We start from the raw sequence: 115343 nt of genomic DNA, 5'->3' as shown, positions 1-115343 counted from the left end.
GCTGTGACCTGCGCGGCTCCGCCGCGCGGGCGCGACCGGCCCCGACGGCGCCGCACCCGACCGACGAGCCGCCTCGCCGCTCTCGGCCAGAGCCTGCAACGTCCGGTGCTCGAACACCGCCGCGAGACCGATCCGCAACCCGGCCCGACCGGCGGCGCCCACCAGCAGAATCGCCTTCAGACTGTCCCCGCCCAGCGCGAAGAACCCGTCGTCCGGACCGACCGCCCCGCACCCGAGCACCTCGGCGACGGCTTCGCACAGCACCCGCTCCGCCTCGCTCCCCGGCGGCCGTACGACGCGGTCGGCGGGAGCGGCCTCGGCGGCCGGCAGGGCCCGGACGTCGAGCTTCCCGTTCGGGGTGAGCGGCAGGTCGGCCAGCGGGACGAAGGCGCCGGGCACCATGTAACCGGGCAGGGTGCGGGCCAGGTGCGCGCGCAGCTCGCCCGGTTCCGGCGCCGCACGGCCGTCCGCGGGGACGACGTAGGCGACCAGGTGGCGCTGTCCGCCGGGCCCGGCGGGGGCGAGGACCGCGGCCCGCGCGACATCGACGTGCGCCGTCAGGTGGCGTTCGATCTCGCCGGGTTCGATGCGGAAGCCGCGGATCTTCACCTGCTGGTCGGCCCGGCCGACGTAGTCGATGCGGCCGCGGGAGTCCCAGCGCACCAGGTCCCCCGTGCGGTACATGCGCTCGCCGGGCTCCCCGAACGGGCAGGCCACGAACCGTTCCGCGGTCGCCGCCGGCCGCCCGAGGTACCCGAGGGCGAGCCCCGGCCCCGCGAGGTACAGCTCGCCGACGACGCCGCGCGGCACCGGCCGCAGGGCCTCGTCCAGGACGTAGGCGGAGGTGTCGCCGATGGGCAGCCCGATGGGCACGCTCACCGGGGTGTCCGCGGCGGCGGCGAGGTCCTGGAGGGTGGCGAAGGTGGTGGTCTCGGTCGGGCCGTAGACGTTGTACACGCGGGTGTCCGGCAGCGCGGCCCGCAGCCGTTGGAGGTGGTCGCGGGAGTGCGCCTCGCCGCCGGTGAGCAGGATCCGCAGCGGGGCGAGCGCGGCGGGCCGGGTGTCGGCGACCGCGTTGACGAACTGGGTGGTGAGGAAGGCGACGCTCACCCCGGCCCGGCCGCAGAACTCCCCGAGCGCCTCGGGGTCGGCGGGTCCCGGCGGACAGATCGCCAGCCGGGCGCCCTGGGTCAGCGGCCCCCAGATCTCGAAGGTGGACGCGTCGAAGGCGACCGGCGCGAAGTACAGGAAGGTGTCGTGCGGGCCGAACTCCAGCTCGGGCAGGCCCTGTACGAGCCGTGCGGCGGCGCGGTGCGAGACGGCGACGCCCTTGGGCCGGCCGGTGGAGCCGGAGGTGTAGATGACGTAGAGGAGGTCGTCCGGGGCCGGCGGGGCGACGGCGGGCGGGGTCACCGGGAGGTGGATCAGGCTGCCGCGGACGGCGGGGTCGTCGAGGACGACGCGTTCGGCCCGGAACGGGTCCACAGCTTGCGCCAGCGACTCCTGGGTCAGCAGCAGCCGGGCGCCGCTGTCGGCGAGCATCCCGCGCATCCGCTCCGCCGGATACGCCGGGTCCAGCGGCAGGTACGCCGCGCCGGTCCGGGCGATGGCCAGCAGCGCCGTCACGGTGGCCGGTCCGCGTTCCAGGCACAGCGCGACCAGGTCGCCGCGGCCGATGCCGCGCCCGGTGAGCAGGTGCGCGAGCCGGTTGGCGGCGGCGTCGAGGTCGGCGTACGTCGTGCTGACCAGGGCCCCGCCGGGGTCGGCGTGGACCAGGGCCACCGCGTCCGGGGCGGCGGCGACCCGGCGGGCCACCAGCTCGGTGAGGGTGGTGCGTTCGGTGCCGGTGCGGCGGGTGCCGCGGGCCAGCAGGCCGGTGCGCTCGGCGGGGTCGAGGAGGTCCAGTCGGGACAGGGGCAGGCCGGGTTCGGCGAGCGCGGCGGCGAGCAGCCGCAGGTAGGAGTCGGCGATCCGGCGGGCGGTGGCGGGCTCGAAGAGGTCGGTGCGGTACTCCAGGGCCAGCGAGAGACCGTCGGTGCCCTCCTCGGTGAGCTGGAAGAACAGGTCCCACTTGGCGGTGGCCCCGGGCACCTCCTGCGGCCGTACCGACAGGCCGCCGCTCGTGGCGCCCTGCGGCAGGTCGGCCTCCTGCTGGTGGCCGAGCATCACCTGGAACAGGGGGTGCCGGGACATCGACCGCTCGGGGTTGAGCACCTCGACCAGCTTCTCGAACGGCACGTCCTGGTTGCGGTATGCGGCAAGATCGAACTCGCGTACGCGCGCGACGAGTTCGCGGAAGCCAGGGTCTCCCCCGGTGTCGGTGCGCAGCACGAGCGTGTTGACGAACATGCCGACCAGGTCGTCGAGGCGCTCGTCGGCGCGGCCCGCCACCGGGGAGCCGAGCGGGATGTCGGTGCCCGCGCCGAGCCGGGTGAGCAGGGCGGCGAGGGCGGCCTGGAGCACCATGAACACGCTGACGCCCCAGTCGGCCGCGAGGTGCCGCAGCGCCGTGACCAGTTCTCGGGGAGCGTCGGCGTGCACGAGGCCGCCGTGGTGGCCGGAGCGGGTGCCTCGCGGGAGGTCGAAGGGGAGCTGGAGTTCCTCGGGGAGGCCGTCGAGGGCCTTCCTCCAGTGCGCGAGCTGGCGGGCGAGTTCGCTGTCGGGGTCGGTCTCGTCGCCGAGCAGGTCGCGCTGCCAGAGGGTGTAGTCGGCGTACTGCACGGCCAGTGGGGGGAGTTCGGGGGTCCGGCCGGTGCGGCGGGACTCGTAGGCCGTGGTCAGGTCGCGGGTGAGGGGGGCCAGCGACCAGCGGTCGGCGGCGATGTGGTGCAGGACGAGGAGGAGGACGTGGTCGTCGGGGGTGAGGGTGAAGAGGTGTGCTCTGACCGGGATTTCGTGCTCCAGGCCGAAGCCGCGGGCCGCCTCCATGGCCAGTGCGTCGGGCAGGGCGGCCTCGTCGACGGTGGTGACCGGCAGGGGGACGGGGGCTTCGGCCGGCGGGAGGACGCGCTGTTCGGCGGGGCCGATGGCGCGTGCGGACGTGCCGTGCCGCGTGGTGTGCCGGCTGCGGGTCTGCCCTGGCTGGTCGCGCAGTTCCCCGCGCCCCTGAACGGCGCTGCCGTCCGGGTCGGACACAGTCCCCGCCCGCGCCGGGAACACCGTCCGCAGCGACTCGTGGCGGGCCACCACGTCTCCCAGCGCCGCCTCCAGCGCCGGCACGTCCAGCGGTCCCGACAGTCGTACCGCCAGCGGGATGTTGTAGAGGCCGTCGGGGGCGCCGAGGTGTTCGATGAACCACAGGCGCTGCTGGGCGTAGGACAGGGGGAGCGTGTCGGGACGGGGGCGGGTGGTGAGGGGTGGGCGGCCGGGGTCGGCCGTGGGGATCCGGGCGGCCAGCGCGGACACCGACGGGGCCTCGAAGAGGTCGCGGATGCCCAGCTCGGCGCCCAGCTCGGCGCGGGCGCGGTTGACGATGCGGGTGGCGAGGAGGGAGTGGCCGCCGAGTGCGAAGAAGTCGTCGTCGACGCCGACGCGTTCGAGCCCGAGCACCTCGGCGAAGACCGCGCTCAGCGTCTCTTCCTCGCGGGTGCGCGGGGCGCGGTCGGAGGTGGCGTACTCGGGCGCCGGCAGGGCGCGGCGGTCGAGCTTGCCGTTGGCGGTCAGGGGGATCGCGGGGAGTCGTACGACGGCCGAGGGGACCATGTAGTCGGGGAGCCGGGTGCTTGCGAACTCTCGCAGCTCAGTACCCAGTTCGGCTTCCGAGACCACGTACGCCACCAGCCGCTGGTCCCCCGGACGGTCCTCCCGTGCCACGACCGCCGCCTCGGCGACGCCTGGGTGGCGGCCGAGGACCGTGGCGATCTCGCCGAGTTCGATGCGGAAGCCGCGCAGCTGGACCTGCTGGTCGGCGCGGCCCAGGTATGCGAGGGTGCCGTCGGCCCGCCACCGGCCGAGGTCGCCGGTGCGGTACATGCGCGCGCCGGCCGGTCCGAAGGGGCAGGCCACGAAGCGGTCGGCGGTGAGGTCGGGGCGGCCCAGGTAGCCGCGCGCGAGGCCGGGACCGGCGACGTACAGCTCGCCGGGCACGCCGGCCGCCACCGGGCGCAGGGCTCCGTCGAGGACGTACACCCGCAGGTCGGGGATGCCGCGCCCGATGACGCCGCCCCCGCCGGCGGCGGCCGTGGCGGCGTCCAGCTCCTGGTGGGAGACGTGGACCGTGGTCTCGGTGATGCCGTACATGTTGACCAGGCGCGGGGCGTCGTCGGCGTGCCGTGCGTACCAGTCGCCGAGCCGGCCGATGTCGAGGGCCTCACCGCCGAACACCACGTATCGCAGCGCGAGTTCGCTCCTCGTCTCGGCGTCGGCGCGCATCAGCTGGTAGAAGGCGGACGGGGTCTGGTTCAGGACGGTGACCCGTTCGCGGGCGAGCAGCTCGCGGAAGGCGTCGGGCGAGCGGGAGACGTCGTACGGCACGACGACGAGACGGCCGCCGTACAGCAGGGCGCCCCACAGCTCCCAGACGGTGAAGTCGAAGGCGATGGAGTGGAACAGCGTCCACACGTCGTCGGGCCCGAAGCCGAACCAGTCGTCGGTGGCGTCGAGCAGCCGCACGACGTTCCGGTGCGGGACGACCACGCCCTTGGGGCGGCCGGTGGAGCCGGAGGTGTAGATGACGTACGCCGCGTGCTCGGGCGCCACGGCCGCGCGGGGGTCGGTGGCGGGGCAGGCGGCGAGCGCGGCCCGGGTCGCGTCGGCGGCGAGGTCGACGCGCGGCAGGTCGGGGACTACGGGCAGGTCGGCGCCGGCACCGGTCAGCAGCAGCACGGGGCGTGCGTCGCGCAGGGTGTGGGCGACGCGGTCGGCCGGGTGGGCGGGTTCGAGGGGGAGGTAGGCGGCGCCCGACTTCAGGACCGCGAGGACGGCGACGATCAGGTCGGCGCTCCGCGGCAGCGCGATCGCCACGAACGTCTCGGGCCCGGCGCCCCGGTCGGCGAGCAGGTGCGCGAGCCGGTTGGCGCGCTCGTCCAGCTCCCGGTAGGTGAGGCTCGCGGTGCCGGCGGTCACCGCCACCGCGCCGGGCGTGCGCGCGGCCCGCTCGGCGAACAGCTCCGGGATCGTCGTACGGCGGGCGGGGGCCGGACCGGACTGCGCGGAGCCGCTCCACTCGGTGAGGATCCGCCGCTCCTCGGCCGGGTCGAGGCCGCCGAGCCGGGCGAGGAGGACGTCCGGGTCGTCGGCGACCTGGCGCAGGACCCGCACGAGCCGGCCGAGGACGCTCTCCGCGCCCGGCACCGAACTCCGGTACGCCAGCTGCATCTCCAGCCGCTCCCCCGGCAGGACCGTGAGGTGGAGCGGGTAGTGGGTGGCCGAGTGCACCCGGGCCGCGCTCACCGCTCCGCCGGTCTCCCGGCGCAGGCCCTCCTCGTCCAGGGGGTAGCTCTGGAAGGCGAGGACGGTGTCGAAGAGTTCGCCCTGGATGCCGCCGGCGGACTGGACCTCGGCGAGCGGCAGGTGCTCGTGCGGCATCATCGCCAGCTGCTGCCGGGCCAGCTCCTCGATCAGCTCGCTCGCCCGCCGCTGGGGCCGCACGTCGGCCCGTACCGGAAGGGTGTTGGCGAACAGCCCGATCATCGACTCGACACCCGGCACCTCGGCGGGCCGCCCGGAGGTGACGGCGCCGAGGACGACGTCCTCGCGGCCGGTGAGCCGGCCCAGGAGCACCGCCCAGCAGCCCTGCACCACGGAGTTGAGGGTGAGCCCGCGCCCGCGCGCCCAGGCCGTGAGGGCCGCCGTCTCCCGCTCGGGCAGGAAGTCCCTTACGGACTGGGGCAGTTCGGTGTCCGTGCCGGTCGCCTCCGGCGCGACCCGCACGGGGCCGTCGAGCCCGTCCAGCAGTCCCGCCCAGGCCGCGCGGGCCGCGGCACGGTCGCGGGTGCCGAGCCAGTTCAGGAAGGACCGGTAGCCGGCCGGCTCGGGCAGGGCCGCCGCGCCGCGCTCGTCCGCGAGGAGGGTCAGCTCACGCACGGCCAGCGGCAGCGACCAGCCGTCGACCAGGATGTGGTGCACGGACCACACCAGCCGGCAGCGGCGCTCGCCGAGCCGCAGCAGCGCGAACCGCATCAGCGGCGGGCGGGCCGGGTCGATCCGCCGCAGCCGGTCCTCCCGGGCGATCCGCCGGGCCCGCGTCTCGCGCTCCTCCTCGGGCAGGTCGGTGAGGTCGTGCACCGCCCACGGCGGCCGCACCTCGTCCTCGTGCGGGACGACCTGGACGGGCTCGCCGTTCTTGCGGTTGCGGAAGCAGGCCCGCAGGTTGGGGTGACGGCGCAGCAGCGCGGCGGACGCGGTGCGCAGCCGGCGCTCCAGGTCGGCTGCGTCGCCGTCGATGTCCGCGACGAACTGGAGGGTGTAGAGGTCCGGGGCGGTGCGGTCGTAGGAGGAGAGGAAGAGCAGTCCCTGCTGGAGCGGGGAGAGCGGCAGCACCGCGCTGATCCTCGATCTGGGGCCGCTCTTCGTCGCGTTCGTCGGCTCGGTCACGACAGATCCTCACTCAACTCGAATTCCAGATCGGCGAGTTCCTCGTCGGTCAGCTCGATCAGGTCGCCCTCGGGCTCCGGGGCGGGCTCGGCCTCGACGCCGCCCGCGGCACGGGCGAGCTCGGCGGCCGTACGGTGCGTGAAGACGTCCCGCGTGGTCAGGGCGAGGCCGGCGGTGCGGGCGCGGCTGACGACCTGGATGGAGCGGATGCTGTCGCCGCCGAGCGCGAAGAAGTCCTCGTCGACGCCGACGGCCGGCATGCCGAGCACCTCGGCGAGGATCCCGCAGAGGATCTCCTCGCGCTCGTCACGCGGCCCACGCGCCCGCTCCGCCTCGTCCGCCCGCTCCGGCAGGGGCAGGGCCTTGCGGTCGAGCTTGCCGTTCGGCGTGAGCGGCATGGCGTCCAGGACGAGCCAGGTGGACGGGATCATGTAGGCGGGCAGCAACTGCGCCAGCGCGTCCCGCACTTGACCGGAGTCCACACCCGGCCCGGTCAGATAGCCGACCAGACGCGGATTGCCGGACGCGTCGGGTACGACGGCCACGGCGGCGTCGGTCACCTGGTAGAGCCCTCGTACGGCGGCCTCGATCTCGCCGAGTTCGACGCGCCGGCCGCGGATCTTGACCTGGTGGTCCCGTCGTTCGACGAACTCCAGCTGCCCGTCCTGGCGTTGGACCACGCGGTCGCCGGTCCGGTACATCCGCGTGCCGGGTCCGGCGAACGGATCCGCCATGAAGGTGCCGGCCGTGCGCGCCGGGTCGTCTAGGTACCCGCGTCCGACGCCGGCGCCACCGACGTAGAGCTCACCGGGTATGCCCGCGGGGACCGGCTGGAGTTCGTCGCTCAGGACGTACAGCCGTGTGTTGCGGACCGCGCCGCCGATCGGCACCCGGCCACCGAGATCGTCCTCGGCACGGATCACCGCATGCGTGACATCGTCCGAGCACTCCGTCGGACCGTACGCATTCATCAACGGGATCTGCGGATACCGGGCATGCCAACGCTCGCACAGATCGGCCGGCAGCGCCTCACCCGTCACCATCAGCCACCGCAGATCCGGCAGCTCCGGGACCCGCCCGTCCAGATCCCAGGCATCCAGCGCGGCCCGCAGCAACGACGGCACCACCTCCAGCACCGCCACCCGCTCCGCACGCACCATCGCGAACAGCCCCGACGGATCCGCCGCCATCTCCGAACCCGACACCCGCACCCGACCACCCACCAGCAGCGGCGCCAGCATCTGCCACACCGACACGTCGAACGTCAGCGGAGCGTTCTGCACCACCACCTCACCGGCAGCAAGGTCCAGATCCCCCACCTTCGCCCACAGGTGATTCACCATCCCCGAGCGCTGCACCATCGCCCCCTTCGGACGGCCCGTCGACCCCGACGTGAACATCACATACGCCAGATCGAGACCACCGCCGACGGCGGGTGGCAGGGCACGGTCGGTGAGGTTGTCCTCCAGGACGAGGACGGTGACGTCACCGGCGATCTCGCGGGCCTGTGCCTCGTACGCCGTTCCCACCAGCAGGTACCGGGCGCCGCTGTCCCGCAGCAGGCCGGCGTTGCGGGCGGCGGGGGCGGTCGGGTCCAGCGGCAGGTACGCGCCGCCCGCGCCCAGGACGCCGAGCACGCCCGTCACGAACGGCACGCCGGGATCGGCGAGCATCGCGATCACGGAGCCGGTGGTGGCCCCGGCCGCGGTGACGCGGGCGGAGAGGCCGCCGGCCGTCTCGACGAGTTCCCGGTAGGCGAGGGAGGTCGTGCCGTCCGTCACCGCGGGCTCGTCGGGGATGCGGTCCGCGACCGCGCGCACCCGCTCGACGACGCCGAGGCTCTCCTCGGGGACCGAGGGGTCCCAGGTGCCGAGCAGACCGCCGAGTTCGCCGGGAGCGCCGGGTCCGGCGATGGTCGTCGGCGCGGTCACGTCGATCCAGGCGAGCGGCAGGGCGGGGTGGTCGGCGACGGTGCGCAGCAGGTGCCGGAACATCAGGGCGATGCGTTCGACGTCGGCGCGGGTGAGGCGGTCGGGTGCGTAGTCGAGCCGCAGCGTCAGTGTGTCGCCGGGGAAGACCGCCATGCTGAGCGGGTGGTGGCGGGCGTCCCTGGCCTCGGTGTGCAGCACCCGGACGCCGTCGGCGCCCGGGTCGGTGCCGTCCGCGTCCAGCGGGAAGTTCTCGAAGAGGACCACCGTGTCGAAGACCTCGCCCGCGAGGCCGGCCGCCTTGTGGATCTCGGCGAGGCCCAGGTGCTCGTGCGGCATGAGCGCGGTCTGCCGGTCCTGGAGGGTGTGCAGCAGCTCGGTCAGGGTGGCGCCGGGGTCCAGCGGGACGCGGACCGGCACGGTGGTGAGGAACATGCCGATCATCGACTCGACGTCGGGCACCTCGGCCGGGCGGCCGGAGGTGACGGCGCCGAAGACCACGTCCTGGCGTCCGGTGAGCCGGCCCAGCAGCAGCGCCCAGCAGCCCTGCACGACGGTGTTGAGGGTGAGGCCCTGGGTGCGGGCCCAGCCGGACAGGGCGGCGGTCAGTTCGCGCGGCACCTCGGCGTGCACGGCCTCGGGCAGGACCGGGGCCCGGTCGGGGTCGGCGGGGACGAGCAGGGTCGGCTCGTCGACGCCGTCCAGCGCGTCCCGCCAGGCGGCGCGGGCCGCATCGCGGTCCTGGCCGGTGAGCCAGCCGAGGTAGCCGCGGTACGGGGCCGGGTCGGGCAGCAGCGTGACGTCCGCGTCCGTGCGGCACAGGGCGAACAGCTCCCGCACGAGCAGCGGCATCGACCAGCCGTCGACGAGGATGTGGTGGCTGGTCCAGATGAAGCGGTGCCGTCCCTCGTCGTGGGTGACCAGCGCGAACCGCAGCAGCGGCGGGGCGGTCAGGTCGAAGCGGCGGGTGCGCTCGGCCTCGGTGATCCGGTCGAGCTCGGCGCTGCGCTGCGGCTCCGGCAGATCGCGCAGGTCGGTCTCCTGCCACGGCAGTTCGGCGTGGTCGGGGACGAGCTGCACGGGGTCGCCGCCGGCGCGGGCGCGGAAGGCGGCGCGCAGGTTGGGATGCCGGTCGAGGAGCGCCTGCCCGGCGGCGCGCAGCACGGCCGGGTCGATGTCGCCCTCCAGTTCGGCGACGATCTGGAGGGTGTAGACGTCGGTGGCGTCGCGGTCGTAGTCCGCGTGGAAGAGCAGGCCCTGCTGGAGCGGGGTGAGCGGCAGCACGTCGGTCAGGGCGGTGCCGGCATCCGCGAGTTCGGTCTCGTACGCCTCGATCTCGTCCTGCGTGAGGTCGACCAGCGGCAGGTCGGACGGTGTGCGGCCGCCCGTGCCGGGCTCGGCGGTGTGCCGGACCAGCAGGTCCAGGGCGCGGAACCAGGTCTCGGCGATGTCGCGGGCGTCGTCCTCGGCGACCGCCTGCCCGGCCCACGCCCAGTTGGCGATCAGGTGCGGGCCGTCGTGGCGGTCCTCGGTGGCCGGGGTGACGTCGAGGAGGTGCGGCAGCGGCATGGCGGGGTGGGCGCCGGTGCCGACGACGCCGTCGCCGCCCGCGGGTTCCCACAGCCGGTTCTCGCGGGCGTCGAAGCGGCCCATGTAGTTGAAGCCGAGCTGGGGGCGCTCGTAGCGGGCGAGGACGCGGGCGGCGTGCGGGTTGAGGTAGCGCAGCAGGCCGTGGCCGACGCCCCGGTCGGGCAGGGCGCGCAGCTGTTCCTTGACCCGCTTGAGCGCGGTGGCGAGGGCCGCGCCGCCCGCCCACACCTCGTCCCAGTCGAGGGCGCCGGGGTCGAGCCGCACCGGGAAGGCGCTGGTGAACCAGCCGACGGTGCGGGACAGGTCGAGGGCGTCCGTGAGCTGCTCGCGGCCGTGGCCCTCCAGCTCGATCAGGGTCTGTGCGTAGTGGGTGTGGCCGTGCCGGCGGCGCCAGTCGGCGACGGCCAGGGCGAGCCCGGTCAGCAGGACGTCGTTGACCTCGGCGTGGAAGGCGGCGGGGACGTCGGTGAGCAGCGGGCCGGTGACGTCGGGGCCGAGTTCGAGACGGAGGGTGCGCCGGGTGCCGTGGACGTCCTTGGCGAGGTCGAGGCGCCGGGTGCCGACCAGCGGGTCGGGGCCGTCCAGGATCCCCTGCCACAGGGCGAGTTCGGCGCCGCGCACCTCGGTGCGGGCCTGCTCGGCGAGCAGCCGGGACCAGGCGCGGTAGGAGGTGCCGACGGGGTCGAGTGCGGGGGTGCGGCCCTCGGCGAGGGCCGCACAGGCGGCTGCCAGGTCGGGCAGGAAGATGCGCCAGGAGACTCCGTCCACGACGAGGTGGTGGCCGCACAGCACGAGGAGGGCGGTGCCGGGAGGGGTGGGTTCGGGTGCGTCGCCGGCTGCGGGTGGGTGGGGGCTGGTCGCGCAGTTCCCCGCGCCCCTGAAGGTCGGCCCAGGGGCCGCCGCCCCAGCAGCGCCGTCCCCCACACTCCCGAAACCCGGCCCGGCGGCAGCCGCCCCAGGGGCGCGGGGAACTGCGCGACCAGCCCCCACCGACCCACAGTCGGAAACGGCCGAACCGACCACCGCCCCAGAGGCGCGAGGAACTGCGCGACCAGCCCCCACCGACCCACAGTCGGAAACGGCCGAACCGACCACCGCCCCAGGGGCCCGGGGAACTGCGCGACCAGCCCCCACCGACCCACAGTCGGAAACGGCCGAACCGACCACCGCCCCAGGGGCCCGGGGAACTGCGCGACCAGCCCCCGCCGGCCCGCGGTCGGAAGCGGCGGGGTCGATCAGCACTGCCTGGAGCATCACCGCCGCGCCCGGGTCCAGCCGCGCACGCGCCGCCGCGGCCTGCCGTTCGGCGAACGCGAGCAGGTCCTTGCCCCGCGCGTCACCCGCGTCCGCGCTCGCCACCAGCCGTACGCCGGCCAGCGCGCCGCGCTCCAGCACCTCCGTGTGCCACAGCCCGGGTGCCGGTTCGGTGGCGCGGGTGCGCAGGGCGTCGTGGTGATCGACCAGGGCGTGCAGGGCTGCGTCGAGCAGCTCGGCGTCGAGCCCGGCCGGCACATGCACGACGACATGCTGGCTGTACTTGACGACGGGCCCGGTCAGCGACCGGGTGTCCTCGTGCAACTGCCCCATGATCGGCGTGAGTTCGTACGGCCCCACGCCGCCCGAGTCGTCCTCCGGCTCGCGCCTCGCGTCGGCGTCGAGGCTGCCGGCGGCGCGGGCCAGCGCGGCGACGGTCTTGTGGTCGAAGACGTCCCGCGTGGTCAGCACGAGGCCGGCGCTGCGGGCGCGGCTGACGACCTGGATGGAGCGGATGCTGTCGCCGCCGAGCGCGAAGAAGTCCTCGTCGATCCCGACGTCCCGGGTGCCGAGCACCTCCGCGTAGATCCCGCACAGCACCCGCTCGCGCTCGGTACGCGGCCCGCGCGCCGCGTCCTGCCCGCCGAGCGCGGGCTGCGGCAGGGCCTTGCGGTCGAGCTTGCCGTTCGGCGTGAGCGGCATGGCGTCCAGGACGAGCCAGGTGGACGGGATCATGTAGGCGGGCAGCAACTGAGCCAGCTCGTCGCGCACTTGACCGGCGTCCACACCCGGCCCGGTCAGATAGCCGACCAGACGCGGATTGCCGGACGCGTCGGGCAGCACGGCGACCGCGGCGTCCACCACGCTCTCCAGGGAGCGGATGACGGCCTCGATCTCACCGGTCTCGACGCGCCGCCCGCGGATCTTGACCTGGTGGTCCCGTCGTTCGATGAACTCCAGCTGCCCGTCCGGGCGTTGGACCACGCGGTCGCCGGTCCGGTACATACGGGAGCCCGAGGGCCCGAAGGGGTCGGCCATGAACGTGCCCGCGGTGCGGGACGGGTCGTGCAGATAGCCGCGTCCGACGCCGGCGCCACCGACGTACAACTCACCCGGGACGCCGACCGGAACAGGCTGGAGTTCGTCGCTCAGGACGTACAGCCGTGTGTTGCGGACCGCGCCGCCGATCGGCACCCGGCCACCGAGATCGTCCTCGGCACGGACCACCGCGTGCGTGACATCGTCCGAGCACTCCGTCGGACCGTACGCATTCATCAACGGGATCTGCGGATACCGGGCATGCCAACGCTCACACAGATCGGCCGGCAGCGCCTCACCCGTCACCATCAGCCACCGCAGATCCGGCAGCTCCGACACCCTCCCGTCCAGATCCCAGGCATCCAGCGCGGCCCGCAGCAGCGACGGCACCACCTCCAGCACCGCCACCCGCTCCGCACGCACCATCGCGAACAGCCCCGACGGATCCGCCGCCATCTCCGAACCCGACACCCGCACCCGACCACCCACCAGCAGCGGCGCCAGCATCTGCCACACCGACACGTCGAACGTCAGCGGAGCGTTCTGCACCACCACCTCACCAGCAGCAAGGTCCAGCTCCCCCACCTTCGCCCACAGGTGATTCACCATCCCCGAGCGCTGCACCATCGCCCCCTTCGGACGGCCCGTCGACCCCGACGTGAACATCACATACGCCAGATCGAGACCACCGCCGACGGCGGGGAGTCCGGTCGTGCAGGTGGTGTCGGCGGGGTCGGTGAGCGGGAGGGCGGTGACGTCCGGGGCCGGAGTCTCGTGGGTGGCGCCTGTCAGGAGGTGGCGGGCGCCGCTGTCCTGGAGCAGGCCGGCGTTGCGGGCGGCGGGGGCGGTCGGGTCCAGCGGCAGGTACGCGCCGCCCGCGCCCAGGACGCCGAGGACACCGGCGACGAACGGAACTCCGGGATCGGCGAGCATCGCGACCACCGCGCCGGGCTCCATGCCCGAGGCACGCAGACGGGCGGCCACACCCGCGGCGCGGGTCAGCAGCTCGCGGTAGGTGACGCTCTCGGTGCCGTCGGACACGGCGACGGCACCGGGCGAGGTCTCGGCGACGGCCCGTACGCGCTCCACGAGCCCCTCGTAGTCGGCCTGTTCGGCGTCGCGGTCCCAGGTGCCGAGCAGACCGCGGGGCTCGCCGGGGGCGCCCAGGCCGATCCGGCCCACGGGATGGTCGGCCGGCAGGGCGGCGAGGTCGGTGAGGAAGGTCTCGAAGCGGGCGAGGTGGGTGGCCAGCTCGGCCGAGGTGTACAGCTCCGGGTTGCCGTCGAGGTGGATCTCCATCGTGCCGTCGGTGGTGTTCAGGACGGTGATGATGAGGTCGTTGACGATGCCGGTGGACAGGTTGACGATCGTGCCGTCGCAGGCGCTTGTGAAGGCGAGCGCCGGGTCCTGGTTGAGGACGTTGATGAACGGTCCGAAGGGGCGCCGGTCGTCGGTGCGCAGGCCGATGTCCCGGCGGACGCGGTCACCGCGGTAGCGCTGGTGCTTCAGCGCCCCGGACACCTCGATCCACGCCTGGCGCAGCAGCTGGGTGCGGGTGGTGTCGGGGCGTACCGGCACGGCGAGCGGCAGGTAGTTGGCGAGCATGCCGGGGATCTCGCGGCTGGCGGCGCCGACCCGGCCGGTCACCGGCAGGGTGAGCAGCGGGCGGTCGACGCCGGTGGCGCGCCGGGTGTAGGCGGCGGCCGCGGCGACCATGACGACGGGCATGGTGACCTTGCCGTCCCGGGCGAGGGCGCGTACCGCGTCGGTGGCCTCGGCGGACAGCCGGGCGGTGTGGCGCAGCGCGCTGCGGCCGGGGGCGGGCTGCCGGGCCGAGAGGGAGACGAGTTCGGGTGCGGGGCCGTGGGCGCCGGCGGTGAGGCGGGTGGTCCAGTGCTTGCGGTCGCGTTCGACGTGCGCGGAGTCGAGGTAGTCGCGCTCGGCGTCCAGCAGGCGGTGGAAGGGCGGCATGGCGTCGGCGTCGAGGGTGTGCTCGTCCTCGCCGGCCGCGAGCCGGGTGTAGAGGGTGGCGAGCTTCGGGTAGAGCAGGGCGCGGCTGAACCCGTCGGCCAGGATGTGGTGCATGCACAGGTAGAGCAGGTGATGCTCGGGACCGAGGTGGATCAGGGCACCGCGGAACAGCGGGAAGTCGGTGACCTTCAGGGGGTCGGCGTGGTCGGCGCGCATCCACGCCTCGGCGGCGACGCTCGGCTCGGGCTCGTCGGCGAAGTCGAGCCGCTTCAGGGGGAGTTGCGCGAGCGGCCGGATGATCTGGCCGGGGGCGCCGTCCTCCTCCACGAACTGCACGCGCAGGCCCTCGGCCTCGTGGCCCAGCCGGCCCAGCGCCCGGCCGAGCAGGTCCGCGTCGAGCGGTCCGCGCAGGTCGATGTAGTCGGCCATGTTGTAGCCGAGCGGACCGGTCGCGAACTGTTCGTCGAACCAGATCTCGGCCTGCGCCGCGGTGAGCGGGAGGACGGCGCCTCGGTTTGTCGTCATCGCTTTGCTCTCCGTCATTCTCAGCGCCTCAACCAATTCGTCCGCTTGTGCCGTTCAGCCGGAGACCGTCTCGAGGCCGGCCGTCGATTCCGTGCCCGCCCAGGCCCCTTCGGCGTTCTCCATGAGGGATTCCGGCCCGAGGGAATGCGTGACCCATTCGTCGTGGTAAACGGTCTCCATATAGCGCTCGCCGAGGTCCGGGGAAATGGTCACCGCGGTCACCTGCTCGCGAATGCCCGACGTGGTGTCGCCGTATTGTTCGGAGAGCCAGCTCAGCGCTCCGGTCACGGCCGTTCCGGTGGAGCCGCCGAAGGAGAATCCGTGCCGCATCAACTCCCGGCAGGTACGCACGGTCGCGGCTTCCGGGACATGTACGACGGCGTCGACCAGGGACTCGTCGAGCAGCGCGGGCCGCACGCTGGTGCCGAGGCCGGGGATGTGCCGGGTGGCCGCGGGGCGGCCGAAGGTGACCGAGCCGACGCTGTCGACGGCGACCACCCGCACCGAGGGCCGGCGCTCGCGGAAGTAGCGGGCGCAGCCCATCAGGGTGCCCGTGGTGCCCGCCCCGACGAACAGCACGTTCAGGTCGGGGAACTGGCGGGCGATGGCGGGCGCGGTGGTGCGGTAGTGGGCCATCCAGTTGCCGGGGCTGAGGTACTGGTTGAGCCAGACCTTCTTGTCGTCGGCGGCCAGCAGCGCCTTGACGTGGCGGATCCGGGCACCGAGGAAGCCCTCGGTCTCGTGGGGCTCGGTGATGACGTGCACCTCGGCGCCGAGCGACTCCATGGTGCGCCGGGTCACCGCGTTGCAGCGGGAGTCGGTCACGCACAGGAACCTGAAGCCGCGGCTCGCGGCGAGCAGGGCCAGGGCGACGCCCATGTTGCCGGACGAGGACTCCACGAGGGTCGAGCCGGGGCCGAGCCCGCCTGCGGCCTCGGCCTGCGCGACCATCTCGCGGGCCGCCTTCAGCTTGATGGAGCCGGCGAAGTTGAATCCCTCGACCTTGAGAAAGAGACGGCGCCCGAAGAGCGGTTGCAGATTCACGAAGAGGTCGCTGACATCGAATTCATGCGACGCGGATATAACCGGCACTGGCACTCCTGGCCTTCGGCGACGAATGAGCCTCGCCGCCAAGCCTGTCGGCGGGCGCTGACGAGGTGCTGACGGGCTGCTGACAGGGCGGGAAGGGGTGTCCCGGATGCTCGGCGAGGTGCTTCGCGGGAGGCCCGCGCGGTGGCGGGCCTCCGGTGAATGCGTCAGCGGGTCGTCAGTTACCGGTCAGTTCAGCGTCAGTGCGATCGGAAATCGTCGAGCGGTCGGAAATGTTCCCGACTTCCGCCCACCCAGCTCTTCCGTGAGGAGCACGGCTTGAATCGGCCATCCGCCATCAGTGAAGTCCTTCCGCTCACGCCCCTGCAACAGGGGCTGTTGTTCCTCGCGGAATACGACCGTGAGGGAACGGACCTCTACACCCTTCAACTGGTGGTCGACTTCGAGGACCTGACCGACGCCGATGCCGGGGCGCTGCGTGCGGCGGCGGCCATGCTCCTGGAACGTCACCCGAACCTCAAGGCATGCTTCCGCACCCGCCGCACCGGCGAGGCGGTCCAGGTCGTTCCGAAGTCGGTGGAACTGCCGTGGCAGGAGCTGCTGCTGCCCGACACGGACGCGGCGGCCCTGGACCGGCCGGCCCACGAGGACCGCCTGCGCCGCTTCGACCTGACCCGCCCGCCCCTGCACCGCTTCACCCTGCTCAGGGGCGCCGGGGGCCGCAGCCGCCTGCTGTGGACGGTCCACCACATCCTGGTGGACGGCTGGTCGATGGCGACGCTCACACGTGAACTGGCCGAGTGTGCGGCCGGGTTGGGCGGGGCGGCCGGGACCGAGGCAACGGCCGGCCTCGACGTCACCCCCAATCCCGCTGTCCCGCACTACCGCGCCCACCTCGCCTGGCTCGGCGCGCAGGACAAGGAGGCGGCACGGGAGGCTTGGGGACGGGCACTCGCCGGGGTGTCGGAGCCGACGCGGCTGGTGCCGGAGGAGGCACCTCCGGCGCCGCAGGAGGCACCTCCCGCGGCGCCGGCGGTGCCTGCTGCGCCACACGCAGCACCACCCACGCCACATGAAGCACCACCCACGCCACACGCAGCGCCTGCTGCGCCACACGCAGCACCACCCGCACCACACGCAGCAGCACCCACGCCACAGGAGGCACCACCGGCGTCGGAGGCGGCACCACCGGCGTCGGAGGCGGCCGACGGTGATGGATCCGGCGCCTCGCAGGCCGACGTGCTGCCCGCCCAGGTCCCCGTCGAGCTCGCCCCGGACGTCACCGCCGCCCTCACCCGTCTCGCCCGTGCTCGTGGTCTGACCGTCAACTCGGTGGTCCAGGGCTGCTGGGCGCTGCTGCTGTCGCGGCTGACCGGGCAGGACACGGTGTTGTTCGGTGCGGTCTCCTCCGGGCGCCCGGCCGAACTGCCCGGCGTCGAGGCGATGGTGGGCCTGTTCGCCAACACGCTTCCCGTACGGGTCGACGTGGACCCCCGGCACACACCGGCCGAGCTGTTCGCCGCCGTGCAGGCCGGTCAGACCGAGCTGCTGCCGCACGAGCACCTCACGCTCGCCGAGGTCCAGCAGCTGACGCCGGTGCGCGGGGAACTCTTCGACACGGCGCTGATGTTCCAGAACTACCCGATGGGCGACGTCCCCTTGACGCCGCCGGAGTCCGGCCCCCGGGTGACGGCGATCGACATCCGTTCCGCCACGCACTACCCCCTGACGCTCACGGTGTTCCCCGGCACGCCGTTCGGCCTCGCGATCAGCCACCTGCCGTCCCGCGTCCCCCACGCGACGGCCCGCACCCTGGGCCTGCGCTTCGCCCGCCTCCTCGAAGCGGCGGTGACCGACCCGGACACCCCCACCGGCCGCCTGGACGTCCTCCTCGACGACCCCGAGCGGACCCGCCTCCTCACCACCCGCAACCGCACCGCCGCCGACCTCCCGGGCGGCCTGCTGGCTCCGCTCCTGGAACAGTGGGCCGAACGCACCCCGGACGCGCCGGCCGTACGCTGCGGCGAGGACCGTCTCACCCACCGCGAACTCCACGCCCGGGCCGACACCCTGGCCTCCGCCCTGCGCGCGGCGGGCGCGGCCCCGGAACGAGTGGTGGCCCTGGCCCTGGACCGCTCCTGCGACCTGGTGGTGGCGGCCCTGGCCGTCCTGAAGACAGGCGCGGCATACCTCCCCCTGGACCCGGACTACCCTCCGGACCGCCTCCACTACATGCTCACGGACGCGGCCCCGGTGGTAACCCTGACCCACACCAGGGTGGCCCCTCTCCTGACGACGGATGACACGGAGAGCGCCGGTCCAGGCAGGGTGTGGATCCTCGACGCGGCAGCCGCCGACGGCGCGCAGCCCCCGCAGGGACCACCCGCACCCGGCCACGGAACCCGTACGGACGGTGCGGGTGGGAATCCCGACGCGGCCGCAGGCCGCGTGCCCCCGAGCGCCCCCGCGTACGTCATCTACACCTCAGGCTCCACCGGCCGCCCCAAGGGCGTGGTCGTCCCCCACGCCGCCCTCGTCAACCTCGTCCACGACATGTCCCACCGCTTCCGGCTGACCCCCCAGGACCGCTTCCTCGCAGTCACGACCTTCGGCTTCGACATAGCCAACCTCGAACTCTTCGTCCCCTTGGCCACCGGCGCCGAACTCGTCCTCGCCGACCGCGAAACGGTCCGCGACCCCGCCGCCCTGGCCACAGCCATCACCACCACCGGCGCAACCCTCATGCAGGCCACCCCCAGCCTGTGGCAGACCCTCACCACCGACCACGCCCCCGCGCTGAAGAACCTCCGCGCCCTCGTGGGCGGCGAGGCCCTGCCCGGCCCCCTGGCCCGCGCCCTCACCACCCACTGCGCCTCGGTCACCAACGTCTACGGCCCGACGGAAACCACCATCTGGTCCACTACCGCACAGCTCACCCCGCACGTCCAGGGCCCACCCCCCATAGGCCACCCCATCGCCAACACGGCCGTGTACGTCCTCGACGCCGCCCTCCGCCCCACCCCCGACGGCTCCTACGGCGAGCTCTACATCGCCGGCTCCGGCCTCGCCCGCGGCTACCTGGGCCGCCCGGCCCTGACGGCGGACCGCTTCGTCGCGGACCCGTACGGCCCACCCGGCACCCGCATGTACCGCACGGGCGACATAGTCCGCTGGACGACAGACGCCACAAGCACAAGCACAAGCACGACCACGACCACAACCACCGGCACCGGCACCGGCACCGGCACCGGCACCGGCACCGGCACCACCCTCGAATACGCCGGCCGCAGCGACCACCAGATCAAGATCCGCGGCCACCGCATCGAACTCGGCGAGATCGAATCCGTGCTGGGCGCGCAGCCCGGCGTCGAGCGGGCCGTCGTCACGGCCCGCACCGACCACGGCGGAGAACCCCGCCTGGTCGCCTATGTCGTACCGGCAGGGACCGACCGCGACCGGCTGCGGGAGCGCGCGTCCGCGGTGCTGCCCAAGCACATGGTCCCTGCCGTGTACGTCCCCTTGGACACCCTCCCGCTGACCCCGAACGGCAAGGTCGACCGCAAGGCGCTGCCCGCCCCGCCGGACGACCGCACGGGCACGGGCCGCCCGCCCGCGACGCCGTACGAGGAACTGCTGTGCACGGCCTTCGCGGAGGCGCTGGGCCTCGAACGGGTCGGCGCCGACGACGACTTCTTCGCCCTCGGCGGCCACTCCCTGTCCGCGATCCGGGTGGCCAACCGGCTGCGCGCGGACCTCGGCGTGGACGTCCCGGTCCGCACCCTCTTCGACACCCGCACCGCGGAGTCACTGGCCCGCACGCTTCCCGCGCCCGCCACGCCCGCCACGCCCGCCGCAGACGCCACGAAGCCGACGCACACCCCCACGCCCATCCCCACCCCCATCCCCACCGACCGCCCGCCCCTGCGCCCCGCCCCGAACCGCCCCACCGCCTCGGCCCCCCTCTCCTACGCCCAGGAACGCCTGTGGTTCCTCAGCCGTATGGGCACCCCGGCCGGCACGTACAACATCCCCCTGGCCGTCCGCCTCACCGGCCCGCTCGACGCGCCCGCCCTCACCGCGGCGCTCGCCGACGTGGTGGCCCGGCACGAGAGTCTGCGCACGGTGTTCACCGAGGCCGACGGGCTGCCGTCACAGCTGGTGCTGTCCCGCGAGGAGGCGGCGGAGGCGGGCGCCCGTATGGAGGGCGTACGGCTGAGCGGTGAGGCGGCCCTCGCCGGCGCGCTCGCCGCGGAGGCCGCGCACCCCTTCGATCTGTCCTGCCGAGTACCGCTGCGCGCCCGGCTGTTCGCGCTCGGCGCGGACCGTCACGTGCTCGCGCTCACCGTGCACCACATCGCCGCCGACGGCTGGTCCCTCCAGCCGCTGGCGCGGGACGTCGTGACCGCGTACCGGGCGCGGCTGGCGGGCGGCGCGCCGGACTGGGAGCCGCTGCCGGTGCGGTACGCGGACTACGCGCGCTGGCAGCGGGAGCTGCTGGGTGCCAAGGACGACCCGGACAGCCTGATCGCGAGGGAACTCGCGCACTGGCGCGAGGCGTTGGCCGGTCTGCCGGAGGAGCTGGAGCTGCCCGCCGACTTCCCGCGCCCCGCCCGGGCCGGCGGGCGCGGCGGCAGCGTGGCGCACACCGTGCCCGCAGAGACGCACGCGCGTCTGGCCGAGCTGGCGCGGCGCTCCGGCGCGAGCCTGTTCATGGCCGTGCAGGCGGGTCTCGCGGCGCTGCTGACCCGGCTCGGCGCGGGCACCGACATCCCGCTGGGCAGCCCGGTCGCGGGCCGTACCGACGACGCGGTGCGCGACCTGGTCGGCTGCTTCGTCAACACGCTCGTGCTGCGCACCGACACCTCGGGCGACCCCACCTTCACCGAACTGCTCGCCCGGGTACGGGAGTCGGACCTGACGGCGTACGCGCACGCGGAGCTGCCGTTCGAGCATCTCGTCGACGAGCTGAAGCCGGCGCGCTCACTGGCCCGGCAGCCCCTCGTGCAGGTCGTGCTGTCGTTCCAGAACGCGGACGGTCCGCTGCCGGGGATGGCGGGCGTCACGGCCTGGGTGGAGTCCGTCCCCTCCACCACGGCGAAGTTCGACCTCTCCTTCGAGGTGACCGAGCGCGTGGCCGCGGACGGTGCTCCGGGCGGTCTGGACATCCTGCTGGAGTACAGCGCGGACCTGTTCACCGAGGCCACGGCGGACCGTGTGGCGCACGCCCTCGCCACCCTCCTCACCTCCGCGGCCCGCACCCCCGACGCACCGCTCGGCGCCCTGGACCTGCTGACCGCCGGGGACCGGCACGCCCTGCTGACCGAGCATCAGGGCCGGGTGCTGCCGCAGCCTCCGGTGACCCTGCCGGCGCTCTTCGAGGCGCAGGTGGCCGAGGCTCCCGCCCGTCCGGCGCTGCTCGTCCCCGGCGCCGACCCGCTGGACTACGGGGAGCTCAACGCCGAGGCCAACCGCCTCGCCCGGCTGCTGCTCGGCCGCGGCATCGGCCCCGGTGACCTGGTCGCGCTGGCACTGCCCCGGTCGGCCCGTACGGTCGTGGCGCTGCTGGCCGTGCTGAAGACCGGCGCCGCCTATCTGCCCGTCGACCCCGACTACCCGGCCGAGCGCATCGCCCACATGCTCCAGGACGCCGCCCCGGCCGAGGTCCTGTCCGTCGAGGAGGCCGCCGTCCGGCTTCCCGGGGTGTCCGCGCTGGTCCTGGACGCCCCGGCGACCCTGGCCGAGCTGGGCGCGCTGCCCGCCACCGACCTCGCGGACGCCGACCGCACCCGGCCGCTGACTGCGCGGGACACGGCGTACGTCATCTACACCTCCGGCTCCACCGGCCGCCCCAAGGGCGTGGCCGTGCCGCACGCGGGGGCGGCCAATCTGGTCGCCAACCTGCGGGCGGAGCTGGGTGCGGGGCCGGGGACCCGGGCGCTCCAGTTCGCGTCGTTCAGCTTCGACGCGACGGTGTGGGAGCTGTCCGCCTCGCTGTACTCGGGCGGCACGCTCGTGTGCGCGACCGCCGACAGCCGGCTGTCCGCGCCGCTGCTGGCCGAGCTGATCACCGAGTACGGCGTCAACCACGCGATCCTGCCGCCCACCGTCGTGGCCGGCTTTCCCGATCCGGCCGCGCTGCCGGGCGACCTGTGTCTGCTGGTCGGCGGCGAGGCCTGTCCGCCGGCCGTGGTCGAGCGGATCGCCCCGCACGTCACGCTGCGCAACGCCTACGGCCCGACGGAGACCTCGGTCGCCGCCACCTGGAGCGATCCGCTCACCGCGGGCGGGAAACCGCCGATCGGCCGTCTGCTGGCCAACTTCCGCGGCTACGTCCTGGACTCGGCCCTCGCTCCGACGCCGGTCGGCGTCACCGGCGAGCTGTACCTCGCGGGCGGCGGGCTGGCCCACGGTTATCTCGGCCGCCCCGGCACCACCGCCGAGCGCTTCGTCGCGGACCCGTTCGGCGGGCCCGGCACCCGGATGTACCGCACGGGCGACCTGGTGCGCCGGCGCTCCGACGGCACGCTGGACTACGTCGGCCGTGCCGATCACCAGGTCAAGCTGCGGGGCTTCCGGATCGAGCCGGGCGAGATCGAGGCCGCGCTGACCCGGCATCCGGTGATCGCGCAGGCGGCGGTGGTGGTCACCGCGACGCCGACGGGCGACCGGCAACTGACGGGCTACGTCGTCCCGGTGCCCGGCGTCGCCGCCGTCGACGTGCCCGTCCTGCGCGCCCACGTCGCCGGGTCCCTGCCGGCCCACATGGTCCCGGCGTCCCTCGTCACCCTGCCCGAGCTCCCCCTGACCCCGAACGGCAAACTCGACACCCGCGCCCTGCCGGCCCCGGGCACCCCGGCCCCCGAAAGCACCGGCCGTCCCCCGCACACCCCCGCCGAGAAGGCTTTGGCGGACATCTTCTGCGAGGTCCTGGGCCTGCCCCAAGTGGACGCCGACGCCGACTTCTTCACCCTGGGCGGCGACAGCCTGCGCTCGGTCCGGATTGTCAGCCGAGCGGAAAAGGCGGGCCTCGCCCTGTCCCTGTCGGACGTCTTCACCCACCGCACGGTGAAGGCACTGGCGACAGCGGCCGAGAACATCGCCGCGACGCCCGCCGACGGCGGGCACGCCCCACAGGGGCCACCCGCACCCGACAGCGATACCCGCGCGGGCGGTTCGGGTGGGAACCCCGACGCCGCCGAAGGCCGCGTGCCCACCCCCGCACCCGCTCAGGCACCGGCACCCGCACTCACCCCCCTCCTCCCCCTCCGCCCGACCGGCGCCCTCCCCCCACTGTTCTGCGTTCACGGCGGCGTCGGCTTCGGCTTCCCCTTCGCCGGACTCACCGCCCACCTCGACACGCGACGCCCGGTGCACGCCCTCCAGTCGGACGGCATAGCCGCGGCCCCCGGCGGCTGGGAGCGCCCCCAGGACGTCCCCGCCCTCGCCGCGGTCTACGTCGAGCGGATCCGGCAGGTCCAGCCGAAGGGGCCGTACCACCTGCTGGGCTGGTCGTTCGGCGGACTGGTCGCGCACGAGATGGCCGTCCGGCTCCAGGAGACGGGCGAGCAGGTCGCCTTCCTGGCGGCGCTGGACGTGGCTCCCGTCGAGCCCGACGACCCGAACCCCACCGACGAGCAGATCCGCACGGCGTTCCTCGAACACCACGCCCGCGGCGCGGACATCCCGGAGGCGGACCTGCGTCGTCTGATGGCGGTCATGCGGCACCACACCGACATCGCCCGCCGCTTCACCCCCGGCCGCTACACGGGTGAGCTCACGCTCTTCGTGGCCTCGGCGGAGCCCGACGCCCCGACCGGCGACCCGGCGGCGCGCTGGCGGCCGTACGTGGACGGGGCGGTCGTGGTCCACGACGTGCCGTGCGGGCACGAGGAGATGCTGAGCGGCGAGGCGGCACGCCACATCGGCGCGCTCACGGACCGGGCCCTGCGCCGGACCTGAGGCGGACCTGAGGCGGTACGGACACGACGAGGGCGCCGGTGGCTCAGCACGAGCCACCGGCGCCCTCGTCGTTCGGCCTACGGAGTCACAGGGACGGGTCCTGCATCAGGATGGCCTGATACGTGCTGTGCAGCCGCCGCGACGGCTTGAGTCCCAGTTCCTCGTCCAGCCACTTACGGGTGCGATGGAAGATGTCGATCGCCTCGGACTGCCGTCCGCAGCGGTACAGCGCGATCATCAACTGCTCGCTGAACCGCTCCCGTTCGGGATACTGAGCCAGCAACTGCTTCAGCTCGGCAACGACGACCCCCGCCTCGCCGGCCTGCAACTGTGCCTCGATCAGATCTTCCCTGGCTGTCTTGCGCTGTTCGTCGAGGCGGAGCGCCACGGCCCGGCAGCGCGGCCCGTCGCTCACGTCGAGCAGGGCCGGTCCCCGCCACATCGAGAGGGACTGCCGCAGCAGGTCCCGCGCCTCGTACGGCCGCTCCCCCACCAGGCCGGCGCCCTTTTCGGCCATCCGCAGGAAGCGGTGGGCGTCGAGGGCCTCCTCGGGGACGTCGAGCATGTAGCCGTTGTCCACGGTACGGATGAGGGTCTGGTCGGGATCCTCGAATCCGAACTCGGCAAGCGCCCTGCGCATGCGCTTGACGTTGGCCTGAAGAGCGTTGCGCGTGTTCTTGAGAGGGACTTCGCCCCACAGTTCGTCGATCAGTTCGTCGAAGGCGACCACTTGGCCGGGATTCAACGCGAGCATGGTCAGCATGACCCGTATCTTCTTCGCCCGCAGACCGACAGTCCGCTGACCGTCCCCTATCAGCAGCGGGCCCAATATGGAGATGTACACAAAAATTCCCATCCCTATCCAAGAATTCGGCCGCGAGCTCCCACCTCACGGCCTCGGGCGCAGCACGCGGAACGAAAGCGACTCATTCCGTCGGGCCCGACAAGGGAATTACCTGGGAGTTACTCGAACCGATCAATTATCAATCACGTCCGAGCTGTTCGAAACTGTACCTTCGTACATGAGCTGATGAGCCTGGGCGACCAAGCCGACCTGAAGGCGGGATTCCACCTCCAGCTTGGTCAGAATGCTCGCGACGTGCGCCTTCACCGTGCGCTCCGTGACCTGGAGCCGGGTCGCGATACCGCGATTGGAAAGTCCGGCACCCAGGAGCGCGAAGACCTGCAACTCGCGATCGGAAAGCGCTCCTACGCGAGTGAGCTCGGTCTGCCAACGCGCCGACGGCATGCCGTCGTCACCGTGCATGGACATATCCCCCTGATCGCCCAGTTCCCCCGTCGTCGCGTCCGCCGGGATGTTGATGATTCACCCAATGGGTCGGTGAAGTATCAGTTGGTCGCTCACCGCCGAACGCGCGTCTGAGTGTACAACTCTCACAACTTTCGACACAGGACTCCCAAGTCCAGCCCACACAATTCACAGGACGTTTAGCGCGGGTCCGGCACGAAAGGTGACAGACGTGACCGAAGGGGCGGCCCGGTGGGCCGCCCCTTCGTCTCCAGTCCGTGGTCGGAGAATCTCAGAGAATCGGTGCCCGCCGCGCGAGCAGTGCCGGAATCCGCGGCGGCCGTGCCTCGTTCTGATGCGCGAGCCGCGAGGGCCACCAGGTCTTCCAGCCGAGCAGGGTGACCACCGACGGCAGGACGACGATCCGGATGAGCGTGGCGTCCAGCAGTACCGCGCAGGCCATGCCCACGCCCATCTGCTTCATCTCGATGAAGCTGAGCGAGGCCAGCAGCGCGAACACGCTGACCATCACCACCGCCGCGCTCGTCACGACGCCGGCCGTGCGGGTGATGCCCTGCTCGACGGCCTCCCGGATCGGCAGCCCGCCGCGCGCCGCCTCCCGGATCCGGCTGACCACGAAGACGTGGTAGTCCATCGACAGGCCGAGCAGGATCACGAAGAGCATCAGCGGCAGCCAGGCCACCACCCGGCCGGTGGACTCGAAGTCCAGGAAGCCCTCGGCCCAGGTCCGCTGGAAGATCAGCGCCAGCAGCCCGAACGAGGCCACCGCGGACAGGACGTTGAGCACCACCGTGATCATCGCGAGCATGATCGAGCGGAACGCGATCGCCATGACGAGGAAGGTCAGCAGCAGCGCCACCCCGAGCACCCAGGGCATCTTGTCGACCACGTTGGCCCGGTAGTCCACGTCGTAGGCCACGTCGCTGCCGCCGACGGCGAACTCCGCTCCCCGCACCCGGCCGACGGTCCCCGGCGCGATGTCCTCGCGCAGCGCCGTCAGGGACTCGCGCGCCTTCTCGGAGTTGCTGTCGAAGCGGGTTCCGACCGCGACGGTGACGACCGTGCCGTCCCTGGAGGTACGCACCTCGGGCGCCGGGGTGTGCACGAACAGGCCGGAGCGCTGGGTGCGTTCGACGAGTGAGGCCACGGCGTCGGGCAGCCGGCCGGCCTGGTCCGCGGGGACCCGTACGGCGACGGTGTGCGTGTCGGCCTGGCTCGGGAACGACTCGGTCAGCCGCTCGTTGGCCTGCATGGCGGGGATGGAGTGCGGCAGATCGTCGACGCCGGTTGCCTTCAGCTTCAGGTCCATGGCCGGCACGGCGAGGGCGAGCAGCGCCCCCACCGACAGCACCAGGGAGATGACCGGGTGCCGCAGGGACGGCTTGAGCATCGCCGACCACAGGCGCGGCTTGGTGCCGGCGCGCTGGGTGAGCCGCCACACCAGCGGCACCCGGGGACGGTCCAGGTAGCGGCCGAACTTGGAGAGCATCGCGGGCAGCACGGTCAGCGAGGCGAGCATGGCGATGGCGACGACGAGGACCGCTCCGGTGGCCATCGACTCGAAGGCGATGTGCCCGGCGAGGTAGAGGGCGCCCATGGAGACCATGACGACCAGTCCGGAGACCATCACGGAGTGGCCGGAGGTGGCGGAGGCGATCTCGATGGCGTCGATGTTGTCGGCGCCCAGCGCGCGCTCCTCCCGCTGCCGCTTGAGGTAGAAGAGCGAGTAGTCGACGCCGATGGCCATGCCCATCAGCACGATGATGTGGGTCACCGGGCCCGGGTCGGCGACGAGTTGGGAGGCCACGCCCCACAGTCCGAGGCCGGCGAGCACGGAGGAGATGCCGAGGATGACGGGGACGCTCGCGGCGACGATCGCGCCGAAGACGAACACCATCACGATCAGCGTCACCGGGAGACTCAGCCCGGTGGCCCGGCCCAGGTCCTCGGAGAGCATGTCGTCGAGCCCGGCCTTGATCGAGCCGGCGCCCACGAGTTCGACCCGGACCCCGGTGTGCCTCTCGCCGGCCCTCTCGACCTTGTCGAGCAGGGGCTGCACCCGTTCGCTCGCGGTCTCGGGGTCCCCGCCGAGCGTGACCGGCACCAGCAGGGCGGAACCGTCGGGAGCCGGTACGGGCCTGCCGATCGCGGTGACGCCCTCGGCGCCCCGCAGCGCGTCCGCGGCGTCGTCGGCAGCCGCCCGTGCCCTGTCCTGGTCGAGCCCGCCCTCGTAGGGGGTCACCAGGATGTTCTCCACGGCCCGGTTCTCCAGGCCGCCGTCCTTGGCTATCTCGGCCGCGCGGCCGGACTGCCCGATGGCCAGGTCCGAGTCGGTCGCCGACCGTGTGCCGGTCATTCCGCCGACCACGAGGGCGCCCAGGACGAACACCACCCAGAGCGTCATCGCCCACCAGGGGTGGACGGCGCTCCAGCGAGCGGCCCTGGTGATCAGGTTCCTGCCTCCCACTTTGCTTTCCCCTTCTCGAATGAATTGCCCGGGATCACGGACACGCGCCTGGGTTCGAAATTCCGGCCGGTGGTGATTACCGCGCGCTCTTGCCTGAACAAAACCTACTGACGGCCCGGTGCGCGATCACGGGTACAAGTACTCCGATTCGAGGGGGAGTTTCTTCTACTTGACACCCCGGGTGACCGACATGGCGTCGGATTCTTCCGGCGGCATGTCATACCACATCCGCGATGACACGGAAAAGGGAGCGCCGCCGGACAGGGCGACGGCGCCCGCATATCCGTCGGGCAGCGCCAGGTCCGCGACCCGCCAGGGACCTTCGAGGGCCCCCGTCGGATCCCGTACGACGGCCTGGGGCGCGTGGTGCGCCACCGGCAGGCCCATGCCCTGGGTGAGCCGGCCGCCCGCAGCCTTCACGCACGCCTCCTTGCGGGTCCACAGCCGCACGAAGGCGCCCCGGCCGCCGCGCGCCACCGAATCACGTTCCGCTTCCGGGAAGAAACGCCTGGCCAGCCGGGTGAAGTCGAGTTCGGCACGGGCCAGTTCCACATCCACGCCGACAGGTCCGGGCGCCAGCGCGAGCAGCGCCAGCTCCCCCGAGTGGGACAGGCTGAAGTGCAGCCCGCGGGCGCCCTCGACCGCGGGCTTGCCCCAGCGTCCGCGGGTGAAGCGCACGGTGTCCGGCGGCTGTCCGAGGCGGGCGCCGAGGATGATCCGGGCCGCGGCGTGCGCCCGTACGAAACGGCGCCGCATTCCGGGGAGTTTCCCCATCCCGGCCCGGGATCTCTCGTTGTCGTCCAGCAGATCCTCCAGAACGGAAGGGCCGTCCTCCGGTTCCGGTTCGACAGAAAGCGGAATGCGCCACACCTCGACCGCGGCGCTCACGGACGGCCCACCTTTCCGGTGTGCAGTCCCTGGAAGAGATTGAGTTTCTGGATGTTGCGTGTACCTTCCATGAACTCCACGCCCCGGGCGTCCCTGGCCAGCTTCTCCAGCAGCGGATGGTCCAGCCGGGCACCGGGGCCGAACAGGCCGAGCGCGGCGAGGGTCACGTCCTCGGCGAGCTCGCAGGCGCGGGCCTTGGCGGCCGACGCGAGATGCCCGGCCGCCGGACGCCGGTCAACGGCGAGGGCGGCCCGGTAGGTCAGCAGCCGGGCCGCGTCGATGCGGTGGCCGAGTTCCTCGTACGTCTCGCGCTCGCGCCCGCGCAGCAGCCGCCGGTGTTCGGCGACGTAGTCGTGGGCGGCGCGGGCGATGCCCAGGGCGATGGCGGCGACGCTGGGCCGCAGCTGGTTGAAGACGGCGACGATGCTCCACATGCCGCGCCGGGTCGGCGGCAGATGCGCCCCGAGCACCCGCTCGGCGGGCACCCGCACCCGCTCCAGCGTGATGTGGGTGAGCTGTGCGCCACGCAGCCCCACGGTGGGCAGCGGCTCGGCACGGAAGCCGGGGTCCGCGGTGTCCACCAGGACGGCCAGCACCCCGAGCCGTTCGGTCCCGGCGACGCGGGCGAAGACGGCGCCGACGTCGGCGCGGGCGGCGTTGCCGACGTACCGCTTCTCGCCGTCGAGGAGGTAGCCGCCGGCACCGTCCGGGGTGAGGGTGGCGGTCATCTCGCCGATGGCGGAGCCGCGTTCGGGTTCGGTCAGGGCGAAGCAGGTCCAGCGCGGGCGCTCGGCGAGCCTGCCGTACACCCAGTCCCGCTGCTCCTGGCTGCCGAGGACGCCGAGCAGCGCCCCGCACATCGAGGCGCCCGGCGAGGCCAGCATCATCCCCGCGTCCCCGCGGGCCAACTCCTCGCTGACCAGCACCCGTTCGAGCGTGGGCCGCCCGTGCGCCGGGCCCGCGCCCGCCGCCTCGCTCGCCCGCTGCCAGTCGGGCGGCACCTGGTGCCCGGCCAGGAAGCGCACGGCGGGCAGATCGAGGTGGCGCCGGATCGCCTCGGGGTCCGCGTCGAGTTCGAGGGCGTGCTCCCGCAGGTCCCCGGCCCAGCGCCGTACGTGCTCCCGGGTGGTGACGAGCGGGGCGGGCAGGCTGATCACGCGTCCTCCCCGCGGTACACGTCGGCGAGCAGCTCCGAGGCGTGGGCCGCCGGTCCGGGGCCGTCCGCGGTGAAGCCGTGGGCGCCGAGGAGGCGCAGGAGGGTGCGGTCGGCGCGGGTGATCTGCCGCTGGAGCAGGTCCAGGACGCGGTCGCCGTCGGGGCCCTCGGTGAGCTCCTCCAGGACGCCCTCGATCTCCAGATGGTCGATCAGTACGTCGGCGAGGGTGCCCTTGACCATCTGCTGCATCAGCAGCGAGGTGCCCTCGACCTGCCGGGCCGCGAGATAGGCGACGCACGCCTCCCGCAGCCGCTCGGACATGCCGAGCCGCAGCCAGGCGAGCCCCGTGCCCCAGGCGTGCGCGTCGGGCCCCTCCGGCGCCTCGGCCGCGCCCTGCTCCCCGGCGGGCCGCAGCACGCCGAGACCGGGCACCGGCACGTCGTCGTGGCGTTCGTCGCGGGCGGCGTCCTCGGCCTCCATCACCGCGAACTCGTCGAGCAGTTCCTTCGGCAGGACGGCGTGCCCGCGCGGCCCGCGCGGCGCCGCCTTCGGCGACAGGGCCCGCGTCAGCAGCGTCAGCGCGGGCACCAGTCCGTCCGCGCGCGCGTTGCCGCGCGCCTGAAGGCAGTGCTCACGCACCTCGGCCGGAACCGTCATCGGTCTCCCCATTCCCCCGTGTCGGAAGTTCGCCATCGCGGTCGAGCGCACCGTGCGCCGACAAACCCCGCCCAGGGTCACGGCCCACCACACCCCCGCGGACGTCATCGGCTTCCCCGACTTCCCGGCCCAGAAGCCCAGCGGCGCAGTCGAGCGCGCAGTGCGCCAGCAGCCCGCGTCCCGGGTCGTGGTCGGCCACGACCACCGGCCCGGTGATCCCCCGGCCCACCGCGTCCAGCAGCGCCGTCCAGACGCCGGTGCCCGGCAGTCCGGGCCCGGCGGTCACCGACGGGCCCTCGTACGAGGGCAGTCGGCAGTCGGCGCCGGCGAGCCCCGTGCCCGCCACGACCGCGGCCGCCGGATCCCAGCCGGCGAACAGGCCCGGCGCCGACAGCGGCCCCTGCGCCATGCCCCGGACCGGGGCCGCGCCGCCGTCCCAGTCCAGCAGCAGCGCCACGGCCGAGTCGGTGTGCGCGGCCGCCTCGTCCGGCACCGCGAACGGCTGCGTGCTCTGGTCCACGACCAGCATCAGCAGCCGGGTGAAGCCGCAGCGCCGGGCGTACTCCACGGCGACCCGCAGGGCGCTGAACCCGGTGAGCGGCCCCTGGTCGGACAGCGCGAAGGCCAGGGGCGAGCCCGGCAGCCGCCCCTTCACGCAGGACGCGACCAGTTCGGCGTGGACGAAGTCGGGCGTGGCGTAGGCGACCACGACCAGCTCGGGCGCCCGGTCCTCGGGCAGTTCGCCCAGGGCGTCCAGCGCGCCGAACGCCAGCTCCACGGAGGTGCGCCGGGGCGAGGCGGCGTACCGCTCGCGTGCGAAGGGCAGCCCGTGGGGGGCGCCCAGTTCGGCGTAGAACTGCTCCAGCTCGGGCACCGGCGCATAGCCGGACGCCGGTGCCGTCGGCGCGTGGCGGGCCGCCCGCACCAGCCGGGGCACGGCCGACGGACCGGACCCCGCGGGTCCGTCGCCCGCCGCCCCCGGGTGCCGTACGGGCGCTGCCGTGCGGAACATGCTCAGGCGCCCGCTTCCGACGCGACGAAGTCGGCGAGCGAGCCCACCGTCTCGAAGTGCGTCATCTCCAGGTCCTCGGCGTCGAACTGCACGTCGAGGATCTCCTCGATGGTGATGAGCAGCTCCAGCGCGCTGCTGGAGTCGAGCCCCAGCTCGTCGAAGAGGCGCACGCCCTCGTCGGCGCCGGATACGTCCTTGTTCAGGACCTCGCTCAGGCCCCCCCGGACGGCGTCCACGAAGCGCGCCCGCTCGGCGGTGTCCACGACTGCGGTGTTCTCGGTCATGCCGGTTCTCCTTGCTGGTTCGGTCAGTTCCGGGTTCGGTGGTCGTCGGCGCCCGGCGCGTCGTACAGCCGCTGCCGGCCGAGCATCACCTCGACGTCGTCGCGCTCGCGGATCAGGTGCGCCCGTCCGTCCAGGACGAGGACCTCCGCGGGGTAGCCGTGGCTGAGGAAGTGCACGGGCGAGGCGGTCGGCCCGTAGGCGCCGGAGCGCCGCACGCCGATGAGCTCGCCGGCCTGCAGCGGCGGCATGGGCACCTTCTTGCCGACGACGTCGTTCGGCGTGCACAGCGGGCCCGTGATGTGCCAGGACTCGGTGGCCGGGGCGTCCAGGCGCTCCAGGGCGGCGATGGGGAAGTTCCGCTTGACGTAGGAGCCGATACCGACGGCGGCCATGTGGTGGTTGGTGCCGCCGTCGGTGACCGCGAAGTTCTCGCCCATCGACTGCTTCGTGTAGCGCACCCGGGTCACATAGGTGCCGGACGCGGCCACCAGGAACCGGCCCAGCTCCATGATCATGCGGGTGCCGGGATGCCGTACGGCGAAGGCGTCCACGACCGGGTTGAGCCCGGCGGCGAGTTCGTCGAGGTCGAGGTCCTTCTCGTTGTCGAAGTAGGCGATGCCGAGGCCGCCGCCGACGTCGACGGTCTCCAGCGGGAAGCCGAGGTGCGCCGAGACGCGTTCGGCGAGGTCCAGGATGCGCCGGGTGTTCTCCACGACGGTGTCCTCGCCGAGGATGCGCGTGCCCAGGTAGACCTGGACACCCATCAGGCGTACGGCCGGGTAGCGGGAGGCGAGCTGCGGGCCCTCGGCGAGCAGCTGCTCCTCGTCGATGCCGAACTGGCGGGGCTTGCCGCCCATCGTCAGGCCCGAGCCCTTGACGGAGAAGGACGGGTTGACGCGCAGCGCGACCCGGGCGGTGACGAACTTCTCCCGTGCCACCTCGTCGATGAGGGCGAGCTCGTCGAGGGACTCGCACACGATCGCGTGGATGTCCTCGTCGAGGCAGGCGGCCAGCTCGGTACGGGACTTGCCGGGGCCGAGGAAGATGATGTCGTGCGGGGCGACGCCGGCGCGGCGGGCCGTGACCAGCTCGGTCAGCGAGGACACCTCGGCGCGGGCGCCGCAGCGGTGCAGCAGCGCGCAGACGGAGACGTTCGGGTTGGCCTTCAGCGAGTAGAAGACCTCCAGCGCCGGGTGCAGGCGCCCGCGCAGGCCCTGGAAGCGGGTGGTGATCTCCGCACCGTCGTACAGGTAGAGGGGCGTGCCGTACTGCTCGGCGAGTTCGGTGATGCGAAGGCCCTGCACCTCGTAGGCGAGGCTCACGTTCAGCTCCGATCCGTGCGGGCCGCGAGGCGGCGGGTGATGTCGGTGTCGAGGGCGGCCACCTCGGCGTCGGAGGCGGCCACCAGGACGCCGTAGAGCCGGCCCTCGAAACCGTCGGCGCCGGCGTCGGCAGCGGCGGCGTTCACCGTGGCGTAGTTGTTGACGAACAGGCCGCGCGGGCGCGGGCCGCGCTCGGTCAGCAGCAGCCCGTCGAGGACCTCGCGCAGCTCGGCGAAGGGCAGCGGCCGGGTGAGACGTACGGTGAAGTGGCGGGCGACGGCGACCTCTTCGGGTCCGGCGAGGCCCTCGTGGACGACGCTCTGGTACGTCGACATGTTGTTGCGGGCGTTGATCTCCACGACCGGGTAGAGACCGTCGTCCGGGTCGATCATGGCGTCGACGCCGGCCACCCCGAAGTAGCCGTCGGCGGCGAGGCGTTCGCCCAGCAGGTCGGCGGTGGCGGCGATCTCGGCGACCTGGCGTTCGGTGAGCCGGGCGGGCATGCGGTGGCCCTTGTGGACGCCGTTCTCGGTGAGCAGTTCCTTGACGAAGTCGAAGTGCACGGAGCCGTCCCGGCCCACCGTGAACTGGTAGTTGAGGTCGGCCCGCTTGGCGACCCACTCCTCGATGACCAGCGCGGTGCGCACCGTGCCGCCCTCGCCCGCGGCGCGCTCGGCCTGCGTGAGGGCCATCCGGTGCAGCCGCGCGAGCCGCTTGTCGCTGTCGAGGACGACGATGCCCTTGCCGGACACCCCGAAGGCGTCCTTGACGACGACCTTGCGGCCGGCGGCGAGCAGCTCACCCGCCGCTGCGACGGCTTCCGCCAGCTCGTCCGGCGTCTCGCAGGCCCACCCCCGTGCCTGCCGGATGCCCAGTTCGTCGGCGAGGCGGCGGCTGTAGACCTTGCTGTTGACCCGCTTGCAGGTGGCGGCGTCCGGCGCGGCGAGCGCCAGACCCGTGCGCTCGGCCAGCTCCTCCTCCACGGTGGAGATGCCGTGCGCGGTCAGCCGGGCACCGCCGGCGGCCAGCGCGGACAAGGTGCGCAGCAGCTCCGGGTCGGCGAGGGCGTCCTCGCTGACGGTGCGGCGCGGGTCCTGCCCGGCCACCACGTGCACCGTGGGCAGGGCGAGCCCGAGGCCCTCCAGGTAGGCGCGGTAGCCGTCGTCGAGGGGGGTCTTGAGGACGACGTGGTCGTCCTTGCCGCCGAGCAGCAGCGCGAACTCGTCCATGCGGTTGACGACGGCGCTGCCGGCGTGCGCGCCGACCCGGGGCAGCGCGGGTTCACCGAGCGCCCACTGGTTCTCGACCTCGAAGTTGCCCAGGAACACCAGGGGGGTGTCGGCGGCCGGTGTGATCGCGCGCTTCAGGCGCCTGGTGAAGCCGGAGGGCGGTGGTTGCATCTGTGTCGACCTCGTCATTCTCATGTGGTGGTCAGTGCTCGAGGACCATCGCCGCGAAGGTCGCCCCGAGCCCCACGCTGGTCATCAGGTAGCGGTCGCCGGGGCGCAGCCGGCCCAGCTCCGTGGCCCGCTGGAGGTTGATGAAGGGGTCCGCGCAGAAGCAGTGCCCGGTATGCGCCACCAGGTCCAGGAAGACCTTCTCCAGGGGCAGCCCGAGCGCCTTGCAGACGCCGATCCACGACAGCCGGTTGACGTTGTGCGGCAGCACCAGCGCCAGCTCGTCCAGCCTGCAGCCCGCCTCGTCCAGGGCGGCGCCGATCACCTCGGTCAGGCCGGGCCCGTACAGGTCCTGGAAGTCCTTGGCGGCGGCCTCGCCCATGATGAAGTCGGTGCCGAACCGGGTGTGGGTGCGGGCGGCGTAGCCGAGCATCCGGTCGCGGCCGGAGCGGTCGGCGCTGACCAGGAACGCGGCGGTGCCCTCTCCCATCACCGTGACGTCCGGGATGGACTGCGTCTTGCCGGTGCCGGTCTTCTCGCCGGTGAGGACGAGGGCGAGGGCGTCCGGGTCGGGGTCGGCGGCGAGCAGGGTGCCCGCCATGTCGAGGGCGAGCAGGCCCGAGGCGCAGGCGTGGTGCGAGACCACGAACCCGCTCGCGTGCTCCAGGCCCAGCTCGGCCTGGAGCGGTGCGAGGGACGTCAGCGGATAGGGCAGCGGCGAGGGCATGGTCCGCGCCTGGAGGACGTACTTCACGCGCTGTTCCTGACCGCGCAGCTCGGCGAGCTTGGCGGTGGCGCGCAACAGCAGCTCGGTCTCGCGGGCCTCCGGGGCACGGCAGACCTCGGACAGGCCGTAGAAGCGCTGGTAGCGCCTCAACTGCACGTCGGTCAGCCCGAGTTCGTGCTGGAACCGGGCGATGGGAATGGTGTCGGGCAGACTGCTGGAGACCGCGACGATGGACGTCATACCCACAACATTCGCGGCCCCCGCTGACGCCCAGCTGACGCTGCGCTGACCGGGGCGCCCCTCACCGGCGCCGCGGCCTCTTGGGGGCGGCGGTCACTCCCGGGCGGCGGTCACCCCCGGGCAGCCGTCACTCCCGGCCGGTCACTCCCGGGGAGCCGTCACCCCCGGGCAGCGGTCACTCCCGGGCGGCCGTCACCCCCGGGCGGTCACTCCCGGGGAGCCGTCACCCCCGGGCAGCGGTCACTCCCGGGCGGCCGTCACCCCCGGGCGGTCACCCCCGAGCGGCGATCACTCCCGGGAGGCCGTCACCCCCGGGCAACCGTCACCCCACGGGCAACCGTCACCCCCGGACAGCGGTCACCCCCGGGCGGCCGTCACTCCGGGGCAACCGTCACCGGCTCGGCGTCGCGCACCTGGTGGCGGCCTGCCGCCGCCAGCGTCAGCGTCACGGCCAGCGAGGTGGCCGCCGTGGCCGTCATCGCCGTCCCGGGCGAGGTCAGTTGGGCCACCGTGCCCGCGAGGGCCGCGGCGACGCCCTGCATGGTGAGCATCCCGGCGCCGCGCAAGCCGAGGGCGTGGCCCGCGAGTTCGTCGGGGGTGAGGGCCATCAGCCGCTCCTGCTGGGCCAGGGTCGCGCCGAAGCCGACGGAGGCGACGCACACGATCAGCGCGGCCCATGGCAGGCCCGGCCGCAGCGCGAACAGCAGGTACGGCGCGGCCAGCAGCAGAAGAAGCGGGACAGGCAGGCGGGGGCGCAGGGCGGGCGGTACGAGGCGGCCCACGCTCAGATCGCCGACGAACATACCGAGCGCGGCGGCGGAGAACAGGACGCCGGCGGCGCCGGGGTCGTAGGAGACGTAGAGGGATTCGCAGCCGACGATCAGACCGTTGGGGAGCCACATGCCCAGGTAGGTGAGGCGGCGGGGGCGCGAGGACCACAGGAGGGCGTTCGTGCGCCAGGTCGCCGAGACGGACGGGCGGCCCGAGGAGCGCGGCGGGCGGGCCGACAGGCCGAGCCGCAGGACGACGGACGCGGTGGCGTACAGCGCCGCCGACAGCAGCAGACAGGTACGAGGGGACAGCACCGCCAGCAGCGCGCCGCCCGTCGCGAAGCCGACGACCTGCACCAGCCCGAAGACCATGTTGAACACCGAGCGGCCCAGCACGAAGCCGTCCTTGGGCAGGATCTCGTTCAGCAGACCCCCGGTCACTCCCCCGCCCAGCGAGGCGATCAGGCCCTGGAGGAAGACGACGCCGAAGACCGCCCCGACCGGCAGCCCTGGCAGCGCAAGCACCGCGGTGCAGCCGGCGAAGGCGAGGCTGATGCTGCTCAGCGCGGCTCGCGGGGGCAGCCGGTCGGCGCCCGACAGGAGGAAGGTCGCCCCGAGCATCTGCGCGAGCTGCGGCCCGAACATGCTCACCGCCGACAGCAGCGGCGAGTCCGTGGCCCGGTAGACCAGCGTGGCGAGCGCCAGCCCGCCGATCGTCAGGGCGGCGCCCTGGGCCGCGGAGGCGAGGAAGAACGGGGTGAACTCGGGAGTGCGGAAAAGCTCGCGGTAGCTGCGCATGCGCGGAGTCTGCGGGGGTGTCCGCGCAGGTCGTATTGTTTCGCGCTGACGCGAAACACCGGGGGCGAGCATGGGATGGTGGCAGCTCAACGCGGACACCCTGGCCCGCAGCCGTTTCGTCCTCTCCCCCTTCGCCGAGACCTTCGCGAGCCTGAAGCTGCTGCACTCGGGCACCCCCGCGCACCCCGGCGAGCGGGACTGGCTCCGCGCTCACCTGCCCGCCTACCGCGCCCGCCTCGCCGCCGACCCCACGACCGCACAGCTGGTGCGCGCCGCGCTCGGCCGGGCGTGGATCGCCGACTTCATCGCCCCCACCCCCAAGGACGGGGAGACCTTCGAGGAGGTCGTCGCCCGGGTCCGTTCGGCCGACCCCGCCGCGGCGCGCGCCGACCTCACCGTCTCCCTCGCCGGCCCCCTGCCCGCCGCACTGCACCGCGACGACCTTCCCGACCGTGCCGCCGCGCTCCTCGAACACGTCTGGACCCGGGCGGTACGGCCGTACTGGGACCGCCGCCGACGGATCCTGGAGGCGGACGTCGCCGCCCGGACCGCGCAGGTGAGCCAGGGCGGCTGGGCTGCGGTGCTCGACTCCCTGCGACCGGGCCGGACCCGCTGGCTCGGCGACAACCGCCTCCAGGTGAACCTCAGCGAGTACCCGCCCCGCGAGATCTCCGGCGCCGAGCTCGTCTTCATGCCGGTCACCCCGAAGACCGGCTGGGTCTCCTGGGAGGAGCCCGACCGCTACGCCCTGGTCTACGCCTGCACGGGCGCCCTCACGGACCCCGGCGCCCGCACGGTCCCGGCCGGCCTGAGCGCCCTGCTGGGACAGACCCGCGCCACCGTCCTCGTACTCCTCGGCTCCCCGATGAGCACCAGCCAGCTCGTCGCCGTGACCGGCCAGGCACTCGGCTCGGTCGGCCGCCACCTGCGGATCCTGCTGGACGCGGGACTGGTGGAGCGCAGGCGGACAGGACGATCGGTGCTGTATTCGCGCACCATGTCCGGAAACGTGCTGGTGGCCGCGCCCCTTCAGGGGCGCGGGGAACCGCGCGACCAGCCCCCTCCGGCCGGCGGCGTTCCATCGGCGTCACCCACCGGAGTTAGCATCCGCCTCATGACGACTGCAGACACCAACGAAAACTCCCCCCTCGACGTCGACATCGACGCCCTCACCGGCGGCACCGCCGACCTCGCCCAGTACGCCGGCCAGGCCGTCCTCATCGTGAACGTGGCGTCCAAGTGCGGCCTCACCCCCCAGTACAACGGCCTGGAGAAGCTCCAGGAGCGCTACGCGGAGCGCGGCTTCACCGTGCTCGGGGTGCCCTGCAACCAGTTCATGGGCCAGGAGCCCGGCACCGCCGACGAGATCGCGGAGTTCTGCTCGGCGACGTACGGCGTGACCTTCCCGATGACCGAGAAGGTCGAGGTGAACGGAGAGGGCCGGCACGCGCTGTACGAGCGCCTCGTGGGCTTCGCCGACGCCGAGGGGCACACCGGCGACATCCGCTGGAACTTCGAGAAGTTCCTGATCGGCCGCGACGGCACCGTCGTCGCCCGCTTCTCGCCGCAGACCGAGCCGGAGGCCGCCGAGCTGGTGGCGGCCGTCGAGAGCCAGCTGGCCTGAGCGTCCGTTGACCTTGCCCCTGGGGCAGGGTCGAGCCTCCTTGTCACCGGGCGGATCAGCCGCCCGGTGACGGAGGATGAGGCCGTGGACGACGAACTGCTCACCATCGGCGCGTTCGCCGCGCGGGCCCGGCTGTCGGCCAAGGCCCTGCGGCTCTACGACCGCCTGGGGCTGCTGGCGCCCGCACAGGTCGACGAGGCCAGCGGCTACCGCTACTACCGCGCCGAGCAGGTCGAGCGGGCCCGTCTGGTGGCGCTGCTGCGCCGGCTGGACATGCCGCTCGCCCGGGTCGCGGAGGTCGTGGAGGCCCCGGACGGGGCCGCGGCCGCCGACCGGCTCGCCGCGTACTGGGCGGACGTGGAGGCCCGGACGGCAGGACAGCGGACCCTCGCCGAGTACCTCCGTGGACGGCTGTCGGGGAGGAGCTCCGAGATGTACGGCAAGTTCGTGGTCGAGACGGTGGACGTGCCCGAGCAGGTGGTGATCAGCGAGGCCCGGCATGTGCTGGCGGGTGAGCTGCCGGCCTGGATCGGGGCGTCGCTGGGCCGGCTGGAGGCGGCGGCGCGCGAGTGCGGCGGTGTCACGGCCCCGCCGTTCGTGGTCTACCACTCCGAGGTGTCGATGGAGAGCGACGGCCCGGCCGAGTCGTGCGTGCCGGTCGCCGACGAGGCGGCGGCGCGGGCGTGGGCCGAGCGGCACGGCCGTACCTGGGAGACGAAGGTGAGCGTGCGGCCCGCTCAGCGGCTGGCGTACACCCGGATCACCAAGGCCCAGGTGGCGCATCCGCAGATCCTCGCCGCCTTCGAGGCGGTGGAGGAGTGGATCGAGGGCGAGGGCCTGGAACAGGCGGGCCCGTGCCGTGAGGTCTACTTCGCGGACTGGGACGCGGCGGGGGCACAGGATCCGGTGTGCGACGTGGCGTTCCCGGTGAAGTGATCCCGGGGCCGGTGAAGGCCGGCCCACCGGGACACAGCCGAGCCCTCTCGGCAAGGACGGCGAGCTGGTCGAGAGGGCTCTTGTGATGCTTGTGCAGTTGTCGGTCGACGGTCGGTGGAAGGTGCGGGTTCAGACAGCCCCGCCCCTTACGCCTTGACCGACGCCACGAAGGTGTTCCACGCGGTCGCGGGGAACGCCAGGACGGGGCCCTCGGGCACCTTGGAGTCCCGCACCGCCATGGCCGCTACGACCGGCGACTTGACCTCGACGCACGCGCCGTTACCTGTCGAGTACGAGGACTTGGTCCACGTGACCGTGGCACCCTGACGAATTGCCATGTTCGCTCCGAATTACCAGATGTTGAGTTGCTGTCACCGTCCTGCGCGTCCGGACCGGATCCCGCAGGACGATTCACGCCAACGTTGTTGCTCGGTGGCGTGATCGACGCTACTCGCCAACATCGGCTGACGAAGCGACTATTCACTCGGGTGGGTGGCATATTCCATGGGAGTCTTCCATCCCGGCCGGGAGACGGTGTACCGTACGGCTCTTCTCCGTTCGGGACGGGTTTTTCAGCGCGCGTACTCCTTGGCGATGTCCGCGATGAACTGCCGTGACTGGTCCACGTTCAGGGCCTGCGCCCGCAGGTGCTCGTACATCACGCTGTACTTCTGGACGTCGTTCGCCTTCTCCAGGTACAGGTCGCTGGTGACGCCCTCGATGTAGACGACGCTGGAGTCGGCCGCGTCCGGGAACTCCAGGATCGCGTACTGCCCGTTGAGGCCCGGGTGCGCTCCCATGTCGAAGGGGATGACCTGCACGGTGACGTGCGGCAGCTGGGACTGCTCGACGAGCTGCTCCAACTGGTCCCGCATCAGCGACCGGTTGCCGACCACGCGGCGCAGGGCGGCCTCGTCCAGGACGGTCCACAGCCGCAGCGGGTTCTCCTCGGTGGAGATTCGTTCCTGTCGGCGCATGCGCACCTGGACCCGCTTCTCGATCTCCGCCTGTGCCGTCTCCGGCAGCGCCCCGGCGATCAGGGCCTCCGCGTACTGCTTGGTCTGCAGCAGCCCCGGGACGACCTGCGGGTCGTACACGCGCAGGCTCGCGGCGTCCGTCTCCAGACCGATGTAGACGCTGTAGGGGATGTCGCCGAAGGAGTGCCACCACCCTTGCTGGCGCGAATCCTTGGCCATCTGCATCAGGGAGTCCACGATCCGGTGGTCCTCCACCTCGTAGACCCCGCACAGGTCGCGGACGTCGCGCTGGCTGATACTGCGCCGCCCGTTCTCCAGCCGGCTGATCTTCGACTGCGACACCAGCAGCCGCTCGGCCACTTCCTCGGCGGTCATGCCCTTGAGCTCGCGGAGCCGGCGCAGCTCCTGGCCCAGCCGGCGTCGCCTGACGGTGGGATTGACATTGGACGCCACGGGACGTGCACCTCCGGCTGCCTGCCTGTGATGGCCACTTTGTGTATCTGCTGTTGAGCAGACTGCCACCAAGGTGCTTACTACCGCTGGGAAACGGTGGATATGCGCTGGATACACGCCAGTTCGCCAGGATCCCCGCACATGCGGCCGCGCGGGGCGGCGGGACCGTGGTCCGCCGTCCGGAAGTACGGACGTGCGGACGCAGACCCCGTCGCCCCGCGCGGACCAGCGGCTCCCGTACCGGTCTTGGGGACTGCGGTGCGGCGCTGCACGTGGCGTGCGTGGTGTACGGGTCGTGCCGGTGGTGCGGGTGGAACAGGTGGTGCGCGTGCCGGATCAGGCGGTGCGTGCGCCGGATCCGGTGATGCGGGTCGTGGGACTGCGGCTCAGTGGGCCACGACACGCGCCATGGATCCGCGGCGCGGCTGCACCGGAACGCCACGAGCGGGTTCCGCCGCGGCCCTGCCTCCGGGGGCGGCCGGCCGGCCGGCCGGGGCAGCCGGGTTGCGACGCGGCTGGGCAGCCGCGCCGTTCTGGACGTCCATCACCGCGTGCGCGACGAGACCGCCCATCGGGTCGTGCCTGATCAGATCCCGCAGCCGGGACCGTGAGGACCTGCCCTCATTACCCGGATACAGGTGCTTGCCGAGGCCGACCGCGTGCGCCAGGGCGGCGAGCGCCGCGGTCCGCGGGTCCGGCGGTACGCCGGTGCGGATCGCGGAATCCAGCCGGGCCCTGATCTCCCGGCTGATGTCGGTGTCCGTCGCCTGGTAGCGAGTCGTCGGCAGCACTCCGCACATCTGGCCCGGCACGGCGGCGACCATGCCGCACCTCTCCAGATGCGAGAGATAGGTCTGGCGCAACCCCAGCCGGGGCCCGCCGATCCAGTGGACGGCACGCACGGGAGCGCCACGCCTTCGCAGCAACTCCAACGCGCAGTCCAGTGTCGGATCTCCAGTCGGCCGTGGTGCCACCACGGCGATACGATCCCCGTCTGGGGCTATCCGTCCGGCCAGCGCCAGCTCCACTAGCTGTGCTCCGGCCAGACCGAGGTCGAGCGACTGCGGCTGTGCGGTGGTACCCGTGGCCGGGTCCAGCGCCAGCAGCAGAAGCTCCTCCGGAAGTGTTCTGCGGCTCCTGCCCATCCATGCCTCCCCGCGTGGATGAAAGACAGGGTGACCCCTCTCACATTGGTCTGTCGAGGGTGCGTGACCTGTTTGTGAGGGAACCGGTAGCTATGTCGTTCTCGTCTACCGCGTCAGTGGGGGGTCGCGCACAGGACACTGGTACATGGTTCGGGCAGCGGCACGGGGGTCGCACGGTCACAGTGTCCGGGCGACGGCTCACGGTTCGGCAGACGCACGGTGGGCGTGCGGCGGCACATGGAGGAGGCATCGGTGGCGGGCGAGTCCCCCGACAGGTCGAAGCAGCGCGAGTCGTCGGCAGAACCGACGTCGGGGAGCGCGATTCCGGTTCCCGAGTCCAGGCCCGAACCGGAGGGCGGCGCGGAGAAGCGCGACCCGCGCCTCGCGGTGGCCCGGGAGTCCACGTCCCCGCAGAAGCCGGCGTCCCGCGGCGGCGTGGACACGGCGACGCGGGTGCTGTCCCGTCGCGAACTGGAGGCGGTACGGGCCGAGCTGGAGTCCGAGGGCGCGGAGAAGTCCGAGGGCGCCGAGGACTCGGCTGACGGCGGGACGGCGAAGGACGGCGACGCCGCGGGCGCCGAGGGCACGAAGGCGGAATCCCCGGAGGCTGAGCAGCCGAACGCCGGGGCCGCGGACGCGGACGCCACGGACGCCGAGGCCGCGGACGCGGATGCCGGCGGCGCCGAGGGCACGGACGCCGAGGACGCGCGAGCCGAGGACGCGGAGCCCGAGGACGCCGTGCCGGCGGACGCCGGCGGTGACGCCGGGTCCGGGTCGAGCGACGACCGGCTGAAGGCCGCCGTCGCGGCCTGGGTGGCCACCTCGGACGGCGACGGCAAGGGCACGACGCCGGACGCGGACGACGCCGCCGAGGGTGCCGACGGCGATGTCGAGACGGACACCTCCGCGGCTCCCGACGCCGACGACGCCTCCACGACCGCCGGGGACGGCCCGGCCGAGACTCCTGAGGCGTCCGAGACCCCTGAGGCCGCTGAGGCGCCCGACGGGGCCGGCAAGGACGCTCCTGCCGCCTCCGAGGGCTCCCCCGAGGACGCAGCCTCGCGGGACCCCCGCAAGGCCGCCGCCGCGCGTACCTCCGCCGCAGCCCCCGAGGACGCTGTTCCCGGCAAGGACGCCAAGCCCGGGGACGCCGAGGCCAGCACGCCCGCCGACTCCGGTCGGCCCGAGGACGCCGAGGCCGGCGCGCCCGCCGACTCCGGTCGGCCCGAGGGGGACGGCGAGACCGGCAAGGCCGTCGATCAGCCGACCGCGATCTTCAAGGCCGTACGGCCTCCCAGGCCCTCCGTCGATCAGCCGACCACCATGCTGAAGGCGCCCAGGCCCGGGACTCCCGGGCCCGAGGCACCGGAGCCCGAGGCGCCCGCCGAGCGGACCAGCAAGTTCGTCGCGCTCAAGCCGGACATCCGGCCGCAGGCCCCGAAGCCGCCGGTCGCCCCGGACGCGCCGAAGCCGTCGGCCACCCCGGACGTCACCACCGCCGTCCCGCAGGTCGGTCCCGAGCGGACCACCCAGCAGCCGCTGCCGCCGAAGCCGCCGCTCGATCTGCTGGCCGAGCTGACGAACACCCCGCCGCCGCCGGACACCGCGGTGCGGACGGCCATCCGGCGGGTCAAGATCTGGACGCCGCTGGTCATCCTGCTCGCGATCGTGTTCGCGGTCGTCCAGTCGGTGCGCCCGCTCCCGGCCCCCACCCTGGAGCTGACCGCGCAGGACACCTACACCTTCGACGGCAGCAAGATCGACATCCCGTGGCCCGCCGACGGCCAGGCCGCGCTGGACGTCGACGGCATCGGCACCTTCGGCTCCTCCGGCGACCAGAAGCCCGTTCCGATCGCCAGTGTCGCCAAGGTCATGACCGCGTACCTCGTCCTGCGCGACCGTCCCCTCAAGAGCGGCGACGAGGGCCCGAAGATCAAGATCGACCAGCTCGCCGAGGACCAGTCGAACGCGGGCCAGGAGTCGACCGTCGACGTCACCGCCGGCGACGAGATCACCCAGCGCGAGGCGCTGGAGAGCATCCTGATCGCATCCGCGAACAACGTGGCCCGACTGCTGGCCCGCTGGGACGCCGGCTCGGAGAAGGCGTTCGTGGCGAAGATGAACGCCGCCGCCGAGGACCTCGGCATGACCAACACGACGTACACCGACCCCTCCGGCCTGAACGACACCACCGTCAGCACGGCCGTGGACCAGGTGAAGCTGGCGAAGGCGGCGATGAAGTTCCCCGCCTTCCGTGAGGTCGCCGCGATGATGTCGTACGACGACTACAAGGGGACCAACCACTCCAACTGGAACCAGCTGGTCGGCAGGAACAACGTCGTCGGCATCAAGACCGGCACCACCACCTCCGCCCTCGGCAACCTCGTGTTCGCCGCGAAGAAGGAGGTCGGCGGCGAGACCCGCACCATCGTCGGCGCCGTCGTCCGCCAGCCCGCCGGCGGTCCGGAGAACACCATCCTGAGCGCCGCGCTGGACGGCGGCGACAAGCTCATCCGTGCCGCGCAGGGCGCGCTGGAGTCGGCCACGATCCTGAAGAAGGGCGACGTCGTCGGGTACGTCGACGACGGTCTCGGCGGTCGCACCGAGGTCGTCGCGACCAAGGACGTCAAGGCGGTCGGCTGGTCGGGCCTGAAGGTGAAGCTGACCTTCGCGCCCGACGAGGTGCCGCACACCGCGAAGGCCGGCACCCAGGTGGGCACCCTCACCGTGGGCGACGGCAGCAGCGGCGCCGTCAAGATCCCGGTCGCTCTCCGGACGGAGCTGGCCGAGCCGGGCTTCACGGACAAGCTGACCCGTATCGCCTGACCTTCGGGCATCCGAAGGGACACTCGCGCAGCCCGCCGACGGCGCTCGTCGGCGGGCTGCGTGCTAGCGTCACGAAACGGGCAGGTCGTCGCTCACAGGGCGCGGCCGGAGAACCTTCAGGGTCTGGGCCGACAACACGCGGCAAACGGGACGCGGCCGGAACAGAAGACGGGACAGCACGGGGAGTGCCTCAGACGTGGCCACTGCGGAGCCGACACGCGCCGACGACGCCGATCCGGGACCGGGAGCCGGTCCGCGAATACGCGTACCCGCGCCCCGCACGGAAGAGGGCCACAGCCGTAGGGAACAGAGACCTCCGTCACGGCTGACCGCCGCCGTCACCGCCCTGCGCGAGCGTCTGCTGCGTCACCCGGTGCTGTCGATCACGACCCTGGCCGGGCTTCTTCACGTCATCTGGTTCTTCACGTTCGCGAACAGCGGTGGCGATCTCGCGGCCCAGGACGCCTGGGCCGAGTTCGTCGGCCGGCACCCGGACTCGGCCTACAACCTGGCCTGGTACGGCGGTATGCACCCGGTGTCCTACAGCGTGGTGTCGCCGTACCTGATGTCGGTCCTCGGCGTCCGCACGACGATGATGATCGCGGGGACCATCTCCGCGGGCCTGCTGACGCTGGTCCTGCTGCGCAGCCGGTCGGTGCGCAATCCACTGTGGGCAGCGTTCGCCGGGGTCTTCGGGCTGATCGCCAACGCGATCTCCGGGCGGGTGACCTTCGGGCTGGGCACGATGTTCGCGCTGGGCGCGGTCGCCGTCGTGTTCTGCTGGCCGTACCGCTGGCGCTACAAACGCTGGGCGAAGGCGCTGTGCGCGGCTCCGCTGGCCGCGCTCGCCACCATGGCGTCGCCGGTCGCGGGGCTGTTCGTCGGCTTCGTGGCGGTGGCGCTGTTCCTCCAGAAGCGCCGGCCGGGCGCCTGGGCGCTGGGCATCGCGCCGACGGCGGTGGTCGCCGCGTCGGCCTGGCTGTTCCCCTTCTCCGGCACCCAGCCGATGGTGATCGGGTCGGTGCTGCTGCCGCTGCTGTGCGCCGTCGTGACCTTCGTGATCGTGCCCGAGGAGTGGAAGACGGTCCGGCTGGTGTCGGCGGTCTACGGCCTCTCGGTCGTGCTCGTCTGGGTGGTCAGCTCGCAGATCGGCTCCAACATCACGCGCCTGGCGATGCTGTTCGCCGGGACGGCGCTGGTGGCCGCGCTGCCGTACACGGTGCCCCGCTCGCGCAAGTGGTACACGGGCGTACTGGCCCTGCTCACCTTCGTCGGCTGGATCGGCTACAAGACGGTCGACGACGTCATCCACGCCGCCCCGGCCGCGTCCTGGGCGCGCGAGCTGGCGCCGCTGGTCAACGAGCTCCAGGAGGTCGGCGCCGAGAAGGGCCGTGTCGAGGTGGTCCCGGCCCGCTCCCACCGGGAGGCCTCCGCGCTGGCGCCGTACGTCAACCTGGCCCGCGGCTGGAACCGCCAGGCCGACATGGAACGCAACCCGCTGTTCTACGACGACACCCTCAACTCCGCGAACTACCGCGAGTGGCTCCAGCGCTGGGCCGTGCACTTCGTGGTGCTGCCCAAGGACGAGCCGGACGCCTCGGGCGCGGAACGCGAGCGGGAGCTGGTGCAGCGCGGCCTGCCGTATCTGAAGCAGGTGTGGGGCGACGCCAACTGGCAGCTGTTCCAGGTGACCGCCCCCGCGCCGTTCGCCGAGCCGAACGCCGTCGTCGAGCGGGCCGAGCAGGGCGAGATGACGATGCGGGTGAGCAAGCCGGGCCGGGTCCTGATCCGCATCCCCTACTCGCCGTGGCTGAGCATCGTCGACGCCGACGGCAAGAAGCTCGACCCGCCGAAGGAGACCGAGGAGTCCCAGGACCGCCCCGACGGCGAGCCGAAGACGTACGACAACGTCAACGGCTGCCTGACGGAGACGGAGGAGGACGCGCAGGGCGACAAGTGGACGACCCTGGTCGCTCCCCGGGCGGGCGAGTACCGCCTGGCGGCGCCGTACGACGTCCCGCGCGGCACCCCTTGCCCGGAGGAGTTGCGCTGACCGCCGCTCGCAGGCGGTCCTGCGGTTCGCCTGCCACGCGAGGCGGCACCCGTCACACCTTCGGCACCTCCCGCACGCACCACGGCGGCTACCGTTCAGCGGAGACGAGCAGGCACCCCTCTCCCCATCTGATGCTTCGTCAGCTAAACCGGACCCATGGCAGACGACACGACACACCCGGACGAGACCCGCAGCCGCCTGTACGCCGAACTGGCCGCCGTCGGGCCCTACGGAGCCGACCTCGGGCACGCGCTCATCACCATGGTCGAGCCACACCCCGGCCGGGAGCGCGAATACAATCGCTGGTACGAAGACGACCACTTCATCGCCGGCGCGATGGCCATGCCGTGGATGTACGCCGGGCGCCGCTGGGTCGCCACGCGGGACCTGCAGCGACTGCGCTACCCACGGACATCCGCCGTCGCCCAGCCGGTGACGGCCGGCTGCTACATCTCCGTCTACTGGATGACCGCCGGCCGGTACGCCGACCACATGCGGTGGACCGTCGGCATCAACAAACGCCTCAACCGCGACCACCGGGTCTTCCAGGACCGCACGCACGTCTTCACGGCCTTCCAGGACCATGTGGCGACCGTCTATCGCGACGGCGACCAGGGTCCACGCGCCGTCCACGCCCTCGACCATCCCTACGCCGGACTCGTGGTCCAGGTCATCGACGCCGGCTCCCCGGCCGGGCGTGGGGACCTGCTCGCCTGGCTCCGCGACGACCACCTTCCGAAACGGCTGGCGGGCTCGCCCGCGGCCATGGTGACTCTCTTCACGCCGACACCCCTGCCCCTGGACCGCATGACCTACGTCAAACAGGTCGAGGGGGTGGGAACCCGGCTGACCCTGCTGTGGTTCCTCCAGCACGACCCCCGCGACAGCTGGCACGAGCACTTCGCCGACCTGGACACGGCGGTGGCGGCTTCGGGGCTGGGCGATGTGCAGTTCGTCGCGCCGTTCATCCCCACGGTGCCCGGGACGGACCGATACGTGGACGAGTTGCGGTGAGCCCTCCGGGGCCGCCCGGGCGCACCCGCGCCTCATCGGGGCTGCTGGTGACACACGCGCGCCGAGACGGTGCGCCGAGGGATCCTCGGCCGGGTTGTTGCGCCTTGTGCCGCGGGCAAGAAGGTCCGCCACAACAAGGGCGCCTCCCTCCCCGGCCCCGGACCCCCACAGTCTGACGTCGCGTCAGTCAATGCGCCACAGCCGGGAAGGCCACGACGCCTCGGGGCCGCCCGGCCGCCGCCGACAGGGTGATGTCGCAGTACCGGCTCACCCGGCCCCGGCGTGTGCGGGACCGGCGGCCTGAGCGACCTTGACGAACATGTCGGCATGCTCATCGGCTGGTGCAGGTATGCGAGACCCTCAGTCGTACCCCGACGGGCACGTCGACGGCCGGTGAACCGCAGCAAGGCGGCTGTGAGCGACGCATTGATCAGCGAACCAGCCGTGCCCGGGCCGGCGGTTCGGTGCACCGACGGCCGTGACGGGGTGCCGATGCCGCGCGGGCCGATCGGCACGGTGCGCTGCGGTGCGCCGCAGCCTCGGAAGGTACGCCGGCGAGGGTCACGCCGTGGGCAGCGACCGGGCCGGCGCCCCCGAACACTCCGGCGGGAACGGGTACCCCTTCCCGCCCACCGCGCCGAACTGCGCGCCTCGCCCTTGCGAGCAGCCGCCACGACCACCCGCCCGCCCTGTGTCCGCCGGCCCCTCCCGGGGCGGGCGGCACGGCCCGCCACCGCTGCCGGCATCGCCGCACGAGGCAGCGACGCCCCCGCGGCGGAAACGCCCACGGACCCACCCGCCGAGGCCAGGGCCGGCAGGGTGGCCGAACGCTCCCGCATCGACGTGTGCACCGCGCACGCCGCCCCCGCCCGAAACACCAGGAGCCAGGCCCTGATGACCAAGACCCTCGTCACCGTCTTCGGCGCCGCCATGCTCGCCGCCGGCGCGGTACTGGTCAAGCACCACTACTGGCCCATGGAACCGGACCACGAACCGCGCGAGGAAGTGGCCGAGTACATCGCCATGATGGTCAGTGTGCTCTACGCCCTGGTCCTGGGCCTCTCCCTGGCAGCCGTCCAGGGGATCCAGAGCAGCGCCGGGGCTCATGCCGAGGCCGAGGCAGGCGCGGCACACCAGATCCTGCTGCTCGCCGAAGGACTGCCTCCCGCGCAGGCCGAGCGGACCCGCCTCGGCGTCGACGCGTACGTGCGCCACGTCGTGTCCGTCGAATGGCCCGCCATGGCGCAGGGCACACTGGACGGCGGCCGGGGCTGGGACCTGGTGGACCGGCTCCGGACCGCCATGCAGGTTCCGGACACCGCCACCGCGGCCGAGCAGGTCACCGGTATGGAGACGCTCGCCCAGCTCAGCACGCTCAGCAGAGCCCGGCGCGGGCGCGAGGCCGACGTGGGCGCAAGTCTGTCGCCCGTGCTGTGGTTCGGACTGATCGTGGGCGGCGTGCTCACCATGGCGTTCATCTTCGTGTTCGGAATCGGCCGGAGTTTCACTCACGTGGCGATGGTGATGGGACTGAGCGTGCTGATCACCCTCACCGTGCTGCTCGTCCACCATCTCAACACGCCCTTCAGCGGCTTGTTCGCGGTGGACGAGACCCCCTTCATACGCTACTTCCCGTTCCCTTGAACTCACCCGTGCGGCACGGCGGCCGCCGTGCCTCGGACGGCCCAGTTCGGCATGACAAGCCGCAACACCGCTCATAGCCTTGCCCATTAATGCTGCATAAACGTGCTTTGCGGCGAATGTTTTGCATGCCGACGCACCGGACGGTTTGAAGGGAATACGGATGGTGAGTGCCGATGGCACCGATCTGACGTTCCGTCCGGGAACAGATTTCTCGTCTCCGTCACCGTCTCCGAAACGGAGAAAGCCGCGCGGACGCTGCACCGCCGCGGCCACGATGTGCGGCCTGCTGGGCCTGACAGGAGGTGTGGCGGCCCTCCTCGCCTGGCGTGCCGACGGCAGAGCGGCCGTCGGCTCACCCCTCTTCGGGACCGCGGTGATCTGCGGTGTGATCGCGGGTTTCTGCGTTTCCCTGCTGGTCACCCGCCCCTGGGAGTTCACCGTCCGCAAGGTGTGGTTGACCAGCGTGGCCTTCACCCTGGTGTGCGTGACCGGGATGACCGTCTGCTGGGCGGCCATCCTCCGCGACGGGGGCGGGAACCTCGCCGCCGGGCGGACCATGCGCGACGAGGGGGATGTGCAGCAGTACCTCGAGGGAGCGATACCACAAGGACGGTCTCCGGTCATGATCCGCACCGGCCTGTACGTGGAGTCCTTAGAATTCACCAGCGCCAGCAACGTGGCAGTGACGGGGTATGTGTGGCAGCGGTATCCCGAAGGGTTCCCCAAGGACGTCACCAAGGGTGTCGTCTTCCCGGAGGCCGACAACGCCTACCTGAGATACCGCGACATCGCCTACGACAAGACGGCGGCGGACGGGACACGGACCATCGGCTGGTACTTCACCACGACCTTCCGGCAGCGGTTCGACTACCACACCTACCCTTTCGACCGTCAGAACGTCTGGCTGCGGATGTGGCAGCCGGACTTCGACAAGGACGCCGTCCTCGTCCCGGACCTCTCCTCCTACCCTCCCTGGACGGACAAGCGCATACTGGGCGTCGACGGTCAGATCGTCACGGGTCAATGGCGGCCGATGTACTCGGTCTACAGCTACGCCCGTTACTCCTACCCCACGAGCTACGGCCTGAAGGCGTACGACCGGCCCGTGAGTTACCCGGACCTGTACTTCAACATGGTCTTCGAGCGCAATTTCACCGGCGTGGTCATCGGCGATCTCGTTCCCGCCGGGCTCATCGCTCTGGTGGTGTTCGCCTCGCTGTTCGTCACCAGCCGGGACCAGAAGTTCCAGCTGTACGGCTCCACCACGTTCGCCGTCATGGCCTTTCTGGTGACCATGCTCCTGGTGGTGGTCGTCGACCACAACCAGCTGAGAGCGATCTCGGCGGACGGTTCGGTGATGTATTGGGAGTACGTCTACTTCGGGCTCTACCTGCTGCTGGTCCTGGCGACCGCCAATGGCGTACTGATCGCCCTGGACCGGCCCGGCGCGGTCCTCACCAGAACCGGCTGTCTGCCGGCCAAGGCGCTGTACTGGCCACTGCTGGCCGTGGTCATGCTGACCGGCACCGTCGCGGTGTTCTTCGGGGTGGGCTGGTGACCGGGGCCGGAAAGAGGCGGAGCGGACCGGCCAGGCCACTTCATCCTGATGTTCTTACTCAGGCCGCGGCGTCCGCCAGCTTCGGCACGAGGACCGAGGCGTCCACGGTGCCCAGGCCGGAGGCCAGGTCGTAGCCCCTGGTGGCTTCGAAACCATCGGGACCGTTGTTCCCGACGGTGATGTCGACGACGCCGCCCTTCGGGTCCCGGGCCAGCGCGTACAACGCGTCGTGAATGTCGCCGAGGCGACTGCCCGCCCTCTCGTTGGCGAGCGCGACGAGGGCGGCGAACACGGGCGCGGCCCCGTCGGCGCCGCCGGCCGGCATCCAGCCCGCGCCCTCGGGCAGAAATCCCTGGTAGGTGAGGGTGCCGCCGGAGGCGGAGGCGTCCATGGAGAGGTCACAGGTGCCGCGGGACTCATCAACCACGTCGCTGACCCGATCCTGGTAGTCGGGCCGTGCGAAGATCTTTGAGGTACCGCCTCCGGTGGCACCGGCCCGGTCGCGCCAGACGGTGTCCGGGCCCGTGCGCCGACCCGTGTCGTCCAGGTGCAGCCGGGAGGCGCCGAGCGCGAGCACGCTCGGGTCGGAGGCCGGCCAGGACACGGACCTGACCCGCTCGCCGCCCGGGCCGATGGGCGGGGCGGCGCCGAGGTCGCCCGCTTCGGCCACCAGGGTGGTGCCGCCCGCCACCACGGCCGCCAGCGGGTCACTGAGCTCCTCCAGGTCGTCGGCCGGTTCACCGCTGTTGCCCGCGGCGGTGTACTCCGGGATGCCGAAGCCGATGGAAATCGCGTCCGGGGTGTACCTGTGAACGGACTCGCCGATGCCGTCGAGGATCAGCTCGGCGCCCGCGGCCGCTCCTTCCGCGGCTTCGCGGGCGGACTCTCCCCGGGGCGCCGACCGCGGCGGGCCGGAGGGGGCGAGGACGGTGCGCCGGGCCGCCTCAGGCAGGCCGATCCGGGTGACGACGATCTTGGCATCCGGGGCCATCATGTGCACTGTCTGCACGGCCAGGGTGGTCTCCACGGCCGCTTCGGCCATCGCTTTGTTCTCCGGGTCGAACGGGGCGTCACGCCCGGCCGGATCGTAGGGGTCGACGGCCAGGTCCGGCTTCGGCAGCTTCATCGCCCTGCTGAAGGTCTCCAGATCCCTGTTCAGGGTGTCGGGTACGACCTCCTCGTAGACCACCACTGTGCGGCCCTTGCCCGTCAGCCCGGCCGAATTCAGCTTGTCGATGCCGTACGCGGTGCGCACCAGGTCCGGCGTGTGGCAGGCGGTGCCCAGCCTCGCACGGCACTCCGCGGCCGTCGGCATCCTGCGGAAGGGGCGCGGTGCGGCGGAGGGGGAAGCGGAAGGCGAGGCGGAAGCACGGACGGCATCCGCGACGGCCGGCGCGGCGGCCCGCCCCGTCTCCGGCCCGGCGACGTCGCCGCAGCCCGGGACGGTCACGGTCAGCGTCGCGACCGACGCCGTGGCAAGGAGACACCAGCGTTTGGTGAGCGGGGCAGCCATGCTCCCATCGTGGACACGACCCGTGCACCACGCCCGCTGGACTGGGCTGTTGGAGGGCGGCACGTACACCGTCTGATGCGGCCGGCTCGTCGTGGGTGTGCGGGCCGGCGGGCGGTGAGGATCGCCGGCGGCGCCGTGACACCCGGCAGCCCCGTCCCAGCCGTGCGCCGGCCCGCGTGCGGTCCGGCGGAAGCCTCCGGCATGCCGTGGCCGGTGCCCGGCACGGCGCGGGGGCGTGCCCTCGTGGTGATGCACGAGGTCGTGACGGGCGCACGCGTCGTGGCCCGCACCCCCTCGTGCCCTTCCTTCCTCCCTCGGACGCCCATACTCTGACGCCCCGTCAGATAATGCGCCAGAGTCAGGGAGGTCTCGATGTCACTGCTCACCGGCAAGACCGTCGTCGTCTCGGGAGTGGGAGCCGGGCTGGGCCACCAGGTCGCGGCGGCCGTCGTACGGGACGGCGGGAACGCCGTGCTCGGGGCGCGCACGGAGGCGAACCTGGCGAAGAGCGCCGCCGAGCTCGATCCCGACGGGGCGCACACGGCGTACCGGGCGACCGACATCACCGACGAGGGGCAGTGCGAGGCGCTGGCCGCGCTGGCCCGGGAGCGGTTCGGCGGGATCGACGGCGTGGTACATGTCGCCGCCTGGGACTCCTACTTCGGCGGCCTCCAGGACGCCGACTTCGCCACCTGGCAGTCGGTGATCGACGTCAATCTGCTGGGCTCGCTGCGGATGACCCGCGCCTGTCTGCCGGCACTGAAGGAGGGCGGCGGCTCGGTGGTGTTCATCGGCACCCAGTCCTCGGTGGCCGCCCCGTCCCAGGTGCGCCAGGCCGCCTACGCCGCCTCCAAGGGCGCGCTCACCAGCGCCATGTACTCCCTGGCGCGGGAGCTGGGCCCGCACCGCATCCGGGTCAACACCGTGCTGCCGGGCTGGATGTGGGGGCCGCCGGTGCAGGCGTACGTCCAGTTCACCGCGCACACCGAGGAGGTGCCGCAGGAGGACGTACTGCGGCGGCTGACCGAGCGGATGGCGCTGCCGGACCTGGCCACGGACGGCGATGTCGCCAACGCGGCGGTCTTCCTCGCGTCGGATCTGGCGCGGGCGATCACCGGGCAGTCGCTGCTGGTGAATGCGGGGGAGTTGATGCGCTGAGGTACGGTTTCGACCGTTCGAGTTGTTCAAGTCCGTGAACATAGGTCACCGAGCAGAACGATTTTACCGCCTGTTGACCTTACGTGCGCTTGTCGCGCCCTCGCCAGCACGCCCACCATGGGCGAGCCGTTCACAGGACGGAACCCGGGGAAGGGGTCCCATGAACAGTCTCGACTGGGCCGTGCTCATCGGCTACTTCGGCGTGATGGTCGCGATCGGCGTCTGGTCGCACAAGCGAGTGGACAACGTCAGCGACTTCTTCACCGCGGGCGGGAAAATGCCCTGGTGGCTGTCCGGCATCTCGCACCACATGTCGGGCTACAGCGCGGTGATGTTCACCGGGTACGCGGGCATCGCCTACACCTACGGCGTCACGTCCTTCGTCACCTGGTCCTTCCCCATCGCGCTCGGCATCGCCATCGGTTCGAAGCTGTTCGCGCCGCGCATCAACCGGCTGCGCTCACGGCTGCATGTGGCCTCCCCGCTGGAGTACCTGAAGAACCGCTACGACCTGAGGACCCAGCAGGCGCTGGCCTGGTCCGGCATGCTGCTGAAGATCGTGGACGTGGGCGCGAAGTGGGCCGCCATCGCCACCCTGCTGTCGGTGTTCACGGGCGTGTCCCTCAACCAGGGCATCCTCATCACCGGCACCATCACGGCCGTCTACTGCACCATCGGCGGCCTCTGGGCGGACGCGCTGACCGAACTCGGCCAGTTCGTCATCCAGTTGCTGGCCGGCGTCGCGATGTTCATCGCGGTCGTCATGGAGCTGAACGACAAGGGCATCGGCTTCCTCGACGCCTGGGACCGGCCGGAGCTCCAGGGCCACGGCGAGCCGCTGGTCGGACCGTACGGAACCGTCTTCCTGCTCGCGTTCCTGTTCATCAAGCTCTTCGAGTACAACGGCGGCATGCTCAACCAGGCCCAGCGGTACATGGCCACGGCCACCCCGCGGGAGGCCGAGCGCTCCGCGCGGCTGTCGGCGGTGCTGTGGCTGGTCTGGCCCGTGGTGCTGTTCTTCCCGATGTGGATGTCGCCGCTGCTGGTCGAGTCGCAGAAGGCGGACGGCTCGGACTCGTACGGCCTGATGACCGAACAACTGCTGCCGCACGGCCTGCTGGGCCTCGTCATCGTCGGCTTCTTCTCGCACACGATGGCCATGTGCTCCTCCGACGCCAACGCGATCGCGGCCGTGTTCACCCGGGACGTGGCGCCGGTGCTGTCGAAGCAGGCGCGGGCGTGGGGCGAGCGGTCCGGTCTGATCGCGGCCCGGGTGACCACGGTGGTCTTCCTCGGCCTGTCGATGGCGGTGGCGACCCAGGTCAACTCCCCCACCTTCAAGGACATCATCACCGTCGTGATCAAGTGGGTCGCCGGTCTCATGGGCCCGATCGCCATCCCGATGATGCTGGGCCTGCTGCGACCGTTCCGCCGCTCCGGCCCCACCGCCGCGCTCACCAGCTGGTCGGTGGGTCTGCTCGCCTTCTGGCTGGTCAACTACCCGATCAGCTGGCAGATCGAGGGCGGCGTGCCGCTCCAGTACCAGGTCTCCATCCCGCTGGCGGTCTCGCTGGTCCTGTACATCGTGATCGGCTTCATCAAGCCGGAGGACACCCCGGAACGGCTCGCCGTCGTCGAACGCATCAACACGGACGACGACGGCACCGCGGCGGCCGCGGTGCCGGCGCCGGCTGGTCCCGTCGAGGACGTGGTGCGCGCGAAGGACTGAGGCGCGGGGCGGGAAACGGGAGGGCGGCCACTCACGCACCGGGGGCCGCCCTTGCCGTACGAACGGCGCGTCCGTGCCGTGCCGGACCTCGGCGCGGGTGAACCGACCGCACGCCGGTTCCGTATGAAGGCTGTGCCCTTTCTGTGGGACCACCCTCCGACTGGGCGCAGGACCAGCCGTACGAGAACGTCCTCGTGCCCTGTGGGCTCCGCCCGCCCGGCGCGGGGGATTCGGGGAGGCGAGGCACGGTGGCGGCACATGCGGAGGGGGAGGACGAGGACCTTCCCGAGGAGACGGTGATCCACGCGCTTCTGCCGGAGACGCAACTCGTCGAGCGTCTGCGTTCCGGCACCGGCACCGACGGAGCGGCCGTCCGGGAACTGCAGCGCAGGCACCTGCCCGCGGTCGTGGACTACGCGCAGCAGTTCACCACCAGCCGTCCGGCCGGTTGGCAGCTCGCCGACGAAGCGTTGTTCCTCGCGATGGAGGAGGTCTGTGAGGGAGTCGATCCCTCGGGAACCTGGCGTCACCACGCGTTGACACATGTGCGCGAAACGGCACGTGTCTGGGCGGCGGGCAACAGACGGGAACGCTTGCGGCCCGACTTCCTGAGATGGGCGCGGACGGCGGACGTGACCCTTGAGTCCGAGCCGCCCGACGTCATGACCGCCGCCTTCTACCAACTGCCGGAGCGGCTGCGGTCGGCCCTGTGGTACGCGGTCGTCGACGACGAGCCGCACACCGAAGTCGCCACCTGGCTGGGCTCCCCCGCGGGCGCCGTCGCCGATCTCGCGGCCAAGGCGCAGGTCGCCATGCGGGACGCCTATATGCAGGAGCATCTGTCACGCCACGGCACCGCGGAGTGCCGTGGGTTCCACCGCATCATCGAAGCCGCCGCGCTGGCACGGGACGGCCACCGGCACCCCGATCTGGCCGCACATCTGACCCGCTGCACCGAGTGCGGGGTCCTGTTGTCCAGGATCACGAAGTTGTCGCGGAGCCCACGGGCCCTGCTGGCCGAGGGATTGCTGACATGGGGCGGCGCCGCCTACGCCGAGCGGGTCCCCTCGCTCACAAGCGCCGAGAAGACACCGCCCGAGCAGGGCACGTCACCGCTCGCGGACGGACAGGAGACCCCACCCGGCGGGCGTACCGCGGTGGTCGAGGCAGCGAAGGATCCCGGCCGCACCGGACCCGCCCATCGGTCCGTTCCGGCACACCAGACCGTCAGAGCCGTCAGCGGCATCGCCACGGTGGTGGCCGTGGCCGTGGCCGTGATGGCCGCCTACGACGTCCTGCCCGAGAGCTGGGACGCGGGCGGTCTCGTACGCCCGCAGCCGAGCCGATCGGCCGACCCGTCGTCGTCGGCCGCCGCTGGAACGCCGTCGGGCGGTGCGACCCCGAGCCGGACGCCAGCGGCCCCGGTGTCCGTCGGTGAGACCGCCCAGATCGTCAATGCGGCCGCCGGGCTGTGCCTGGACGTGGAGAACCAGGTGGTGCAGAAACGAGTCGACGCCGTCGCCGCGCCGTGCAGTTCGGGGGCGACCACCCAACGATGGACTTTCGACACCGACGGGCACCTGCACAATTCGGCCGATCCCTCCTTCTGCCTCAAGGTCGACGGGGACAGCACCGGTGTCGGGATCCGGCCGTGCACGTCCGACGACCCGGACAAGCGGGCCCGGATGACCTTCGTCATCGGCGAGAACGGGGAGATCAGGTCCAGGCCACGTCCCGACCAGGTCATCGTCCCCGTCGGCTCCGCCACCGGCGCGGTGCTGCCTCTCGTGCACAAGGAGAGCTCCGCGGTGGGCTCCGAACGCTGGACGGCGTGGCCGGTCGCCACCCCCGAGGCATCGCTGTCTCCGACGGCCGGTGCGTCCTGACGTACGGTGGCGCCCGCCGCGCGCGAGGTCCCGGTTCTACCCCGCAACCCCGCCACGCGGGTACCGCGCCAGCCAGCCCGGCGACGACCCCGCGGGCCCGTGCAGTGCCGGGCCCTGGGTCATCTCCATGGCGAAGTCGTCGGCGAGTTCGAGCATCGTGGGGCGGCCCTCCAGCTCGGCCAGCCAGGCCGGGGGCAGCGCCGTCTCGCCGTGCAGGGCGCCCAGCAGGCCGCCGGTGAGGGCGGCCGCGGCCGCCGAGGGACCGTCGTGGTTCACCGCGAGGCACAGCCCGTGCCGGACGTCCTCACCCACCAGGGCGCAGTACACGGCCGCCGCGAGCAGCCCGTCCGCCGAGCCGTCGGCCGCGAGTGCCTGCACCCGCTCCGGGGTGGGCATGCCCTGCCGTACGGCACCCAGCGCGTGCTGCAACGCGTCCGAGACGGACTCGTGGCCGGGCCGCACGGCGAGCAGCGCGAGCGCCCGCTGCACCGCGCCGTCGAGGCTCTCCCCGCAGGCCAGGCCGTGCACGATCACGGCGTACGCGCCCGCCGACAGGTAGGCGATCGGGTGACCGTGGGTCTGGGTCGCGCACTCCACGGCGAGCTGGACGACGAGCTGTGGCTCCCAGCCGACGAGCAGACCGAAGGGCGCGGAACGGGCGACGGCCTCGGGGCCGAGCTCGCCGGTGTTCTTGGGCGACTCCAGCGTGCCCATGACGTCGTCGCCGAGCCCGATCAGGAGCGCGCGGCCCGGGTCCCGACGGGCGTACAGCCACTCCTCGCGCGCGAGCCATCCGTCGTCCTTGCGGCGCTCGTCGGGGCCCCAGTCGCGCTGGGTGGCGGCCCACCGCAGATACGCGCGGTGCACGTCCGTCGGCGGATGCCAGGCCCCGGTGTCCCGTCTGACCTGGGCCCTTATCAGTCCGTCCACGGAGAAGAGCGTGAGCTGCGTGAGATGACTCACGGCACCGCGCCGCCCGTACCCGAGCCCCAGGTCGACGAGGCCCTCAGCGCCGTACTGCTCCTGGATCTCCTCCAGCCCGAGCGCGTCGACGGGCGCACCGAGGGCGTCCCCGACGGCCACGCCGAGCAGCGTCCCGCGGACCCGGCTGCGGAAGTCCTGCTGCTCGGTACGGCCCCAGACCGCGCCGGCTGTCGCACCCATCGAGACCTCCCCGTGACAGCGTTCCGTCCGTACGACAGTTCGCCACTGTATTCGACCGGAGACGGTCGGTTCAGGGGACGGATCGGTATGCGGAATGTGACCGAAGTGGTCCTGCTTGGTCAGTTATCACCCGTACCAAGTGACATTGCAGATGTAGACGCACTCATGGCGTGGTACGGCCACAAAGCTGATGAAGCCACGCCCACCGAGGATGTCGAATTCGCGCAACCCGCCCTCCCGGTCCAGAAGACGCTCCTTGGTGCGAGCCAGGTATCCGTGCGCCTCCAGCTCCCGCAGTGCGGCGGCGATCCGCATCTCCCCCTCGGGGAACTTCGCGGTCAGCCTCTTGATCCCGACCGGGGTCCTGGCGGGCAGCCACTGAATGTGGACCGCCAGGCCGATCGCCGTCAGGGACAGCTCGGGGTGCTGGGCGAGGTGGTTCCCGACCACGACGAAGTGGTCGTGGTGGGGTTCGGTGACGTGCTCGACGCCTCCGGCGGGATGGCCGGACTTGGCGGGCGTGGGCGCGCTAGGGTTGCTGCTCGACGGGGGCGGTGGGGGCGGGTTGGGTTCTTTCCCCGGTTCTTTGGTCTTTGGTGTCGGGAGCCGCCGGGTCACGACTTCCCGCGATCCGGGGGCAGTTCGGCCCACACCGTCTTGCAGTTGGCCGGAGCCACGTCGACGCCCCAGCGCTCCGCGTACGCCGCCACGATCAGCAGACCCCGACCCGACTCCGCCTCACCGCCCACCGTGTCCCGGACCTGCGGGATCCGGTCCCCCCGGGCATCGGTCACCTCGATGCGCAGGTCGCCATCGGTGCGCAGCGTCAGCCTCAGCCGGAAGTCCCGCCCCGGGACCCGCCCGTGGAGAACGGCGTTCGACGCCAGCTCGGCCACGACCTGTTCCGCCGCCTCGAAGCGCGTCTCCCAGTCCGCCAGTTGGCGTTCGGTGAGCAGACGGGCGAGTCGAGCACCTCTTCGAGTCGCGGACAGCTGAACCGTGAAGTGACGCAGGGAAGAGGTGACTTGGGAGAGGGAATTCGGGCTCATGTCACCCAGCGTGGCGAACTCGCTCTTACGCTGAACAGTCATGACCTCGGTACGGAGCGTGACTGTCCGGGCGGTGTACGGGGTCGTACGGCTCGTACGTCAGGAGGGGCAGACGTGGAGGACGAGGAGGCCGAGGCGGTCCTCAGGACGGTCGGACGGCAGATCAAGATGTGGCGGGAGGCCGCGGGGAAGAAGCAGGGGGAACTGGGCGCCGCCATCGGATACGGCGAGGAAATGGTCTCGTCGGTGGAGCGGGGGCGGCGGATTCCGAAGCCGGACTTCCTGGACAAGGCCGATGAAGTGCTGGAGGCGGGCGGGAAGCTCTCGGCGATGAAGGAGGACGTGGAGAGGGCGCGGTACCCGAAGAAGGTTCGGGATCTGGCGAAGCTGGAGGACGAGGCGGTCGAGTTGGGCGCCTTCGCCGCACTGCACATCCACGGACTGCTTCAGACGCCTGAGTACGCACGGGCGTTGTACGAGATGCGACGCCCCGCGTACACAGAGGAGGAGATCGACCGTCTCGTCGCCGCGCGCATGGCCAGGAAGGTCGTCTTCGAGCGCACGCCCCGCCCTCAGATCACCTTTGTCCAGGAAGAGGCGACGCTGCGACGGCCCATCGGGGGCAGACTGGTGTTGCGGCAACAGCTCGAACACCTACTTGAAGTTACCAAGTTGCGGCACGTCTCGATCCAGGTGATGCCTCTGGACCGCGAGGACCACGCGGGCATGATGGGCTCGATTCGGCTGCTCAAGATCCGCGGTGGCAAGACACTGGGACACTCGGAGGGGCAACTCTACGACCGAGTGATCAGTGACCCCCGGGAAGTCCAGATCCTTGAGATGCGCTATGGAATGATCCGGGCGCAGGCACTTCCCCCAGGGGAATCCACGGCCTTCATCGAGAAAGTCCTGGGAGACGACAAATGACCCCCAAGCTGGTGTGGTTCAAGAGCACCTACAGCGGCAACGACGGCCCCGATTGCGTCGAGGTCGCCATATCCCCCGCCGACACCACCGTCCACATCCGTGACTCCAAGGACAAGGACGGCGCACAGCTCGCATTCGCGGACCGCTCGTGGGCGGCGTTCGTCGAGGCCTACTCCGCATAGCGCGCCTGGACCCCGTCCCGCGCCGCCGTCACCGCCGCCAGACGGGGGGCGATGCGGGCCCGGTCCGCGTCGGGGCTGTGCAGAAGTTCCGTCAGGATGGTGGCGAGTTCCGCCAGGTCGTCCCAACCAGGAGCTGTCGCAAGAAATTCGGCCGGCGCCCGGTCCCCATCGGCCCAGTCGGCGAGGGCCCAGCCAATGATGTACCGCCCCGCCGCACGCACCTCCGCATCCGGTTGGGCCGCCTGCATCTGTCGGCGGACGAGCGGTCCAGTTGGACGTCCACGCCGCACTCCACCGAGTCGTCGTCGAATGGCGCGCGACGGCCCGTGTCCTCGCGGACCCCGAGCTCACCGCGCGGCTCACCCATAGGCTGCCCGAAGAGGACCACGGCGAGGTGACCGCCCCGTGAGCCCGAAGCGTGGCGACGACGTCGCCCCACCGCCGATGAACGAGGAATGGCGCTTACGATTCGCGACGGACGAGGCAGCGAAGGGATGGGGAGAGGGAGAGCTGGGCGCGGAGGCCCCGGGAAACACAAGGCGCTGCTTCGAAGCTCTGCGCGGCGACCCCCTGTTCCGCGCGGATCCCGACCGTCAGCACCGGCTGCGCGGTCGTCTGGCCACGGGCAGCCTCGGTGGTCGGGAGTATCCCCAGTGGGAGTACGAGGTCACGGCCGACGGTCGCGTGCGGTACCTCGTAGACGAGGCACGCCGGACCGTCCATCTCGTGTTCGCGTCCACCCGCCATCCCAAGGACACCGAATAGCGCCCTTGTTGGCTGACTCAATGCGTATCCGGTGCCCAGTCCATCCGGGGAAGATGACCACCATGTCATCCACACCCCCACGCCCCGCCCTCCACCTCGCCGCCACCCTGCTCACCGCGACGGCCGCCCTCTACATAGCCCTGGTCGCCTTCGGGAACATCACCGACTTCGGGACGAACCAGCAGTTCGTGCGGCACGTCCTGGCGATGGACACCACGTTCAAGGACGACGACCTGATGTGGAGAGCCGTCACCAGCAAGGGACTTCAGGACGCGGCGTACGTCGCGATCATCGTCTGGGAGACCCTCGCCGCCCTCGTCCTCATGTACGGCACCTGGCTCTGGTTCCGCCGCGAGGACCACCGTGCCCGCCGCTTCTCCACGTACGGCCTGCTCATGCTGATGCTCCTGTTCGGCGCCGGGTTCATCGCGATCGGCGGCGAGTGGTTCGCGATGTGGCAGTCCGGGGACTGGAACGGGCTGGACGCGGCGACGCGGGTCTTCCTGCTCAGCGGTGTCGTGCTGATCGTCAACCACCTGCCGTTCGGGCCGGCGCAACGGGCCGACGTCTGACGGGGATCAGCGGCGCAGGGCCCATTTCTGGACCGATTCCAGGGGCCCTGTCGAGAACCGCCGCAGCCACAGCGTGGAGCCCGCCATGAGGACCGCGCAGACCGTGGCCCACAGCGCCACGACCCACCAGGGGCCCGTGCCGTCGAGGCGTTCCGCGAGGCCCAGCCCGATGCCGTACGAGATGAGCACGCACAGCGCGTTCTGGACGACGTAACCGGACAGCGCCATCCGGCCTACGGAGGTCAGGCCCGTCATCAGCGGGCCCGGCTTCCGTACCCGGTCCGCCAGGGCACCGATCAGGCCGATGTAGCCGAGGGCCAGCAGCGGGGCCGTGCCGTACCTGGCGAGCAGGAACAGGTCCGGGCCGGCCGACGCCGCCGCCGCGTTGAGGGGCAGCCCGAGGCCGATTCCCCAGGCCAGGAGGCGCGAGCGCAGCCGGCGTCCGGTCTCGTCCGCGCCGAACGCGCCCGCCCGGAACAGCCGTACGCCCAGCAGGAACAGGAAGATCAGGAGGAAGAAGGTCAGGACCGGTTCCATGCGCAGCGCGAGGGCGTTCTCCAGTCGGAAGGCGATCTGGGCCGGGTAGCTTCCGTGCGCGTACAGGTCCACGACCTCCCCGGAGACCGTGCCGCCGTCGGTGCCGTCGTCGCCCGACGCGATCGCCGCCGTCAGCAGGCCCATCACCGCCAGGTGCACCCCGGCCGCCCCCCACATCACCCGCCGCTGCGCCCGTTCCGAGCGGGCCAGCAGCCAGGCGACCAGCAGTGCGGTGACCGCGTACCCCATCAGTACGTCCCAGGCGAAGACCAGCACGAAGTGCACCGTGCCCTCGGCGAACAGGAACAGCGCCCGCCACAGGTAGCGGCCCGGCCACGGCTGTCCGCGCCGCTTCGCCGAGTCGTACTGGATGGCGAGGCCGACCCCGAACAGGATCGTCAGCAGGGACAGGAACTTGCCGTTCGCGAGCACGCCGAAGGCGGTCTCGACGGGGCCCGTGGCCGGTCCGGACTCCAGGGCTCCCCATTCCTCGCCCGGACCGGTGAAGATCCACACGTTGGTCATGAGGGTGCCCAGGATGGCCGTACCGCGCAGTACGTCGAGGAGGGGGAGCCGGCGTCCGGCGGGCGTGGCCTGCGGTGTCTGCGGGACTCGCGCGTCCGTGTGCGTCATGCCCTCATCGTCTCGGCGGCCTCGCGCCGGATCGTCATGAGCGAAGGGGAACCTGCCGTACATCGAAGGATGCAGCGGAGGGCTACTTCACCACGACCACCGACGTACCCGCCTCGCCGAACGTCCACAGCGCCGCGCCGTCGGCCGCGCGCATCCGGATGCCGCCGGTCTGCTTGTCGCCGGCGGGCGGGGGCGAGGAGCCGTCGAGGGCGTTGGAGAAGGCGATGGAGACGCCGGACTTCGCGGCGAAGTAGATGATGTTCTCGATCTGCACGCCGTCCGAGCCGGTGGTGGCCATGCTGCGCGACGACACCGCGTAGGTGCCGGGGTCCGGGCTCACCGTGCCCGGCCAGACGGCGAAGGTGCGGCGGGACGCGTCACTCGCGTCGACCAGCCAGACGCGCTTCTCCCCGAGGGAGTAGACGACCCGGCGTCCGGTGCCGGAGCCGTCCGGCACGACGGCCGGTGCGGGGGACTTCGTCGGTGCGGGGGTCGCGCCCGCCGCCGCCGACGCGCTCGGGCGGGCCTTCGCGGCCGTCGGGTGGGGCCCTTTCTCTGCCTGCACGGCGAGGACGGTGACGGCGGCTATCGCTCCCACCGTCAGACCGGTCACCCAGACCTTGGGAGCAGGCACGGTACGCATCTCCTCAGCTAAGGCACCCCTCCAGCGGGGGTCCGATCATCGTACCGACCCCCGCGGTGGGCTCTTCGTCAGTCCAGCACCGGCAGCAGCTCCGGCAGGTGTCCGTCCGAGGCCGCCGCCGCCCGCTGTCGCTCCTCGGTCACCTCGCCGTACAGGGTCGTGCGCGGTTTCGCCGGACGGCCCGCCGCCTCGGCGACGGCCACCAGGTCGCGGACCGACTTGTAGGAGCCGTACGACGAACCCGCCATCCGCGAGATCGTCTCCTCCATCAGCGTGCCGCCGAGGTCGTTGGCGCCGGAGCGGAGCATCTCGGCCGCGCCCTCGGTGCCGAGCTTGACCCAGCTGGTCTGGATGTTGGGGATGTGGGGGTGCAGGAGCAGCCGGGCCATGGCGGTGACCGCCCGGTTGTCGCGGATCGTGGGGCCGGGGCGGGCGATGCCGGCGAGGTACACGGGTGCGTTGGTGTGGATGAACGGCAGGGTCACGAACTCCGTGAAGCCGCCGGTGCGTTGCTGGATGCCGGCCAGGGTGCGCAGGTGGCCGAGCCAGTGCCGGGGCTGGTCGACGTGGCCGTACATCATCGTCGAGCTGGAGCGGATGCCGAGCTCGTGCGCCGTGGTGATGACCTCGATCCAGGTCGCCGTGGGCAGCTTGCCCTTGGTGAGGACCCAGCGGACCTCGTCGTCGAGGATCTCGGCGGCGGTGCCGGGGATGGAGTCCAGGCCGGACTCCTTGGCGGCGGCGAGCCACTCGCGGACGGACATGCCGGTGCGGGTGGCGCCGTTGACGACCTCCATCGGCGAGAAGGCGTGCACATGCATGCCGGGGACGCGTTCCTTCACCGCCTTCGCGATGTCGAAGTACGCCGTGCCGGGCAGGTCCGGGTGGATGCCGCCCTGCATGCAGACCTCGACCGCGCCCACGCCCCAGGCCTGCTGGGCGCGGTCGGCGACCTGGTCGAGGGAGAGGGTGTAGGCGTCGGCGTCCGTCCTGCGCTGTGCGAAGGCGCAGAAGCGGCAGCCCGTGTAGCAGACGTTGGTGAAGTTGATGTTCCGCGTGACGATGTACGTCACGTCGTCGCCGACCACCGACTTGCGGACGTCGTCGGCGATCCGGGTGAGCGCGTCCAGCGCCGGGCCGTCGGCGTGCAGCAGCGCCAGCGCCTCGTCGTCGGCCAGCCGGGTCGGGTCGTCGGCGGCGACCCGCAGCGCCTGGCGGACGTCGGTGTCGATGCGCTCGGGCGCCATGCCGGGCGCGGCGGCCTCGCGCAGGGCGCCCCAGTCGCCGTACACCTCGTCGAAGTCGTCGCGGCGGTCGGAGGTGCGGCCCTCGGTGTCGATGGTGGCGTGCAGGTCGGTGCGGCCGGCGGAGACGAACGCCTCCTCGGGCTCCTGCCACGGGTGGCCCTCGACCACGGCGTCGGGGCGGGCGAGGCCCGTCTCCGGGTCGGCGAGCGCCCGCAGGTGCGGCAGCAGCCGGGGGTCCATCCAGGGCTCGCCGCGCTGGACGAACTCGGGGTAGACGCACAGTCGTTCCCGCAGCTCGAAGCCGGCGTCCGCGGACTGCCGCGTGAGCTCCTCGATCTGCGGCCAGGGGCGTTCGGGGTTGACGTGGTCGATGGTGAGCGGGGAGACGCCGCCCCAGTCGTCGATGCCGGCCGCGATCAGACGGGTGTACTCGCCCTCGACGAGGTTGGGCGGGGCCTGGATGTTGCCGGCCGGGCCCATGATGAGCCGGGCCACCGCGACCGCCGCGACCAGTTCGTCCAGTTCGGCGTCCGGCATGCCGCGCATCGCGGTGTCCGGCTTGGCGCGGAAGTTCTGGATGATCAGTTCCTGGATGCCGTGGTAGGAGCGAGAGACACGGCGGAGCGCGAAGAGGGACTCCGCCCGCTCCTCGTACGTCTCGCCGATGCCGATGAGGATCCCGGAGGTGAAGGGGACCGAGGAGCGGCCGGCGTCCTCCAGCACCCGCAGCCGGACGGCGGGTTCCTTGTCCGGGGAGCCGTGGTGCGGGCCGCCGGGCTCGGACCACAGGCGGGTCGCGGTCGTCTCCAGCATCATGCCCATCGACGGGGCGACGGGCTTGAGGCGCTGGAAGTCGGTCCAGGTCATGACGCCCGGATTGAGGTGCGGGAGCAGGCCCGTCTCCTCCAGGATGCGGATGGAGACGGCGCGGACGTAGGCGATGGTGTCGTCGTAGCCGTGCGCGTCGAGCCACTCGCGCGCCTCGGGCCACCGGTCCTCCGGCTTGTCGCCGAGGGTGATGAGGGCTTCCTTGCAGCCGAGGGCCGCGCCCTTGCGGGCGATGTCGAGGACCTCGTCGGGGGACATGAACATCCCGTGGCCCGCCCGGCGGAGCTTGCCGGGGACGGTGACGAAGGTGCAGTAGTGGCACTTGTCCCGGCACAGCCGGGTGAGGGGGATGAAGACGCTCTTCGAGTACGTGATCACGCCGGGGCGGCCGGCCGCCGCCAGGCCGGCGTCACGCACCCGCGCGGCGGACCCGGCGAGGTCGTCGAGGGCCTCGCCGCGGGCCTGGAGCAGCACGGCCGCCTCGGAGACGTCGAGTGCGACGCCGTCCCGGGCGCGTTTGAGGGCGCGACGCATGGAGTTCTCGGTCGGGCCGGTTCCGGGGGTCGCGGGAGTCGTCATTCTTTGAGCATACGTTCGAGGTCCGGGCGGTCGGGGATGGTCCTGGGTGGTGCGATTCGTCGCCGGGTGCGGGTGCGTTGTGGCTGGTCGCGCCCGCGCGGCGGAGCCGCACATCGATACGCCCCGCGCCCCTGGGGCCGTTGCCCGCCCGCCCCTCTAGAGGTACTCGGCATACTCGTCCAGCACCCGCAGAACCTCCGTCTCCCCCGCCGGAGGCAGCTGGACCACGACCTCCTCGATGCCCGACTCGGCGTAGTGCGTGAGCTTGCCGGGGCTCGGGAACACCGCGTACGGCACGACCTGGAGCGCGTCGGGGTCGCGGCCGGCGTCGGTCCAGACGGTGCGCAGCCGGGGGAGAGTTTCGGACAGACCGCGGCCGCCGATCGGCATCCATCCGTCCGCGTACTCGCTGATGTGTGTGAACAGCTTCGGCCCGGCCGCGCCGCCGATGAGCGTGCGGGGGCCGTTGACCTTGGGGGCGCGCGGCTTCTGTACGGGTTTGGGGTAGGCGAAACTGGCACGTACCGATCCGAACTCTCCCTCGTACGGCATGGGTTCGTCGGTCCACAGGGCCCGCATCAGGGCCATCCGGTCGCGGACGAGTTCGCGGCGCGTGGCCCACTCGACGCCGTGGTCGGCGGCCTCCTCCACGTTCCAGCCGAAGCCGAGGCCGAGGGTGAAGCGCCCGCCCGACAAGTGGTCCAGGGTCGCGATCTGCTTGGCCAGGTCGATCGGGTCGTGCTGGGCGACCAGCGTGATGCCGGTGCCGAGGCCGAGCCGTTCGGTCACCGCGGCGGCCTGGCCGAGGGCGACGAAGGGGTCGAGGGTGCGGCCGTACTCGGGCGGCAGCTCGCCGCCCGCCGGGTACGGCGTGGTCCGGTCGACGGGGATGTGGGTGTGCTCGGGCAGATACAGCCCGGCGAACCCCCGCTGCTCCAGCTCACGGGCGAGCCGGGTGGGGGTGATGGTCTCGTCGGTGAGGAAGATCGTGGCCGAGATACGCATGGGTGCATCTGTACCCCTCCGACGTCGCAATGTCCATACCGACCGGTCGGCCTGAAATCGCCTCTCCGCGGCTTCGTCAGCTGACCATCGGCTGACGATTCCCTTCCCTTGCCCGGCAGTTCACGGCTGAATACGAGGGTTGCACGTACCACCTCCGCACCACCTCCGCACCACCACGCCCTGTCATCCACGACGACCTGGGGAGCAGCAGCATGTGCGAGGACGACCACGGCGGCCTGGGAAGACGCGCATTGTTCGTGACGGGTGCGGCGGCCGCGCTTACGTTGGAAGCGTGAGCTTCTCTCGCGGCCCCGCCGAAGCGGCGGAAAACACGGAGACCCGGACGGTACGCGGCACGCTGCCCACCGGCGGCCCCGACTTCGCGTACCTCCCCCTGGAGATCCCGGAGGGCATCCGGGAGATCAAGGTCGCGTACACCTACGACAAGCCGTCCGTGCCGGCCGGTACCCCGGGCAACGCCCTCGACATCGGCATCTTCGACGACCGCGGCACCGAGCTCGGCGGCAAGGGCTTCCGCGGCTGGTCCGGCGGCGCCCGCACGGAGTTCTTCATCCGCGCCGACGACGCGACGCCCGGCTACATTCCGGGGCCGGTGCGCGAGGGCACCTGGCACATCGTGCTCGGCCCGTACACAGTGGCGCCGCAGGGCCTCGACTACGAGGTCACGATCACCCTGACGTACGGCGAGCAGGACGAGGCCGTGGAGCCGGTCTACCCGCCGGAGCGGGCCAAGGGCAGGGGCCGCGCCTGGTACCGGGGCGACTGCCATCTGCACTCCTGGTACTCGGACGGCCGCCGCACCCCGGCGGAGATCGCCGCGCTGGCCCGCGAGGCGGGCCTGGACTTCATCAACAGCTCGGACCACAACACGCACTCGGCGCACCCGCACTGGGCCGACGAGGCCGGCGACGACCTGCTGGTGATGCTGGGCGAGGAGGTCACCACACGCAACGGCCATGTGCTGGCGCTCGGCGTCGAGCCGGGGACGTTCATCGACTGGCGCTACCGGGCGCGTGACAACCGCTTCGGCAGGTTCGCCCGCCGGATCCGCCGCTCCGGCGGCCTGGTCGTGCCCGCCCATCCGCACGCCACCTGCGTCGGCTGCAACTGGAAGTTCGGCTTCGGCGAGGCGGACGCGGTCGAGGTCTGGAACGGCCCGTGGACGCCGGACGACGAGGTGGCGCTGGCGGACTGGGACGGCACGCTGGTGGCGTCCGTGCGCGACAAGGGCCGTGGCTGGATCCCGGCGATGGGCAACAGCGACGCCCACCGCAGCCCGGACCCGGTCGGCTCCCCGCAGACGGTGGTCCTCGCCGACGACCTCACCCGCGAGGCGATCCAGGAGGGCATCCGCGCGGGCCGCTCCTACGTCGCCGAGTCCAAGAACGTCTCCCTCACCTTCACGGCCTCGGGCGGGCGCGCCGAACAGGCGGGCATCGGCGAGCGGTTGGAGGTCGGCACGGACACCCCGGTCACGGTCCGCCTGGAGGTCTCGGGCGCCCCCCGCTGCACGGTCCGCCTCGTCACCGACCAGGGCGTGCTGTTCACGAGCCCGCCACTGCCGGTGTCGGGTTCGGGTGTCGTTCAGTGGCGTACGACGCCCTCGTACGCGGCGTATGTACGGGCGGAGCTGCGGCACGAGGCGGCGGTGGGGCCATTGCCGGGGGCGTTGGCGGCGTTCACGAACCCGATCTTTCTTGGGCGTGCCGATGGGTGACGTACTCGCGTAGTGCAGGGGGGCACGCTGCTGACGACGCGGTTCCTCTGCGCATCCGTGCCTCCGTGAATCCGATTCACGCCTCAACCGGACACGCTAGCCTCGTAAGTCACATGAGGTGAACGGGGGTTGACCGCGGTGGATGGTGAGCTCAGGGGGCTGCCGGTGTGCTCGGGGAGCCATGGCGGCAGGGCGATGACCGAGGCCGGTCTGCACGTCCACAATCAGCTGGAGATCCTCATCCAGGACTTCCGTACGAGCGATCCGCCCATGCCCATGTTCGTCCTGCACGCCGAGGAGGCCGGGGGCGACGGCGCCGTCGCTGATCTCGTGCGGCAGTTGCACGCGGGGCAGGAGGCGCACGGTACGCGCTGCGCGCTGCCGCCGGACCGCACGGATCGTGAGACGGAGGCGCAGCAGGCCACGACCCTGGTGCGGGAACTGAGCGATCCGACGCGGTGGGGCGGCCCACGCGCGGTCTACCGGCGCTACGCGTTTCCGCGGCTGCGGCTGGTGCACGCCATCGAGGACGCGGTACACGCGGTGGACGCGGCCGACGAACCCGACCCCGCCCGGCCGGCTGTCCCAGGCAGCAGGGAAAGCGCGGAAGCCGCACGCCAGAAGCTGCTGGACGAGCTGGCCAAACAGCGCTGGCGACCGAAGGCCACGCAGCGCCGGCACTGGGGTCTGCCCCTGTTCGACATGGCGCACACCCTCCCCGCGAGCCTGGTGGCCGTGGTCGCCGCGCTCCTCGCCCGCGGCAGCTGGTACGTGGCGGTGGCGTCCGGCGTCGGATTCCTGCTCCTGCTGACGGTTCTCAACTACGTTCTGCCGGGGCGTGCGCCGATCTTTCTGTGGCTGCGCCGGGAGAGCCGCTGGTTCATGACCACGACCTTCCTGCGCACCGCGGATGTCGGGGCGGGGAACCCGACCGAGGTCGCGCTGCTGCGCCCGGTGCGTTCGTGGAAGGCGATCGCGGCCCGTGCCCACCACGTCGCCGAGGCTCTCAAGGCGGACGACGACTTCTACCTGCGGCTGTGCGTGCTGGCACTGCGCGAGGACCTGCGGGACAACCACCGCCGCTGGAGCTGGGACCTGCGCGGCTTCAAGCGGCCGCGTCCTCCCATGCTGTTCCTTCCGGTCGCCACCCCGGCCAACGGCGGTATCGAACTGATCCGGGCCATCAGCGACGTGCGCAGCCGCCGCAGTGAACTCGACCCGCTGCTGGTGGTCGCCTCGGTGCGCAAGGAGGACGTGGAGCGGCTGGACCGCGGCGCCGACGAGCCGCAGCAGCCCACGGGACAGCACTCCCCTGCAGACTTCCAGGCGCGGCTGCTCGGACATGGCCGACGCCATCGTCGCGTACGCCGCCCAGGACCCGACGGTGGTCGGCGTGGTCGGCACCGGCCGCGACCTGAAGTCGAGCAGGAGAACCACGGGCACCCTCATGGAGGCCGGACTGCCCGTCGTTTCTGGCACCAACTCCGCCACCTACCTGCCCATCGAGTACGCCAACTGGTTCAGCCTGGCCGCCACGGACGAGTGGCAGAGCAAACAACTCGGCCTGATTGCCCGACAGTTGCGCACCACGGGAGCGAAGCAGTACGCGCTGGTGCTGGCCCGCGACACGGCGGGGACCGACGACCTGTACACCGCCGAACAGGCGCGTTACGGACAGCAGATGCTCAAGGATCAGGGCTTCACCCTGCTCCAGCAGCGGCGCTACACGCTCCGGGGCGGCAGGCCCGAACTCCGCCTGCACACCGAGGAGATCTGCCAGGGCGGGAACGTTCCGTCCGTGATCTACTTCGCGGGCCGGGTCGAGGACGTCGATCCCCTTATGACCCAGCTCGGCAACGCACCGGGCTGCGCGGACCAGGACATCGCCGTCCTCACCGGCGACGATCTGTCCAAGGCAAGGTTCACGAGTGGCGGGGAGGCGGTCGCACCCAAGGTCACGCTCTACCACGCGGCACTCGCGGACCTGGAGGGAGCGGCCTCGTTGACCACGTTCTACGAGGACACCAAGGCCCTGCCGAACGTCGGCCCCCAGGGCCTCAGCCATGACGCCCCGGCCCTTGCCAGCGGCCAGACCGCCCTCGTCCACGACGCCACCCGCGCCCTGTACTGGGCCGCCACAGCCAAGGCCCCCACCGCCAGGGCCGCGACAGCCAAGGCCGGCACAGCCAGGGCCGCTTCCCCGAGCCGCGCTGCCACCTGGGTCAACCTCAGAACCGTCGAGCTCCCCGGCATGGCCACCGGCACCATCGACTTCACCGACGCGCCGCTGTACAAAGACCGCACCGGACACAGCGTCGTCCTCAAGGAAGTCCGCCGCGCGAAGGACGGCGCCATCACGTCACGCGTGCTGTGCAGCCGCATCGCGGGTGACTCACGGCCGCTCACTGAGGAGGAATGCGCCATCGACGAGCCCGGGTGACGCTCTCGGGCCTGGACGCCTTCCCGGCGGGCTCGGCCTCCTCCAACGGGACCTCGTCGGGATCTGATCCACGCCATCACCCAGAACCTCTAAGGAGCCGGTATGTCCACGCCCCGCTGGCAGAAGTCGTCGTACTGCCAAGAAGGTGAGGCCTGCGTCCACATATCCGCCACCCCCGCCGCCGTCCACCTCACCGACCGCGACACCCCGCCCCGAACCACCGTCACCGTCGGCCCCACCGCCTTCGCAGCCCTGCTCGACCTGGTGAAGTCATCCGCCGTCCGGTGAGCCCGCGAGGTCGGCCACCACCGCTGCGTGGTCCGACGGCCACACCCCGTCCACCGGCCCGTCGCCCGCGCGGCGCACGGCGCGGACGTGGCCGAGGCCGCCCGGCCCGGGCGAGCCCACGTGGATGTAGTCGATACGGGCGCGCGGGCTCATCGGACCGACGTAGGGGTTCACCGGGTCCCAGGTGGCCCAGGGGGCGCCCGTCTCGGCGTACTCCCAGGCGTCGAGGAGAACCTGACCCGGGACGGCGGGGGCGGTCTTGTAGCCGCCGAAGAGGCGGATCTCGTCGGAGTCGGGCCAGGCGTTGAAGTCGCCGGTGCTGACCGGGGGAAAGTCGGTGCCCTGCCGGTGTGCGGCGACGAACTCGGCGAGCGCGGTGACCTGTGCGCTGCGAACGGCCGAGGCGGAGGGGCCGGAGGTGAGGTGGGTGGTGAAGAAGGGCACCTCGTGGGTGGGGGTGGCGAGGCGGGCGTAGAAGGCGAGGCGACCGTCGTACAGGCTCTCAGGGGCCGGCAGGCGCAGGATGTCCTGCTCGATCACCGGCCAGCGGCTCAGGACCGCGTTGCCGACCTCGACGCCCGGTTCGCCGATCCGGCGCTGCCAGCGGCCGGAGTCGTCCGAGGCCGCCCAGGTCCAGTGCAGGCCCAGTTCGCCCGCGAGCCACTCGGCGAGGTTCTCACCCCGGGCCGACCACACCTCCTGGAGGCCGACGGCGTCCGGCCGCAGATCCTTCAGGACGGCCAGGATCGCCTTCTGCCGTTCCGCCCAGGGGCCGAACCGCCACCACAGGTTCCAGGTCACCACGCGCATCGCCGACACCCCTTCACCTGCCCACGTGGACACTGGGACCATTGAAGTCCGCCGTCACCTGCGCCGGTCAGGAAACGGACGACAAGAGACGGGAGTCTCAGTAGCCATGTCCAGCAACGCCGAGAGCAAGTACCGGTCCGCCAGGTCGTTCCAGCGCCTGCTCAACCCGATCATGCGCCGCATACCTCTCCAAACCGTCCTGGAGACCACCGGCCGCACCTCCGGCCTGCCCCGTCCGACCCCGGTGGGCGGGCGCCGGGTCGGCGACTCCTTCTGGCTGGTCTCCGAGTTCGGCGAGCGGTCCCAGTACGTCCGCAACATCAAGGCCGATCCGCGGGTGCGGGTGCGGATCCGGGGGCGGTGGCACACCGGCACGGCCCACCTCATGCCGGAGGACGACACCGCCGTACGGCTGCGCACCCTGCCGCGGATGAACAGTGCCTCGGTACGGGCGATCGGGGCCGGGCTACTGACGGTGCGGGTGGATCTGGACCGCTGACCATGAGCCTGCCCGACGATATGGCCACATTCGGCAAGGCCAAGAGCAACGCCTCCGCGCACACGGCACGGATACCGCGCCCTCAGATGCTCGCAGAGGAGTTGGAGAAGTCCGCACGAGTACGAGCCGAGGCCGGGATCGTGGTGACGGTGGCTGAGCCCGCCGAGAGCGAGGAGGATCCACTGGAGCGCTGGGGCCGGGTGGCGGGCCGGTGAAGCGCGGCCATGTCCACGACCTGCTCTTCGCCGGTGGGCCGGCACACGTCGGCAACCTGTATGCCGGTCCGCCCCCAGCAGGTACGCGAAGCCACGCTCGTCGACATCCCCGTGACCGCGACGCGCCCCCGCTCACCCCGGCCACACGATCGCCTGCACCTCGCTGTACGCGTGCAGGGCGTACGAGCCGACGTCCCGGCCCACTCCGCTCTGCTTGAACCCGCCGAACGGTGCCTCCATGTTGCGCCCGACGGTGTTCACGCCCACTCCGCCCGCCCGTAACCTCCGCGCGACGCGGAAGGCGCGGGCGACGTCGCCGGACCAGACGTAGTCGATCAGGCCGTACTCCGTGTCGTTGGCGAGGGCGACGCCCTCTTCCTCCTCGTCGAAGGGGATCACGCACACGACCGGCCCGAAGATCTCCTCCCGGGCGACCCGCATGTCGTTCGCGCAGTCGGCGAGGAGGGTGGGGGCGACGTAGAAGCCCCGTTCGTACGGCGGCCGTTCACCCCCCGTCACCACCACCGCGCCCTCTTTCCGCCCCGTCTCCACGTACGACTCCACCCGGTCCCGGTGCCCGGCCGAGATCACCGGCCCGACGACCGTGGCCGCCTCACGCGGATCGCCGACCTTCAACCGGCCCGCGTACGCCGCCAGTTGCTCGACCAGTCGGTCGTACACGCCCCGCTGCGCCAGCACCCGCGTCGGCGCGGTGCAGATCTGCCCGCTGTAGAAGGAGAACGTCGTCCCGATCCCGGCGACGGCGGAGCCGAGGTCGGCGTCGTCGAAAACGACCGCCGCGCCCTTGCCGCCGAGCTCCATCAGCTGCCGCTTCATGTCCCGCCCGCACACCTCGGCGATGCGCCGGCCGACGGCCGTGGAGCCGGTGAAGCTGACCATGTCGACGTCCCCGGACGACACGGCCGCCTCGCCGACCTCCACGGACCGGCCGGAGACGACGTTCACGACACCCGGCGGCACGCCGGCCGCCTCCAGCGCCTCCGCCATCCGGTAGACGGACAGCGGGTCCTGCGGTGCCGGTTTCACGACCACGGTGTTGCCCATGGCGAGCGCGGGCGCGATCTTGCCGGCCGGGTTGGCCCACGGGTTGTTGTAGGAGGTGATGCAGGTGACGACCCCGACGGGCTGCCGCACGGCCAGCGCCCCCATCACGCCGGCCTTCCCCATCGGCCCGGCCTCGTTGATCTGCGGCGCGATGGCCCACTCGGCGGGCTCCACGCTCGCGTAGCGCCGGAACCGGGCCGCCCCGACACCGACCTGCATGCCCCGGGCCGTCCCCGTGGTCGCGCCGGTCTCGGCCTGCGCGAGTGCGGCGTACGGCCCGAGGTGCCCGTGGATGATGTCCGCCGCCCGCGCCAGCACGGCCGCCCGCTCCTCCGGTGCCGTGCGCGACCAGGACCCGAAAGCCTCGCGGGCCGCGGCGCAGGCCGCGTCGACCTGATCCCGCGACGCCTCGGGGGCCCCTCCCACGGTCTCCTCCGTCGCCGGATCGAGCACGGGATAGTGGCCGCCGTCCGGCTCCACCCACGAGCCCCCCACGAACAACCGCTGCCGTTCGGTTCCTTCGAAGCTCACCTGGTGGCCACCGTCCTGGTGTCCCGCCCCGAGCGCAGCACCCGCCCCGGCACGGCCCCGCTCACCACGTCGTCCCGGATCGCCTCGACACCGTTGACCCACACGGCCCGCACCCCGATCGCCCTGGAGTCCAGCCGCGGGCTGTCGCCCGGCAGGTCGTGCACCAGGGTGGCCGTGCCGGCGTCGATCCGCTCCGGGTCGAAGAGCACCAGGTCCGCATGGAAGCCCTCCTGGATCCGGCCGCGTTCGCGCAGCCCGAAGAGCTGCGCGGGGTCGTCGGTCAGCATCTTCACGGCCTGCTCCAGGCTCGTGAGCCTGCGCCCGCGCAGACAGTCCCCGAGGAACCGGGTCGTGTACGGCGCTCCGCACATCCGGTCCAGATGCGCCCCGGCGTCCGAGCCGCCCAGCATGACGTCGTCGTGCTGCCAGGCCTCGGCGCGCAGTGCCCAGGACGCGGGGTCGTTGTCGGTGGGCATCGGCCACAGGACCGTACGCATCTCGTCGGCGGCGCAGATCTCCACCATGCACTGGAAGGGTTCCTGGCCGCGTTCGCGGGCGATGTCCGCCACGACCCGGCCGCTCAGTCCGCGGTTGGCGTCGCTGTAGGTGTCGCCGATGACGTACCGCCCGAAGTCGGTCAGCCGCCGGAAGACGCCGGCCTGCTTGGACCCGGCGTGCCGCAGCAGCTCCGCCTGCACCTGCGGGTCGCGCAGCCGGGCGATCCGCTCGGGCACGGGCAGCCCGAGGACCGGCCCCCACCCGGGGATCAGGTTGAGCGCGCAGAAGGTGCCCAGCGACATGTTCATCGGCGTGAGGATCGGCATGGTCAGCGCCACGACCCGGCCGCCGGCCTTGCGTGCCCGCTCACTGGCCAGCAACTGCCGGGGCACCCGCTCGGGCACGGCCGAGTCGATGGTCAGCACGTTCCAGTTCAGCGGCCGCCCGGCGGCGGCGCTCATCTCCACGAACAGCTCGATCTCGGCGTCGCTGAACTGATCCAGGCACCCGGCGACGATCGCCTCGATCTGCGTCCCCTCGTGCTCCCCGACGGCCTTCGACAGCGCGAGCAGTTCGGCGGGCCCGGCATGCCGTGAGGCCACCGGCCTGCCGTCCCCGTCGGAGTGGGTGGACGACTGAGTGGTGGAGAACCCCCAGGCACCGGCGTCCATGGCGTCGTGCAACAGCCTCACGATCTCGGCGAGTTGCTGCTCACCGGGCTGCCCGCCGACGGCGTCCTCCCCCATGACGTACCGCCGCAGCGCACAGTGCCCCACCATGAACCCGGCGTTGACCGCGATCCGCCCTTCGAGCGCGTCCAGATACTCCCCGAAGGAGTTCCAGCTCCACGGCGCCCCTTCTTCGAGGGCGACCAGCGACATGCCCTCGACCTTGGACATCATCCGCCGCGTGTAGTCGGCGTCCCCGGGCCGGGACGGATTCAACGGCGCCAACGTGAACCCACAGTTCCCACCGGCCACCGTGGTCACCCCGTGGTGGAGAGAGGGGGTGGCATAGGGGTCCCAGAAGAGCTGGGCGTCGTAGTGGGTGTGCGGATCGACGAACCCGGGAGCGAGAACGAGCCCAGCGGCATCCTCACTGCTCCGGGCCTCTTCGGTGACGGCACCGATGACGGCGATACGACCGTCCCGTATGCCGACGTCGGCGGTGAAGGCGGGCGCGCCGGTTCCGTCGACAACGGACGCACCCTTGATGACGTGATCGAGCATTGGCTCACCTCTTGGTATGCGGCGGGACTGCTTACCCAGGGGCGCGGGGAACTGCGCGACCAGCCACAAACTCACCCGCACCCGCCGACGGAGATCACACGGCAGCCCGGAACCGTGACGTCCGGTGAACCGGATCCGTGTCGATCTTCGGAATCACGTGCTCCCCGATCAGCCGGATCGTCTGCAACGTCTCCTCCTTCGGCACCCCCACCGGCAACCCGAAGCTCAGCTGGTCCGCCCCGGCCTGCTCCCACCGCTTGCACTGCGTGAGCACCTCGTCCGGATCACCGCAGATCAGCAGCTCCTCCTCGATCAGCAGCTCCACGAACTCCGGTGTGTACTCGGGCAGCGTCTCCGGCCAGACCGGGAACCCCTCGGGCCGCGGGAAGGTGTCGTGGTACCGGAACACCAGCGAGGGCAGATAGTGCAGCCCGCCGTTGACCGCGATCCGGATCGCCTCGTCGTGCGTCGGCGCGCAGATCGCCGTGGTCGTCACCATGACGTTGTCGTTGACGAAGTCCCCGATCGGCTCCGCGTTCACGACCGCCGTCTTGTACTGCTCCAGCACCCACTCCATGTCGGAGACCTTCTGGATGCTGAAGCCGAGCACCCCGAGCCCCTTGCGGGCGGCCATCGCGTACGACGGCGGCGATCCGGCGGCGTACCACATCGCCGGGTGCGACTTCCCGTACGGCTTGGGCAGGACCTTGCGCGGAGGCAGCTGCCAGTGCTTGCCCTGGAAGCCGACGTACTCGTCCTGGAGCCACATCTTGGGGAACTCGGCGATCGTCTCTTCCCAGATCTCCTTGGTGTAGTTCATATCGGTCACGCCCGGTATGAACCCGAGGATCTCGTGCGAGCCGGCACCGCGCCCGCTGCCGAACTCGAAGCGGTTGCGGCTCAGGTGGTCGAGCATCGCGACCTTCTCGGCGACCTTGACCGGATGGTTGACCTGGGCCAGCGGGTTGAAGATGCCGGAGCCCAGATGGATCCGCTCCGTCGCGTGCGCGAGGTACCCGAGGAACACGTCGTTGGCGGAGAGGTGCGAGTACTCCTCCAGGAAGTGGTGCTCGGAGGCCCACGCGTACTTGAAGCCCGACTTGTCCGCCTGGATGACGTACTCGGTCTCCTCCATCAGCGCCTTGTGCTCCGCGAGCGGATCGGTCTCGGCGCGCTTGCCCACGTATCCCTGTACAAAGAGCCCGAATTCCAAGGCGGTTCACCGTCCCCGGTTCCGAAGTTTTCTGACGCACCGTCAGTTTTGAACGACTGTGGCACCCCCCGGATGGAGGGTCAATACCTGATGGTCAGTCAGATGACGCTGACCCCGGCCAGCCAGCCGCCGTCGATCACGAACGGCTGACCGGTGATGTAGGAGGAGTCCTCGGAGGTCAGGAACAGCGCCAGCCGCGCCACCTCCTCCGGCTTCCCGATCCGGCCGAGCGGCACGAGTTTGCGGTACAGCCCGTCCAGGGCCCGGCTCGTCTCCTCCGCGTCCGCCTCCGGGTCCAGCCGCGCCGGGTTGGACATCGCGGTGTCGATCGCGCCGGGACACATGGCGTTGACCCGGATGCCGCGCGGCGCCAGCTCCAGCGCGGCGACACGGGTGAGGCCGAGGACGGCGTGCTTGGTCGCGGCGTAGGTGCCCACGGCCGCCATGCCGGTGACGGCCGTGTAGGAGGCGGTGTTGACGATCGTGCCGCCGTCCTCCATCTCGGGAGCCACGGTCTTCATACCGAGGAAGCAGCCGACCTGGTTGACCCGCACGACCTGCATGAACTCGTCCAGCGGCGTGTCGACGAGGGAGTTGAACCGCAGGATGCCGGCGTTGTTCACGAGCCCGTCGACATGGCCGTACGCCTCCTTCGCGGCCGCCAGCGCGGCGCGCCAGTCCTCCTCGCTGCCGACGTCGAGGTGGACGTACAGCGCCCCCAGCTCCTCGGCCAGCTCACCTCCCTGCTCATCCAGCACATCGGCTACGACGACCCGCGCCCCCTCAGCCAGGAACAGCCGCGCTTCCCGCTCTCCCTGTCCCCGCGCCGCCCCGGTGACGATGACGACCCGTCCGTCGAGCTTGCCCATAGCGGCCCCCTTCAGGCGCTGCACACGGTGGACTTGGCATGGTAGCGGCATATCTGACGAGACGTCAGATGCAAGCGGGTCGGGCAATCCAAGGCGTTGCTGAGGCGAATCTCACGTGACTCACAAGTAGGGATGTTTGACCCTGTCGGCGTTCGTCAAGGGAATCCAGAATCTCCGCCATGTCGAAGCGGAAACTGAACACCAAGAACAAGAAGATCAGAATCGCGGCGATCGGATCGGCGTTGGCGACCGGCGGAGTGATCGTCGCCCTGCCGCCCTCGGCGGACGCGGCCGACGAGAAGACGCCCGAGCAGATCACGGGGATGTGTCACATGTCCGCGAAAATCAACGGTGAACAGCGGTCGACGGCCGACTTCGGGGGCGGCCTCGGGGACGGTTTCGCGGCCGACACCTGTGATTTCGTGGAGACGAAGTTCGAGACCTTCGACGGCCCCAGGGGGAAGGTGACGGTCGACTTCCCGAACTGCGAGCCCAACGCCACCGATCCGGCGAAGGTGAACGTCGAATGGTCGACGACGGTGACGCAGGGCGAGGGTAAGTACACCGTGACCCAGCAGGGCGGAGGCGGCGGGATCCTCGGATTTCTGACCGGCTCCTGGCTGAAGCACAGGGCGACCATGGACATGGCCATCGATTCCGCGACCGCCAGTGAGTCCGAGGAGCGGGAGGTGCCGGTCGGCAAGGTGCTCCACATGGAGTTCACGCCGAAGATGCAGCGCATGACCGGCGTCTGGAAGGTGCATTCCGACGCCCGTGAGGCGACCACCGTCGCCAACCCCGTGCCCGAGGTGAACCTCGACGCCGAGGAAGTCGTTGAGGGTCCCTCGATCCTGGAGAGCGCCGCCGGCGGAGCGAACGTCACCGACGTCGAGATCCCGCAGGCCACAGTTCCGAGGACGCGCTTTCCAGCACGCTCGCCTCGGACCCGCCGGAGTCCACCCTGTTCCACGGTGGCGTGGAACAGGGCGACTACACCGTCACTGCCGACGGCACGGACACCACCTTCTGCCTCAGCGTCTACGCCACGAAGCGGGAGCTGGCGATGGGCTACGACTCTGCCACCATCTCCGTCAACGATGGCGAGTGCCCTTCCTCCTGATGCCTGGTTGGGCTGGCGGGCAGCATATGCCGCGAGCTGAGTGGACAGCAGTGTTCTGCCTGCGACTGCTCGCCCTCTCTCCTCTCGGTCGCGATCTCGCCGAGGCTCGACGAAACGCCCCGCCCTGCCCGAGAAGGCGGGGCGGGGCTCGGAGAAGGGCGGCTCCGTGTGCACGGGGGTGGCGGAGCCGCCGGCTGCCGATGACCAGTCAGCGCCTCATCTCCTCACCGGGAAGGGCAAGCCTCTCGCTGGAGGGAGCATCGGCTCCTTCCCGGAGTTCCGGTGTTCCGGGTCGGGAAGTTACGGCTCCCGACGGTCCTGCACCTTGATCGCAGCCGCCAGCAGCGCCGCCGTCACGGCCGCCACATAGACACATGCCAAGTAGGGCCCGCCCGGGAAGGAGACCCCGCCGGACTGCCCTTGAAAGTCGCTCAGCGCCAGGAACGGCATCCACGGGCCGATATCGATCCCCGCCAGCCAGTCACCCGTGGCCGACAGAGCCGGTTCGACGACCAGCGCCCAGACCAGTACGACGGTGATGGTCGCACCACCGCTCTTCAGGAGGAGTCCGATGGCCAGGCTCAACACGGCCACGATGGCGAGCGCGACGGGAAGGGTGAGGAGTTGACGCCATTCGAGCCCGCTGGAGGGCACGACATCGGCGTCGGGCGCCACGACGGACGCGACGGCGACGCCCCCCGCCCCCAACAGGACTCCCATCAGCGCCGCGAGCGCCGCGATCACCCCGGCCTTACCCAGCAACAGCCGTGGCCAGGACGGCACGGCGAGACGGGACTGCCAGATCGTGCCCGTACGGAACTCCATCGTGGCGCTGCGGGACGCGAACACCATGATCAGGAACTGTGCGAAGGCGGGACCGACCAGGACCTCGGGCAGACCGGGCTGCTCCCCTTCCATGGGCGAGCGCACAGCGAGGCCACTGAGGGTGAGCGACACGAGCACGGTGATGCCCAGCAGCCACGGTGTGGAGTTGAGTGAACGAAGCTTGTACGCCTCGGCTTTCAGTACGGCGGTGCTTGTCATACGGCCCTCTCCTCCGCCGGTCGCACCGAGCCCCGGTACTCCACCGAGCTGCCCGTGAGCTGGAGGTAGGCATCCTCGACGGTGCCGCGGCGCGGGGTCAGTTCAAACACCACGAGGCCTGCCCCGGCCACTGCTCTGCCGATGTCCTCACAGCTCAGACCGGTGACCAACAAGGGCGAGGCAGAGGGGTCGACTCCCGGTACGCCGTCGGCCACAGTGGCGCCGGCCTGGGCAAGCAGTTCGCGCAGACGACCGGTTTCCGGACCGCGCACGAGTACCTCACCCTGCACGGAGGCATCGCCCGTGGTGAGTTCCGCGATGGAGCACTGCTTGATGAGCTGCCCACGGCCGATCACCACCACCTCGTCGGCCAACTGTGCCATCTCGGCCAGCAGATGGCTGGATACAAGGACACTGCGTCCTTCGGCCGCGAGTTGTCTGAGCAACCCGCGCATCCAGGCAATGCCCTCAGGGTCGAGGCCGTTCGCGGGCTCGTCCAGGATCAGGATTGCGGGATCCCCCAGCAACGCCCCAGCCAGGCCGAGCCGCTGGGACATACCGAGAGAGAAGCCTCCGACCCGCTGGTCCGCCACCTCGAAGAGCCCGACCCGGGCCAGCACCTCGTCCACGCGGCCAACGGGGATCCGGTTGCTGTGGGCGAGCCACGTCAGGTGAGCCCGTGCACTGCGCTTGGGGTGCGCCCAGCGCGCGTCCAGCAACGCGCCCACGACCCGCAGCGGTTCGGCGTGCTCGTGATAACTGCGCCCCTGGATACGGGCCGTACCGCTGTCCGGCCGGGTTAGGCCGAGCGTCATGCGCAGTGTTGTGCTCTTGCCGGCACCGTTCGGCCCCAGAAATCCGGTGACGGATCCCGGACGCACGGTGAACGACAGGCCGTCGACCACGCGCTTCTTCCTGTACGCCTTGGTCAGATCAGCGATCTCGATCGTAGACATAGGTGACACCCCGCCCCATCAGGCCGTGACGAGCTGGTGAACCACGGCGAATCCGCCGATCAGCAACAAGAGGACCACCGTGGCCGCCTTGCCGAGGGCGAGACCGCGTCGCACCGCACGCACGCACTCGACCAGTCCGATCAGCGACGCCAGCAAGCCTATGCCGCCGATCACCGCGCCTGCGACGTACGCCCAGGTGTGGTCGCCCAGAGTGCGCAGCAGCAGGGCAGCCGCGCCGAGCGGGATCACCGGCCAGGCATCGCCACTCACGGAGGCCGGAGCCTCGTTCGGCGTCACGGAGGGCCTTCCTTTACTCATGTCTTCCTTGAGTCGTCGAAGTGAAATGCGGCGGGAGGCGAGAGGAGAAGGGGGGTGCGGTGTGCGGGCCTCGGAACGAATGGTTCCGAGGCCCGCACACCGCTTCGCCACTGCCCTGGCCGCTCTGTGGCGGCTCGTTCAGACGGCCCGGATGTCAGAGACCGATGAAGTCCCGCACGGCCGAGTAGACCTCGTAGACCGTGGCGCCGACCTCGATCGCCTTGCGGACGAGCCACGGCACGTAGCGCTCGTAGGCCTTCTTGAACGCGTTGTAGCCCGCCTTGGCCGCGTCCTTGAGCTTCTTCCAGGTGCCGGAGCCGAGGTCCTTGAGCCTGTTGATGATCCAGGTCCACCGGCCCCGCTCCCCGGCCCGGTCGGTCTGGACGTCCGTCGAGGCCGTGGCGGCCTTGCCGGCAGTCGAAGCCGACGACGTCAGCTTCACCTCGGCGGCCGAGGACACCGCACGGTGGGTGTCGACCGTCTGCACCTGGGCAACGGCCGCAGGGCGTGCCTGCGGCATCGCGGAGGCAGCCGGAGCGCCCACGCCTATGAGCGCGCCGACGAGCACCGTGCTCGCGATGATGCGGTTCTTGTTCAAGGAATCCTCCGTGAATCAACTGCGAAGCCGCCGTGGCCGGTTGGCCAGCGGCTCGCACAGGTTCACGAGGCCCTCTCTTCGCGATCGCTTCGTCGCGACTCCCCATTGCCTCAGGCATGTGGGGATCATGCCCCTCAGGTGTCTCCGAAGTGTCTCCGATCCGCCCCTTCTACTGGTCAGCCAACCAGATCGCGTCAATTCACCACACTCGTGGAATCTCTTTCGCGGCTCGCCTGAGCCCGTCGCGCCGAGTCGCAAGGCGCTTGCGATTCGTGATCAGCTCTTGTTATTGCTAAAGCACGTGATGCGCGTAGCTGACCACTTCGTCGCATCCGACGGGCAGGTCTTTCCGAGATGTCGAACGACCGGTCCGTCCTTCCAGACAAACGGGGACAGGGGGACTTATGTCCATATCGATGACCGGTGCCACGAGGGATCCTGGTTCCGTTCAACTCCGGTTGCTGGGCCATGACGGCGTCCACCTCGCCGATGACGAGTCCTACCGCCTGCCGCCGCAGACCGCAGAGCTCCTGGCCTACCTCGAACTGCGCGAAGGGCGCACCGCTCGCCGCCCCGCGATCATCAGGTCCCTGTGGCCGGACAAGGCAGAGCGCATCGGGCGGCGCAGCCTGAGCCGACTGCTGTGGCGGGTGAACCAGGCAGCATCCCGGGAACTAGTGATCGCGGAGGGCGAGACCGTACGCATCTCGGACGTGCTCACCAGTGACTGGCAGCAGGCACACGATGCACTCGCCCATCCGGACTGGCCGCACATGCCATCCCTCACGAACGATCTCGAGCTGCTGCAGCTCCCCCTGTTGGTCGACGTCCATTCGCCCTGGGTTGAGGAACACCAAAGGACGTGGGATCAGCGGAGGTTTTATGCCCTGCGTGAAGCGGGCGAGATTCTGCTCTCCAGCGAACGACTGCGGGAGGCTGTCGAGATCGCGGAACTCTTGGCCATGTGGGAACCACTGGACGAACCCAGCCATCTTCTGCTGATGCGTGCCCACATGAAGCTGGGAGCTGCCGGTAGGTCCGCGGAGTTGTACCAGGAATTCCGGCGCCGCCTGCGGAAGGAGCTCGGAGTCGAGCCCACGTTCGAACTTGCCCATGCGACAGCCCTGGCCGGATGATCACGGCTCAGCCGACATGGCCCTGGCGCCCCACGCAATAAGCGGGCCAGCCGTCATGGACCCGCTCAAGGGCAACTCTGCGCCACGCACAGTCTTCTGTCGGCCATGCGGGCCGAGCCCGGCAGGGAGAGGCACCCGTCACCCAGACACAGGCGATACGGGCGCGCAGGCTCCCGGACTTGCCCGGTCAATGATCACGATTCATGACTCTCGGGCGCGTCAGCCGAAGCCGACCCGCGGCCGTGGGCTCCATCGGTGGACTCTCGCTCGATGACGAACGATCCCTTACCGACGACTGTACGCACGTAGCCCATCTCGGCCAGCAGGACCAGCGTCTTACGGGCCGTCCCGCGTGCGATCCCGAATTCCTGCATCAGCCGGTCCACACCGGGCACCGCCCGCCCCAGCGGGTACACGCCGTTTCCGATGCGGGAGATCAGGACCGCGGCGAGTTGCAGGTACAGCGGGTCCGCCGCGTCCGGGTCCAGTTCGTCATCCGGGCCGTAGCCCTCTGGGATGTCCACCATGGATTGACCGTAAGCGGCCAGGGGAATCCACACTCATATGTGTCATGGCATGGCATGCCATGACCAGGTTGCTCTAATGTTGGTTATGACATGAGCAGACCCCCGCGACGGATGCGACCCGTCCGGGGGCATGGCCACCAACTGAGTGGAGTTGATGACGGTGAGCATTATCCACGCGTTGGTACGACGGATTCTGGACGTACTCGCCCCCGGCACCGGCAGGCGGCGGGCTGTTCGCCGCAACGCCTTACCAGTGGCGGCTCCCGGAGCGACCGCGCCACGCGCCACCCCGCCGCCCTGGCCCTCGATCCCGCGTTCCCCATACGGCCTGGACACTCCCCTCGACGGGACCGCTTCCCCACTGGTCCGCCCCTACCTCGTAGCCGTTGAGCGGGAGCGACGCCGACAGTCCCAGGGTCGGATCACGCTCGTCCTCGCCACCGACTGCGGCACCGACCTCGATCAACACATCGTCGGCACCCAGGGGGCGGTGTGATCAGGTTGTGGGAAGCGGACGTCCCTACGGACACAGCGGCCCTGCCAGCCGCAGTGAGTATGAGGCCGAACAGAGGCGGTGCGCGATGAAGGCCGGGCGATACCCGCAAGCCGGAGTGTCCCAGCTCACCATTCGCATCTATCGGATCAGCCTCGACGGCGAAACGGACGCGCACGTACGTCAGCTCACGGCCACCAGTGAGCACGATGTCGACGGCCTGCCGGAGTCGCACGAGTGGCCGCCGTGCCGCTGTCCCCGATGCCGGGACGGCCACGAACTGGCGCCCCGGTAGGCACCGGCACCACTCCAGAGAGGCCGTCTGCTCCCCTCGGAAAAGCGGGCGGCCTCTCACATCAAGGGCCCCACCTCCGCCCCGAACGCGGTGATCTGGTCGACGAGCTCACTGCGCCCCCGGCTGCGGAACCGCACCTGCACCTGGTCCACCCCCATCGCCCGGTACGCGCGCAGCGACTCGGCGAGGGCGTCCGGCGTCCCGGTCAGCGTCCGGCGCCCGACGTCCCAGGCGGGCGTGCCGACGTACAGGGGCTCGACGATGGCGCCGACGGTGTACGGCCCTTCGATGCCCGCGTCCTCCCTGAGCTGCCGGATCCGCGCGATCTGCGCGGGCAGCCGGTCGCGCGGGTCGCCCTGCGGCAGCCATCCGTCGCCCTTCAGCGCGGCCCGGCGCACGGCGGCCGGCGAGGATCCGCCGACCCAGACCGGGACGCGTTCCTGAGCGGGCCGGGGCAGCTGGCCGAGCCCTTCGAAGTCGTAGAGCTTGCCGTGGTGTTCGGGGAACTCCTCCGGCCCGAGGGCGGAGCGCAGAGCGTCGATCGACTCGTCGAGGACGGGTCCGCGCCGCTCGAAGTCGACGCCGAGCACCTCGAACTCCTCGCGCACGTGCCCGGCCCCGACGCCGAGGATCAGCCGCCCCGCGCTCAGGTGATCGAGGGTGGCGTACTGCTTGGCGGTGAGCAGGGGGTGGCGCAGGCCGACGACCGCGACATGGCTGAGCAGGCGTACGCGCTCGGTGGCCGCCGCGAGGAAGGCGAGGGTGGCGACCGGGTCGTACCAGACCGTGCTCATCGCGGAGGCCAGGCGGCGCGGGATGGCGACGTGGTCGCACGTGGCGACGTAGTCGAAGCCGGCGCGGTCGGCGGCGCGGGCCAGGGCGACGAGGTCGTCGGGTCCGGCGCCCGCCTCCCACGGCTCCGCGTACATCGTGCTCTGCGACTGGACGGGGAGCTGCATCCCGAACAGCGTCCGTCCGTCCGGCGGGACTTGACTGGTCACACGCCCTCCCGGGGCCGATGAACTGACAGACCGTCATATTCGTGCTCGGGCGCCATCGTCCGGTCCGGTGGCGCGACAGGCAAGGGGTGGGGCCCATCGGCCCGTCCCGCGCGGGACGGCTCGCCCGTGCCCGGTGGCGTCCGGTTCGCGCGGTCCGCGAGCGGCCGACCGGGGCTGCCCGCCCTCGGCGGACCCATGGGCCGCGGTCCCCCGCCGGAACCGCGGCCGCCTCATGCGCCGCCCGGCCAGAGCCCGCCGTCCGTCAGCCCCAGCAGCTCGATCGCGTTGCGCCGTACGATCCGGTCGACCACGTCGGCGTCCAGGTGCCCCATCTGCGCCTCGCCGACCTGGCGGGACTCCGGCCAGGTGGAGTCGGAGTGGGGGTAGTCGGTCTCGTAGAGCACGTTGCCGACGCCGATGGAGTCGAGGTTCCGCAGCCCGAAGGCGTCGTCGAAGAAGCAGCCGTAGACGTGGTCGGCGAACAGCTCGGACGGCGGCCGGTGCACCTTGTCGGCGACCCCGCCCCAGCCCCGGTTCTCCTCCCAGACGACATCGGCGCGCTCCAGGATGTACGGGATCCAGCCGATCTGACCCTCGGCGTACATGACCTTGAGATTCGGGAAGCGCTCGAACTTGCCGCTCATCAGCCAGTCGACCATCGAGAAGCAGCAGTTGGCGAAGGTGATGGTCGAACCGACCGCGGGCGGCGCGTCGGCGGAGGTCGAGGGCATCCGGCTGGACGAGCCGATGTGCATGGCGACGACCGTGCCGGTCTCGTCGCAGGCGGCGAGGAAGGGGTCCCAGTAGTCGGTGTGCACGGAGGGCAGCCCGAGGTGCGGGGGTATCTCGGAGAAGGCGACGGCCCGCACGCCCCGGGCCGCGTTGCGGCGGACCTCGGCGGCGGCCAGCTCGGCGTCCCACAGAGGGATGAGGGTGAGCGGGATCAGCCGCCCGCGCGCGTCGGGCCCGCACCACTCCTCCACCATCCAGTCGTTGTACGCCCTCACGCCCAGCAGGCCCAGCTCGTGGTCCTGCGCCTCGGTGAAGGTCTGACCGCAAAAACGCGGGAAGGTCGGGAAGCAGAGCGCCGACTGGACGTGGTTGACGTCCATGTCCGCGAGCCGGGAGGGCACGTCGAACGAGCCCCGGCGCATCTGCTCGTAGGTGATGACCTCCAGCTTGATCTCGTCCCTGCTGTAGCCCACGGCGGTGTCGAGGCGGGTCAGGGGCCGGTGCAGGTCCTCGTACACCCACCAGTCCCCGATCGGACCGTCGTCGCCCGGCCGTCCCATGACGGGCTTGAACCGCCCGCCCAGGAAGGTCATTTCCTTCAGCGGCGCGCGGACTATGCGCGGTCCGACGTCCAGGTACTTCTTCGGGAGCCGGTCCTGCCACACCGTGGGCGGCTCCACCGTGTGGTCGTCGACGGAGATGATCAGGGGAAACGTCGTCTCGGTGTCCATGGCGCCCACGGTAGCGCCGATCTGACGGTCCGTCAGCTAAGCTGTGATACACCCCGCCGTGCGAAGAGCTCGTGAGGGCCTTGTGACATCCCGCGCGTCTGGCTGTGATCAGCCTCTCCCCGGCTGACGCATCTGCCATGAACAAGGCAAACTGGCGGAGATGTAAACGGGCCCTAGGGGGACTGCGATGGACGGGGTACCGCGAGTGCCGGAGCAGAGGCGTCACGACTTCGCGCAGGATGCGGCGGAGCCGGCGGCGGCGTTGCGCTTCGGCGTGCTCGGCCCGGTGCGCGCATGGCGCGGCGAGGAACAGCTGGCCACCGGCTCCCCCCAGCAACGCGCCCTGCTCGCCGCCCTGCTGCTGCGCGAGGGCCGTACGGCGACCGCGGCGGAGCTGATCGACGCCCTGTGGGGCGAGGAGCCGCCCTCGCAGGCGCTGGCGGCGCTGCGCACGTACGCCTCCCGGCTGCGCAAGATCCTGGATGCCGGCGTCCTGGTCAGCGAGTCCGGCGGCTACGCGGTACGGGGCCTGACCGAGGGCGCGCTGGACCTGGGCGTGGCGCAGGAGCTGGCCGCGGAGGCGGAGAAGGCCCGCGGCGCCCGGGACCTGTGCCGGGCGCGGGAGGTGCTCGCGCGGGCACTGGCGCTGTGGGACGGCGAGGTGCTGGCGGGGGTTCCGGGGCCGTACGCCGAGGCCCAGCGGGTCCGGCTGGAGGAGTGGCGCCTCCAACTGCGCGAATCCCGCCTCGACATGGACCTGGAGCAGGGCTGCCACGCGGAGGCGGTCTCGGAGCTGACGGCGCTGACGGCCGAGCACCCGCTGCGCGAGCGGCTGCGGGAACTGCTGATGCTGGCGCTGTACCGCAGCGGCCGGCAGGCGGAGGCGCTTGCCGTGTACGCGGACACGCGCCGGCTGCTGGCGGACGAGCTGGGCGTGGACCCGCGTCCCGGGCTTCGCGAACTCCAGCAGCGCATCCTCCAGGCGGACCCGGCCCTCGCGGAGCCGTCGGCCCCGGCGGCCGAACCGGCGGCGGTCCGGGTCCGCCCGGCACAACTGCCCGCCACTGTCCCGGACTTCACCGGCCGCGCCTCCTTCGTCTCGGAGCTCGGCGAGGTCCTCGCCTCGGCCGGGGGGCGGGTGATGGCGGTGTCGGCGCTGGCGGGCATCGGCGGCGTGGGCAAGACGACGCTGGCGGTCCATGTGGCGCACCAGGCGCGCTCGGCCTTCCCCGACGGCCAGCTCTACGTCGACCTCCAGGGCGCCGGCCCGCGCGCGGCGGAGCCGGAGACGGTGCTGGGCTCCTTCCTGCGCGCGCTCGGCACCGCCGACTCGGCGGTCCCGGACTCCCTGGAGGAGCGGGCCGCGCTCTACCGCTCGGTGCTGGACGGCCGGCGGGTGCTGGTCCTGCTCGACAACGCCAGGGACGCCGCCCAGGTACGGCCGTTGCTGCCGGGCACGGAGGGCTGCGCGGCGCTCGTGACCTCCAGGGTCCGCATGGTCGGCCTCGCGGGCGCCCATCTGGTCGACCTGGACGTGATGTCGCCGGACGAGGCGCTGTCCCTGTTCACGAAGATCGTGGGCGAGGAGCGGGTGGCCTCGGAGCGGGAGGCCGCGCTGGACGTGGTCGCGGCGTGCGGCTTCCTGCCGCTGGCGATCCGTATCGCGGCGTCCCGGCTGGCGGCGCGGCGCACATGGACGGTGTCGGTGCTGGCGGCGAAGCTGGCGGACGAACGCCGCCGCCTCGACGAACTCCAGGCCGGCGACCTCGCGGTGAAGGCCACGTTCGAGCTGGGCTACGGCGCGATGGACCCCGCCCAGGCCCGCGCCTTCCGCCTCCTGGGCCTCGCCGACGGCCCCGACATCTCGCTGGCCGCGGCGGCCGCGGTGCTGGACCTGCCGGTGGAGGAGACGGAGGACCTGCTGGAGGCCCTCGTCGACACGTCACTGCTGGAATCGGCTGCGCCGGGCCGGTACCGGTATCACGATCTGGTGCGGCTCTACGCGCGTGCGTGCGCGGAGCGGGACGAACAGCCGCCGAGCGAGCGGGACGGGGCGTTGTCGCGGTTGCTGGACTTCTATCTGTCCACGGCGGCGGCGATCTACGCGATCGAACGGCCGGGGGATCGCCTGGTGGATCATCTGGAGCCGACGGAACGCGAGGGCCTGCGTTTCGAGGAGGGCACGGCCGCCCTGGACTGGCTCTACACCGAAGGCGAGTCCCTGCTCGCCTGCGTACGGCAGTCCGTGGGCACGAACCGGATCCGGCGCGGGGTCGACCTGTTGTGGGCGGCGAAGGACCTGGCCGAGTCGGGCGCCAACGCACGGCAGTACGAGGCCACCGCCGTCGCGGTGTGCGAAGCCACGAAGGCCGCGGGCGACACCCGCGCGGAGGGCCGCGCACGGACGACGCTCACCAACGTCCTGCTGGTTTCCGGCCGGATCCAGCAGGCCGCGGACGAGGCGCGGCTCGCCATGGACCGGGCGGCCGCCGCCCAGGACGTCGCCGCGGGCAGCTGGGCGGCCAACGACCGGGGGCTCATCTCGCTGCACCAGCGCCGGTACGCGGACGGAAAGGTCTTCTTCGACCAGGCCATCGAGGGCTGGACCGCGGCGGGCAACCAGTCGGGCTCGGCGACCACGCTGTTCAACCTCTCGCGGGCCCACCTGGGCATGGGCAACGTCACGAAGGCGGTCGACATCGCCCAGCACGGACTCACGCTGCTGGCCGCATTGGGCAGGACCATGCGGCTCGCCAACGGCCATTACGCCCTGGGCATGGCGCTGACCAAGGCCGACCGGCACACGGACGCCCTCGACCAGTTCGGCGAGGCCCTGACCATCTTCGCGGACCACCGGCAGCGGCTCTGGGAAGGCACCACCCACTTCCGGGTCGCCGAGGCGCACATCGCCGCCCGTCGCCCGGCCCAGGCGGCGCTGCACGCCGAACAGGCCCTTGCCATCGGGTGCATCGGGGGTGACCGGATGCGGGGCAATGTCCTCACCCTGCTGGGGCGGGCGCTGTCGACCCTCGGGCAGGTGGACCGGGCGAAGGCCTGCTGGCGCGAGGCGCTGAAGCTCTTCGAGGAGAACAGCGTCCCCGAGGCCGAGGAGGTGCGCCTCCTGCTCAGGCCCGCCGCCACGACCTGAACAGCCCGCTCGGCACTCGATCTGCGGGCGTTAAGCGTTCGTTTATCTCCGCCCGGCAGTCTCATACCCGTCGGACCGTCGCGTCGGGGGGCAGACGGTCCGCAATGGAGCCGGCCAGGCTAATGTGCGGCTCCGAACACCCGTCCGGCAACCCTCGGGGGAGTTACCGGGCGGGTGTTTCTCACTCAGCTTTCAGCGTTGCAGAGGAGTACGAGTCGATGAGCGAGCAGAAGGCCAAGACCGTCGAGCCGCAGGACAACCAGATGCCGGTCCCACCCGCGGACGGGGCTGTCGTCGCCGCGAGGGACAACCAGATGCCCGTCCCGCCCAAGGACGAGCAGATCGTCACCATGGACAACCAGATGCCGGCCCCGCCCGCTCTGGATCTGGACAACAAGTAGGCCTCATCGCACGGGGACCGGCCGCGGCGGCTCGGAGGGGAGCCACCGCGGCCGACGTGTGTCCGGGCCGGGCGCGACGGGAGCCGTGAGGTCGGCGCAGGGGCGTGTCCCCGCACCCTCGCTGCCCCGTTCCCCTCCCCGCACCCGGTCGCCTCACCCGGCCGGCGCGCCCGGGTGTCATGGCACTCGCCGGCATCCTGACGCCGACCCGGCTCGCCGCGCTGCTCGGGATCACCGTCCTGGTCGTGCCCGTACGGGGCCGGCCGCGGGACTTGCGGACCCGGCCGGATCTGCCGATCGGGCTGCTCGTCGCCGTGCCGGCCGCGGCCACGTACCGCGGCGGACACCCCACCGCACCCGTGCGCGGCCTGCTCACCGCACAGGTCGAGCGTCCCCGCCACGGCCCGCGGCGCGTCGGCGCCGCCGGGTGAGCGAAGGGAGCGAAGAGAACGGCCGGCTCCTCGTCCGGGCGCCCGGTTGACCGTCTGTGGCGGAATGCCGCCCGCTCCGATCCGCGGCGCGTCGGCGCCACCGGTGAGCGGAGAGGACAGCCGACTCCTCAAGCCCTCCCCCGCAGCTCCCCCTTGACCACCTTCCCGCTCGCGTTCCGCGGCAGTTCGCCCACGAACTCCACCACCCGCGGCACCTTGTAGTTCGCCATCTCCCGCCGCGCCCAGGCGATCAGGTCGTCCCCGGTCAGCACGGCACCCGGCCGCCGCACCACGAACGCCTTCCCGGCCTCCCCCAGCCGCGCGTCCGGCACGCCGATCACCGCGACGTCGGCGACATCGGGGTGCAGCCCCAGCATCTGCTCGATCTCCGCGGGGTAGGCGTTGAAGCCGCCGACGATGAACATGTCCTTGATGCGGTCGGTGATGCGCAGGTTGCCGCCGTCGTCCAGCACGCCCACGTCGCCGGTGCGCAGCCAGCCGTCCTCCGTCAGCACCTCGGCCGTGGCCGCCGCGTCCTCGTAGTAGCCCCGCATGACGTTGAAGCCGCGGACCAGCACCTCGCCGGGTTCGCCGGGCGGTGCCTCGACGCGGATCTCCGTGCCCGGTATCGCGCGGCCCGACGTCGACGCGATGACCGTCGGGTCGTCGCCGCGCCGGCACATCGTGACGATGCCGCCGGCCTCCGACAGGCCGTACGCCGTCAGGACCGTCTCCACGCCGAGCTCCCCGCGCAGCCGCTCCACCAGTTGCAGGGGCACGACCGCGGCGCCCGTGACCACCAGCCGCAGCGCCGAGAGGTCGTGCGCGTCGCGGGCCGGGTGGTCAAGGAGCGACTGGTGCAGGGTCGGCGGTCCCGGCAGCACCGACACCCGTTCCGCCGCGATGTTCGCGAGCGCCGTGCCGACGTTGAAGACGGGCTGCGGGATCATCGTCGCGCCCCGCATCAGACAGGCGATCACCCCGGCCTTGTAGCCGAAGGTGTGGAAGAAGGGGTTCACGATCAGATAGCGGTCGCCCCGCCGCAGTCCGGCCAGGTCGCTCCACACCTCGTACGCCCGCAGCGTCTGCGCGTGGGTGATCACCGCGCCCTTGGGGCGGCCCGTCGTGCCGGACGTGAAGACGATGTCCGAGGCCCAGGAGCCCTCGACGGCCTGCGCGCGCGCCCGCACCTCGGCCCCGTCCACCCCGTCGCCGCCCGCCAGGAAGTCCTTCCAGGTACGGAAGTCGGCGGGGGCGTCGTCCGAGAGCACCACCACCTGCTCCAGGGCGGGCAGCCCCGGCCCCTCCGCGACCGCCCGCCGCAGCGACGCCACGTACGACGTCCCCAGGAACGTGCCGGTCACGAACAGCAGCCGGGCCCCGCTGCGGCGCAGCACATCGGCCGCCTCGCCGCCCTTGAAGCGGGTGTTCAGCGGCACCAGCACCGCCCCGGCCGACACCGCGCCCAGCGCGGCCGTGATCCAGTCCAGTGTGTTCGGCGCCCAGACGGCGACCCGGTCGCCCGGCTCGATGCCGTTCGCCACGCAGGCCGCGGCCGAGCGCTCGACACGGGCGCCGAGTTCGGCGTACGTGATCCGGCTGCGGCCCTCCACCACCGCCTCGACGTCCGCGTACCGCTCGGCCGCGGACCGCACCAGTTCCGGAATGCTGCCCCACTCCAAGTCACCGCGCACCACGGCCTCCAGACCCACTAGCTGACTACCCGTCAGATTAGCTGTAGCCTGACGCCCTGTCAGCAGCCGCTTCAGCATGCGGAGGTGCGCGCAGCATGACCTCAGGCACCGGCCTCAAGGACGCCACCGCGATCGTCGGCATCGGACAGACCCCCTTCGCCAAGAACCTCCCGGACGACGAGAGAACGCTGGCCTGCCGTGCCGTTCTCGCCGCCCTCGACGACGCCGGCATCGCCCCCGGCGAGGTCGACGCCCTCGCCTCCTACACCATGGAGGAGACCGACGAGGTCGAGCTGGCGAAGGCGGTCGGCTTCGGTGACCTCACCCACTTCAGCAAGGTCGGCTACGGCGGCGGCGGTTCGTGCGCCACCGTCGCGCACCTGGCCACCGCCATCGCCACCGGCCAGGCGACGGTCGGCGTCGCCTGGCGGTCCCGCAAGCGCGGCAGCGGCCCCCGGCCGTGGCGGAACACCACCGCCCAACTGCCCACCCCGGCCCAGTGGACCCGGCCCTACGGCCTGCTGCGCCCCGTCGACGAGATCGCGATGCTCGCCCAGCGGTACATGCACGAGTACGGCGCGACCCGGGACCACCTGTTCAACGTCGCCCTCGCCTGCCGCAACCGGGCCAACCAGAACCCGGCCGCGATCATGTACGACCGGCCCCTGACCCGCGAGATGTACATGACCTCCCGCTGGATCAGCGAGCCGCTCTGCCTCTTCGACAACTGCCTGGAGACCGACGGCGCGCTCGCGTGCGTGATCGTCAGCCGCGAGCGCGCCCGCGACTGCCGGCACACCCCCGTCTACGTCCACTCCGCCGCCCAGGGCCTGCCCGCCCAGCACCACGGCATGGTCAACTACTGGAACGACGACCCGCTCACGGGCCCCGCCTGGACCGCCGCCCGGCATCTGTGGAAGCACGCCGACCTCACTCCACAGGATGTGGACGTCGCCCAGATCTACGACGCGTTCACCGCGCTCATACCGCTCTCGCTGGAGGGCTACGGCTTCTGCGGGCGCGGCGAGGGCGGCGCGTTCACCGAGGGCGGCGCCCTGGAGATCGGCGGGCGGCTGCCGATGAACACCGGCGGCGGCGGGCTCAGCGAGGCCTACGTCCACGGCTTCAACCTCGTCACCGAGGGCGTCAAACAGCTCCGCGGCACCAGCACCGCCCAGGTCCCCGGAGCCGCGACCTGTCTCGTCACCGCCGGCGAAGGCGTCCCCACCTCCGCGCTGCTCCTGAGGAGTTGACCGAAGGATGCTCTCCCCCGTCACCGACCCCGACGGCACCCCCTTCTGGCAGTACGCCGCCCAGGGCGAGCTGCGCGTCCAGTCCTGCGCCGACTGCGGCGAACCCCGCTTCCCGCCCCGCCCGTGCTGCCCGCACTGCCAGTCCTTCGCGAGCGAATGGCGGCTGATGAGCGGGCACGGCCGGATCTGGTCCTACGTCGTCCCCCACCCGCCCCTGCTGCCCGACTACGCCGCGCAGGCGCCGTACAACGTCATCGTCGTCGAACTCGCCGACGCGCCCCGCATCCGCCTGGTCGGCAACCTCGTCACCGGCCCCGGCGCGGCCCTCGGCTCCTTCTCCCCGGAGCGGATCCGCATCGGCGCCAAGGTGCAGGCCGTCCTCGGCGGCACCGGGCTGGTGCAGTGGGTCCTGGAGCGGCCATGAGCCTCGACGTCACCACCGACAAGGACACCGCCGTCGCCGTCGTCACCCTCGACCGGCCGGACCGCCTCAACGCCATCGACCTGCCGATGCGGGACGAACTCGTCGCGGCCTGGCGGGATCTGCGGTTCGACGACACCGTACGGGCCGTCGTCCTCACCGGCGCCGGCGAGCGGGCCTTCTGCACCGGGCTGGACCGGGACGCCGTCGTCCCGCAGCCCGACTCCCCCTACATGAGCGACGATCCGCTGCTGCGGGTCGGGCCGAAGTCGAACGACCTGTGGAAACCGGTCGTCGCCGCCGTGCGGGGCATGGCCTGCGGGGGCGCCTTCTATCTGCTCGGCGAGGCGGACTTCCTCGTCGCCGACCCGACCGCCGCCTTCTTCGACCCGCACACCACCTACGGCATGGTCAGCGCCTACGAGTCGATGCTGATGGCGCTGCGCATGCCGTACGGGGAGGCCGCGCGGATGGCGCTCATGGGCAGCGCGGAACGGCTGTCGGCGCGGCGGGCCCACGAGATCGGGCTGGTCTCGGAAGTCACCGAAGCGGGCGGCGCGCTGGCCGCCGCCGTCGACTGCGCGGCCGTCCTCGCCGGGTATCCGCCGGCCGGGGTGCAGGGGACCGTGCGGGCGCTGTGGGCGGCCAGGGAGGCCGCCCTCGCCCAGGCGTTCGCGCAGGCACCGCACCTGATCGCCCTCGGGAACCTGCCGGGCGAGCGGCAGACGGAGCTGTTCCGGTCGCGGCGCCGCGAGCACCGCCTGCGCTGAACTACTGCGCCTCGCGCGTCACGTCGTCCAGGGCGCAGGTGACACCGGCGGTGTTCGCGCCCGGGTCGGCGACGTAGGCGGCGGCCACGTCCAGGGTCTCGGTGGAGCCGGCCGCGACGTACGGGATGGCGGACGACCTGGTGCGCACAGGCGCGCCGTCGGGGTCCTTGAAGACCACGTCGAACTCGTAGGTGTACGTGGTGAAGGTGTTGGTGTTGGCCGCCTCGACGCGGGCGACCATGCCCCGGCTCGGGTCGTACGCACAGCTGGTGATCCGCACGTCGCTCGTCGGCTCCGCGGACGCGGTCGCGGACGAGCCGCCACCCGACGAGGACCCGGTGTCGTAGTCGTCATCGTCGTCGTAGTGATGGGTGCTGCCGCCCGAACTGCTCGACGAGCTGCCGGAGCCGGAGCTGTCGTCGCACCCGCCGCCGTGCGAGCGCCGGGCTCCGGTCAGGGCGACCAGTACGCAGGCGAAGACGGCCAGTGCGCGGACATGGCGAAGCTTCACGGTGTTTCAACCCCCGTTGTCGCGATCGTGAACACGTCACGTTAGCAGCGGCCGCATGGCGGTGAGCGCTCACCCGGCGTAGCGTCTCGTGCAAGGGCGGTGAAGATGGCCGCTCCCCTGGGACGGCCGCCGTCCGGCCCCTTCCGTGCACCGGCACGACGGCCGTCACACAGCCGTGGCTACGCCGTTCGCGCCGTGCCCGTGCCCTTCTCCGCGTCCAGCGCGTACACGCACCGGTCCTTGCTGCACGCGTACACCACGCCGTCCCGCACCACCGGGGAGCCGGTGATCTCACCGCCCGTGGCGAGCTTCCAGCGCAGCCGGCCGTCGTCGGCCTTCAGGGTGTACAGCAGGTGGTCGGTGGAGCCGAAGTGAATCCTGCCCTCGGCGACCGACGGGGCGCCCACGAGGTCGCCGCCCGCCTGGAAGCGCCACTTCGGCGTCCCGGTGACCGCGTCCAGCGTGTACAGGCCCTTGCCGCTGCCGACGTGGACATGGCCCCCGGCCACCAGCACCGGCTCGATCGAGGACCGGGACTCGGTGGCGATGCGCCAGCGGTCGCGGCCGTCGGTGGCGTCCAGCGCGTAGACCGTGCCGAGGTAGTCGGCGAGGTACACACCGCCGCCGGTCACCGCCGGGCCCGGCACGAAGGCCGGCGGGCACAGGAAGACCGCGGGAGCCTCGAAGTGCCAGCGCACGTGTCCGCTCAGCACGTCGATCGCGAGCACGCGCGTGCCGGCCGAGACGTACACATGGCCGTCGTGGGCCTGCGCCACCCGCACCGGCACCCCGCCGCAGGAGGCGGCGTCGCCGATCGGGTACGACCAGCGCTCGTCACCGGTACGGGCGTCCAGGGCGCGCAGCCGGGCGTCCTGCCAGACGTACACCGTGCCGTCGTACAGCGCCGGCCCGGCCTCCGGGGACTCGAAGTCGGTCTGCGCCCCGGTGAGCTCCCAGAGCTTCTGGCCGCTGGAGGCCTCCCAGGCCTGGACGCCGCCGCCGCGCGTGCCGGTGACGACGGTGCCGCGCTCGGCCTTCAGGGAGTACACCCAGGCGTCCGTCTGGAGCCGCCACAGGTCCGCGCCCTCGCGGCACTCCAGCGCGAACAGGGTCGGCCCGTCGGAGGCGTGGATACGGCCGTCCGCGACCGCCATGGACCAGGCGACGTCACGGGTCTTGAAGCGGCGCCGGCCGGTGGCCACGTCCAGGGCGTGCACCTCGAAGGAGGTGACGTAGACCAGGTCGCCGTCGACGGCCGGGGTGCCCCAGACGTCGTTCGACATGCGAAAACGCCAGGGCCGCCAGCCGGCCGCGTTCTCCGGGGGCACGGGCGGCACCGCCGGGCCGACGGCGGGGTCGGTGCCGTTGACGCCGGGGCGGGGCTTGGACCAGGAGGCGACCAGTCCGGCCTCGGGAAGGGGCGCCTTCAGGGCGGCGGCGCGGGCGTCGGCCACGCGCGGGCCGGGGCCGATGGGAACCGCGGCGCCCGCCAGGCGGACGGGGCCGGTGTCGGGGGCGCCGACCTGGACGGGCTGCGGGCCCGGCACCACCGGGTCGTGCGCGGGCGGGGGCGGCAGCGGCGCCGGGGCGGCACGGCCGCCGCTGCGACCGGAGGCGGGCGCGGGCCTGGCCGCGGGTCGGCCGCCTCTGCGCGTCTCGATCAGGCCCACGGCGCGCTCGGGCAGCCACGCGGACGCCGTACCGCTGTCGTCGGAGCCCGAGCCGAAGAGGTGCGGCGCGAGCTGGGCCTGGAGGTCGGCCGGGTTGGGCCGGGCGGTGGCCTCCATCTGCATCAGGGACTCGATCAGCGGGCGCAGCTCGTCCGGGAGTCCCTCCAGGTCCGGGCCCTCGCGCAGCAGCATGAAGACCGTCTCGACCGGGTTGGCGCCGTGGAACGGGGGGTGTCCGGTGGCGGCGAACACCAGCATCGAGCCCAGCGAGAAGACGTCGCTCGCGCCCGTGACGCTACGGGAGTCCTTCGCCTGCTCCGGCGACATGTAGGCGGGTGTGCCGACGGCGACGTTGGTCATCGTCAAACGAGTGTTCGACACGCCGGACGCGATACCGAAGTCGATGACGCGGGGGCCGTCCTCGACCACGAGCACGTTGGACGGCTTCAGGTCGCGGTGCACGAGCCCGGCGCCGTGGATCGACTGGAGGGCCTCCGCCACACCGGCCGCCAGCCAGCGCACCGCCTGGGCCGGCAGCGGCCCGCACTCGTTCACTATCTCCTCGAGGGAGGGCGCGGGAACGTAGGCGGTGGCCAGCCACGGCACGGCGGCGCGCGGGTCGGCGTCGACGACCGCGGCCGTGTAGAAACCGGAGACCGCCCGGGCCGCCTCCACCTCACGCGTGAAGCGGACGCGGAACAGCTGGTCCTCGGCGAGCTCCGTGCGGACGGTCTTGATCGCCACGCGCCGGCCCGAAGCCGAGCGCGCGAGATAGACCAGCCCCATGCCGCCGGCACCCAGCCGTCCGAGCACCTCGAACGGCCCGATCCTGCGCGGATCGTGCTGCGTCAGCTGATCCACCACTCTGCCTGCCACCTCCCCGTACGGGCCCCGTCCACCCACATATGTACGCGACCCCGTGCAGCGTCTCACCACCGCACCGCCTTGGCGGCACGCACCCCGATTCTTCCTGTCCGAGGGCGTGGTTGCGAACCCGAGGGCGGAACGGGGTGTCTTGGGACAAAACCACACTCCGGCGTCCATGGACACCGCCGGTTCGCATGGTGGGACGCCGGAATGCCGAGGCGCCGTCAGCGTTCCAGGACCGCGAACGAGGCCCCCTGGTCGTCGCTGACCACGGCGACCGTCCCGTACGACGTCTCGAAGGGCGGCACCTGCACCCGCCCGCCGAGCCGGTTCACCGTGCCGAGGATCTCAGCACAGTCCGCCACCCGGAAGTGGACGACGAAATGAGGCGGCATCATCGCCGGGAACACCTCGCCCACGGCCGCCCGGCCGAAGTCCGGCTCGGCGTCGGGGCCGAACAGGGCGTCGTGGAAGAGCCCGCCGTAGAAGGTGTTGGCGGCCTCGGTGTCGCGGGCGTACAGCTCGGCCCAGACGAAGCTGCCGGCCTTGTGCCGGCGCCCGAATCCGGTGTGCCCGTCCGCCTGCCACAGCCCGAAGACCGCGCCCTCGGGATCGGTGACCAGCGCGGCCGTCCCCAGGTCCGGCCCGACCGGAGCCGGCGAGGTGACCACCTGCCCGCCGGCGTTCCGGATCCGCCCGGCCAGCCCCACCGCGTCCGGGGTGGCGAAGTACACCGTCCACACGGTGGGCATCCGCCCGTCCGTCTTGCGGGAGAGCGAGGCGACGCGGTCGCCGTCGAGGCGGGCCCACACGGTGGAGTCGTACGCCTCCTCGAAGTCCCACCCGAAGAGCTCACCGTAGAAGCGCTCGCCCGCCGGTACGTCGGCGAGCTGTGCGTCGACCCAGCACGGGACGCCCTCCGTGTATCCCGTTCCGTTCGCGGATGCCCTGTTTTCGGCCATGCGGCAAAAGTAGCCGTCTCCGCCACACCCCGCAGACCAGGCACACCAGGCTCGCGCTCCTCGTGCACCCCATTTGCAGTCGGCCGAATCGCGCTCCGATCACCCCTCGGTAAGCTGACGGCATGACAGGACAAGTGCGTACCGTCGACGGCCGCGTGGCCGGCCGGCGTGGGCAGGCGACCCGGCAGAAGCTGCTCGACTGCCTCAGCGAGATGCTCAGCTCTTCCCCGTACCGGGACGTCAAAGTCATCGATGTCGCCCGGAAGGCGGGCACTTCGCCCGCCACCTTCTACCAGTATTTCCCGGACGTCGAGGGCGCCGTCCTGGAGATCGCCGAGCAAATGGCCGCCGAGGGCGCCTCCTTGACCGAGCTCGTCGAGGGCCGCAGCTGGGTCGGCAAGGCCGGCTGGCAGACGGCACAGGAACTCGTCGACGGCTTCCTGGAGTTCTGGCGGAAGAACGACGCGATCCTCAGGGTCGTCGACCTCGGTGCGTCCGAGGGCGACAAACGCTTCTACAAGATCCGTATGAAGATCCTGAACTCCGTCAACAACTCCCTTGCCGAAGCCGTCACTCAGCTCCAGTCCAAGGGCAAGGTCGACAAGGACGTCAACCCGGCCGCGGTCGCGGGTTCACTCGTCGCGATGCTCGCGGCGGTGGCCTCGCACCAGAAGGGGTTCCAGACCTGGGGTGTGAAGCAGGCCGAACTCAAGCCGAACCTGGCGCTGTTGGTGCACCTGGGCGTGACCGGCAAGAAGCCGACGAAGTAGCGGCGCTTTCCTTTCACGTCACCAAGTCCTGTCTGGCGGGCAGTGGTCCACGTGGGGCCGCCGCCTGCCGCCCGTTCACGGCGGCTCACATCACGCCGGCAGGGGCCGGTCGTCCACCACGTGTTTCATCACCAGCGTCGAGGTAAGCCGCTGCACCCCCGGCAGCGTGGCCAGCCGCTCGTCGTACAGCCGTTGATAGGCGGCGAGGTCCGCGGCGACCACCCGCAGCAGATAGTCCGGCTCCCCGAACAGCCGCTGCGCCTCCACCACGTGCGGGATGTCCGCGAGAGCGCCCTCGAACCCGGCGACCGTGTCCCGGTCCTCCTGCCGCATGGACACGAAGACCAGCGCCTCGAAGTTCAGCCCCACGGCGGCCGGCTCCACGACGGCCCGGTACCCGCTGATGGCGCCGGACCGCTCCAGCTCCCGCAGCCGCCGGTGACACGGCGAGACGCTGAGCCGCACCCGCGCGGCCAGCTCGGTCACGGTCAGCCGCCCGTCCCGCTGGAGCTCGGCAAGAATCTGTCTGTCCACGTCGTCCATGAGGCAGATCTTCCCCCACAACCCTGGATCATGGGCAAACTTCGACAACACTTTCGGGCCATTCCCGCCTAATGTCCCCACCATGGACTCCGGACTGCTCCTCTCCTTCCTCGCCATCGACCTGCTGCTCGTCTGCGTGCCGGGCGCCGACTGGGCGTACGCGATATCGGCCGGGCTGCGCGACCGCTCGCCGGTGACGGCGGTGGCGGGGCTGGTCACCGGGTACGCGCTGCACACCGTCCTGGCGGTGGCCGGCCTCGCGGTGCTGGTGGCGGGCGAGCCGGGTCTGCTCACCGCGCTGACCGCCGCCGGCGCCGCGTACCTGGTGTGGCTGGGGTGGAGCGTGCTGCGCCGTCCGGGCACGCCGGGCGCGGCCGAGGAGACCGTGGCCGCGAGCCCGGCCCGCGCCTTCCTGCGCGGCGCGACGATCAGCGGCCTGAACCCCAAGGGCCTGCTGCTCTACCTGTCGGTGCTGCCGCAGTTCCTGCTGACGAAGGGCGACCACCTGCCGGTCCCCGCCCAGACCGCCGTCCTCGGGCTGCTCCACATGGCCTGCTGCGCCGCCGTCTACCTCACGGTCGGCCGCACGGCCCGGGCGGTCCTCGGCGCCCGCCCGACTGCGGCCCGCGCGGTCGCCCGCACCTCGGGCGCGGCGATGCTCGGGATCGGCGCGTTCCTGCTGGTCCAGCGCCTGGCGACGCTGTAGCAGTCACGACCGCGCGGGCTCCTTGCGGACGATCCGGAACAGCCTGATCTCCCGGTCCACCCGTGCCTGGTACGTCGCGTACGGCGGCCAGAACGCCAGTGCCGTCCTCCACACCGCCGCCCGCTCCTCCCCTTCCAGCAGCCGGGCCGTGACGGGGATGTCGCGGCCCTTCCAGCTGACCTCGGCGTCGGGGTGGGCGAGCAGGTTGTGGGTCCAGGAGGGGTGTCCGGGGCGGCCGAAGTTGGAGCCGACCAGGATCCAGGAACGGCCGTCCTCCTCGGGCATGCAGGCCAGCGGCGCGCGGCGGGGCAGGCCGCTGCGGGCGCCGGTGGAGGTCAGGATCACGCCGGGCAGCATCTGGGCGCTGAGCAGCACCTTGCCGCGGGTGAGGCGGTGCACGGCACGGTCCAGGGCCGGGACGACATGCGGGGCGACCTTGGCGAAGCCCCGCGTGGAGGACACCCGCTGCACCGCCCGTACGACCACGGGCACGCCGATCACACCGCCACCTCCTGGGCGTCGAAGAGCCCGGCGGCGTCGGCGGCGTGCGCCCGCAGCCGGTGGACGGGGCCGAAGAGAAGCTCGTCGCCCGCGGCCCGCTTGAAGTACAGGTGCGCCTCGTGCTCCCAGGTGAATCCGATGCCGCCGTGGAGCTGGATGCCTTCGGCGGCGGCGGTACGGAGGGCTTCGAGGGCCTGGGCGAGGGCGAGGCGCGCCGCGGGTGGGGCCGTGCCGGGTTGTTCGTCGGCCGCGGGTCCGCCGGGGCCGGTCGCGGCCACGCGGCGGAGCCGCATATCGACACTGCCCGCGCCCTTCGAGGGCGTTGCCGCCCATGCCGCGTAGTACGCCGCCGAGCGGGCCGCCTGGATCTGTACGTACGCGTCCGCCAGGCGGTGCTTCACCGCCTGGAAGGAACCGATCGCCCGGCCGAACTGCTCGCGCTGTCCGACATGCTCCACGGTCCGCTCCAGAGCCCGGTCGGCGGCTCCCACGGCCTCGCACGCGAGGACCGCGGCAGCCGTGTCGCCGACCGACGCGAGAGCCGGCAGGACCGTCCGGCCGTCCTCGTCGCCCAGCAACTCGGCTCGCACGTCGCGGAGTTGGATCAGGCCCTGCGGCCGGGTCGCGTCCAGTGCGGTCTGCCGTACGCGCACGACCCCGGCGGCGTCCTCCGGCACCAGGAACAGCAGCGTCCGTGACCGCGCGAACCCCCCGGCGTGCGCGGCGACCAGCAGCAGTCCGGCGCTGTGTCCGTCCAGCACCTGGTCGACCTGCCCGTAGAGCCGCCAGCCGTCCTCCGTCCGCCGCGCCTGCACGCCCCCGGCGCGCCCGCCGCCGGCCCAGTCGCCGCCGTTGCCGCCGGTGAGGGCGAGGGCGGCGGCCAGTGCGGCGCCCGGGACGGCGAGGGCGGCGGTGAGCCTGCCGGAGGCCAGGCGGGGCAGCAGCTCGGCGCGCCGGGCGTCGGTGCCGAGGGCGGCGATCAGCGGGGCCGCGAGGACGGTGGTGGCCAGCAGCGGGGACGGGGCCAGCGCGCGGCCCGTCTCCTCGCAGGCCAGGGCGAGTTCGGTCGCCGAGCAGCCGACACCGCCGTACGCCTCCGGCAGGGCGAGTCCGGGCAGGCCGAGCTGTTCGGCGAGGGCGGTCCACAGGCCGGGGTCGTGTCCGGCGGACGTGCCGAGGGCCGCGCGCAGCTCCCGGGGTCCGCAGCGGTCGTGCAGCAGCTCGCGCAGGGTGCGGCGGATCTCGTCCTGCTCGGGGGTGAAGCTGGCGTCCATGGGCTCTTCCCTCCGGCTCTTCCCCTCTGATCTGACGGGCCGTCATATTAGGAGGGCCGTAGCGAGATGCACAGAGGTTTGGAGGCCTCGCATGACTCCCGGGAGCCGGAAAGTCGCCGTCGTCGGAGTGGCCCTGTCCGACTGCGGCCGGGTCGACGACGCCACGCCGTACGCCCTGCACGCCCAGGCGGCCCGCCGGGCGCTGGCCGACGCGGGGCTCGGCCGCGCGGTGGTGGACGGCTTCGCGTCCGCCGGTCTCGGCACACTCGCCCCCGTGGAGGTGGCCGAGTATCTGGGGCTGCGCCCGACCTGGGTCGACTCCACCTCCGTCGGCGGCGCCACCTGGGAGGTCATGGCGGCCCACGCGGCGGACGCGATAGCCGCGGGGCACGCGAGAGCGGTGCTGCTGGTGTACGGCTCGACGGCCCGCGCCGACATCAAGGCGGGCCGGCGGACCGGGAACCTGTCCTTCGGCTCCCGGGGCCCCCTGCAGTTCGAGGTGCCCTACGGCCACACCCTCATCGCCAAGTACGCCATGGCGGCCCGCCGTCACATGCTCGAACACGGCACCACGATCGAGCAGTTGGCGCAGGTGGCGGTCCAGGCGCGCGCGAACGCCGCCCTGAACCCCGAGGCCATGTTCCGCGACCCGATCACCGTGGACGACGTCCTGTCGGGCCCGGTGATCGCGGCCCCCTTCACCAAGCTGCACTGCTGCGTCCGCTCCGACGGCGGCGCGGCGGTGCTGCTGGCCGCGGAGGAACTCGTACGGGACTGCCGTACCTCGCCCGTGTGGGTCCTCGGCGCCGGGGAGCACGTCTCGCACTCCGCGATGTCCCAGTGGCCGGACTTCACGACCGGCCCGGCGGCGGTCAGCGGACGGCTGGCCTTCGAGCGGGCGGGGGTGCGGCCCGAGGAGATCGACTTCGCGGAGATCTACGACGCCTTCACCTACATGACGCTGGTGACGCTGGAGGACCTCGGCTTCTGCGGGAAGGGCGAGGGCGGGGCGTTCGTGGAGAAGGGGCGGCTGCTGGTGCGGGGCGGGGAGCTGCCGGTGAACACCGACGGGGGCGGTCTTTCCGCCCAGCATCCCGGGATGCGCGGGCTGTTTCTGCTGGTCGAGGCGGTACGGCAGCTGCGCGGGGAGGGCGGGGACCGTCAGGTGCGGGGGCCGGGCGGGCGCGGCGAACCACCCCGTCTGGGGGTGGCTTCGGCCACGGGGGGATGGTTCTGCTCCTCGGGGACGTTGGTACTGGGGAGGGACTGAGACGTACGTCGACCCGACCGGGAGGAACCGGCATGGCACTGACCCGCGAAGAGCGTGAAGAGTTCCTGGCCGAACCCCATGTCGCCGCGCTGGCGGTCGACGCGGGCACCGGGCGCGCGCCGCTGACCGTGCCGATCTGGTACCAGTACGAACCCGGCGGCGACCTGTGGATCATGACCGGCCTCGACTCGCGCAAGAACGAGCTGATCCAGGCGGCGGGCCGGCTGTCCCTGATGGTCGACCGGCTGGAGCCCACGATCCGGTACGTGTCGGTGGAGGGGCCGGTCGTCAGCACCGTCCCCGCCACCCTCGAACAGCTGCGGGAGCTCTCCGCCCGCTACCTCCCCGCCGAGAAGGTCGACGGCTATGTCGACTTCGCCTGGAAGAACCACGGCGAGCAGGTGGTCGTGCACATGCGGCCCGAGCGGTGGGTGTCGTCGGACCTCGGTCAGGTGTGAGCCGGCGCCCGCGTGACAATCGGGGCATGGGAACGGATCTTCACGACTTGCTGAGGTCGCTTCGGGTGTGGGACGTCGAGCTGCCGTCCTTCGACCCGGCGGCCGCGCCCGCCGACCCCCTCGCGCTGTTCACGGCCTGGTTCGCCGAGGCGGTGGCGGCCGGGCAGGTGGAGCCGCACACGATGTCCCTCGCCACGGTGGACGAGGCCGGGCTGCCGGACGTACGGACCGTGATGATGCACGGCGCCGACGCGTCCGGCTGGTCCTTCGCCACGCACGTGGGCAGCAGCAAGGGCCGTCAGCTCGCCACCCGCCCGCACGCGGCCCTCGGCTTCTACTGGCCCGCGCAGGGCCGCCAGGTGCGGCTGCGGGGCCCCGTGACGGCGGCCCCGTCCGCGGAGTCCCAGGCCGATCTGCACGCCCGCTCCACCGGCGCGCTGGCGGCGGCCCTGACCGGCAGGCAGAGCGAAGTGCTGGGCTCCCTGGCGGAGTTGGCACGCGAGTCGCGGGCGGCCTGGGAACGGGCCCGGGACGAGCCGGACGCCCCGGTCCCGTCCTGGACGCTGTACCGCCTGCGTCCGGTGGAGGCCGAGTTCTTCCAGGGCGACGCGGCCCGCCGTCACGTACGGCTGCGGTATCGCCGTACGGAGGAGGGGTGGGCGAAACAGCTGCTCTGGCCCTGAGCGCCCCTGTCTTTGGGGGCGCGGGGAACTGCGCGACCAGCCACGACGTCCCCGCAGCCGATCGACGGCCTACCGCGGCACACCACCTCGCGGCGTCGGCAGCGGCAGCGAGTTCGCACGCTCACGGGCCGCCGGCGCGGCCTTGCACGTCGCGTCCTTCGACGGCGGCTTCCCGGTCGTCGGATACGCCGTCGCCGTCCGGTCCGCGCAGGACTTGGAGCCGTAGATGCCGTGCCCTACGCCGCCGAGGACGGTGACCAGCGATGAGGCGGATTTGCTCCGTCCATGGATGGACGGCCGCCCGCACCGGATGGTCCCCGAGCCGCACAACCGCGAGGGGCTCCGCACCGTCTCCTTCAAGAGGTCGCCGGCCGAAGAACCGTTCGCGCGGGTGGGCACCGAGCCGGAGGCCCCGCCCGCTCCTGGACGCCGCACTGCGGGCCCCGCCCGCTCCTGGACGCCGCACTGCGGGCCCCGCCCTCACCGGAACTCGTAGGTGGCGAAGTCGGCCACCGCCCGGTATCCGATGCGCTGGTAGAGGCCGTTGCTGGTCGGATCGTCGAGGTCGGTGAAGAGCAGCACCTCGCGCACCCCGGAGCCGAGCACCGCCCGGGTGACCGCCGCGGTGACCGCGCCCGCGCAGCCGACGCGGGCGGAGCTCATGACCCGGTTGATGGGAGGGGTTGGGGGTGGGGGTGATGTGATCCGCCGGCGATGGCCACGGGCTCATTGAAACCGCCCGACGATCAGCTCCGCACCGCTTCGGGCCGGAACACCGGCACCCCGTCCCGGAAGACGGCCTCCAGTTCCGTCCCGGCCCGCAGCAGCCCGGGGTCCGCGCACTCGACCAGCTCGGTCATCATGCGGGGGCCTTCGGCGAGATCGACGACGGCGGCGACGTACGGCGTCCGCCGGCCGAAGGGCGGCAGGTCGTTGCGGTGCACGACGGACCAGGTGTAGAGGGTGGCGCGACCGCAGGCCGGTTCCCAGACGACGTCCTCGCTCCAGCAGTGGGGGCAGAACTCGCGGGGGTAGTGGTGGGCGCGTCCGCAGCCGTGGCAGCGGCGGATCAGCAGCCGCCCCTGCGCGGCCGCGTCCCAGTAGGTACGGGTGAAGGCGTCCGCCTCCGGAAGGTCGTAGCGCGACTCACTCATCGAAGCAGCCCCCATCCTCCGATCCCCGGCCGGGTCAGAACAGCCCCAGCGCGCTGTCCACCGACCACGACTGCCAGGACATCCCGAACAGCGCGACCACCGAGATCAGCGCCATCATCGAGTTCTGCCCCTGCTCGGCCCAGTCGTGGATCATCAGGGCGAAGTAGAGAAGGTTGAGCAGCAGCCCGCCGACGAGGGCGATCGGGGTCAGGAACCCGAGGACGAGTCCGAGTCCGAGGGCGAGTTCCGCGTAGAGGACCACGTACGCCATGGTCCGCGGCCGTGGCTTGACGACGACGTCGAAGCCGGAGCGTACGGCGTTCCAGCGGTGCTTGGCGGCCACGTCGGCAGCCCAGGAGATCCCCGCCCCCTCGAACCAGCTCTTCCTGTCCTTGTGCCGCCAGCTCTCCAGCCACCACAGCCCGAGGCCTATGCGGAGCACGGCCAGCCATTCCGCACCTGTGAGCCAGATCGCGTCCATGAATCTGACGGTACGTCAGATCAGGGGGCCTGACAATCGCCTGTGCGTCCGTGACGAGTCCGATGCCCTCTCGCCGGCCACGGCGCCGACTCCGACCCCGGCGACTTCATCCAGCGGCGTCGAGCTGGTGGTCCGCCCAGACGTAACTTTCGGGCAGCAAGTCGGTGATGAGGACGGTTCGGACGTGGTCGCCATTGCCGACGATGACCTTGAGGGCGGGAAAGTAGTCGAGGAGGACCTGCCGGCACCTGCCGCACGGGGGGACAACCCCTCTGTCCCGGTCGCCCACGGCGACGATCGTGTCCAGGTCGTATGCGCCCTGGGCGGCTGCCGCGCCGATGAGGACCAGTTCGGCGCAGGGGCCGCCGGTGAAGTGGTAGGCGTTCACCGCGGTGATGACGCGGCCGTCCCGGGCGCGGGCCGCGGCTGCCATGGTGTGGTTGTCGCCCCGGCAGCGAGTGCGGGCGACGTGCGCCGCGGCCTGGATGAGTTCGTGGTCGACGGGGTGGGTCTGCGCGGTCATCTTCTCTGCCTTCGTCAGGTGTCAGCCGACGTTGACCCACGTGACCAGGGCGTGCAAGCGAATATCGGCGGTGTGCCGTCGAGGCCCCACCCCGGTCCGAGGGGTGGGGCCGGTGTTCTACGGTGCGGGCTCGTAGGTGACCGTCGTCGCCGGGCAGGCTTCCGCGAGTTGGGTGAGGGCCTCGCGTTCCGTGGCGTCGGAGGTCAGGCCCCAGCGGAGCTTCGTCGAGATCCACTCCGAGGCGTACCGGCAGGCGACCTCGACGGTCGGCGGCAGCCATTCCGCCGGGTCCTGGTCGGCCTTGCTGCGGTTCGAGGCCGCGGAGACGGCGACCAGGGACGGGTTCACGGCGAGGTCGTTGGCGTACGACTCACGTCGCTCGGCGGTCCATTGGGACGCCCCGGAGTCCCACGCCTCGGCCAGCGGCACCATGTGGTCCACGTCCAGCGCGGACGCCGAGGTGAGCCACTTCGAGTCGTAGTACGACCACCAGCGCCCGCCCGAGAGCTTGCAGCCGGGCAGGATCTCGGGCTTGTCCACGGCCTCCGCGAGCAGCACCTCCGCCCGGGTGTTGCAGCCGTCGCCGGGGATCCGGCCGGCGTTCCAGTGCTTGAAGCTCGTGCGCTCGTAGCCGTCCCGCATCTCCGCGGCGACCGGAAGGAGCCGGACCGAGGTGGCGATCGGGAACGTGTACAGGTCGAGGGAACGATCCTGCGCATGGGCGGGGGTGGGTGCCGCAAAGGGCAGGAGGAGGAGTGCGGCCGTCATCGCGGCTCGTCTGATGTTCTTGATCACACATCGTAGGATTGACCGTCCATAACTCGTTCGAGGGATTCGACTCGAACGAATGAGCCATGTGGATGTGTGAGTTCACCGGAGAGGTGAGCCACGAGAGGTGAGCCACGAGCCACCCGCCCGGGGTCCACCCCCGACCCCGCCCGACCGGCCTTCGGGCGCCCGGCCCCCTCCCACGCCCCGGGCGCCCTCCCCCGCAACCCTCACGCCGCCGCCTTCACCCCCGCCCCGTTCCCCTCCCGTACCGGCTCCGCCACCACCCGGCGCCGCCGGACCGGCGTGCCGACCGTCGGGTTGGCCACGCCCCACGCCGCGCCCTTGCAGACGAGTTCCTTGTAGACGGCGGCGAGTCGTCCCGTCAGCGCCGCGCTCACCGCACGGTCGTCGGCGGTCACGTACTGGATGAGACCTTCCTTGCGGCCCAGCGAGATGCACTGGTTGAAGTAACGCACCGGTGTGGTCGGCACCTTCGCGCCGGTCAGCCGGGCCGCGATGGCGTCGGCGGCCTGCCACGCGGTCGGGACGCCCGACGCGCACGACATCCGCAGCGGCTTGTCGCCGGGGCCCGTCACCATGGCCGCGTCACCGATGGCGTACACCTCGGGGTGGGACACCGAGCGCATGCTCCGGTCGACGACGATCTGGCCGGTGCCGTCGACCTCCAGGGTCGTGGCCTGCGCGATCGGGTGGACGGCGAAGCCGGCGGTCCAGACGGTCACCGCGGCCGGGACGGCCGTGCCGTCGGCGGTGGTGACGTGGTCGGCCTCGACCGCCGCGACGGCGGTCTCCTCGTGGACCGTGATGCCGAGGTTGTCGACGACCTTCCGCAGGTGCCGGCGCCCCTTGGGCGAGAGCCAGTCGCCGAGGCCGCCGCGCACGGCGAGGGCGACGGCCAGGTCCGGGCGGGCCTCGGCGATCTCGGTCGCGGCCTCCACGCCGGTGAGACCGCCGCCGACCACGACCACGGGCCTTCCGGCGCCCAGGCCGGCCAGACGTTCGCGCAGGCGCAGCGCTCCAGGACGGCCGGCGATCTCGTAGGCGTGCTCGGCAACGCCGGGCACACCGTGGTCGTTCCAGCCACTGCCGAGTGCGTACACGAGGGTGTCGTACTCCAACTCCTCGTACGCCAACTCCTCGTACGCCGGCTCGTCGTACGCCTGCCCTTCGTACTCCTGCCCCTCGTACTCCTGCCCCTCGTACTCCTGCCCCTCGTGCTCCTGCCCCTCGTGCTCCTGCCCCTCTCGTCCCAGCCCTTCGGCCTCGGCGGCCCCGTTCACGGCGACCACGCGGACCGTCCGGCGGTCGGCGTCGACGCCGGTGACCCTGCCCAGCTTCAGCGCGACGCCGGTCCCCGCGAACATCTCGCTGAACGGCCGGGGCTTGAGCGACTGCCCGACCGCGAGCTGGTGCAACCGCACGCGCTCGACGAAGTCGGGCTCGGCGTTGACGAGCGTGATGGCGACATCGTCACTGTGCAGTCGCTTGGCGAGGCGTCCGGCGGCCGTGGCTCCGGTGTAGCCGGCCCCGATGACGACGATGCGGTGCTGCATGTCCGTGCTCCTGTCTCTTCAGCGGATTCGCCCCTTGAACCGAGCGGCCCACCGATCCCTGACAGGTGTGCGATGTGAACCACGTCACACCGCAGGACCTACCGCACTCCGGCCCACCTCATCCGGCGGCCGGCCTTCCCGCCGTCACTCCTCGGCCCCGCCGTCAGAACGCGCTGCGCAGCAACGGCTCCCCACGGTCCTCCGCCGCCCAGACCCTGGTCGCCCGTTCGAGCTTGTCGGGGTTGACCTGGTTGCGGAACCCGGCGATGCCCTCGGCCGTGACCTCCAGGCACATGACGCCGATGACCCGGCCGTCGAGCACCGCCACGACCGCCGGGTCGCCGTTGGCGAACGAGGCGTGGATCCGGGGCGAGCCGCCGGCCAGCGCACGCTTGGCCTCGCTCGGCTTGAACAGGCCCCGCATGAACTTGGCGACCGCGACAGCACCCTCGAACGCCTTCGCGCGGGCCGGGACCTTCCCCCCGCCGTCGCCGATCGCGATGGAGTCCTGGGTGAGCAGCCTCACGAGCGGCTCGGTCCGCCTGCTGGTGGCGGCCGCGAGGAACTCGTCCACGATCCGCCGCGCGGTGGCCTCGTCCACCTCGGTGCGGGCCCTGCCCTCCGCGACATGCTTCTTCGCGCGATGGAGGATCTGCTGACTGGCGGCCTCGGTGATGTCGAGGATCTCGGCGATCTCCCCGTGGCGGTACTCGAAGGCCTCCCGCAGCACGTACACCGCCCGCTCGTTGGGCGACAGCCGCTCCAGCAGGACGAGCACGGCGTACGACACCGACTCGCGCTGTTCGGCGGTGTCGGCCGGGCCGAGCATCGGGTCCCCGGCGAGCAGCGGCTCGGGCAGCCACTGGCCCACGTAGGTCTCGCGCCGCGCGCGGGCCGAAGTGAGCTGGTTGAGGCACAGGTTGGTGAGCACCTTGGCCAGCCACGCCTCGGGGACCTCGATCCGTGCGATGTCGGCGGACTGCCAGCGCAGGAAGGTCTCCTGCACGGCGTCCTCCGCCTCGCTCGCCGAGCCGAGCAGGCGATAGGCGATGGCCTCCAGACGGGGCCTGGACGCTTCGAACCGGTCGACGTCGTTCGTGGTCAGGGCCATGACGCCGGATCCTAACTCCCCCGCCGCCGACCGGATCGGGCGCCATGTCCGGACTCGCGCCAAGTCCACCCCACCCCCACAACCAGGAGACCTACGTCACACGTCGCACGCACACCTCCCACAGCCGTGATCGATCCGCAACCAATTCAGGGCTTGACCGAGACCCATCAACCCCCCATGTGATTACGCTCCGGACCATGGCCGACACCCCCCGACACATCCAGCCCCCGGACGGTCCCGCAGCTGAGCGCCCCGCCACGGAGCACCCCGTCACCGACCGCCCCGTCTATGTCATAGGCGGCGGTCCCGGCGGACTCTCCGTCGCATACGCCCTGCGGGCCCGGGGACTGCGTGCCGTCGTGCTGGAGAAGTCGGACCGGATCGGGGCCTCCTGGCGGCGGCACTACGACCGCCTCCGGCTGCACACCACCCGGCGTCTTTCCGCCTTGCCCGGGCTGGCGATGCCGCGCCGCTTCGGACGCTGGGTGACCCGCGACGACGTCGTGCGGTACCTGGAGAAGTACGCCGAGCACCACGACCTGGAGATCGTCACCGGCGTCGAGGTCTCCCGCGTCGAGCCCGCGCCCGACGGCTCCGGCTGGCTGCTGCGCGCCACCGGCGGACGTGAACTGACCGGCGCCGCCGTCGTCGTGGCCACCGGCCACAGCCACACCCCGCGCATTCCGCACTGGCCCGGCCGCGACACCTACACCGGCGAGTTCCTGCACGCCGGTGAGTACCGCAACCCGGCGCCGTACGCCGGCCGCGACGTCCTCGTCGTCGGTGCCGGCAACACCGGCGCCGAGATAGCCGTGGACCTGGTCGAGGGCGGCGCCTCCCGGGTACGGCTGGCCGTACGGACCGTGCCGCACATCGTCCGCCGCTCCACCGCCGGCTGGGCGGCCCAGTTCACCAGCATCCTCGTACGGCGGCTGCCGGTCCGCCTCGTCGACCGGCTCGCCCGCCCCATGGCGAAACTGAGCGTGCCGGACCTCGCCGAGCAGGGGCTGCCGCGTCCCGACAGCGGGCTCTACAGCCGGGTCCGGGAAGGGGCGATCCCGGTTCTCGACGTCGGCCTCATCGACGCCGTGCGCAAGGGGCGGGTCGAGATCGTGGCCGCCCTCGACGGCTTCGAGGGCGAGAAGGTCGTCCTCGCCGACGGCACCCGTATCTCGCCGGACGTCGTCGTCGCGGCCACCGGATACGTCCGTGCGCTGGAGGACCTCGTCGGCCACCTCGGCGTCCTCGACGAGCGCGGCAGACCGGTCGTCCGGGGCGCCGTGACTCCGGAGCATGCGCAAGGGCTCTATTTCCAGGGCTTCACCAACCCGATCAGCGGCAATCTTCGGGAGATGGCGATCGACGCACAGAAGATCGCCAAGGCCGTCGCCGGTGACCGCGCGCCCGGCCGGCGGGTCTCCCGGCTGCCGGTGACCTAGCCGTCTCAACTCTCCTGCAGAGATCTCCTGTTACTTGTGAGTCATAAGTTGCGGGAGATCTCTGTACCGCGCCCTCGTGCGGAGCCAGAATGTGAGCCCTGTTCAGCTTTTCGGCTCCACTTTCCAGCTCCACTCCCTCTCGCTACGACGGAGGACGCACGTGGCACGCGAAAGAAAACTCTCCCGCCGCTCCCTGCTCGGCGGCGCCGCCGCCACCGCCGGCGCCGCGGCCCTCACCGCAACCACCGCCGGTACCGCCTCGGCGGCCGTCACCCGCACCGCCGATGTCGCGATCGTCGGTGCCGGACTCGCCGGACTCACCGCCGCCCGCGACCTGGTGGCCGCCGGCAAGTCCGTCGTCGTCCTGGAGGCACGCGACCGGGTCGGTGGCCGGGTGCTGGGCCTGAACCTGGCGGGCGGCGGCGTCACCGAGGGCGGCGGCGAGTTCATCGGCCCCACCCAGGACCGCATCCGGGCCCTCGCCGACTCCCTCGGTGTACAGACCTTCACCACCTACAACACGGGGAACAACCTCCTCTACAAGGACGGCAAGAGGACCCCGTACGCCACCGACGGCATCCTCGGCTCCGTGCCGCCCATCGACGCGGCCGGGCTCGCCAACGCCGCGATCGTCCAGGCCAAGCTCGACGACCTGGCCAAGGAGATCCCGGTCGACGCGCCCTGGACCGCCTCGAAGGCCGACGTATGGGACCGGCAGACCTTCGAGACCTGGCTGCGCGCCAACGCCGTGATCCCGTCCGCCAAGTTCCTCTTCGACGTGGCCTGCACGTCGATCTTCTCGGCCGAACCCCGCGAACTCTCCTTCCTGTTCGTGCTCTTCTACATCGCCGCCGCCGGCGACGCCGCCAACCCCGGCACCCTGGAACGCCTCACCGAGACCGCGGGCGGCGCCCAGGAACTGCGCTTCGTCGGCGGCTCCCAGCTGGTGCCGATCAAGCTCGCCGCCACGCTCGGCGACCGGGTGGTGCTCGGCGCCCCGGTGCGCACGATCGCCAAATCCGGTGCCCGGTACGTCGTGACCGCCGACGGCATCACGGTCACCGCCGCGAAGGTCGTCGTGGCCGTGCCCCCGCCCATCGCCGCCCGCATCACCTACGACCCCCTTCTGCCGGCCGCCCGCGACCAGCTCACCCAGCGGCTGCCGATGGCCTCCGTGGGCAAGGCCATCGCCGTCTACGACACCCCCTTCTGGCGAGCCGACGGCCTCAACGGCCAGGTCGTCAGCGACACCGGCGTGATCAGCTCCACCTTCGACAACTCCCCGCCCGACGCCTCCTTCGGCGCCCTGATGGGCTTCATCGAGGCCGACGAGGCCCGCAAGCTGGACGCGGCGAGCGAGTCCGAGGTGCGGGCGGCCGTGCTGAAGGACTACACGACGTACTTCGGCGCGAAAGCGGCCTCCCCCACCTCCTTCGTCCTGCAACGCTGGAACAACGAGGCCCACACCCGCGGCGGCCCCGTCTCCGTCGCCGCGCCCGGCGTCCTGACCCAGTACGGCCCCGCCCTGCGCGAGCCGGTCGGCGGCATCCACTGGGCCGGGACGGAGACCTCCACCTACTGGATGGGCTTCATGGACGGGGCGGTGCGGTCGGGCGAGCGGGTGGCGAAGGAGGTGCTGGCGGCGCTGTGAGTACGCCGCCGGCGGCCGTCCTCGACCGGCCCCGCCGGACGCCTCCTCGACCGGCCCCGCCGGCCGCGCGGTGCTGTCCCGCTCAACTTTGCGTGCACGGCCGTTCCTGACTGAGCGTCAGTTCCTTTAATCTGACACTGCGTCAGTTAATCGCTGTCACACAGGAGCGGGCGGACCGATGCTTGGATCAACCCACGGCACCCTCACCACCGACTCCCGCCGGGCCCGGGTCATCGCCTGTGGCGAGCAACCCGGGCCCGCCGTCCACGGCCGGCCCGCCGAGGTCGACGATCTCGACGTCAGCGGCCGTCCCCTGTACTGCGACGTGCCCGATCTGGACCGTCTCTTCCGGCCCGAGTCGGTCGCCGTGATCGGCGCCTCCGACGCCGAGGGCCGGCCGAACACCGGCGTCACCCGCCAGCTGATCGCCTGGTCCGAGCGGGTCGGCGCCCGGCTCCACCCGGTGCACCCGAGCC

The 115343-nt window shown here is 71.8% G+C and carries 91 protein-coding genes and 3 pseudogenes (2 of these 94 cut by a window edge); 39 read left to right on the top strand and 55 right to left on the bottom strand.

Features of this window, described 5'->3' with window-relative positions:
- The 3 genes in view from AC3ETA_RS13240 to sbnA are tightly spaced (at most 54 nt apart) and all read right to left on the bottom strand, a layout consistent with a single transcriptional unit that may run on beyond the window.
- A protein-coding gene (locus AC3ETA_RS13240) for an amino acid adenylation domain-containing protein (RefSeq protein WP_432193051.1) crosses the window boundary here: on the bottom strand, positions 1-6534 show its 5' portion. Its footprint begins 810 nt before the window's first position; only the first 6534 of its 7344 coding nucleotides appear in the window; the start codon lies at positions 6532-6534; the stop codon falls past the left edge of the window.
- Positions 6531-14840, bottom strand: a complete 8310-nt coding sequence (locus AC3ETA_RS13235) for an amino acid adenylation domain-containing protein (RefSeq protein WP_432193050.1) — start codon at positions 14838-14840, stop codon at positions 6531-6533. Before AC3ETA_RS13235 ends, AC3ETA_RS13240 begins: the two co-directional genes overlap by 4 nt.
- 54 nt (positions 14841-14894) lie before the next feature.
- Positions 14895-15932, bottom strand: coding sequence for a 2,3-diaminopropionate biosynthesis protein SbnA (gene sbnA / locus AC3ETA_RS13230; RefSeq protein WP_432193049.1), 1038 nt, complete (start codon positions 15930-15932; stop codon positions 14895-14897).
- Between the two features lie 276 nt (positions 15933-16208).
- On the opposite strand from sbnA, the gene AC3ETA_RS13225 reads away from it, so the two are divergent.
- A complete protein-coding gene (locus AC3ETA_RS13225; protein ID WP_432193048.1) occupies positions 16209-23849 on the top strand; it encodes an amino acid adenylation domain-containing protein in 7641 nt (2546 codons plus the stop codon).
- Between the two features lie 85 nt (positions 23850-23934).
- Here the strand turns inward: AC3ETA_RS13225 and AC3ETA_RS13220 are convergent, their stop codons facing one another.
- The 12 genes from AC3ETA_RS13220 to AC3ETA_RS13165 all read right to left on the bottom strand — a co-directional run bounded on the left by AC3ETA_RS13220 (position 23935) and on the right by AC3ETA_RS13165 (position 36837).
- Positions 23935-24612 (bottom strand): AfsR/SARP family transcriptional regulator, encoded by a 678-nt coding sequence (locus tag AC3ETA_RS13220; protein WP_432193047.1) that lies wholly within the window; start codon positions 24610-24612, stop codon positions 23935-23937.
- Positions 24613-24825: 213 nt separating this feature from the next.
- Positions 24826-25116, bottom strand: coding sequence for a response regulator transcription factor (locus tag AC3ETA_RS13215; protein WP_177036719.1), 291 nt, complete (start codon positions 25114-25116; stop codon positions 24826-24828).
- A 274-nt stretch (positions 25117-25390) separates the two neighbouring features.
- A complete protein-coding gene (locus tag AC3ETA_RS13210; RefSeq protein WP_432193046.1) occupies positions 25391-27586 on the bottom strand; it encodes an MMPL family transporter in 2196 nt (731 codons plus the stop codon).
- Positions 27587-27751: 165 nt separating this feature from the next.
- Positions 27752-28474: a 4'-phosphopantetheinyl transferase family protein gene (locus AC3ETA_RS13205; RefSeq protein WP_432193045.1), complete on the bottom strand. Its 723-nt coding sequence runs from the start codon at positions 28472-28474 to the stop codon at positions 27752-27754.
- A complete protein-coding gene (locus AC3ETA_RS13200) occupies positions 28471-29631 on the bottom strand; it encodes an acyl-CoA dehydrogenase family protein (protein ID WP_432193044.1) in 1161 nt (386 codons plus the stop codon). Before AC3ETA_RS13200 ends, AC3ETA_RS13205 begins: the two co-directional genes overlap by 4 nt.
- The gene (locus AC3ETA_RS13195; protein ID WP_432193043.1) at positions 29628-30287 is read right to left on the bottom strand and encodes a hypothetical protein; all 660 of its coding nucleotides are present in this window, start codon (positions 30285-30287) and stop codon (positions 29628-29630) included. The genes AC3ETA_RS13200 and AC3ETA_RS13195 overlap by 4 nt, the downstream gene beginning before the upstream one ends.
- Complete coding sequence (locus AC3ETA_RS13190) at positions 30262-31299, bottom strand: hypothetical protein (protein WP_432193042.1); 1038 nt, start codon at positions 31297-31299, stop codon at positions 30262-30264. The genes AC3ETA_RS13195 and AC3ETA_RS13190 overlap by 26 nt, the downstream gene beginning before the upstream one ends.
- A 2-nt stretch (positions 31300-31301) precedes the next feature.
- Positions 31302-31583, bottom strand: a complete 282-nt coding sequence (locus tag AC3ETA_RS13185) for an acyl carrier protein (protein ID WP_432193041.1) — start codon at positions 31581-31583, stop codon at positions 31302-31304.
- A 23-nt stretch (positions 31584-31606) separates the two neighbouring features.
- A complete protein-coding gene (locus tag AC3ETA_RS13180; RefSeq protein WP_432193040.1) occupies positions 31607-32905 on the bottom strand; it encodes a type III PLP-dependent enzyme in 1299 nt (432 codons plus the stop codon).
- 2 nt (positions 32906-32907) lie between these two features.
- On the bottom strand, positions 32908-34305 hold the full coding sequence (locus AC3ETA_RS13175; protein ID WP_432193039.1) for a preATP grasp domain-containing protein: 1398 nt from the start codon (positions 34303-34305) through the stop codon (positions 32908-32910).
- 31 nt (positions 34306-34336) lie between these two features.
- The gene (locus tag AC3ETA_RS13170) at positions 34337-35269 is read right to left on the bottom strand and encodes a 3-oxoacyl-[acyl-carrier-protein] synthase III C-terminal domain-containing protein (protein WP_432193038.1); all 933 of its coding nucleotides are present in this window, start codon (positions 35267-35269) and stop codon (positions 34337-34339) included.
- 374 nt (positions 35270-35643) lie between these two features.
- Positions 35644-36837 carry an MFS transporter gene (locus AC3ETA_RS13165; RefSeq protein ID WP_432193037.1) on the bottom strand — a complete coding sequence of 398 codons (1194 nt, stop codon included), beginning with the start codon at positions 36835-36837 and terminating at the stop codon, positions 35644-35646.
- 70 nt (positions 36838-36907) lie between these two features.
- Here AC3ETA_RS13165 and AC3ETA_RS13160 point away from each other — a divergent pair.
- The 3 genes and pseudogenes from AC3ETA_RS13160 to AC3ETA_RS13150 form a co-directional block, all read left to right on the top strand.
- A pseudogene (locus tag AC3ETA_RS13160) lies at positions 36908-37870 on the top strand (ArsR/SmtB family transcription factor); the annotation flags it as partial.
- Between the two features lie 81 nt (positions 37871-37951).
- Positions 37952-38461 carry a glutathione peroxidase gene (locus AC3ETA_RS13155; protein WP_432193089.1) on the top strand — a complete coding sequence of 170 codons (510 nt, stop codon included), beginning with the start codon at positions 37952-37954 and terminating at the stop codon, positions 38459-38461.
- Positions 38462-38545: 84 nt separating this feature from the next.
- Complete coding sequence (locus tag AC3ETA_RS13150; protein WP_432193036.1) at positions 38546-39397, top strand: MerR family transcriptional regulator; 852 nt, start codon at positions 38546-38548, stop codon at positions 39395-39397.
- 146 nt (positions 39398-39543) lie between these two features.
- Here the strand turns inward: AC3ETA_RS13150 and AC3ETA_RS13145 are convergent, their stop codons facing one another.
- The 3 genes from AC3ETA_RS13145 to AC3ETA_RS13135 all read right to left on the bottom strand — a co-directional run bounded on the left by AC3ETA_RS13145 (position 39544) and on the right by AC3ETA_RS13135 (position 41972).
- Positions 39544-39735, bottom strand: a complete 192-nt coding sequence (locus AC3ETA_RS13145) for a DUF397 domain-containing protein (RefSeq protein ID WP_432193035.1) — start codon at positions 39733-39735, stop codon at positions 39544-39546.
- Positions 39736-39969: 234 nt separating this feature from the next.
- Positions 39970-40827 (bottom strand): helix-turn-helix domain-containing protein, encoded by an 858-nt coding sequence (locus tag AC3ETA_RS13140; protein ID WP_030967808.1) that lies wholly within the window; start codon positions 40825-40827, stop codon positions 39970-39972.
- A gap of 386 nt (positions 40828-41213) precedes the next feature.
- The gene (locus tag AC3ETA_RS13135) at positions 41214-41972 is read right to left on the bottom strand and encodes a GOLPH3/VPS74 family protein (RefSeq protein WP_432193034.1); all 759 of its coding nucleotides are present in this window, start codon (positions 41970-41972) and stop codon (positions 41214-41216) included.
- A 252-nt stretch (positions 41973-42224) separates the two neighbouring features.
- On the opposite strand from AC3ETA_RS13135, the gene AC3ETA_RS13130 reads away from it, so the two are divergent.
- From AC3ETA_RS13130 to AC3ETA_RS13110, 5 genes are all read left to right on the top strand, one after another.
- Positions 42225-44798 carry a D-alanyl-D-alanine carboxypeptidase gene (locus AC3ETA_RS13130; protein ID WP_432193033.1) on the top strand — a complete coding sequence of 858 codons (2574 nt, stop codon included), beginning with the start codon at positions 42225-42227 and terminating at the stop codon, positions 44796-44798.
- Between the two features lie 196 nt (positions 44799-44994).
- The gene (locus AC3ETA_RS13125; protein WP_432193032.1) at positions 44995-46851 is read left to right on the top strand and encodes an MFS transporter; all 1857 of its coding nucleotides are present in this window, start codon (positions 44995-44997) and stop codon (positions 46849-46851) included.
- A 156-nt stretch (positions 46852-47007) separates the two neighbouring features.
- Positions 47008-47865: a hypothetical protein gene (locus AC3ETA_RS13120; protein ID WP_432193031.1), complete on the top strand. Its 858-nt coding sequence runs from the start codon at positions 47008-47010 to the stop codon at positions 47863-47865.
- An 894-nt stretch (positions 47866-48759) separates the two neighbouring features.
- On the top strand, positions 48760-49509 hold the full coding sequence (locus AC3ETA_RS13115; RefSeq protein WP_432193030.1) for a bestrophin-like domain: 750 nt from the start codon (positions 48760-48762) through the stop codon (positions 49507-49509).
- Between the two features lie 304 nt (positions 49510-49813).
- Positions 49814-51067 carry a hypothetical protein gene (locus AC3ETA_RS13110; RefSeq protein ID WP_432193029.1) on the top strand — a complete coding sequence of 418 codons (1254 nt, stop codon included), beginning with the start codon at positions 49814-49816 and terminating at the stop codon, positions 51065-51067.
- 58 nt (positions 51068-51125) lie between these two features.
- On the opposite strand, the gene AC3ETA_RS13105 is transcribed toward AC3ETA_RS13110, so the two are convergent.
- Positions 51126-52580 carry a S53 family peptidase gene (locus AC3ETA_RS13105; RefSeq protein WP_432193028.1) on the bottom strand — a complete coding sequence of 485 codons (1455 nt, stop codon included), beginning with the start codon at positions 52578-52580 and terminating at the stop codon, positions 51126-51128.
- Positions 52581-52952: 372 nt separating this feature from the next.
- Between AC3ETA_RS13105 and AC3ETA_RS13100 the strand changes: the two genes are divergently transcribed.
- From AC3ETA_RS13100 to AC3ETA_RS13090, 3 genes are all read left to right on the top strand, one after another.
- Positions 52953-53738, top strand: coding sequence for an SDR family oxidoreductase (locus AC3ETA_RS13100; RefSeq protein ID WP_432193027.1), 786 nt, complete (start codon positions 52953-52955; stop codon positions 53736-53738).
- Between the two features lie 160 nt (positions 53739-53898).
- The gene (locus AC3ETA_RS13095) at positions 53899-55467 is read left to right on the top strand and encodes a sodium:solute symporter family protein (protein WP_432193026.1); all 1569 of its coding nucleotides are present in this window, start codon (positions 53899-53901) and stop codon (positions 55465-55467) included.
- Between the two features lie 248 nt (positions 55468-55715).
- Positions 55716-57353 carry a ricin-type beta-trefoil lectin domain protein gene (locus AC3ETA_RS13090; protein ID WP_432193025.1) on the top strand — a complete coding sequence of 546 codons (1638 nt, stop codon included), beginning with the start codon at positions 55716-55718 and terminating at the stop codon, positions 57351-57353.
- A 36-nt stretch (positions 57354-57389) separates the two neighbouring features.
- Here AC3ETA_RS13090 and AC3ETA_RS13085 read toward each other — a convergent pair whose 3' ends face one another.
- The 3 genes from AC3ETA_RS13085 to AC3ETA_RS13075 form a co-directional block, all read right to left on the bottom strand.
- Entirely contained in the window at positions 57390-58517 is a 1128-nt protein-coding gene (locus AC3ETA_RS13085) for an ADP-ribosylglycohydrolase family protein (RefSeq protein ID WP_432193024.1), read from the bottom strand.
- 126 nt (positions 58518-58643) lie between these two features.
- Positions 58644-58967, bottom strand: coding sequence for a hypothetical protein (locus AC3ETA_RS13080; RefSeq protein ID WP_432193023.1), 324 nt, complete (start codon positions 58965-58967; stop codon positions 58644-58646).
- A gap of 164 nt (positions 58968-59131) precedes the next feature.
- Positions 59132-59566: an ATP-binding protein gene (locus AC3ETA_RS13075; RefSeq protein ID WP_432193022.1), complete on the bottom strand. Its 435-nt coding sequence runs from the start codon at positions 59564-59566 to the stop codon at positions 59132-59134.
- Between the two features lie 114 nt (positions 59567-59680).
- Between AC3ETA_RS13075 and AC3ETA_RS13070 the strand changes: the two genes are divergently transcribed.
- Together AC3ETA_RS13070 and AC3ETA_RS13065 are read left to right on the top strand one after the other, a co-directional pair.
- The gene (locus tag AC3ETA_RS13070) at positions 59681-60493 is read left to right on the top strand and encodes a helix-turn-helix domain-containing protein (RefSeq protein WP_432193021.1); all 813 of its coding nucleotides are present in this window, start codon (positions 59681-59683) and stop codon (positions 60491-60493) included.
- Positions 60490-60675: a DUF397 domain-containing protein gene (locus AC3ETA_RS13065; RefSeq protein WP_432193020.1), complete on the top strand. Its 186-nt coding sequence runs from the start codon at positions 60490-60492 to the stop codon at positions 60673-60675. The genes AC3ETA_RS13070 and AC3ETA_RS13065 overlap by 4 nt, the downstream gene beginning before the upstream one ends.
- Here the strand turns inward: AC3ETA_RS13065 and AC3ETA_RS13060 are convergent.
- Positions 60663-60923 carry a hypothetical protein gene (locus AC3ETA_RS13060; protein WP_432193019.1) on the bottom strand — a complete coding sequence of 87 codons (261 nt, stop codon included), beginning with the start codon at positions 60921-60923 and terminating at the stop codon, positions 60663-60665. The two genes, AC3ETA_RS13065 and AC3ETA_RS13060, sit on opposite strands and share 13 nt — an antisense overlap.
- A 23-nt stretch (positions 60924-60946) precedes the next feature.
- Between AC3ETA_RS13060 and AC3ETA_RS13055 the strand changes: the two genes are divergently transcribed.
- The 3 genes from AC3ETA_RS13055 to AC3ETA_RS13045 all read left to right on the top strand — a co-directional run bounded on the left by AC3ETA_RS13055 (position 60947) and on the right by AC3ETA_RS13045 (position 62012).
- The gene (locus AC3ETA_RS13055) at positions 60947-61084 is read left to right on the top strand and encodes a hypothetical protein (RefSeq protein ID WP_432193018.1); all 138 of its coding nucleotides are present in this window, start codon (positions 60947-60949) and stop codon (positions 61082-61084) included.
- Positions 61081-61440: a hypothetical protein gene (locus AC3ETA_RS13050; protein ID WP_432193017.1), complete on the top strand. Its 360-nt coding sequence runs from the start codon at positions 61081-61083 to the stop codon at positions 61438-61440. The genes AC3ETA_RS13055 and AC3ETA_RS13050 overlap by 4 nt, the downstream gene beginning before the upstream one ends.
- A 62-nt stretch (positions 61441-61502) precedes the next feature.
- Entirely contained in the window at positions 61503-62012 is a 510-nt protein-coding gene (locus tag AC3ETA_RS13045; protein WP_432193016.1) for a DUF2165 domain-containing protein, read from the top strand.
- Between the two features lie 6 nt (positions 62013-62018).
- On the opposite strand, the gene AC3ETA_RS13040 is transcribed toward AC3ETA_RS13045, so the two are convergent.
- The 4 genes from AC3ETA_RS13040 to AC3ETA_RS13025 all read right to left on the bottom strand — a co-directional run bounded on the left by AC3ETA_RS13040 (position 62019) and on the right by AC3ETA_RS13025 (position 67484).
- Positions 62019-63182: a DUF418 domain-containing protein gene (locus AC3ETA_RS13040; protein ID WP_432193015.1), complete on the bottom strand. Its 1164-nt coding sequence runs from the start codon at positions 63180-63182 to the stop codon at positions 62019-62021.
- 82 nt (positions 63183-63264) lie between these two features.
- Positions 63265-63825: a hypothetical protein gene (locus tag AC3ETA_RS13035; protein ID WP_432193014.1), complete on the bottom strand. Its 561-nt coding sequence runs from the start codon at positions 63823-63825 to the stop codon at positions 63265-63267.
- A gap of 68 nt (positions 63826-63893) precedes the next feature.
- Entirely contained in the window at positions 63894-66479 is a 2586-nt protein-coding gene (locus tag AC3ETA_RS13030; RefSeq protein ID WP_432193013.1) for a bifunctional FO biosynthesis protein CofGH, read from the bottom strand.
- Positions 66480-66635: 156 nt separating this feature from the next.
- Positions 66636-67484, bottom strand: coding sequence for an LLM class F420-dependent oxidoreductase (locus tag AC3ETA_RS13025; protein ID WP_432193012.1), 849 nt, complete (start codon positions 67482-67484; stop codon positions 66636-66638).
- Positions 67485-67696: 212 nt separating this feature from the next.
- On the opposite strand from AC3ETA_RS13025, the pseudogene AC3ETA_RS13020 reads away from it, so the two are divergent.
- Positions 67697-69222: pseudogene (locus AC3ETA_RS13020) on the top strand (CehA/McbA family metallohydrolase).
- Between the two features lie 96 nt (positions 69223-69318).
- On the opposite strand, the gene AC3ETA_RS13015 reads toward AC3ETA_RS13020, so the two are convergent.
- Positions 69319-70566: a hypothetical protein gene (locus tag AC3ETA_RS13015; RefSeq protein WP_432193011.1), complete on the bottom strand. Its 1248-nt coding sequence runs from the start codon at positions 70564-70566 to the stop codon at positions 69319-69321.
- Here AC3ETA_RS13015 and AC3ETA_RS13010 point away from each other — a divergent pair.
- The gene (locus tag AC3ETA_RS13010; protein WP_432193010.1) at positions 70565-71662 is read left to right on the top strand and encodes a hypothetical protein; all 1098 of its coding nucleotides are present in this window, start codon (positions 70565-70567) and stop codon (positions 71660-71662) included. The two genes, AC3ETA_RS13015 and AC3ETA_RS13010, sit on opposite strands and share 2 nt — an antisense overlap.
- Before the next feature lie 102 nt (positions 71663-71764).
- A complete protein-coding gene (locus tag AC3ETA_RS13005) occupies positions 71765-71950 on the top strand; it encodes a DUF397 domain-containing protein (protein ID WP_432193009.1) in 186 nt (61 codons plus the stop codon).
- Here the strand turns inward: AC3ETA_RS13005 and AC3ETA_RS13000 are convergent.
- On the bottom strand, positions 71933-72760 hold the full coding sequence (locus tag AC3ETA_RS13000; RefSeq protein ID WP_432193008.1) for an endonuclease/exonuclease/phosphatase family protein: 828 nt from the start codon (positions 72758-72760) through the stop codon (positions 71933-71935). The genes AC3ETA_RS13005 and AC3ETA_RS13000 overlap by 18 nt on opposite strands.
- 106 nt (positions 72761-72866) lie before the next feature.
- Here AC3ETA_RS13000 and AC3ETA_RS12995 point away from each other — a divergent pair, with 106 nt between their 5' ends.
- On the top strand, positions 72867-73259 hold the full coding sequence (locus tag AC3ETA_RS12995; protein WP_432193007.1) for a nitroreductase/quinone reductase family protein: 393 nt from the start codon (positions 72867-72869) through the stop codon (positions 73257-73259).
- Positions 73260-73261: 2 nt separating this feature from the next.
- Positions 73262-73474, top strand: coding sequence for a hypothetical protein (locus tag AC3ETA_RS12990; protein WP_432193006.1), 213 nt, complete (start codon positions 73262-73264; stop codon positions 73472-73474).
- A gap of 132 nt (positions 73475-73606) precedes the next feature.
- Here the strand turns inward: AC3ETA_RS12990 and AC3ETA_RS12985 are convergent, their stop codons facing one another.
- From AC3ETA_RS12985 to AC3ETA_RS12970, 4 genes are all read right to left on the bottom strand, one after another.
- Positions 73607-75070 carry an aldehyde dehydrogenase family protein gene (locus tag AC3ETA_RS12985; RefSeq protein ID WP_432193005.1) on the bottom strand — a complete coding sequence of 488 codons (1464 nt, stop codon included), beginning with the start codon at positions 75068-75070 and terminating at the stop codon, positions 73607-73609.
- A complete protein-coding gene (locus AC3ETA_RS12980; RefSeq protein WP_432193004.1) occupies positions 75067-76797 on the bottom strand; it encodes an N-acyl-D-amino-acid deacylase family protein in 1731 nt (576 codons plus the stop codon). Before AC3ETA_RS12980 ends, AC3ETA_RS12985 begins: the two co-directional genes overlap by 4 nt.
- A gap of 94 nt (positions 76798-76891) precedes the next feature.
- A complete protein-coding gene (locus tag AC3ETA_RS12975) occupies positions 76892-78010 on the bottom strand; it encodes an LLM class flavin-dependent oxidoreductase (RefSeq protein WP_330354790.1) in 1119 nt (372 codons plus the stop codon).
- Between the two features lie 98 nt (positions 78011-78108).
- The gene (locus AC3ETA_RS12970; protein ID WP_432193003.1) at positions 78109-78879 is read right to left on the bottom strand and encodes an SDR family NAD(P)-dependent oxidoreductase; all 771 of its coding nucleotides are present in this window, start codon (positions 78877-78879) and stop codon (positions 78109-78111) included.
- A 179-nt stretch (positions 78880-79058) separates the two neighbouring features.
- Here AC3ETA_RS12970 and AC3ETA_RS12965 point away from each other — a divergent pair.
- Positions 79059-79766: pseudogene (locus tag AC3ETA_RS12965) on the top strand (hypothetical protein); the annotation flags it as partial.
- Between the two features lie 533 nt (positions 79767-80299).
- Here the strand turns inward: AC3ETA_RS12965 and AC3ETA_RS12960 are convergent.
- The 4 genes from AC3ETA_RS12960 to AC3ETA_RS12945 all read right to left on the bottom strand — a co-directional run bounded on the left by AC3ETA_RS12960 (position 80300) and on the right by AC3ETA_RS12945 (position 82915).
- On the bottom strand, positions 80300-81043 hold the full coding sequence (locus tag AC3ETA_RS12960; RefSeq protein ID WP_432193002.1) for a hypothetical protein: 744 nt from the start codon (positions 81041-81043) through the stop codon (positions 80300-80302).
- Positions 81040-81999: an ATP-binding cassette domain-containing protein gene (locus AC3ETA_RS12955; protein WP_432193001.1), complete on the bottom strand. Its 960-nt coding sequence runs from the start codon at positions 81997-81999 to the stop codon at positions 81040-81042. The genes AC3ETA_RS12960 and AC3ETA_RS12955 overlap by 4 nt, the downstream gene beginning before the upstream one ends.
- Before the next feature lie 18 nt (positions 82000-82017).
- Positions 82018-82296, bottom strand: coding sequence for a hypothetical protein (locus tag AC3ETA_RS12950; RefSeq protein WP_432193000.1), 279 nt, complete (start codon positions 82294-82296; stop codon positions 82018-82020).
- Between the two features lie 175 nt (positions 82297-82471).
- Positions 82472-82915: a hypothetical protein gene (locus tag AC3ETA_RS12945; protein ID WP_432192999.1), complete on the bottom strand. Its 444-nt coding sequence runs from the start codon at positions 82913-82915 to the stop codon at positions 82472-82474.
- Positions 82916-83331: 416 nt separating this feature from the next.
- Between AC3ETA_RS12945 and AC3ETA_RS12940 the strand changes: the two genes are divergently transcribed.
- On the top strand, positions 83332-84051 hold the full coding sequence (locus AC3ETA_RS12940; RefSeq protein WP_432192998.1) for an AfsR/SARP family transcriptional regulator: 720 nt from the start codon (positions 83332-83334) through the stop codon (positions 84049-84051).
- A gap of 194 nt (positions 84052-84245) precedes the next feature.
- Here AC3ETA_RS12940 and AC3ETA_RS12935 read toward each other — a convergent pair whose 3' ends face one another.
- Positions 84246-84578 (bottom strand): GntR family transcriptional regulator, encoded by a 333-nt coding sequence (locus AC3ETA_RS12935; RefSeq protein ID WP_432192997.1) that lies wholly within the window; start codon positions 84576-84578, stop codon positions 84246-84248.
- A gap of 160 nt (positions 84579-84738) precedes the next feature.
- Here AC3ETA_RS12935 and AC3ETA_RS12930 point away from each other — a divergent pair, with 160 nt between their 5' ends.
- Positions 84739-85074 carry a hypothetical protein gene (locus AC3ETA_RS12930; RefSeq protein ID WP_432192996.1) on the top strand — a complete coding sequence of 112 codons (336 nt, stop codon included), beginning with the start codon at positions 84739-84741 and terminating at the stop codon, positions 85072-85074.
- A 348-nt stretch (positions 85075-85422) separates the two neighbouring features.
- Here the strand turns inward: AC3ETA_RS12930 and AC3ETA_RS12925 are convergent, their stop codons facing one another.
- Together AC3ETA_RS12925 and AC3ETA_RS12920 are read right to left on the bottom strand one after the other, a co-directional pair.
- Positions 85423-86325, bottom strand: a complete 903-nt coding sequence (locus AC3ETA_RS12925; RefSeq protein WP_432193088.1) for a TIGR03619 family F420-dependent LLM class oxidoreductase — start codon at positions 86323-86325, stop codon at positions 85423-85425.
- Positions 86326-86597: 272 nt separating this feature from the next.
- A complete protein-coding gene (locus AC3ETA_RS12920) occupies positions 86598-87830 on the bottom strand; it encodes an amidohydrolase family protein (RefSeq protein ID WP_432192995.1) in 1233 nt (410 codons plus the stop codon).
- A gap of 187 nt (positions 87831-88017) precedes the next feature.
- Between AC3ETA_RS12920 and afsR the strand changes: the two genes are divergently transcribed.
- From afsR to AC3ETA_RS12905, 3 genes are all read left to right on the top strand, one after another.
- Complete coding sequence (afsR, locus tag AC3ETA_RS12915) at positions 88018-90978, top strand: SARP-family global regulator AfsR (RefSeq protein ID WP_432192994.1); 2961 nt, start codon at positions 88018-88020, stop codon at positions 90976-90978.
- Positions 90979-91196: 218 nt separating this feature from the next.
- On the top strand, positions 91197-91379 hold the full coding sequence (afsS, locus tag AC3ETA_RS12910) for a regulatory protein AfsS (RefSeq protein WP_432192993.1): 183 nt from the start codon (positions 91197-91199) through the stop codon (positions 91377-91379).
- Positions 91380-91558: 179 nt separating this feature from the next.
- On the top strand, positions 91559-91810 hold the full coding sequence (locus AC3ETA_RS12905) for a hypothetical protein (RefSeq protein WP_432192992.1): 252 nt from the start codon (positions 91559-91561) through the stop codon (positions 91808-91810).
- A 128-nt stretch (positions 91811-91938) separates the two neighbouring features.
- Here the strand turns inward: AC3ETA_RS12905 and AC3ETA_RS12900 are convergent, their stop codons facing one another.
- Entirely contained in the window at positions 91939-93504 is a 1566-nt protein-coding gene (locus AC3ETA_RS12900) for a FadD3 family acyl-CoA ligase (RefSeq protein ID WP_432192991.1), read from the bottom strand.
- A 95-nt stretch (positions 93505-93599) separates the two neighbouring features.
- On the opposite strand from AC3ETA_RS12900, the gene AC3ETA_RS12895 reads away from it, so the two are divergent.
- The 3 genes from AC3ETA_RS12895 to AC3ETA_RS12885 are packed head-to-tail and all read left to right on the top strand — an operon-like array spanning position 93600 to position 95948.
- Positions 93600-94757, top strand: coding sequence for a lipid-transfer protein (locus AC3ETA_RS12895; RefSeq protein ID WP_432192990.1), 1158 nt, complete (start codon positions 93600-93602; stop codon positions 94755-94757).
- 7 nt (positions 94758-94764) lie between these two features.
- On the top strand, positions 94765-95181 hold the full coding sequence (locus AC3ETA_RS12890) for a Zn-ribbon domain-containing OB-fold protein (protein ID WP_432192989.1): 417 nt from the start codon (positions 94765-94767) through the stop codon (positions 95179-95181).
- Positions 95178-95948, top strand: coding sequence for an enoyl-CoA hydratase/isomerase family protein (locus tag AC3ETA_RS12885; protein WP_432192988.1), 771 nt, complete (start codon positions 95178-95180; stop codon positions 95946-95948). Before AC3ETA_RS12890 ends, AC3ETA_RS12885 begins: the two co-directional genes overlap by 4 nt.
- A 1-nt stretch (position 95949) precedes the next feature.
- Here AC3ETA_RS12885 and AC3ETA_RS12880 read toward each other — a convergent pair whose 3' ends face one another.
- The 3 genes from AC3ETA_RS12880 to kbpA form a co-directional block, all read right to left on the bottom strand.
- Positions 95950-96459 (bottom strand): hypothetical protein, encoded by a 510-nt coding sequence (locus AC3ETA_RS12880; RefSeq protein ID WP_432192987.1) that lies wholly within the window; start codon positions 96457-96459, stop codon positions 95950-95952.
- Positions 96460-96638: 179 nt separating this feature from the next.
- On the bottom strand, positions 96639-98993 hold the full coding sequence (afsK, locus tag AC3ETA_RS12875; protein ID WP_432192986.1) for a protein serine/threonine kinase AfsK: 2355 nt from the start codon (positions 98991-98993) through the stop codon (positions 96639-96641).
- A gap of 227 nt (positions 98994-99220) precedes the next feature.
- Positions 99221-99958, bottom strand: a complete 738-nt coding sequence (kbpA, locus tag AC3ETA_RS12870) for an AfsK-binding protein KbpA (protein WP_432192985.1) — start codon at positions 99956-99958, stop codon at positions 99221-99223.
- Positions 99959-100092: 134 nt separating this feature from the next.
- Here kbpA and AC3ETA_RS12865 point away from each other — a divergent pair, with 134 nt between their 5' ends.
- Positions 100093-100728: a TetR family transcriptional regulator gene (locus AC3ETA_RS12865; RefSeq protein ID WP_126898427.1), complete on the top strand. Its 636-nt coding sequence runs from the start codon at positions 100093-100095 to the stop codon at positions 100726-100728.
- Positions 100729-100818: 90 nt separating this feature from the next.
- On the opposite strand, the gene AC3ETA_RS12860 is transcribed toward AC3ETA_RS12865, so the two are convergent.
- Entirely contained in the window at positions 100819-101271 is a 453-nt protein-coding gene (locus tag AC3ETA_RS12860) for an Lrp/AsnC family transcriptional regulator (protein ID WP_432192984.1), read from the bottom strand.
- 82 nt (positions 101272-101353) lie between these two features.
- Here AC3ETA_RS12860 and AC3ETA_RS12855 point away from each other — a divergent pair, with 82 nt between their 5' ends.
- Positions 101354-101977 (top strand): LysE family translocator, encoded by a 624-nt coding sequence (locus AC3ETA_RS12855; protein ID WP_432192983.1) that lies wholly within the window; start codon positions 101354-101356, stop codon positions 101975-101977.
- A 3-nt stretch (positions 101978-101980) separates the two neighbouring features.
- On the opposite strand, the gene AC3ETA_RS12850 is transcribed toward AC3ETA_RS12855, so the two are convergent.
- Both AC3ETA_RS12850 and AC3ETA_RS12845 read right to left on the bottom strand, forming a co-directional pair.
- Positions 101981-102478, bottom strand: a complete 498-nt coding sequence (locus AC3ETA_RS12850) for a nitroreductase/quinone reductase family protein (protein ID WP_432192982.1) — start codon at positions 102476-102478, stop codon at positions 101981-101983.
- Positions 102475-103752, bottom strand: coding sequence for an acyl-CoA dehydrogenase family protein (locus AC3ETA_RS12845; RefSeq protein ID WP_432192981.1), 1278 nt, complete (start codon positions 103750-103752; stop codon positions 102475-102477). Before AC3ETA_RS12845 ends, AC3ETA_RS12850 begins: the two co-directional genes overlap by 4 nt.
- A gap of 91 nt (positions 103753-103843) precedes the next feature.
- Here AC3ETA_RS12845 and AC3ETA_RS12840 point away from each other — a divergent pair, with 91 nt between their 5' ends.
- The 3 genes from AC3ETA_RS12840 to AC3ETA_RS12830 are packed head-to-tail and all read left to right on the top strand — an operon-like array spanning position 103844 to position 106163.
- Positions 103844-105022, top strand: coding sequence for a thiolase C-terminal domain-containing protein (locus AC3ETA_RS12840; protein WP_432192980.1), 1179 nt, complete (start codon positions 103844-103846; stop codon positions 105020-105022).
- A gap of 32 nt (positions 105023-105054) precedes the next feature.
- The gene (locus AC3ETA_RS12835) at positions 105055-105480 is read left to right on the top strand and encodes a pyridoxamine 5'-phosphate oxidase family protein (RefSeq protein WP_432192979.1); all 426 of its coding nucleotides are present in this window, start codon (positions 105055-105057) and stop codon (positions 105478-105480) included.
- Positions 105481-105506: 26 nt separating this feature from the next.
- Complete coding sequence (locus AC3ETA_RS12830) at positions 105507-106163, top strand: pyridoxine/pyridoxamine 5'-phosphate oxidase (RefSeq protein ID WP_432192978.1); 657 nt, start codon at positions 105507-105509, stop codon at positions 106161-106163.
- Between the two features lie 69 nt (positions 106164-106232).
- Here AC3ETA_RS12830 and AC3ETA_RS12825 read toward each other — a convergent pair whose 3' ends face one another.
- The 8 genes from AC3ETA_RS12825 to sigJ all read right to left on the bottom strand — a co-directional run bounded on the left by AC3ETA_RS12825 (position 106233) and on the right by sigJ (position 111777).
- Positions 106233-106511 carry an alpha/beta hydrolase gene (locus AC3ETA_RS12825; protein ID WP_432192977.1) on the bottom strand — a complete coding sequence of 93 codons (279 nt, stop codon included), beginning with the start codon at positions 106509-106511 and terminating at the stop codon, positions 106233-106235.
- 132 nt (positions 106512-106643) lie between these two features.
- Positions 106644-106826 carry a GNAT family N-acetyltransferase gene (locus tag AC3ETA_RS12820; protein ID WP_432192976.1) on the bottom strand — a complete coding sequence of 61 codons (183 nt, stop codon included), beginning with the start codon at positions 106824-106826 and terminating at the stop codon, positions 106644-106646.
- A gap of 83 nt (positions 106827-106909) precedes the next feature.
- Positions 106910-107317 (bottom strand): Zn-ribbon domain-containing OB-fold protein, encoded by a 408-nt coding sequence (locus AC3ETA_RS12815; protein WP_432192975.1) that lies wholly within the window; start codon positions 107315-107317, stop codon positions 106910-106912.
- A gap of 34 nt (positions 107318-107351) precedes the next feature.
- Complete coding sequence (locus AC3ETA_RS12810; protein ID WP_432192974.1) at positions 107352-107798, bottom strand: DoxX family protein; 447 nt, start codon at positions 107796-107798, stop codon at positions 107352-107354.
- Positions 107799-107904: 106 nt separating this feature from the next.
- Entirely contained in the window at positions 107905-108321 is a 417-nt protein-coding gene (locus tag AC3ETA_RS12805; RefSeq protein WP_432192973.1) for a cytidine/deoxycytidylate deaminase family protein, read from the bottom strand.
- A 117-nt stretch (positions 108322-108438) separates the two neighbouring features.
- Complete coding sequence (locus AC3ETA_RS12800) at positions 108439-109116, bottom strand: HNH endonuclease family protein (protein WP_432192972.1); 678 nt, start codon at positions 109114-109116, stop codon at positions 108439-108441.
- A gap of 203 nt (positions 109117-109319) precedes the next feature.
- Positions 109320-110666, bottom strand: a complete 1347-nt coding sequence (locus AC3ETA_RS12795; RefSeq protein ID WP_432192971.1) for an NAD(P)/FAD-dependent oxidoreductase — start codon at positions 110664-110666, stop codon at positions 109320-109322.
- A 163-nt stretch (positions 110667-110829) separates the two neighbouring features.
- Positions 110830-111777 (bottom strand): RNA polymerase sigma factor SigJ, encoded by a 948-nt coding sequence (gene sigJ, locus AC3ETA_RS12790; protein ID WP_432192970.1) that lies wholly within the window; start codon positions 111775-111777, stop codon positions 110830-110832.
- A gap of 197 nt (positions 111778-111974) precedes the next feature.
- Between sigJ and AC3ETA_RS12785 the strand changes: the two genes are divergently transcribed.
- The 3 genes from AC3ETA_RS12785 to AC3ETA_RS12775 all read left to right on the top strand — a co-directional run.
- Positions 111975-113216, top strand: a complete 1242-nt coding sequence (locus tag AC3ETA_RS12785) for a flavin-containing monooxygenase (RefSeq protein WP_432192969.1) — start codon at positions 111975-111977, stop codon at positions 113214-113216.
- Positions 113217-113376: 160 nt separating this feature from the next.
- Positions 113377-114867, top strand: coding sequence for a flavin monoamine oxidase family protein (locus AC3ETA_RS12780; RefSeq protein WP_432192968.1), 1491 nt, complete (start codon positions 113377-113379; stop codon positions 114865-114867).
- Positions 114868-115045: 178 nt separating this feature from the next.
- On the top strand, positions 115046-115343 hold the start of the coding sequence (locus AC3ETA_RS12775) for an acetate--CoA ligase family protein (protein ID WP_432192967.1). 1928 nt of this gene lie beyond the right edge of the window; only the first 298 of its 2226 coding nucleotides appear in the window; its start codon is at positions 115046-115048; its stop codon lies beyond the right edge, outside the window.

The sequence above is a fragment of the Streptomyces sp. bgisy027 genome, assembly GCF_057710365.1.
This window is presented reverse-complemented; position numbering and strand designations above follow the sequence as displayed.

Bases quoted from the DNA above. Each gene is read 5' to 3' on its own strand.
- AC3ETA_RS13235 (WP_432193050.1), bottom strand. From the start codon at position 14,840: ATGACGACAAACCGAGGCGCCGTCCTCCCGCTCACCGCGGCGCAGGCC.
- AC3ETA_RS13220 (WP_432193047.1), bottom strand. From the start codon at position 24,612: ATGCTGACCATGCTCGCGTTGAATCCCGGCCAAGTGGTCGCCTTCGAC.
- AC3ETA_RS13215 (WP_177036719.1), bottom strand. From the start codon at position 25,116: ATGCACGGTGACGACGGCATGCCGTCGGCGCGTTGGCAGACCGAGCTC.
- AC3ETA_RS13195 (WP_432193043.1), bottom strand. From the start codon at position 30,287: ATGACGGTTCCGGCCGAGGTGCGTGAGCACTGCCTTCAGGCGCGCGGC.
- AC3ETA_RS13190 (WP_432193042.1), bottom strand. From the start codon at position 31,299: ATGTTCCGCACGGCAGCGCCCGTACGGCACCCGGGGGCGGCGGGCGAC.
- AC3ETA_RS13185 (WP_432193041.1), bottom strand. From the start codon at position 31,583: ATGACCGAGAACACCGCAGTCGTGGACACCGCCGAGCGGGCGCGCTTC.
- AC3ETA_RS13175 (WP_432193039.1), bottom strand. From the start codon at position 34,305: ATGCAACCACCGCCCTCCGGCTTCACCAGGCGCCTGAAGCGCGCGATC.
- AC3ETA_RS13170 (WP_432193038.1), bottom strand. From the start codon at position 35,269: ATGACGTCCATCGTCGCGGTCTCCAGCAGTCTGCCCGACACCATTCCC.
- AC3ETA_RS13165 (WP_432193037.1), bottom strand. From the start codon at position 36,837: ATGCGCAGCTACCGCGAGCTTTTCCGCACTCCCGAGTTCACCCCGTTC.
- AC3ETA_RS13155 (WP_432193089.1), top strand. From the start codon at position 37,952: ATGACGACTGCAGACACCAACGAAAACTCCCCCCTCGACGTCGACATC.
- AC3ETA_RS13145 (WP_432193035.1), bottom strand. From the start codon at position 39,735: ATGGCAATTCGTCAGGGTGCCACGGTCACGTGGACCAAGTCCTCGTAC.
- AC3ETA_RS13135 (WP_432193034.1), bottom strand. From the start codon at position 41,972: ATGGGCAGGAGCCGCAGAACACTTCCGGAGGAGCTTCTGCTGCTGGCG.
- AC3ETA_RS13120 (WP_432193031.1), top strand. From the start codon at position 47,008: ATGGCAGACGACACGACACACCCGGACGAGACCCGCAGCCGCCTGTAC.
- AC3ETA_RS13115 (WP_432193030.1), top strand. From the start codon at position 48,760: ATGACCAAGACCCTCGTCACCGTCTTCGGCGCCGCCATGCTCGCCGCC.
- AC3ETA_RS13105 (WP_432193028.1), bottom strand. From the start codon at position 52,580: ATGGCTGCCCCGCTCACCAAACGCTGGTGTCTCCTTGCCACGGCGTCG.
- AC3ETA_RS13100 (WP_432193027.1), top strand. From the start codon at position 52,953: ATGTCACTGCTCACCGGCAAGACCGTCGTCGTCTCGGGAGTGGGAGCC.
- AC3ETA_RS13095 (WP_432193026.1), top strand. From the start codon at position 53,899: ATGAACAGTCTCGACTGGGCCGTGCTCATCGGCTACTTCGGCGTGATG.
- AC3ETA_RS13085 (WP_432193024.1), bottom strand. From the start codon at position 58,517: ATGGGTGCGACAGCCGGCGCGGTCTGGGGCCGTACCGAGCAGCAGGAC.
- AC3ETA_RS13075 (WP_432193022.1), bottom strand. From the start codon at position 59,566: ATGAGCCCGAATTCCCTCTCCCAAGTCACCTCTTCCCTGCGTCACTTC.
- AC3ETA_RS13065 (WP_432193020.1), top strand. From the start codon at position 60,490: ATGACCCCCAAGCTGGTGTGGTTCAAGAGCACCTACAGCGGCAACGAC.
- AC3ETA_RS13060 (WP_432193019.1), bottom strand. From the start codon at position 60,923: ATGCAGGCGGCCCAACCGGATGCGGAGGTGCGTGCGGCGGGGCGGTAC.
- AC3ETA_RS13045 (WP_432193016.1), top strand. From the start codon at position 61,503: ATGTCATCCACACCCCCACGCCCCGCCCTCCACCTCGCCGCCACCCTG.
- AC3ETA_RS13040 (WP_432193015.1), bottom strand. From the start codon at position 63,182: ATGACGCACACGGACGCGCGAGTCCCGCAGACACCGCAGGCCACGCCC.
- AC3ETA_RS13035 (WP_432193014.1), bottom strand. From the start codon at position 63,825: ATGCGTACCGTGCCTGCTCCCAAGGTCTGGGTGACCGGTCTGACGGTG.
- AC3ETA_RS13030 (WP_432193013.1), bottom strand. From the start codon at position 66,479: ATGACGACTCCCGCGACCCCCGGAACCGGCCCGACCGAGAACTCCATG.
- AC3ETA_RS13025 (WP_432193012.1), bottom strand. From the start codon at position 67,484: ATGCGTATCTCGGCCACGATCTTCCTCACCGACGAGACCATCACCCCC.
- AC3ETA_RS13010 (WP_432193010.1), top strand. From the start codon at position 70,565: ATGGCCGACGCCATCGTCGCGTACGCCGCCCAGGACCCGACGGTGGTC.
- AC3ETA_RS13015 (WP_432193011.1), bottom strand. From the start codon at position 70,566: ATGTCCGAGCAGCCGCGCCTGGAAGTCTGCAGGGGAGTGCTGTCCCGT.
- AC3ETA_RS13005 (WP_432193009.1), top strand. From the start codon at position 71,765: ATGTCCACGCCCCGCTGGCAGAAGTCGTCGTACTGCCAAGAAGGTGAG.
- AC3ETA_RS13000 (WP_432193008.1), bottom strand. From the start codon at position 72,760: ATGCGCGTGGTGACCTGGAACCTGTGGTGGCGGTTCGGCCCCTGGGCG.
- AC3ETA_RS12995 (WP_432193007.1), top strand. From the start codon at position 72,867: ATGTCCAGCAACGCCGAGAGCAAGTACCGGTCCGCCAGGTCGTTCCAG.
- AC3ETA_RS12990 (WP_432193006.1), top strand. From the start codon at position 73,262: ATGAGCCTGCCCGACGATATGGCCACATTCGGCAAGGCCAAGAGCAAC.
- AC3ETA_RS12980 (WP_432193004.1), bottom strand. From the start codon at position 76,797: ATGCTCGATCACGTCATCAAGGGTGCGTCCGTTGTCGACGGAACCGGC.
- AC3ETA_RS12970 (WP_432193003.1), bottom strand. From the start codon at position 78,879: ATGGGCAAGCTCGACGGACGGGTCGTCATCGTCACCGGGGCGGCGCGG.
- AC3ETA_RS12960 (WP_432193002.1), bottom strand. From the start codon at position 81,043: ATGACAAGCACCGCCGTACTGAAAGCCGAGGCGTACAAGCTTCGTTCA.
- AC3ETA_RS12955 (WP_432193001.1), bottom strand. From the start codon at position 81,999: ATGTCTACGATCGAGATCGCTGATCTGACCAAGGCGTACAGGAAGAAG.
- AC3ETA_RS12940 (WP_432192998.1), top strand. From the start codon at position 83,332: ATGACCGGTGCCACGAGGGATCCTGGTTCCGTTCAACTCCGGTTGCTG.
- AC3ETA_RS12935 (WP_432192997.1), bottom strand. From the start codon at position 84,578: ATGGTGGACATCCCAGAGGGCTACGGCCCGGATGACGAACTGGACCCG.
- AC3ETA_RS12925 (WP_432193088.1), bottom strand. From the start codon at position 86,325: ATGCAGCTCCCCGTCCAGTCGCAGAGCACGATGTACGCGGAGCCGTGG.
- AC3ETA_RS12920 (WP_432192995.1), bottom strand. From the start codon at position 87,830: ATGGACACCGAGACGACGTTTCCCCTGATCATCTCCGTCGACGACCAC.
- afsR (WP_432192994.1), top strand. From the start codon at position 88,018: ATGGACGGGGTACCGCGAGTGCCGGAGCAGAGGCGTCACGACTTCGCG.
- afsS (WP_432192993.1), top strand. From the start codon at position 91,197: ATGAGCGAGCAGAAGGCCAAGACCGTCGAGCCGCAGGACAACCAGATG.
- AC3ETA_RS12905 (WP_432192992.1), top strand. From the start codon at position 91,559: ATGGCACTCGCCGGCATCCTGACGCCGACCCGGCTCGCCGCGCTGCTC.
- AC3ETA_RS12895 (WP_432192990.1), top strand. From the start codon at position 93,600: ATGACCTCAGGCACCGGCCTCAAGGACGCCACCGCGATCGTCGGCATC.
- AC3ETA_RS12890 (WP_432192989.1), top strand. From the start codon at position 94,765: ATGCTCTCCCCCGTCACCGACCCCGACGGCACCCCCTTCTGGCAGTAC.
- AC3ETA_RS12885 (WP_432192988.1), top strand. From the start codon at position 95,178: ATGAGCCTCGACGTCACCACCGACAAGGACACCGCCGTCGCCGTCGTC.
- kbpA (WP_432192985.1), bottom strand. From the start codon at position 99,958: ATGGCCGAAAACAGGGCATCCGCGAACGGAACGGGATACACGGAGGGC.
- AC3ETA_RS12860 (WP_432192984.1), bottom strand. From the start codon at position 101,271: ATGGACGACGTGGACAGACAGATTCTTGCCGAGCTCCAGCGGGACGGG.
- AC3ETA_RS12855 (WP_432192983.1), top strand. From the start codon at position 101,354: ATGGACTCCGGACTGCTCCTCTCCTTCCTCGCCATCGACCTGCTGCTC.
- AC3ETA_RS12845 (WP_432192981.1), bottom strand. From the start codon at position 103,752: ATGGACGCCAGCTTCACCCCCGAGCAGGACGAGATCCGCCGCACCCTG.
- AC3ETA_RS12840 (WP_432192980.1), top strand. From the start codon at position 103,844: ATGACTCCCGGGAGCCGGAAAGTCGCCGTCGTCGGAGTGGCCCTGTCC.
- AC3ETA_RS12835 (WP_432192979.1), top strand. From the start codon at position 105,055: ATGGCACTGACCCGCGAAGAGCGTGAAGAGTTCCTGGCCGAACCCCAT.
- AC3ETA_RS12830 (WP_432192978.1), top strand. From the start codon at position 105,507: ATGGGAACGGATCTTCACGACTTGCTGAGGTCGCTTCGGGTGTGGGAC.
- AC3ETA_RS12820 (WP_432192976.1), bottom strand. From the start codon at position 106,826: ATGAGCTCCGCCCGCGTCGGCTGCGCGGGCGCGGTCACCGCGGCGGTC.
- AC3ETA_RS12815 (WP_432192975.1), bottom strand. From the start codon at position 107,317: ATGAGTGAGTCGCGCTACGACCTTCCGGAGGCGGACGCCTTCACCCGT.
- AC3ETA_RS12810 (WP_432192974.1), bottom strand. From the start codon at position 107,798: ATGGACGCGATCTGGCTCACAGGTGCGGAATGGCTGGCCGTGCTCCGC.
- AC3ETA_RS12805 (WP_432192973.1), bottom strand. From the start codon at position 108,321: ATGACCGCGCAGACCCACCCCGTCGACCACGAACTCATCCAGGCCGCG.
- AC3ETA_RS12795 (WP_432192971.1), bottom strand. From the start codon at position 110,666: ATGCAGCACCGCATCGTCGTCATCGGGGCCGGCTACACCGGAGCCACG.
- sigJ (WP_432192970.1), bottom strand. From the start codon at position 111,777: ATGGCCCTGACCACGAACGACGTCGACCGGTTCGAAGCGTCCAGGCCC.
- AC3ETA_RS12785 (WP_432192969.1), top strand. From the start codon at position 111,975: ATGGCCGACACCCCCCGACACATCCAGCCCCCGGACGGTCCCGCAGCT.